The following is a 115,343-nucleotide window of genomic DNA, read 5'->3' on the forward strand; positions in this document are numbered from 1 at the left end:
TTTATTCATCTAACCCGAGATGAAAAATTGTGGCTACCGTCTATTAAACAGCTACTTAATCGAATGTACAAAAATGTCACTCGCACAGACGGTGGCTTTAATCCTGTACTCAAACGCTGCTATCAGTCAGTTTTCTCTCCTCTAACGCTGGAAAATATTAATCATGATGAGTTCTTGATTAATATCTATCGAGAGCATCATCAACGCGTGCTCACATGCTTTAAATCACAGCCGGAAAGATTGTTAACAATTAACATCGCTGAGCCAGAAAGTTACGCAAAAATGCTTGCTTTTTTAGGGCATGATAATGACCACGCAGGAATGTTCGAGAAAATCAACGTAGGCGGAAAAATCACTTACTGGAACTCTATCAAACACCCCAATAAAATTGATGCCAATTTAAAGTAATACTTATTGCTACAGCTCAGTTACAACTCTCTACGACTAAATAAGTATCACACCATTAAAATGATCTCATGATGTCGCAGCTATTGATATGGGTAAATAATGAAACAAGTTGTGCTTGTGGTTTTGTGCTTTTATTCCATCGCATTCTCAAGTGGCGCCTTAAACGCTAGAGCTTTAGCTGTCTGTTTAGCAATAACAGCAACAGCGGTAGGTATATCAAAATATTCTGATATGAAGCATGAAGAAAGTATAGCGAAGCGCTTGAAACGAAAACGCTATAACAAGATCCTGAGTAACTATACGAAAAAGGCTTGAATCAACAAGCCTTCCCCATAGTACTTAAAATTATGGTTGCATATTCAACGTTTTAATTTCTTCGAGCGTTTGCTCTTGCAGTTGCTCCAATGTTTTACCGTGAGGTACTGGTTTACGTGATTCTGGATCAACCTTAACAAATACAATGTCATCTGCGACACAAATTGTTTTTTTGGTGACTTTATTTCGTACCATGCAAGTCACGGTGATCGAAGAATTACCCACGCTCTTCGTTCTTAAACCAAACTCAACAACATCACCCTGCATCGCCGCAGACTCGAAACTAATTTCACCGATATGCTTAGTTACCAAACAATTAGTTTCCAGTTGGCAAATCGCATAAATTGCAGCTTCTTCGTCAATCCACTCTAATGCGCGTCCACCAAATAATGAATTTGCGTAATTTAAATCGTTAGGCATTACCAAACGACGAGACAAAAATCTCATAAAAGCCTCAAAAAAAGATATAAGAATTATCTTAATTATAATCTCTTTTAATATATGGTGTAAGTGGTTAGACCACACTTACCAGAATAAATTGTACAACTCTGTCATTTTCACTAGTATTAGAATGACAATAATAAATGGATAAACCTATGGATTGGTGGCAAAAATTTATCAGTTTAAAGTCCTCTGAAGAAGTTGAACTGAAACGCAAAAAGCTCGTCTTCTACATGTTAAGTTACCTATGTAGTCTCATCATTCTTTATTTTGCAAGTCAACAACCCGACGAGTATTTAACGTTAAAATTGATTTTGAATGCTATTGGTTTTTTCTTTATTGCCAATGCTATTTTGTCTCATTTCCATCGTTTTTTTGAAGTTTCAATGATCCTATGTGCAATAGGTATCGGCTTTTTAGTCATGTATTTAGCCTATTCTGGAGGCCACGAAAATACTGGGTTGTATTGGGTACTGCCTTTTCCCATCGTGTATTTTGTATTTTTTGGTTATTTCACTGGGCTGGTAGCGAATATCATTATTTACCTGATGTTAATTCTGTTATTGCTAAACCCTGAGAGTATGGCCGCGCAATACAGAGAGGTCGAAATATCTCGATTCTTAGCATCATACCTAGTTGCCATTATTCTTTGCCTGATCGCAGAGTATTTTCGCTTCCAAAGCTATGTCGAGCTCTCTTTGTTAAATTTTAAAAAACAAAAGCAGGCAAACACAGACTCACTAACAGGGCTACCTAACAGGCGCTTTATTGACAACGTATTGCTTGAGTCTGCGAATATAGATCCTGACCAGTATTTTCCAATGACAGTTGTGATTGCAGATATTGACCACTTTAAGAACATAAACGACAGCTATGGACATGATGTTGGAGACCAAGCACTCGTTCAAATTGCCAATATACTCAAAGAAAATTGCCGTGGCAGCGACATTGTTGCAAGGATAGGTGGTGAAGAGTTCTTATTAATATTTCCACAAACAGGTATAACGATTGGCTTGAGCGTTTGCGAAAAACTAAGGCAAATAATCGAAGAAACACGGGTAGAGAGTCATGGTGAATCGATAAAACTTACCTCGAGTTTTGGCATCAGCCAAGCGCTTACAGTTTATGATTTCGAAGACGCTAAAAAACATGCCGATGTTATGCTATACGAGGCTAAAGCTGGTGGTAGAAATCAAGTAAGAGTAGGTTAATATAAAAAGCCCAGTGACATCACTGGGCTTTTCTATACAGCTTATTTTATTTTAATCTTAAAAAACAAACTATACAGCACGGGCACCGCAATCAAGGTTAGGAGCGTTGCAAAGGTTAACCCCCCCATAATGGTTACCGCCATATCAGCAAAGAATGCATCAAACAACAGCGGAGCCATCCCGAGTATGGTTGTGATTGCTGCTAAAGACACAGGTCTCAGACGGCTCACACTTGCCTCAACAACGGCCATATTCGGTGGGCTTCCTTCGGCAATCTGTAAATCAATCTCTTCAATTAACACGATAGCGTTTTTGATTAACATCCCAAACAGGCTTAAAAAGCCAAGCAATGACATAAAACCGAATGGCATATCTGCAAGTAATAAACCACTAACAACACCAACAACTGCCATTGGCACAACAAGCCAGATGATCAACGGCTGTTTGAGTTTACCAAACAGCAAGACCGATACTAAAAACATCACTAAGAAGCCCGCGGGTAAACCACTACCAAGTGCTTCTTGTGCGTCTTTTGACGATTCATATTCACCACCCCACTCTAACGTGTAGCCAGCGGCTAATGGCAATGCCTCAATTTTGTGTTTTACTCTTAACAGTGCTTTATTTGCCGTTTCACCAAATGCTGGGTCAGCAAAAACAGTAATCGTTCTAACTCGGTCACGACGCTGAATCAATACTTCTTCGTTTTCTAACGTAACACCTGACGATAATTGTTTAAATGGGATGTACTGGCGCTGCTGTTGACTCCAAACTTGGTTGTTTTCAATAGCATCAATTACCGAGTCTTGTGATGAAGACATTTTCGCAACAATCGGGTACGCGTAGTCGCCATCTTGTAAGACACCCAAATTCACCCCTGTTGACGCATATTGTACCGCTCGCGTAAAGTCTGTACGCGAAACACCTGCAATACCGGCATTGTATTCATCAAAATGTGTATTCAACGCTAAACCACGTTGTCTCCAATTTTGACGAATATCCCTGATTTTCCCATCCTCTCGCATAATATTCATCGCTTGATCAGCCAAACGTCTTAAGATTTGACTGTCTGGTCCCGAAAAGCGTGCCGCTAACTTAGCACCGCCACCAGGTCCGAATTGCAAACGCTCAAGGTAAAAATCAGCGCCTAAACTCGTTGCTTTAGCTTGTGCTAAAACCTCTTGCGCATAATCATCGATATCTTGCGTGTTCTCCATTCGGATAAGTAAGAGGCCATAGCTCTCATTAGGTGCTTGTGGGCTATACGTTAAGGTATATCGGTCTGCACCTCGGCCTATAAAACTTGTTATCGTTGACACTTTGTCGTGTTCAAGCAGCACTTGTTCTACTTTTGATATCTCGTCTCGTGTCTCGCGAATATCGTTATCTTGGCTTCCCCAATAGTGCACAAAAAACAGCGGCGTATTTGACGGTGGGAAAAAGCCCTGTTTCACATTGCCAAAGCTTGCATATGCACCAATGGTCACCACAATGAGAAATACAACCGTAGCTCCCCTATGACGAAGTGCGATATTGAGTAATCCTAGGTAACCTTTCAAAAAGCCACCAATTTTCTGCTGTTGCTCTGTTTTCTTTTCAACTTTATAGAAATATGAGCCAAAAAGTGGCGTGACACTTACCGCAAGTACCCAACTTAACAGCAAAGAAATGAGTACCACGGCAAATAATGAAAACAAAAACTCACCCGTAGAGTCGTTAGACAGCCCGATACCAGAAAATGCCGCGATTCCGATAACAGTCGCACCAAGTAATGGCCATTGGGTTCGTTTTACAATAAAACTTGCTGCCTCTTTTGCCGACTTGCCTTGCTTCATCCTGAGCATCATACCTTCAGCAACAACAATGGCATTATCCACAAGCATACCCATAGCAATAACCATGGCACCAAGCGAGATACGTTGTAACTGCAAGTTAAGTAACCACATAATGAGTACAGTACCCATTACCGTAATGAGTAGAACAGAGCCTACCACCACACCTGATCGCCAGCCCATAAACAGACACAATGTTGCGGTTACAACCACTACCGACATGATGAGGTTTTCTATAAACCCTTCAACCGCCTTATCAACGATTTTGGCTTGGTTATATATTGGTGTTAGCTCAATGCCCGCTGGCAACTTTGCAAGTACTTGCGCTATTTTTTCTTCAACATTGTGGCCGACATTAACAATGTTCACGTCATTAATCGCTGAAATAGACAACGTGACAGCTTCCTGACCATGATGATGAACAAGAAAGTTTTGTACGTCACTTTCTTCTAATTTGAGCTCAGCGATATCACGAATCTTTATCGAAGAGCTTGAACCTGGTAATACGAGCGTAAGATTACTCAGGCTTTCAATTCTAGAGTCGGCATCTTCCACAAGCATACGGATGTTTTTGCCATCAACTTCAACACGGCCACTATCGAATGGCTGTAAATTATCGTTAAAAAGCGCAATAACATCAGGAAATGACAGGCCCAATCCAGAAATGCGATATGGATCCATGTATGCAACGATTTGTTGTGACTTTAATCCGTTTACATCGACTTTAGCGACACCTTGAGCAGTGAGTAGTTCACGACGAATAATTCGTGAAAACTCTCGAATTTCACTTAAGCTAAAGTCAGGGGCCGTTAAGGCGTAATACAAACCAAAAACATCACCAAAATCATCAAGAACTTGTGGTTCAGAGGATCCAATTGGCAGCTGTGCATGAGCGTCCCTTAACCTTTTTCTCAGCTCATCCCAAATTTGAGGAAGCGTTGAAGAATTATAGTTATCCTTGATTTCGACCGTCACTTCAGACATGCCTGGTTTAGAAATGGATGTCACTCTTTTCAGTTGAGGCATTTGCTGAATGGCGACTTCAACACGTTCTGTTATTTCACGTTCAACTTTTTTGGCACTCGCCCCAGGAAAATAGGTCATCACACGTGCCTGCTTGATAGTAAAAGCAGGATCTTCTAAACGACCGATATTCGATAATCCAACAACGCCACCGATAATACAGATGAGTACAAGTAACCAAATATTTACGGGATTTTTAATTGAATAGCGTGCAATATCCATTAATCATGCTCCGCTTTGTATGCTTCTACGAGTAACCCCTCATACATTTTGCTCGCGCCTGCCGTGACAATTTCATCTTCCGTTGTGAGTGCTGAATCAATAACGACAAAATCTTCAGCAAACTTAAGTACCGTGACTGGTGTTTTTTGCACAGTATGGCTATCAGGCGCATGTTTCCATAAATAAAAGCCCTGCTCTTTATCGCCTAAGATAGCTGATAAAGGAACAATATGTGCCTGCTCATCATTGGGTTCTTCGATAACAATATCTAAGATAGCACGTGCACCTGGTACTAAACTGATACCGTCGATTGGGTCCATCGCGAATACAGCTTTGTAGGTTTGTGTTACCGGATCAGGTGTTGTTGAGTGTTCTAAATAAGCCACAGGAAATGATTGTTCCAAGCTGCCGATAGTAGCGGTTGCCTGTTTAATTTTCTTGCCCGTGTTTGATGTAATGACACGCTCTGGCACATTGATTTTGAAATAGATTTTAGAAATATCCTGCATACGAGCGATGGGTTGTCCGGCCTGCACAAAGCTATTGTTATCGACAAGTCGTTCCGAAATTTGCGCGCTAAACGGCGCTAACAACTGTGTATAGCTCAATTCTTGTTGGCTGTTACTAAGTTCGATTTCAGCAAGTTCAAATGCGGTTTGAGCATTGTCAAACGCTCGCTGCGAAGTCAAACCTTTTTCTAGCATTTGGGCTAGACGATTTAATTCTCGCTCAGCTTGTTGCTTCTTAGACGTTTGCTCTTTTACACGACGAACAAAAGGTTTTTGGTCAATTGTTGCCAAGATATGACCTTTTTCTACTTGTGTTCCCGTTACAATGTCTTGCTGAACAAGTCGTCCAGAGACCTCAAAACTCACATCAACGGTTTTAACTGCATCAACTTCAGCCGGAAACGTATATTTAGCATTCTCATTAATAAGTTGTACTTTGCTCAACTTCACCAAGACTGGCGTAGGTTGTTTTTCAACCACTTGGGTATTATCAGAGCAGGAAACAATTAACGCTAAACTGGCAAATGCCACTAGTAATCTTTTCATCAAAATTTCTCTTTGGTGCTTAAAAACACATAAACATGAACACAAGGTTAACACATTATCAAAATTTGTAAACTTTGTAATTTATTTTAAAAGCCATTACAATCGAATTATTGTTTACATTTGTCATTGGTTTTCCTTTGCTCAACAGTACTATTAAAATATTAAACGCAGCTAGACGATGCTTCTATCAGCACGGATATAGCGCAACGACTATTTCCATGATCAGTAAATACGCTGACGTCTCTCGCGTGACCATTCATAAACAGTTTTGCTCAAAAGAGCAGATTTTTCGAAAAGTTTTGATCCATTACACTGAAGAAATGGTAGAACAATCCATTCAGCTCGTTGAGGAAAGTGCTGATTGTTGGGAAAAAGTTGAGTCGCTATTAACCCAATGGGGTGATGAAATATTTCAGGAAATTGGTGACGAATTCATTCGAGCAGACCTAATCTATTCCGCCAAAAAGTTTTGCAAAGATGAGCTGTTAAAAATGCGGGATGCAAAGTGTGAAATAGTAGAGCAACTCCTTAAACAAGGTATTGAGCAAAATATTGTTTCCTTGGAAAAGATTAATATGACAGCTTATGAAGTCGCAGATCTGATTGAATTGTCCTTTAGTGGCCTTGTAAATACAGAACAAGAAGAAAACCGTGATAGTCAAATAAACGCTCTTATTAGAGTCTATAGAACGGCAACATCTTAATTGACTTTTATTGTTTAGGCTTTCGTCTATCATTTTCTCGTTTTACCAACAAAAACGTTAAATACATTTTAGTTGGTAACGAGAGAATTAAACCAATAGCAACGCAGGCAGCACTTATGATCATACCGGTGACGCCCATGGTTTGAGGTAAGTTTGCGTAACTAATCAAATAATGACCTAACAAGAGCAAGCATAAACCAATAACGATGATGATTTTGAGTAATTTTATCAACGCTTCTTCAGACATAATTAAAACTCTGCGAATGACTAAGCCTTGAAAACAACTTAAATCAACCTACATAAAATGTATTGATGTACATCATGTAAGTGATAAAAAACCACGAACACATAACCCTGGAATGAAATATGTTTAACTTTAGTTATAGTAATAAAACGCGAATTCACTTTGGTGAAAACCAAATCTCTCAAATTAGCAAAGAAATTCCAAAATCAGCCAAAGTGCTTGTCACTTATGGCGGTGGTAGCATTAAGTCTAATGGGGTTTATAGCCAAGTGGAGAGTGCACTGGCTGATCACACGTGGTTTGAGTTCTCAGGTATTGAGCCAAATCCAAGTTTAGAAACACTGTCTAAAGCATTAGAAATAGTTGAACAAGAGAGTATCGATTATATACTTGCCGTTGGTGGTGGTTCAGTAATTGATGGTAGTAAGTTTATTGCTGCAGCGGCACAGTTTGAAGGCGACCCTTGGGACATTTTAGCTAAAAATGCTCCGGTACACAGCGCAATAGATTTAGGTGTCGTATTAACGTTACCGGCTACAGGTTCGGAGTCAAATAGCTTTGCAGTTGTCTCTAAAAAAGCAACCAATGAGAAACTAGCGTTTGGCAGCGAACATGTTCATCCAAGCTTTGCTGTGCTTGATCCAAATGTGATGGCATCTTTGCCTGAGAAACAATTAACTAACGGTATTGTCGATGCTTTTGTGCATGTTATGGAACAGTACTTAACCTACCCTGTTAACGCCAATATACAAGATAGGTTTTCAGAAGGAATTTTACTGACGTTAATGGATGATGGTCTTAAGCTTATCAATAACCGAGAAGATAAAGGTGCGCGCGCAAATGTGATGTGGAGCGCGACGCAAGCACTCAGCGGCCTTATTGGTGTTGGGGTACCACAAGATTGGTCGACGCACGGTATTGGTCATCAAATCACCGCTCTATATGGCTTAGACCATGCACAAACACTTACCATCGTTTTGCCAAGAATGATGTCGACTATGCGTCGTGAAAAACAAGACAAGCTTTTACAATATGGAGAACGTGTTCTAGGTATTGTTCCAGCCCAATGTAACAATGATATTGATAGCACTATCGATCTAATTATAGAAAAAACAGAGGCATTTTTTAGCGCGGTAAAAATGCGCACACGCTTCGGTGAATATCAATTAGCGGAAGAAGTTGTCGAGCCAATTATTGATAACTTGACGCAGCTAAAAATGACTAAGCAAGGTGAATCTCAAGCAGTAACGTTAGATAAAGTTAGAGAAATATTAACCAACAGCCTGTAACCATACGAAAAAGCCAGCTTTCTAAGCTGGCTTTTTATTAATGAAGGTAAATTTGCTAGCCTACACTAATGTAACTAATAGGCTGGCAGCTATTGCCCACATAATTAACGCAACAATCAAGTTGATTCCCCTTTGCACTTTCGGTGTGGACAACCAAGGTGACATTTTTGCAGCACCAAGTGATAAGACAAAAAACCACGTTAAGCTTGCTAGCAATGTGCCAAACAAAAAGAAAATCCTCTCAGCTTCACTAAATTGGCCGCTAATACTACCAATAAGAACCACGGTATCTAAATAAACATGAGGGTTTAACAAGGTTACTGCTAACGTAGTAAATATTACGGTTTTTCTCGTTGCTGGCGACATTTCTTTCGCCATTTGATCATTACTAGAAAAGTAGAAACTTTTAAAAAACATCGCGCCGTAAAACAGCAGAAACGCAACACCTAAAATCGTAATAGCTTTAGCAATTACCGGATGAGCGCCAAGCAAAGCACCGCCACCAAACACCCCCAAAGACATCAAAATAAAGTCGCAAATGATACAAATGGACGCAGCTAAAATATGATGGTTACGTTTAATCCCTTGATTTAATACATAAGCATTCTGGGCACCGATAGGCATAATCAAGCCAGCACCAATTACAAAACCTTTCGCCAAAGTCACAAACATCATTTTTCTCCTCAATTCCCACAGCAATGAATACGGCGACAGATTATGCCTTGACACACAACAAGTAAAATTAATAAATTTAATTAATTATTAATTTTACTAATAAGCGGTAAAAATGATGAATATTGAAAAACTAGATTATAAATTGGTTGCTGCCTTAGATGCTGTCATCACTGCTCAGAGCTTTGAAGGTGCAGCAACCAAATTACACATTACTCAATCTGCTATTTCTCAACGAATTAAACAACTTGAGCAGTGGCTTGCTCAGCCGGTGCTTATTCGAGGTACACCAATTGAAGCGACTGAAACAGGTCAAAAACTACTATCTCACTACCAAAAGATTAAACAATTGGAGAGTGCCTTGTTGGGCGAACTAAGGCCTGACTTGGCCAGTGCAACAACTCAGGTTTCAATTGCACTGAACGCAGATACACTGGCAAGTTGGTTTATACCGGCAATAACACCGTTATTAAAACAGCAAAATATCGTCTTTGATCTTAAAGTTGCGAATGAAGCTGTTAGTCACGAATTATTGAAGAAAGGCGAAGTGTTTGGTGCGGTTAGTAGTCATGCGACAAGCTTTGCTGGCGGTAAAGCAACCTTTTTGGGCGAACTTGAATATGTCCTTTGCGCGAATCAAACATTTAACAATCAATATTTTTCAGCAGGACTAAATCGTGAATCACTTCGCCATGCGCCAGCCATCAGTTTCGACAGCTTCGACAACATGCATACAAGTTTCATAAAACAACACTTTAACCTATCTGCGAACGATTACCCTCGCCACCAACTAAGAAGCTCGGAGGCTTTTGTGAGTATGGCATTAGCAGGGGTTGCTTATGCGTTGCTTCCGACGACGCAAGCACAGGAACATCTTAATCGTCATGAATTAATTGACCTCGCCCCCAGCCTGAGAATCAAGCAAGATCTCTATTGGCATAGCTGGCATCTAGAGCAAGGAATATACAAAGAAATATCGAATACAATTGTGAATTTTGCACAAAACTTGTTGGCAAAATAGGCAGTTTGTTGGACAAATAAGCAGTCGTCAGTTGTTGCGATGTTTTCCTCTAATTTTTTCTTGAACCTGCTTAATATTTGAGTATGATGCGCGGCTCTTTTGACTATTCAATTTGCCTTAACGAATTAATGAAAAAACTACTAACTGCCCCTGTAAGAATGAACCTGAGTGATACGCAAAACCAATACTATCAACAGATATTGCAGCAAGTCGCTCATTTAAGCCTCAATTTTATGGCAGTAAAAGTAGAACATCATCCTGAAAACTTTATTGAATGGTGTAAAGAGTTCTATCGCATATGCCGCCAGGACTTAAATCTTGAATTACTCGACGAACATCAGTTCAAGCCATTAAAAAAAATTGAAGATACACTTACACAAGCAATTAGCGTAGACCAAATCAAGTTATCTCGTGTTATGCCATGGCCAGTTTTTGTCGGTTTCATCGAACAAAACTCTTCACGCCATGGACTTGATGAGAGAAAGGCTTTATTGGCTTATTTACAGACAAAACTGTCGACTCCATTTGATGAACTCATCGAAGAAGATCGTCTCGCGCTCATTGGAAAACACACAAACAAGCATGACCCGAGTATTTATCAATTTGATGTTGAATGGTTTGGTGCAACTAAAGCAAATAAAAGCTTTATGTCGTTGGTTAATGAACAGCCTAAAGCTATTGCGACACTTATTTCCATAATCCCAATAGAGGGCGATATTACCGAGCAAATTTACTTTGATTTTGTCGAGAAATATATTGCACTTTACAGCCAATTTTTGCCCAATGAAAAAATTGCGTTTATCCCAGCTACTCGACTGCTCGCAATGATTCGCCCGGATCAGTTTGTTTCGTTAACTAACGCAAAGCTCGATGTTTTATGCAATGGGTTAGGTATTGCAAAAATAACAAATCAAGGACCAAAAGCGTTTTTTGATTATTGGCACGAAGTCATTATCACAATGCGAAACTCACCGTGGTGGGCTCACGGTCAACCAGAAGATGAAAATGAACAGGCAATTTGGGCTTATCGTGCTGCCCTTCTTGATTTGTTTATCTTCGTTGAAGAAGATCACGCAACTCACTCTAATTTTGTTAAGTTACGTGACAAGCCTAAAAAGGCAACGGGCAAACAAACGGCAACCAAACGAACCAAAGCCTCAGCAGAGCAGCTTGTTGATCAAGCTCTACAAGACGAATCAATTCCTGAATTTATTAAAGGCATGCGTGACTCTATTATCAAGAGCGTTCAAGCAGGAAAGTCAGTCGATGATTCAATAAGCTTGATGAAAGCGATTTTCAGTTAACCCAAGGGCTTAGTCGCGCACTATGGCTAAGGTAACTGATGTTGCCTTAGTTTCATTGCTACTTTGTTATGAGAAACCCCCAATCGTTTGGCAAGCGCTCTTGTCGTCTTATACTTGGGAAGTAATTGGCTAAGTAACGCACGCTCAAAAAGCGTTTGAGCTTCATGCCAGTTTGCACATTGACTGTAGTCCGATGAAGAGGGTCCAGTAGCTGACTCACCTGTTTCATCGATAGGTCGAGCCTCCGATAGCTCATTAAATACGAGTGCAATATCTTCACTATCAATAACGTCAGACTTAGCTAACGCCACAAGTCTAAATAAGCTATTTTGCAATTGCCTAATATTTCCCGGCCACTGATAGGATGCAAGTAATTTATATCCACCTTCTGTCAACACCGGTTTTGTTAAAGCGACCTGTTTAGCGGCCAATTTTAGAAAATGTGGAATAAGCAACGACAAATCGTCAATTCGTTCTCTAAGTGGTGGAATAACTATCGATAACACGTTGAGTCGATAATAAAGATCTTCACGAAAACCTTGGTTTTGAATGTTTAACTCTAAGTTTTGGTGAGTTGCGGAAATAATCCGAACATTTGCATTAAGCTCCTGGGTACCACCAACACGCCTAAATTGGTAATTTTCTAAAAACCGTAGCAATTTAGCTTGTAGATAAACAGACATTTCGGCGATTTCATCAAGAAATATTGTTCCTCCCTCAGCTAACTCCAACAAACCTGGCTTCCCACCTTTGTTTGCGCCGGTAAAAGCACCTGCTTGATAACCAAATAATTCACTCTCGAGCAAGTGTTCAGGTAATGTTGCGCAATTTATTGCTAAAAACGGTTGTTGATGACGAGATGAACCTTGATGAATAGCACGAGCAAGAAGTTCTTTACCTGTTCCTGTCTCACCGCGCAGAAGAACAGGAAGGTCTAACGCTGCAAATCGAGTTGCTTGCTCTTTAACATCATTCATCACTGAAGATTGACTTAATATCCCGTCGATTCCTTCATCTAAGGGTTTCGCACTCTGTAGCGCCGATATTTGACGTCCCAATGCTCTTGTCTCTCTGAGCATAATTACGGCGCCTTGATAATCAGCATCGGCATATACGGTACTAATATCTGCAATAAATTGTTGTTGGTTAACAGTAACAGAGACACTTCGGCTAGATTTTGATTGCATGTCTATTCTTGCGACATTCAATAATTGATAAACATCTTGGCCGACAACCTTTGTCAGTTCATGGCCTTCTGTAAATAGCTTAAGTGCTGCGGCATTTGCTGTTATCACAATTCCTTGTCGGTCAATATCTAAAATCGGCTCAGCTATCCTTGCAAGTAATGCCTGTAAATGACTCTCTTTTAAGGCACTAGGCATTAAATCTATTTCTTCACAAGCAATGTACTCATCTAAATGACGCAAGGCTTCTGCGATATCGGGTAACGACTGTTGTTCATCTTCAAGATCAACATAAATAATTCCAGTTTCCACTTCCATCGCGATTAGGTTCCATCCGTGACTTGCTATCACGGTGAGCACTTTTTGAGATACACCTAATTTGTCTTCTAGAGAGATTGCTACTTTCATATGTCATAAATTAATTACACTTGTAATACATTTATGACATCAATTTATAAGACAGTCAATTAAAGAAGCTATCAGTGTTTGAGAGCCAACAAAGACTAATAATTGTTTACTTAAGATAATAAATATCAACATCATCGACACCAACTGTAATAAAAATATTACAAACGAAGATGATAAGGGAAGTGAAAACAACTTAAGCCATTGAAATTATTAAAATAAAATAAGTTGGTTGGTTTTTTGCAACAATGCTTGATACACAACTCAACGTTGTGATGTGCGCTCAATTACAGCGATGTAACTGTAAAACGAGATTCTTTATATTGGCTAATCAAAAAGAAAAAGAAAGCCAATGATTACAACAGGATAAAATCAATGTCAGGCTCAAAAGCACCACAAAACCTTCAAATTGAAACCAAAGCGATTCACGGTGGCTCAATTAAAGATGAGCAATTTGGTTCACTTGCCACACCTTTATATCAAACATCTACATTCACATTTGAAAACGCTCAACAAGGCGCAAATCGATTTGCAGGTGAGGAACAGGGCTATATTTACTCTCGACTTGGCAACCCAACAACAACGCAATTAGAGCAAACCGTTGCTTCGCTTGAGGGTACGGAAGCTGCAGCTGCAACAGCAACAGGTATGGGCGCAGTTTCAGCTGCATTGTTGGCAAACTTAAGCGCAGGCGATCATTTGATCTCCTCGAAAGCAGTATACGGTTGTTCGTTTGCTTTGATGTCACATATGTTAACTAAATTTGGCATTGAAGTAACGTTTGTCGATATGACCGAGCCAGAAAATATCACAAAAGCAATTCAGCCAAATACCAAGGTCGTTTTCCTAGAGACGCCTATTAATCCTAACCTTGTTGTTTTGGATCTTGAAACGATTGGCAACATTACTAAAAAACATAACTTAATTTCGATTGTTGATAATACATTCTTAACACCTTACCTTCAAAAACCTGCACAATTTGGCTTTGATCTGATCATCCACAGTGCAACGAAATACTTAAATGGCCATGGCGATGTTGTTGCTGGGATCATTTGTGGTAGTGAAGAAATGATCAACGAAATCAAACTAACCTCGTTAAAAGATATTGGCGCGACAATGAGCCCACATGATGCATGGCTGATTATTCGAGGTTTAAAAACCTTACCTGTAAGAATGGATAGACATTGCGCTAATGCCCAAAAGGTTGCCGAGTATTTAGAGGCACACACGGCAATTAAACAAGTTTACTATCCAGGTTTAGAATCGCATCCTGGCCACAAGTTTATCGGTAAACAAATGAAAGCTGCTGGTGGTGTAATTGCATTTGAAATTGATGGGAGTTTAGAAGATGGCGCGTTCTTCATTGATCAAATGAAGTTACTTTCTATCGCTGTTAGCCTCGGAGATGCAGAATCACTGATTCAACACCCAGCGTCTATGACGCATTCGCCATACACACAAGAAGAGCGTATCAAAGCGGGAATCAGCGACACACTCATTCGAATCTCAGTGGGATTAGAGCATGTTGACGACATTATGGCGGATCTCGAGCAAGCATTTGATAAGCTATCTTTGCGTCAAAAGTCAGCGCAACAGGTTGCATAAACCGCGATAGTTAAACCTCATTAACTATCGCATTATAGAATGAGCTAAGTCCTCTTAGCTCATTTTTCTAATCCAGCTATCAGGCGCCATTCTTAAAATTCGATGTAAAACAGCCCATGGCCAGCTCGGCACAAATGCATTTGCTTTCTCTTTTTCAATAGCGTTAAGAATCGCTTTACATCCTGTCTCGGTATCTACCATGAAAGGGACCTTTTCAACTTTTTCGTTAATCTCACTTTTGATAAAACCTGGATGAATGCAACTCACTTTAATTGGCGTATTCATCACATCTATTCGAATACCTTCAGTAAGAGAAGTTAACCCAGATTTCGTTGCTGCATACACAGTTAGCGCTCGTCTAAAGCCACGTACAGCACTAATTGAAGATATTGTGACAAGATGCCCAGCGTTTTGCTGACGAAAGATCCCCATTGCAGCTTCACATTGAGCAATAGCGGCTACAAAGTTTGTTTGGGCTGTTTGCAAGTTAGCATGAAAATACCCGGTACCAATTGAGGCACCTTTGCCCATGCCTGCGTTAACAATCACCCTATCGAGCGAGCCAAAATCGGCCTTTGCTTGTTCGAATACCTCAAAAACTTTGTCATGGTCATTCACGTCTAACGCGTAAACTTCTACCTTGATATCACTGTTTATTGCTAAAAGTTGCGATTTGAGCTCTTCTAACCTTTCAGTGCGGCGTGCACACAAAGCAAGGTTCTTACCTTGCTGTGCATACAATAGCGCCATGGTGTAACCCAACCCAGAGCTTGCACCGGTAATTAATATATTGTTTCTATTCATTATTATTCTTCTTGTATTGTTAAAAACATTTATGTCTTATTGAAGCCGAGCACCTTTCGAAAATACGCGCATTCAGCTTTAGCGGCTTTCTTCATATCACCAAACAAATAGGTTGAAGCGAACCATAGGCCTATCAGTAACATCAATATCGACTGACTACTTTCATGTCCTTGAACCAAGATGGCAGTTCCTAACATAGCGGACGCCCATATAATCGCATTACCAACCATCATTTTTGATAAGTTTTTTTGCTGCTTAGTTTCTTGTTGAACCAGCAAGCTATCAAAGCTTGAATCTTCCTGCGATTGACATAGCTGCATTAACTTAGCACGATTTTTATCAAACTCCACTTTAAGAGATTGTTGATCACCTAAACGGCTAGTCGCGATATAGAATGCTTGTTGCTCGGTTTTTCCATTAGCAACTTGCGCCTCAATTTCACTGTATAAATGGTCTTTAAGTTCATCAATATTTTCACTATCAATAGCCTTTACACCTTGTAAGGCCTCAAACCACAGGTTAACTTCTCTATCTAAATCAAACATGCTCTTCTCCTACTAAGCCTTGCAACATATCGTTCAATTTGCGCCAATTTTGCGTCAGCGAAATTAACGTTTGTTGTCCTTCTTGCGTTATTTGGTAGTACTTTCGTTTACGACCGGTTGCAGATTGTCCCCAATAAGCGTTGATCAGTGCCTTTTTTTCTAGTCGGTGCATGATGGGATAAAGCATACCGTCAGCCCACTGCATTTCTCCGTTAGATAGGTCTTTCACTTGGGCAATAATGTCATACCCATAGCTATCACCTTTGTTTAATATCGCTAAGACAAGTGGTGTAGCTGACGCTGCAACCATATCCTTTGGCAAATCCATACTTTCAACCTTATACCTAGAACATCTAGGTATAAAAGATACATAGAGATTCTAGGTATGTCAACATTATCGTTTAACGTTTGTTAGATATCGCTGCGTTAACCTTGCTGAACGCAATTGATCTCGGACCAAAGTGAAGATACTACATTGTTTTTTCTGGCTTTGTTTTCCTTGCCCAAGACGGATTAATTGCCGACGCACAATGGCCATAGAACCTAATGCGTGTAAGGTTTTATCGGTAAAACTTGGGTGTAAAATATTTGCTCGAAATTGAGGAGCTTCTTGCCACTTATTGATTAACGCAGGTTCGAAAGCCAATGCTGAGGCAATACCCACCAGTTCAATGTCGTTTTCTAGCACTCGTTCAACAGTTGATAGCTGCGTCACGCCACCGGTTGTCATGATCGGCAAAGTCGTTTGCTCAGCAATTTGTTGCGCAAAACTTAGAAAGTATGCCTCTCGTTCAAGTGTACGGCCATCTTTTGTAATACCCTGCATCGCGGCTGATTCGTAGCTACCGCCTGATAACTCTACAAAATCAATCGCTAAATCCGATAACATTTCAACAACTTGTTGCGCCTCATCGACGTCAAAGCCGCCGCGCTGAAAATCAGCAGAATTGAGCTTTACCGAAATTGAAAAAGATGCACTAACAACGGCTTTGATAGATTTGATGACATCGACTAATAGGCGAGCGCGGTTCTCGAGACACCCGCCCCAGATATCATCTCGTTGATTGACTAAAGGTGAAAGAAATTGAGAAATAAGATAACCGTGGGCGGCATGGACTTGGATACCATTAAAACCAGCTTTTTCAGCGAGTTTAGCAGTATTGGCAAACCGCTGGACAACATCATGAATTTCCTCTTCTGTCATTGCTCTAGGTGTTCCAAAGAGTTTCGAATGTTTACCAAGATCTAAAGGAATGGCTGACGGCGATAATACTTTGCCATTCATTTTGCGATAGACCTGACGTCCAGGGTGATTTATCTGCATAATAATTTTAGTATCATCTTGCTGCCCTGCCTTGGCTTGTTTCGCGAACGCTTCGACTGCGCTTTCATCTACTAATGCCAAGCCACCTGGACCTGTCATTGCCAATTTATCGACCATGACATTCCCCGTAATGATGAGTCCTACACCACCTGCCGACCAGCGGCGATAAAGTCGTTCAATATGACCATCGGGTTGTTGCTTTTCATTTCCTAAGCTTTCTTCCATCGCCGCTTTTACACAGCGATTTTTGAGGGTAAGGCCACTATTTAAGGAAATTTTCTCAAAGGCTTTTACTGACATAAATCTCTTTCCAATCATTGAATCTAGACCTAGAATAACCTTATAGTAAACTTTAAGGTCAAGATAATTTCATGCGCATAGGTGAACTAGCCAAACAAACCGGATTTAAGCAATCAAGTATTCGATTCTACGAAAAAGAAGGATTAATGCCTGATGCTCAACGCACTTTAAACGGTTATAGAAGATACGATGAACACGCAATAAATCGTCTAACACAAATTAAATTTTGTAAGCACCTAGGCTTTAGTCTCGACGACATGAAACAAATACTAACGATAGACAAAGGTTTAAATCATGAAGCGGTTATGACTAAATTGGCGAGTCGAAAGAAAGAAACGAAACACCTGATTCAAGAGCTCGAGCAAAACCTAAAGAACATTCAAAACGTGGAAAGCCGACTCAAACAACTCTGGCAGGAAGACAGGTGTATGGAGCAAGCCGAGCTCACTCATTTATTAAACAAGGCTAACCTTTGAAAGACCTCTTTATTTTCCTTTGTGTCGCTGCTGAACTCACCAAACTAGCCACCAAAATGGCGAGGTAAAATTGGCCAATAATCGCTTCAAAATATGACAAAAATTTTGTAATCGGTTGCGTAGGCGTAATATCACCAAACCCGACGGTAGAAAGAATGATAAAGGAGTAATACAAGTAATCAGGTAGTAGTAAGTACCATTGTTGGGTTTCTGTTGCGTTGGTAAACGCGGGCCCAATTAGCATCTGGCATAAGGTGTAAAGAATCGCAAAAAATAATCCAATCAAATAATACAGACAAACCGAACCCAGTATTTTGTTGAGATCGACAGGCCCTGTAAAGATAACTTGGATTGCAACATGGTATGCCATATAACCGAAAAACAGCAATAGCATAGAGAGCTGAAAAATATAAAAATGATAACCATTGACCTGGTAGCCAACCATGATAAATACACAACTGAGCACAGGAAGAAACACAGCAGGCCGCTTCCAATTTAGGTTTTCTTTAACGCCAAGCACAGAAAAAAGTAACACCATAGCAATACTAGATAGCATAAGGCGCTGGCTCGACGCATCGAAGAACTGATGTGATATAGCGATACCAAAGAGTAAAATGGTTAACGACAGCGTTAAATAAAAGAAGTTATCTCGTTCTGAAATAGCACCAAGCTTTAACATTGGGATCCTTAATAATTTTATTTATTGAAGCCTATACTACCGGACTTATTTAGACGACTGCTCTAACTGTTTTATCTGTTCCACAATTTGCTGATTTACCGGCGTCTCAATACCATGTTTTTTTCCAAGGCGAACAACAGCACCATTTAGATAGTCAACCTCAGTTATTTTACCATCTTGGATATCTTGCCACATCGAAGATCTGGCTTTGGGATCTATCAACAACATTTGTTTTGCCACTAATTTAAACAGCCAGGTTGGCAAAGACAAAATAATAGGCACTAGCGACGGTTTAACTTTAGTAAATTGAACCAATTGAACCTCTTCAGCACGCACTATGGCTAGCCACTCCTTCATTGCTTTAGCAAGTAACTTTCGAAAACTCGCTTGCTCCAACTCCTGTTTTAACGGGATATCTGCAACGGCATTAATCGCATTATTTAAGTTAAGCATCAATTTTGAATACAGGACACCGTTGATGTTGTTCGTTGGCTCTATCACTTCTCTTTCTCGATTAACATGAGAGCAAAGTTCCTGTAGCTGAGGAAACGCTTGGCAAATAAAGCCACCCTCAGTTCCTTGGTGATATGTGCAGTTTTCCATCGCAAGTACGTTAAAGCTAGTAATTCCTTGGTATAACGCTCTCTGCTTGATTGAATTGGTGATTTCGTCAAAACTACCTAAGCCGTTTTGCATGAACACAATACTCGACGTTTCATCAGTAATAGCGACTAAATCTTGTGAGATACTCATGATATGCTGACATTTCAGCATGACAAAAACGATATCAAAAACTTTAGGTGTTTGTTCGTTACATTTAAGCTCGTCGATTGAACACACTATTTGGCTTGGCATCGCCCGGCTGGCATTGCCGAGATAATCAGATAATCCAATACCACCGTGTTCCACGATAGGTGCTTTAACATAGTCTCTACATATTAATGTGACATCTACTTGGGAATTCGCCAAGATTCCACCTAAGTAACAACCCGTTGCCCCAGCTCCAAATATAGCGACTTTCATCGATTATAACACTCGGCCAAAGACACGTTCGTCATACCAAACTCCATTCAATGTTGAATGCTTTCGTAGGAGCCCTTCTTGTTCAAAGCCTTGCTTTTGCATCGTTTTCATTGATGCTGTGTTCTCAGCAACACAGAAGCCGGTAAATTTAATTGGCGTAGCTATGCGTGTAACCTCCGCCAAGAATGCGCTTAAGGCCTCTGACATAATACCTTTTTGATGAAAGGCCTTTGCCAACCTAAAGCCAATTTCGATTCTTTTAAATTCAATAGATTCGTAGCGGCAAAAGACTTCACCAATGTACGAGCCAGAAAACCTTTCAACAATGGCAAAGGTCACCCATTGCCCTTCTTCGCCAGACCATGGAGCGGCAGACATGTCAACAAGCGCTTTCGCTTCTTCTAGTGAAGGCAAGTCTTTGATATATTTCAACATCTCTTCATCTTGTTCGTGGCGCAAACAATCAGCAGTGTATTCAGGTGTAAGCTTTTTAATAGAAAGCCTGTCTGTATCTATGGATATTTGGTTAAATTCATCAATAATTGTCGTAGTTAGTGTCATGAGGCGTAACTTAATGACCGAATAAAGTGATACCACAATAACGGCTTAATTAACTTTTGGCTATAAAAACGAACCTTTTAGCTTCTAGTTTTCAACAAGTTAAAGAGATGGGTTCAAACAGAATATGTCAACAGCATAACAAATGTTAACAAATTATTAACAAACCACTTTTTTTTACACCTAAGTATGGTTATGATGCGTAGTAAGTATGTCAAATGGCATGTTAGAACTATGCTAAAAAAGATAAACGATACGGACGTCAATGGAGAGAAATAAAGTATGTTTAGAGGAAAGTTAACCAAGCTTGCACTAGCAAGCGCCATAGCATCTTCGCCATTTTTGGTGAATGCCCATGGTTCATCAACAGCAGATGCTGCCTTAGTCAACGAAGAGAGAATTCTTTATTGGCTTGAAAAGCGAGGCGAGATCTCAGTACTTGCTGACGAAGCGACTAAAAAAGCGGCGGTGAAAGAATACCTATCTCGTAAGGACTTCAGTACTCGAAAAGTACCGGGTGAATTTGGCGCTAAGGTGATGGATGCTGAACAAGCGCCACGATTGGCCTTGATGGGTAAAGAATTACCAATCAAATTCCAGAAGCAACGACTGTTTGGTCAAGAAAAGTCTGCTAGCTCAGTAATGAATACAACCGTTAAAGTGCTAGCTATCATGGTTGACTTCCCTGATTTACCTTACAACGACAATCGTTTATCTGCAAATGATACAGACATGTATTATGACGATTACTCTCAAGCTCACTACAACGATTTATTGTTTTCGCAAACAGGTTATGTTGGCCCAAGCGGTCAAAACATCCAATCTGCATACCAGTTTTACCAAGAAGAATCTGGTCAAACGTTAAACTTTACCGGTAATGCAGTTGGCTGGGTAAGAGCAGATAATGACGCTGCTGATTACGGTGCAAATGATGACACAGGTGACGATATTGATGTACCAGCTCTAGTTTTAGAAGCTGTTACTAAAGCGGTTGCTGAGCAAGGCATTGACTTATCCGAGTATGACCAATCAGATTTTTTTGATATTGATGGTGACGGAAATATAAACGAGCCAGATGGCATTATTGATCACGTAATGCTTTTCCATTCTAGTGTTGGTGAAGAAGCAGGTGGTGGTGTACTAGGTGACGATGCTATTTGGTCACACCGTTTCTTCGTATTTGATGAAAATCAACAGCCTGTAGATGTTCCAGGTTCAGACATTAGATTGTTTGGCTACACGATTAATCCAATTGATGCAGCGACAGGGGTTGTTGTTCATGAATTCGGGCATGACTTGGGCTTACCTGATGAATATGATACGGCAAATGGTCAATTTAGCTCTCCTGTAGGTAACTGGTCAGTAATGGCGTCAGGTAGCTGGGTTGGTTCGCCAGCGGGTACTTCACCGGTATCATTCAGCCCATATGGTCGTGACTACTTCCAAACTCGTTACGGTGGTAACTGGGTAAATCAAGACGTTGTTGATTTTGAAAGTATCTCTTCTGAAGCAAAAGCATTAGTTTCTGCGACAAACCATGAATCTGGTGTTAACCAAATCAAAGTTGCACTGCCGCCTAAGCAAGTTTCTGTTGGCGCTCCATACACAGGAGACTTTCAGTTTTACTCAGGCAATGGTGATGAAAAATCAAATACAATGAGCTTCGAGGTTACTCTTCCTTCAGATGCGGCAACCATGTCGATGAAAGCACGTTGGAATATAGAAGTTGATTACGATTACTTACAAGTCCTTGTCGATGATCAACCTGTTTCAGGTAATCATACAAAAGTAACTAACCAGTATCACCAAGGTGTAACAAACTTCATTACCGGCAACTCAACGGATATTGCAGGTGCTGAGGGTGATTTAGGTTGGGTTGATTTATCTTTTGATCTTTCTAACTATTCAGGTCAAACGGTAACCGTTAGCTTCTTGTACAAAACCGACCAATTCGAAGGTGGTTACGGTTTTATGGCAGACGACATTGTTGTCAGCACGGCAAACTCAAATGTTGTCTCATTTGATGGCGAAACTAACTCAGGCGTAACATTTGACGGCTTCAGTCGTATCAGTGATTCAATCGACGGTGATGCGCATCATTACTACATACAGCTTCGTGATACTAACGATACCGATAGTATGCTTCCTACAGTCGGCCTTCATTCAGGTGTTTTGATGTGGTATAGCGATACAAGTCAATCAAACAACCAAGTAAACAATCACCCTGGCCAAGTATTAATAGGTGTGATTGACGCAGACCAACGCCCGATAAAAACAAGCACGGGTCGTTTGTATAATACTAGTACACAAATCACTGACGCTGCTTTCAGAACTGTACCACATACGGCTACATCAAGAGATAGCGAAACATCAGTATTCAATGTATTTGATGACAGCTTAGATTACTCGTTCCCTGCGCAACCTGAATCAGGTATTGATTTACCATTTGTTGGTATGACAATGACAGTTGATAGTATTGCGACCGATTATTCATCAGCCAACTTAACATTAGTCAATGGTGGGATGAAACGTGTCGTTGCTGCTCGTCAGGGCTTAACTGTTAATCTTGAATTGGAAGCGACAGATGTTAGCGATGAAAACAGTATCTCGTGGACACTAGGTGACGGTACATCATTATCTGGTAGAACAATAGAGCACACCTATGCAAGCACAGGCGACTATAATGTAGAAGTAAGCTATACATCTGCTACTGGTACCAAAACAGCGGAAAAGTCTCTTACTATTGGTGACGCTATTACTGGTGACATTGTTGCAAATTTAACGGGATTAAATTTAACTGTCGATGCTAACGTAACTGGTGGCCAAGGCGCACTAACGTACCGCTGGGACTTCGGTGATAATTCAGATATTGTAGTAGGCCAATCAGCGTCTCATAACTATGAAACTGAAAGTAACTTTACCGTAACATTAACAGCAACTGATGAAATAAATCAGCAACTTGTGACCACATTAGATGTTAATATTGTTAATGCCTTAGCGGTATCGCTTTCTGGTACAGCAAGCTTTTTAACAGCTAACTTTAGTTCAACGGTAACAGGTGGCGCCGAGGGTTATACCTACAACTGGAACTTTGGCGATGGCAACTCTTCAACTGAAGCGAGCCCAAGTCATACATATGCTTCGGCAGGAACATACACGGTCGTTCTAACTGTTACAGATGCAGATAACACAAGTGTTGAGGAATCGATGACTCTTACGGTTTCGGCACCTCCTGCTCCGCCGACAACACCGACTACACCAACACCTTCTAGTTCAGGCGGTGGTTCTATGGCGTGGTTCTTAATGGTGCTTGCGATTGCAGCCGGTAGAAAGCGTTTGTTCTAATAAAACAACGTTACTCCTTCAATAAATAAAGCCAACCTCGCGTTGGCTTTATTTTTATCCAAGTTTTTTTATTTAGCTATTTACATTAAGTAATCGAACACTATAATACTCCTTCGCTAAATTTTAGGGTCAACCTAACAGTTTAGCCGCGACAAGCTGTTTCACGGATTAGAGAAGATCCTTCCCACGGATTAGGGCCAGCAAATTGGATCACACTTCTTAGCTTGGAGTATTCTCATGGACTTATTGTTCGACATTATTGGTATGTCTGGCACATTGCTGGTGGTTGGTTGTTTTTTCTTATTGCAGTTGAAAAAAATCACCCCAACGAGTCTAACCTACAATTTGATGAACCTAGTCGGTGCAATTTTATTGCTCGTAAGCCTTTGCTATAACTTTAATTTAGCAAGCTTTGTTATTGAGCTTTTTTGGATTGTGGCGTCACTTATCGGCTTGATCAATTATTGGCGAAGTAAAAGCGCACCTGCGATCACTTCATAGCCTCCTAAGTTAAATTTGTTTTTTTAATTCGTCGAATGCAAATTCGATGAAGGCTTTTATCTTTTTTGATTGAAAAATCACTTGCGGATATATCAAATAAATTGCTCTATCCTGCGAGCTTTGATGTTGCAATAAAGGTAGCAACTCTCCCAGTGCTACCTCTTTTTTTGCATAATAATCTGGCACTCTAATAATCCCTTTTCCCATCAGCGCTTGTGATTTCAACAACGCACTGTCATTGAGCTTTAACCATCCTTCAACTTCAACAACTCCGGTTCTAAATTCCCACCTTGGTACGTCATGCGATGAGAGGCACTGATGTGCAGTAAGTGATTCTATGGTTTGTGGTTCACCGTATACCTTCAAATATCCAGGTGAGGCATAGCACATTGACTGATATGGGAGTATCTCTTTGGCTACCATATTTTGAGGTGGCGACTGCGTTGCGCGAAACGCTAAATCAAAGTCACTCTTATTCAGGTCGTACGGTGTATAACTGCAGTCAATCGTGAAACTAATTTGAGGATAAAGAGATTTAAATTTTTCACATAAAGGCAATAATACAGCATCGGTAAACAGTAACGGAGCAGTTAATTTAATAACACCTGCTATTTCCTCATGTTCAACCATCACCGATCGTTCAATATCTAATAAAGAACTGTGAATTTTTTGAGTTCGACTTGCAATTACTCGACCTTGCTCTGTTAACTTAACGCTGCGAGTCGAGCGCACAAACAATGGAACATTCATTTCCTTTTCGAGTCGTTTAATTTGTAGCGATAGATGGCTTTTAGAAATGCCTAATGCATCTGCTGCTTCGGTGAAACTTAAATGTTTGGCCACTTCATGAAACAACATTAAACGTTCAAGCTTTTTATGACTTGTATTCATAGCCCCTCCTTATCACCGTGATTGTACTATATAAAAAACAATTAATTCTGATTTGCGCTATATATTCAACAAATAAATTTAGTGATAATGACATTAATATTGAATATGAGTAACCAAGACATGCAGAAACAAATTGATATTCATCAGCACTTCCCTTCATCAAGTCGCCTTGTATATGGAGCTATGGGCTTAGGTGGAGGCTGGAATGACCAACCAGTAAATTCAGACGACATAAAACAAACTCACGAAATCATTGATACCTGTCTTAAATTAGGCATCAATATGTTTGATCACGCAGATATTTATACGTTTGGCAAAGCCGAACAAGTGTTTGGCGAAGCATTGAAGCAAAATCCAGCATTAAAAAATCAACTTATTATTCAATCAAAATGCGGCATCCGTTTCGAAGATGAATTAGGTCCAAAGCGCTATGATTTCTCTAAACAATGGCTCGTAAAAAGTGTCGAAAATATTCTCACAAGACTGGATATAGAGCAGCTTGATGTACTTCTGTTACATAGGCCCGACCCTCTTGCACAGATGGACGAAGTTGCCGAAGCAATTTCTCAACTGAAAGTGCAAGGAAAAATAAAACATCTTGGTGTTTCTAACATGAATCACGGTCATATTACCTTGCTTGAAAATGCAATTAAGGCACCAATAGTTTGCAATCAACTTGAGTTAAGCTTAAACCACTTAGCATTCATTGAAGATAGCGTAACGTCAGGTTGTTCTGGTCAGCCAGTGGTAAATTTCGCTCCAGCTACACTTGAATACTGCCAATTAAATAACGTTCAAATTCAAGCATGGGGAAGTTTGGCGCAAGGGCTGTTTACTGGTCGTGATGTTAGTAATGAACCAAAGCATATTCAACAAACTGCCGAGCTTGTTGAAAAACTCGCAGCACAATATGAAGTTAGCAAAGAAGCCATTGTACTGGCTTGGTTAATGCGTCACCCTGCCAATATTCAACCGATCATCGGTACGACAAATATCGCACGTATAAAAGCTTGTGCACAGGCAACAACAATAGAATTAACTCGTGAGCACTGGTATGCATTATATGTCAGTGCTCGTGGCCATGAATTACCATAAGGGCATCAAATGAATCCATTAATTGATAACTTTTCTGATCAATACCAACTTACAGATAAAGTTTGCGTAGTGACCGGCGGTGGAAAAGGCTTAGGCAAGACAATTACTCGCTACCTATTAGAGCAAGGAATGAAGGTCGCTATATGCTCTAGAAATGAAGAAACGATTAGTAAAACCGTAGATGAATATAAGCAAACCTTTGAAGATAACATTATTGGTATGGCTTGTGATGTAAGCAATAGTGAACAAGTGAGCCGCTTCAAACAGTTTGTTTTTGAAAAGTTTGGCGATATACATGTGGTTATTAACAACAGTGGTTTTGGTAAAGACACACTCGTATGGCAGACAGAGGAAGCTGACTGGGACGACGTCATGGACACTAATGTCAAAGGTGCTTACTTAATGTCTAAAGCATTTCTCCCACGAATGATAGAAAATGAAGAAGGCTTTGTGCTAAATATTGCATCGCAAGCAGCCCTCAATGGCTACGCAAATGCGGGGGTCTATTGTGCTTCTAAATTTGCCCTTGTTGGTTTAGGTAAAGCGTTGCAAGAAGAGGTGCGCGAGCACAATATTCATGTTCACTCATTGAATCCTGCACTGATTCAGTCGCAAAAAACCTCGGATGAAACTGTCGACAATGGATTGATCCAAAACGAGGATATCGGTCGAATGGTGGTTTATTTGTTAAGTCAGCCAAGACGATTAAAAATCGATAATATTGGTTTTTGGGGTTTTTAAGGACCAATCAATTGTGATTTTTCGTCAATACAACGTTAGTAATAATCACTAGCTTTTACATTCTTTAAGCCTGTAACATAGTGTTTTTACACTATATTACAGGCAACTCTCTCGCATGAAACTTCATTTGCTTGACGGCTATATTCAACAAATTTACCTCGTAGAGGAAAATCAGCAACTCATGTTGCTTGATGGATGTTGTCGAGCGGATGTCGATATTGTCCTCGACTTTATCACCAACACATTAAAACTACCCGCTTCAAACTTAACAGCTGTTATCGTCACTCATATGCACCCGGATCATGCAGGAGCCGCAAACGAGTTTAGAAAATTAACCGGCTGCAAGGTCATCGGTGCTAACGTAGACGGTCACTGGTATAGCGGTATTGATGGTTTCTTTATGCACTTAACGGACATGGCACTCGCGCGCTGGGTTGGTAAGCGTGTAGGTAAAGGTAAACGAAATGTGCTTTACCCACGCCATTTAAAATTTGACCTGAAATTAAACGACGGCGACTTTGTACCGGGCTTTGAAAACTGGCAAGTGCTGTTTTCTCAAGGCCATACCGACCGTGACTTATCGGTAATGCATCTGCCAACAAAACAGGTTTATATTGCTGACCTGCTTGTCACCGTTAAAGGGAAATTCATTCCGCCATTTCCTGTTTTCTATCCAAATCGATACCGACGTTCAATCTCAAGACTTGAACAACTTGATGTTGAATTTGTGCTACTCGCACACGGAGGTAAACAGCCTAAAGCTAACATTGATTTTGATTTGATTAATGAAGTAGCACCAACTGAGCCACAAACTCACTGGCGCTCCGTCAAGAAAAAACTATTTAAATCATTATCCTAGAAAGTCTCGGTAACACTTTTAGTACACTTCTGACACACTTTGTTCATTGTTTAGTCTGTTAACTTTTGCTAAAAATAATGCAGATACATTTACTGAGCACGTCACCAATGAAAAAGAAGACTTTTAAAATTTCTCTAGTTTTAGCGAGTACTGCAATGTTGTTTGCCTGCCAAACAACATCAATTGAGTCGGCCAGCGAACCATCAACAAAAACTTCGTCGTTAAGCGTTGAACAAAGCAAGTATGATTCCTCCCCTTTACCTGACATGCTTGCAAATAAGCTTAACGACAGCATGGTAAGCGTCGAAGGTGGTAGCTTTATGATGGGCTCAAATAGCCCTGAGGCCCGCAGAAGAGAAAAGCCCGTTCATGAAGTTGAAGTAAGCGATTTTTATATCAGTAAGTTTGAAATGACACAGGACATCTTTGTTGAGGTGATGGGTTGGAACCCAAGTTATTTCCAATGTGACAATTGTCCACTTAACAACTTAAGCCACCTACAAGTTGAAATATTTTTAGCTAAATTGAATGCAAGAACAGGAAAAAACTACCGCCTTCCCACTGAAGCGGAATGGGAGTTTGCTGCAAAAGGTGGAAATGACTCTAAAGGGTATAAATATAGCGGTTCGAATAACATAGATGAGGTTGCTTGGTATGCCGGTAATGCGAAGAGAAAAGCGCAAGAGGTTGGACTTAAAAAGCCAAATGAACTTGGGCTCTATGATATGACGGGTAACATGTGGGAGTTCTGTGCTGATGATTTTGAAGAAAACTCTTACGAACACCACACGAAGAAAGATCCCAAAGTTGTCGTTCATCGCCCTAAGGCAAAAATAAAAATGAAAGTGACTCGCGGGTCCGGTTACGAATTTGATGAAATTGAATCACTGGTGTTTATGAGAGATATGGCAAGTGACAATGTAAGGATGCCTGATTTAGGCCTCCGATTAGCACATAGCAAATAAAGACACTTTTTATGGATTAAGGTGTTACATATTACCGGTTAGCACCTTTATTCAAAGAAACTCAGCGACTACCAATAAAAGCGGAACGCAGTGGTTAGCCCCCAACCGTCAAAGTCTCCACCATCTTGCGCACTATCTTCCATCTGTGCGTACTGTACACCTAATTGAAGCTTGAGTTTGTGACGGTTAAAATACCAATTAACACCACCGTATAGCTCACGGTATCTGTCCCCCTTACCCGATTCAATTTTACTATCATAACGGCCGAGCCTAATACCATTTTCATCACTCGAATGGATGTAGGTATAGCGCATAACATATTGAAACTTATCGCTCATCGAGTAGAAAGGCATGACCTCATATCCCCATAGGTCGCTTTGTCCCATTTCACCATTTCCCCACGCGATATCTGTCCACAAGCCCCATTGGCCGCGATGAAATTTAGTTGAAAAGCTGCTGACTTGGGAGAAATCTTCGGTGTTGGCTGTCGGGCTAGTATCATTAATTACGGTATCAACACTCAATACTGCATTGTCCCAATATTGATTAGCCCCATATGAACGGCCAATTGAATACAAGCCAAAATAGGCAGGATCGTCGAATGAAACCCCTTCTACTTTGTCGCTTGAATATACGCCCGCAAAGTAGTGCCAGTTATTATCAAGGGTATTTTGAATACTGATGCCTGTAAAATATTCATTTACAAACCAAAGGTTATTGGTCAGGTTACTTCTTTCTGTCGTCAATAGTTTTTTACTTGAAGTTTTTCCGCCAAGCATAAACGGAACAGACTGCTTCAATACCTTTACTTTTGCGCCAGAGTCTAAATAAAAGCTGAAGTTTACATTCGTAAATCGTTTGAAACTGTCGTCCAAGCTTTTGTTTAAGTCAAAATCCGCATCAACTGTTATCGTAATACCGTCATAACTCCCTTCAATACCTAAACGCGCTCTACGCCAATAAATATCTGAGAGCTGTCCTGATTGTTCGCTGTCTAACCATATAGAGTCGACTTGAAGCCTACCTGTGCTTTTTAAGTAATCTCCTTGCTCATTTTCATAAAACTCCATCATGTCCCAAAATGAGTCACCATCCGTGTTTTTTGCTTGGGTTAATGGCGCGTAACATACACTGCCGATTAACAGATAAAGAGACATTAAAGATGAAGAGCACGTGGACAAGGTTATCCTAGATTTCATAAAAATATTGTCAGCTAAAAATAGATATTACGGTATTCAAGGAAGGTATCAGTATTTTTATTCAATATATGAAACACTTTGTAATTTCGCTTAACCTAATTGTATTACCCTCAAGCTTTTATTTATGAGTTTGTGGTATTCATAAAATCAACAAGAGGTGCAATACGACCAATTGACGCGCAAAAATGTCTTCTGTAAAAACTGATCCCAAATATCTTGAGTATAAAAAGGTTAACGGCGCTAGAATAGATGTTCAATAAAAAAGCCGATGAATGCATCGGCTTTATTGAAAATAATATTATCGAATCTATGCGATTTTCAAATAATCTTTAATAATTTCTGCGCCACTATCAGCTTGTATTGGCTTAAATATAAAGCCTGATACACCATGCTCTTCACATTCTGTCACAAGCTTTTGATCGGTAACCGAAGATAACATAACCACAGGTATTTGACTGCCCATCTCACGTAGCATTCGTAGTGCTTCATTGCCATTGACTTCGTTCATGACAACATCCATAAACATAAAATCAGGATTTTCCGCTCTAACTAAGTCCACTGCACTTTGACCATCATCCGCCTCAATAACATTCTCGTAGCCAAGTTGATTTAAATAACGTTTCATTGCCTTGCGGATCATCAAGCTATCATCAACCAATAATATTTTTGAAGAAGTTGGTAATTCGGTGCTATGCGGGTTGGCTATGCCGGTAACATTGGAAGTCGGCTTTTTATCACTAATCTCTTGATATGAAACATTTCTGATCAGTAGGTTGAAGTAATAGCGCCCAACACCTTCAACCATGATAGGAACAGTGATAACTTCTTTCACGCCCTCTAAATATTTATCCATGTCATTTACGTCATGCACAAAATATGGGCTTGAGAAATCATAATCTAGGTTATAACGACCATGCAATTCTGTAGAACGACCAACAATCGTGTTGCCCCACTCAGCTAACGCATGACTCAATTCTTCGTTGATTTCTTCATATTCAAAAGTTTCATCAAACATTTTTTCGCAAACAGAATTACCAATCGCAATTGCTGTTTCCGGATAGTGGTGCATCATAATGACACCATCAAGGCCACCGGTAATATCAGAGCATACTGCGTAACCTTTAAAACGGAAATCATCTACGCTATCAACAAAGGCCTCACCAGCATCGCCAGTCAGTTCTGTCATACTACTTAAGCTTGCAATAGATTCTTTGATAAACGGGTACAAAATAACTTTGTAGATAGTTTCTACAGACATGGGCTTTCCTTATTATTCTTATTAGATTCAATTTCCACGCTCCAAATTACTAGAGCATCAACTAATTTGCAACATTTAGCGGCTATATGACGTGAATATTCAATAAAACATCACAAAAAGCGACGAGGGAATAATCCAGACCGCCCTAACAAAAAAGATATTCGTGGTTTAATCTTATGGATTGATGACCAATATTTACCCGAAATACGCGTTAATTCGGCACATTTCAACATGCGGTTATATAGTAATAATTAGGTCGAAAGCCAAAACGGCTAAGCTAACTGAACACAAGAGTTTGCCTTACTGTTTAACGCCCCTACCTGAGGTCATCTGAAATTTCGGCAATATCCTTATTAATCTCATTCAGTGCACTTTTGCATTCTTCTGATAAGTTGTCGTTCGTAACGATATGTTCAATTTTGTCGGTAATTTGTGCCAGTGGCTCAGCAATTTGACTTGCTAGTTTTTCTATACTTTCTTTCTTAAGCTTCACTGTACGTGCGAGCTCTCGGTTTAAGTCATCAATTTTTTGCGTGCGTTCTTCAACCTTTTCTTTAAGTTGTTTATTTGCATTTCTCTCAACATTTCGGCTGTAGATGAAAAAGCTCAACAGGCCAAACAACACAACACCTAGTAATAATGATAACCAATATTGAAATGCTTGTTTGGCTTTCACATCATTGAGAGCCTGTTGCTGTTTCAATTGATTAATTTGTTGTGAGAGCTGCTTAGATTGATAACGAGCTAACTTCGTATTTAGCGCAGTATTGGATAATTCATACTGCTTATTAATCGCAAACTTTTGTGACGCTAAAGATTGCGTAATATTTCCTTGGTTGGCGTAAATCATAGCGTAGAGCCATGCAATATCTTTGACTAATGCTTCATCCTTAGCTGGCATAGCGATATCGTTTGCTTTGGATAAATACGATAGTGCATTCACTGTATCTTGACTCGCAAAATAACTTTTAGCCAAGACATACAATGCGCCTGATAACGCCTTTTGGTGACCTACTTTTTCAGCTAATAATGTAGACTCTTTAGCAAAAGCCTGTGCTTGTTCAAAGTTGCCAAGTTCAAATTGAATTTCTGATAAATTATGCAACGTTGATGCTAAACGGTAGTCATTTTTAGTCGTCTGATAATAATCTCGTGCTTTCAAACCAAATTTAAGAGATTTGTCATATTGTTGCGCTTGTTTGAGTGGCACACTGTATTCCGCATAGATCTGAGTCAGTTCTTCTTGATTTGAGTTTTCAGTATGCCATGCCAATAACTCCTCAAAGTACTCAATCGCGTTATCAAATTGACGTAAATTGATATAAAGCACAGCTAGGTTGTGCTTAATGTCAATTTGATCTCGAACACTGCCATAGCGCTGATAAAGTGCTTGAGCCTCACTATACGCTGCTAACGCACTTTCATATTCAGCAATGCGGGTGTTAACTAAAGCAATATTGTTCAATAGGTTAGCTTGCTGAACATAATCATTAGTCATGCGATAATGCACTAATGTAGCGTTATAGCCGTCAACAGCCTTTTCATAATCACCAAGATAATAATAAGTAATAGCTTCCAACTTGTTAGCTTTTGCAACATGCTCAGGAAAGCCTTGTAATTCGGCATAGTCAGCTGCCTCAATGGCACTTTTCTGAGCGCCAGGGATATCACCTTTTGCAATTAAACGCTGTGCTATTGCCAAATTAATTAAAGATTGCTCGACGGGTGAGCTAACTTCATTCTCAAGCGTGCTCAATGCTTGCAGAACCTCTTGATGATCCGTCATAGATTGCGCTTTTTCGATGCGCTGTTCAAATTCGCTTTGTAACGCATAAACGTTAGTAACAAATATTAATGAACTGATGAAAATTAAGTGTCTTAGCATTTTATTGTTTTTCAGGAGAACGAGGCTCAAAACGAGCAAAAAAGTAATTAACATCAGAAAAATAGCACGATAACGCGTTTTTTCCTAGTTAGGAGCTGTGTGAAACTATTTATTCCGCTTTATCTAAATCAAGACAAATAATTATATTTTGTGCCACATTAGCGATGAACATTTAACCTAGCGAAATGCCTGTCTGCCAGACTAAAGTCGTGTGATACATAATACGTTTAGCTGTTTTCTCGGGAGCTATTTGTGACTACGGGCTCGGTAAACGGACAATTTATCCAACATCCAAGTTTCGACTTCAACCAATTGTCCTGGCTGACATTCTAAATGGTAGGCTTTCCCAGTCCACGAACTCTTACTTGCAAGGCGTTCGATAAAATGCTCTGCACTGTCTGCGTACTTCTTGCCACGTCTTAGTTTTAATCTAAGGTGATCAGCGGCTCTCGTAGCGTCATGACTATCACCATTGCGATGAAACCTGCAACCACTTTTTTCTACCGTTGAAATTAAATACTCAATCTCCTGGCTGGCAATCTCTTTTTCTTCGGCAAACACAACCTGACTGCACAAAGCCCCAAAAACGAAAAGTAATACACGTATCATGTCAGCTACCACTATAAAACCTAACTACACTATATAAATTAATTTTATACATTGCTTTATTAATTCCTTCACAGTGACATTAAAGCGCATGCATTAATTATTTGTTTTACAACAATGTAACCAAGTATGTTTAGTTTGCTTTTTGCGTTACATATTCCTCTTAAAATTAACTCAGTTAAACCGACCAAAAGCTTGATCTAGTTCATAAAACTCACTTGATGAGTCCGAATACCGTTGTTAAGTTTAAAGGTAGAGGAGGATTGAATGATGAAAAAACCTTTATACATTGTAGGTGTTGATGGGAGTGAGTGGAGTAATCGAGCAGTTATGCGTGCGATTAATCTAGCAAAACAAACTAATGCTCAAGTAGAGCTGATATCCGTTATTGAATTTGGAAAAATTCAGCCTATTTTAATGGAGGGTACTGAACCTTACATTATCGACAAAGGAAATGAGCAAGATGAAACCCTGAAAAAGATCATTACCCCTTTGCTCGAAAAATACAAAGAAACTGGTGTCGAGATTAGCTACCAATTGTTATGGGGTGACCCCGTCGATGTATTACATGAATGTGCAAAACACGAACAAGCAAATATGTTATTTATGGGGCGAAGAGGCCGTTCTAGGTTTGTTGATTTATTACTTGGTAGTGTTGCAAATAAAATAGCACACAAAGCAGGCATTCCAGTGGTATTAGTACCGTAGATATATACTTTTTGCGCTAAAGTGCGACATATTGTCGCACTTTTTATTTCAATCGTTGTACACAATATTTAATCGGTCAGAATTAGCCACAACCCGATATAAAAACAACAAATCAACTAGAGTAGTACAAATAGTATGTGGCAACGAAATACACTGTTTAAGCTGTCCGCTTTATCCCTAACCTTTATCCAATCGTTTTATGTCTACGGCGAGAATCAACCAACACCCGATGCGATCGATATAGAACGAATTGTAGTGACTTCATCAATGGAGCAATTGAATAATAGTTACATCGCCTATGATCAAGCGAAAACATCAGACTTGTCAGATTGGTTAACTTCTATTCCAGGTGCAAACGTCAATAAAAATGGACCTATTGTTGGTATTGCGCAATATCGAGGGCTATATGGGGACCGAGTCTCTGTAAAAGTTGACGGTCAACCAATCATTGGCGCAGGTCCAAATGCTATGGATACGCCTCTTAGCTATGCTGCAAATATAACGAGCGATTCGTTAACGCTGTACCGTGGTATTGCCCCCGTTAGTGCAGGAATAGAAACCCTGGGTGGGGCCATTGATGTAAATACACAAAGTGTTGAACTCAATGATTCAAAAAAATGGACAGCCAATGGCAGTGTCAATGCCGCATACGCAAACAATAGTGATGCTAACAAGGTTTCTACCTTCACTAATATAGCTAACCAAGCATTTGGCGCACTTGTGTACGTGGATTTTCATCAAGGAGACGATATTGAAACGGCATCTGGTGAAACCATCACACCAACAAAATATAACAAGACCCAAGCTGGCTTAGAGACCAAGTGGCAACAAAGCGAAGAAAGTATTCTGGGCCTAACTTACGATTACACTGATACTCAGGATTCAGGTACGCCAGCACTGCCGATGGATATAACATATATATTTACCCATCGAGTTGGATTAACTGGCAGTCACTATTTCACTAGCAGTCAATTGAATTGGAGCCTTGGTTATACAGACGCTGACCATGAAATGGATAACTTTAACAATAGACCCAATAACAATATGAATGGGTTTAGAACAAATAATGCCGATTCAGAAAATTATAGCTATAACATCCATTGGCAAAATGATAACTGGCTTGTTGGTGCAGATGGTATTTATGCTGATCATAATGCAACAATCACCAACCCTAATAATACTATGTTTGAAGTTAAAAACTTCAACGACGTTGAAGAAGCCAAACATAGCCTATTCGTTCAATATCATAATCAAGCAACAGAGCACGGTGTGAATTTCGGCGCACGGATCAAACACATCAGTGCAGATGCTGGGGACGTCAGTCATCACATGGCGATGATGAACCCTGCCGTTGGAGATCTGGTTAACGATTTTAACAACAGTGATAGAAGTCAGTCATCAATCGATATCGACTTAACTTTCGAGTATAAAAATCAACTTACACCACATACGCTCCTGTCATTCGCAGCTGCACGAAAAGAACGAGCACCAAGTTATCAAGAGCGATACCTTTGGATACCAATGGAAGCTACTGGGGGGCTTGCAGACGGTAATACCTACCTAGGTGACGTCAATTTATCTTCCGAAACTGCTTATCAAACGAATCTGGGTCTAACCTATCAAACGAAAACTTGGCAGGTACTTGCAGACATGCATTACCAATACATTGATGACTACATTCAAGGTGTACCGTCTCAAAACATGCAAGCGATCATGATTGCCAACATGATGATGAATAATGATACCGTTTTACAATACGACAATGTTGAAGCGTCTTTATACGGCGCAGAAACACTTATCATTTACCACCTATCATCCGCTTGGCAGACAAGCCTGCAAGCAAGCTATGTTCGAGGCAAGCGCGAAGATATAAGCGATAACCTTTATCGCGTTGCACCACTAACTGCAGCTTGGGCAATTAGCTACCAGCAAGAGAGCTACTTGGCAGAAATCAAACTACACGCGGTCGCCGAGCAGGATAAGGTATCAAACACAAACAAAGAGCAAACGACGCCCGGTTATGGTTATCTAGATCTGCAGTTTGCTTATACACCGACATCACAAATCACACTAAAAGCAGGTATCAGTAATTTATTAGATAAAGATTATCAAAACCATCTATCGGGCTATAACCGTGTAAATCATAGTGAGATTGATGTAATGGAGAGATTCCCTTCGGCTGGTCGCGATATTTGGCTCGCAGTCGATTACGACTTTTAACCGCTTAATGTTTCCACATAAATGTTTCCACATAAATGCTTACGCATTTACCTTTGCCCTAGCCTCACTTGCTGAAGCTAGGGCGTTTTTTTAACTTACGCTGCAAAGTCCTGCGATGCATAGAAAGCTGCCTTGCTGCTGCAGATACATTACCATTATTAAGTTTTAGTACTTGGTTTAAATGCTCCCACTCCAACTGTTCCGAGGAAAGTGTTTCAACAGGTGCATCAGCTAACTTGACGTTTGTTCCTTCAATCGTCTGTAACAGCATTTTGCTATCGATAGGCTTTGCTAAATAATCGTCGGCCCCACGCTTGATTGCGTCAACAGCTGTCGCAATACTTGCATAGCCGGTTATTAAAATAATTCGAGCGTTTGGGAGCGAATTACGCATTGGACCAATTAGCTGTAGCGCACTATCTTCCCCTAAATGCATATCAAGTAAAACAACATTTGGCTGGACGTCGAGGCATTTGATTAATGCTTGGTCAAAGCAGTAAACTTGATGACAATCAAAACCATAACGAGATAAACGTCGAGCAAGAGTCGTTGATAGCACCTCGTCATCTTCAACAATTAACAAGCGTTGTTTGCACATTTGATAAACCTACTTTTGAGCGGCGAATGGTAAGGAGATAGACACCATCGCCCCACCAGATTGTCGTTGGTGATTAGTGAGAATAATTTCTCCATTAATACGTTCAATACTTGCATTACTTAGCATTAATGCCACACCTAAACCGGTCGTAATACTCGATGCACTATGATTAACGCGATCAATCACCTGCTCTGAAAAGCCACCACCAAAATCAACAATATCAATAAGCAACAACTCTTCTTGTTGATAAAAGCAAACCTCAATTTTTTCTTGTTGATTGGCCAAAGAGGCTTTAACAGCGTTATCAACAAAGTTAATTAACGCTGGTAACAAACTGCTATCACACAATATTTCATGATGACTCACCCGGTCTGCAATTTGAAAATCAAACGTTGTTTCGGGGTAGGTTAACAAACAGCTTTGCCTCAAGCGTTCAAATAAAGTTTCGATCGGTAAACTGTATTTATCACCACGCCTAATGACTTGGCTTTGCTCCCTAAAATCATGAAGTTTTTGTGCACATCGGGTAACTTGTGTTTGAAGATCACTAACGACTTCTGATTGTTCTTCATTGGCGAGATCGGCTAATTCATCGGATAAAAGTTGGATTGTAGAGATTGGCGTAGCCAAATCATGCGTTACTTGAGCCGATGCGACCCCTAATGCAATTATTTGTTCTTGTTTGAGTTGTTGTTCGCGGTACTTTGCAATCGTTAACTTATTTTTGTTTATGGCTTTTGCCATATTGCTCACTACGCTAATCACAACAATCGCAGTAAATAAAAAGTTTAGCCACATACCAATAAAGTGACCTTCCATATTGCCGTGCATGACGTGCATCGGCATCAACCACAGTAGCACGCTATATGCAACCACAGCTTCAATTGCGATCACTGTCATTAACCTTGCTGGTAACACAACCGCAGCGATTGCAATAGGAATAAGTAATAGTGAAACAAAAGCATTAGTCGCCCCTCCTGAAAAATACAGCAATGCAGTCAGGAAAATCACGTCAGCAGATAATTGAAAAAACACAAAACTGGGGCTATTCGCGTTTTCGGGCTTCTGGAAAAAGTATGTCAGCGCGTTAAAAACCGACTCAACGAAAATAATGGTAAATATCGCAAGCCAAGGTAATTGATATTCAAGAACAAGGTTAACAAAAATAACGAGCGCTGATTGAATAACTATCGATGCACTGCGCAAAAGAAGAATATAATCAGTAGAAGACTTAGCTGAAATAGGGAGCAACATAGTTGTGAAAATAGCCTTACCGATAGTTCGAAACATTAGGAAAATTTTACCATAGCCACCTCGTATTAAGTAACTAAATAATCGTAATAAAGTTTCATTTTTGTATTGTGCTCGGCCTACCCTAGCTTACTTATGGGAAAAGAATTTGGTGAAAAAAAACGAGGCTAAGCCTCGTTTAATTCGTTAACCGTAATTTTACCATGAATAGGTAACATCCTTGACTCTTTTCTCAACATGCATTGCTTCATAGACGTGATAAACATCAGCAAAGTCTAATGACAATTCGGTCGTGTAAGTATCACCTACAGGATAGCTTTTAATCACTTTCGCACCGCGGATAATACCTTGTACTTTCGCAGTTAATACTTGGTCTGCGATTAGCATGTCCGCCATCGTTGTACTGCCACTTACCTGCTGACCATAAACTTGTTCAGCAAGTTCGGCATAAGCGGCAATTTTTGACGCATTAATTGCCATTAGCATTCTTTGCGTTTCATTACTCGATTTTTGCAAGCTAATAGGCGCATGACCAATCGCTGTCAACACAGGGAACTCTTCAGGTTTCACGCGTTCATATTGAACATGCTTGTCAAAACTTGAACACGCATTAATAAACGTAGAAAACAACAAAACAATGATAATATTTCTCATAACTAGCCTCTACTTTGCGTCTTTGGCGGCTTGGCCTGCATTAGCATCGCGGTAAATTTTTCCGTTTTGCATTTTAACGTTTTGTTGGTGTGAGATTTCCTCTCCAATAACCCAATCGGGGATATAGGCTTGAGATGTCGCCACAACAACATTTGATTTCATACCGATAATGCGGGCATTCACCAAAACTCCACCGTCTTGTTTCGTCATCGTTCCGGTAACTACATAGTCAATTAATTGGCGAGACGGCAATTGTTGCCAATCACGACTTTGAACAAAATCGCCTTCAGGTGTTACCCGAATATTACCTGTCGTTTTATAATCAATAACTTTCAAACCATGATGTTGTAGTTCATACACCAAGCTCTCAGCTAATTGATTCCCTAGCCAATGGGTTGTTTCCAGATCATCTAGATTAACAAATGACGCAACTGCCACAGGCGTTTTAGGAGAAACGTAATCGCTTGATTTAATTAGATTATTAGTCATAACCTTGACGACATCGTTAATTGCATGAACTGGCATCGTTTCCATGGTTATTTTCTGAGTATTCGCTTGTTCATTCGCATAATACCCTTGCGTATCAGAATCTGAAGATGAGCATGCGACTAATAAACTTGGTAAAACAATTGCAAGCCAATGCTTCATAATTTATCCCCTTGTTGGGCCGTTATTGATATTTCTAGTGACTACTAAGCATTTTTTGCGCCAACAATCTATTGTTGGCAAATTTAATATCCACTATTTTAGGCACAATAAATGCATCTTACTTTGTAATTCAATGAAGCGACAAAAGCCTGACAACATAAAATATGCGTAAATTTGCAACACTATCAATAATGACTCTGCTACTACACTCAGCGCCATCCTACGCCGAATGGTTTCAGGCATCTGGTAGTTCGTTTATAGACAGTAGCGGTAAGAAAATAGCGAAAACGCGGGCAACAGAAAACGCCTTGAAAAAAGCGCTATTGGTTGCTGGAGCTTCCGTTTCTAGTGTTCAACAAGTCGTTAACGGCTTGATGACGAAAAACGAACTCAACGTTCGTGCAAGTGGCGTCGTTAATGGCTTTGAAATCGTTGAAGAGCAGTATCAAGATAACATTGTCACTATTACAATTCGTGCTGACATATTTCCACAAGACAAAAAGTGTTTTGCTGCTGATTATCAAAAAAGGTTGTTAGTGACCAAGGCCCACATAAAGCATCGTGAACAAGCTAACATAGGTGGGATCTATCAGCTTGATAGACAAATTGCTCATCAACTGAACGCACAACTGCAAAATAATACGCGTTATATGAAAACACAGTTAGCGCTTAATAGTCCTACTCAGTTTTCTCGTTATATTGATAGCTTCGAACAAGACAAACTGAAAGATTTAACGATTAGTATTGCTGATATGACACAAAGCCAGTTTGTGTTGTACACCGAGATCACAGACCTTTCGTTTGAAAACGAGGCAACAAATAGCTGGAAGTTCTGGCAAGAGAAAATTCTACCAAGAAATTTTTCAATAAAAATCCACTTATTTGATGGCAACACCGGTGAATCATTTTTAGAACAACAATACACAACCGCCTCCCCATGGACATACAAGTACCGTGAACAGGTCGATGTGGCGAGTAGTCAATTCCAAACCAGCCCTTATGGTCTTGGCATTAATCGAATATTAGAACAAGCAGTAATGGACTTAGATGAGTCATTAATGTGTCAGCCATCTAAAGCAAAAATTATTCACGCGGGTGATACTGAGTTAATTTTAAATATTGGTAAACGCCATGGTGTTAAGATTGGTGACGAATTTTCTCTATTACACCAAGAAAATTTTATTGCGAATAACGGTAAACAGTATACTGGATTTAACGTTAGCCCATATAAAGTTAAGGTCATTAAGATTACCCAAGATACGACTACTGCGACGACGATGAATGATGAAATATTGGATAATATTCAACACAATGACATCGCTGTAAGGTACTAATTATTTGGATAAAATGCATAAATTAGCTAAGATAATCGCAATGTCCCTGTAGCTCAGCTGGATAGAGCATTCGCCTCCTAAGCGAAGGGTCGGACGTTCGAATCGTCTCAGGGACGCCACCTCTCCACATAACCATTAGAAAAACTAATCCGAAAACAGTAATTTTTTTCGTTTGTTTAGTGCTGTATAAATCTTGATAATGCGCGCTCTTTTTTTACACAAATGTATTATTAAATAAACAAACACTAGGAGTAATACCCACTAATGAACGAAATGTTCTTCGACATCATCAGCTGGCTTGGTTTAGCCTTATGCATCGGTGCTTTTTTTGTTAAAGATATGATTAAACTCAGACTTGTGACTTTTACGGGTTGTCTATGTCTAGGCGTTTACTATACACATATAGATGTTGTTCAGGGTGTTATTTCAAATGTCATTATTCTTGCGATTAATGGCGCATACTTGTTTAAATTCAAATTTAATAAGCTTTTCAAACGTGACAAAGCTGCATTCGACGAAAAATTAGAAATTGCGAATTAAGCCTATTTATCGCCCATAAAAAAACCCGCTAATGCGGGTTTTTTAATTTTTAAAATCCTTTGTTAAACAGATTAGTTTTCCTGTTCAATTACAACGTCCCTATCTCCATCAGTGGCGCTATTGCTGAAAAAAGCGGATAAACCTAATACAGCGACTGCAAGCATCACGGTGGTCAATTTCAGTCCCCTAGGAGATGACCTATTCATTTTCTGCCTTCAGAGTTTTTATTTTATTTTTTCGACTCTTAACACACCAACACTACGCCATTAACTCAGCTATTTCAATACCTTTCCCACACTTTATTGAGTTTTTATTCTCCACTAGTGCAGTTACATCAATATCCTTTTAATTTATCGACAACATTGTCTACTTGTTCACCATTTAACATTGCCAAATAATTCTTAGCTATCTGCTCAATAATTTCCTTTTGATCAGTAATTGCCGCAATATGGGGTGTGATATCAATATTTGATGTTTGCCAAAAAGGATGGTCTGCTGGCAACGGCTCTTGTTTAAAAACATCTAATGTTGCGCCAGCTATATTGTTCAGCTGACATGCAACTAATAAATCATGTTCGTTAACGGTATTCCCACGACCAACATTTATGAGCCAAAGATCATGATTACAAGCATCGAAAAAGGTCTTATTTATCAAATCTTGCGTCTCTTCAGTATCAGGTAATAAATTGACGACGTAATCCATATCATTTAGCGCATGATAGAGTTCATCTTTCCCATACAAACACGGATAGCTTTTATCGAACTGTGCCGAACGGCTCCAACCGGTAACGTCAAATCCATTTTGAACCAAACTCCTTGCTACAACATCACCGATTTTCCCGACGCCAAGCACGATCACTCGATTTCCTTTTAAGCGCTTTTGAAACCTCCATTGTACTTCATCTTGTTGTTTGGCGAATTCCGCAAGTCGGCATTGCCTCATCAAAATAACGCCTAGAACATATTGAGCCATTTGCGTTGCTAAAGAATCAACCACAATTCGTGATAACGTAATATTGTTTGGAATATGACGATCAAAAGTGAAATGGTCTACCCCAGCGCCTAAAGACTGTGCAACCTTTAAGTTTGGCAATTGTTGCCATATATCAGCTGGGTGCTTCCACATAACCGCAAAGGACACATCCTCTGGCGATGATATGTTTGGCCACAGTTGAATATTTTCATTAGGTAAACGCTGTTGTAATAATTTTTGTAATTTTTCAGCGTTGCGATCAGTAATCACTAAAGCAATAGACATAGTCGTTCGTTACCGCAGTTTAATCTTATGGGAATAATGTAAGTGAGCAATATACCAAAACTTTTACTTTGGGTCTGTCTTACTTGCTTACCCCAAACTAACCACATGGTTAAATTTTTATGCAACCATGTCATTGCTACATATCAAAAAATATACATGAAATAAGATAATAATATTTGCAGTAAACCGGCGGGTGAGCGAGAATACCGCAACTTTTCTTTTCAATACAAATTTACTGAGTTCAGGAGCAACTATGCCGTCTCGTCAACAATTGGCCAACGCTATTCGTGCTTTAAGTATGGATGCTGTACAAAAAGCAAAATCAGGTCACCCAGGAGCACCTATGGGTATGGCTGACATCGCCGAAGTATTATGGCGTGATCACCTAAAGCACAACCCAACCGATCCTAACTGGGTTGACCGCGACCGTTTTATTTTATCTAACGGCCATGGCTCAATGTTGATTTATTCACTGCTTCACTTATCTGGCTACGACTTACCAATGTCAGAGCTTGAAAACTTCCGTCAATTACATTCAAAAACACCAGGTCACCCGGAATACGGTTACACACCAGGTGTAGAAACAACCACAGGCCCATTAGGCGCAGGTATCTCAAATGCTGTTGGTATGGCGATTGCTGAAAAAACCTTAGCGGCGCAATTTAACCGCGAAGGTCACGATATCGTTGATCATTTCACATACTGTTTCTTGGGCGATGGTTGTTTAATGGAAGGTATCTCGCATGAAGCTTGTTCTTTAGCGGGTACTCTTGGTTTAGGTAAGTTAATCGCGTTTTGGGATGACAACGGTATTTCAATTGATGGTCATGTTGAAGGCTGGTTCTCAGATGATACGCCTGCACGCTTTGCTTCATACGGATGGCACGTAATTGCTGATGTTGATGGTCACGATCCAGAAGCAATCAATGCAGCAATTGAAGAAGCGAAATCAGTAACAGACAAGCCAACTATGATTTGTTGTAAAACAATTATTGGTTTTGGTTCACCAAACAAATCTGGTTCTCACGACTGTCACGGTGCACCATTAGGTGAAGACGAAATTGCAGCTGCTCGTGAATTTTTAAACTGGCCTCATGCGCCATTTGAAATCCCAGCAGATATCGCTGCTGATTGGAACCAATCTGAAAAAGGCCAAGCTTCTCAGTCTTCATGGAATGACAAATTCGCTGCCTACCAAGCTGCGCATCCGGAATTAGCGGCAGAATACGAGCGTCGTGTAATTAAAGGTGAATTACCTGCTAATTTCGCTGAAAAAGCAGATGCATTTATCCAAGAATGTGCTGAAAAAGGTGAAAGCATTGCGTCGCGTAAAGCATCACAAAATGCAATTGAAGCATTCGGTAAAATCTTACCAGAACTATTAGGTGGCTCTGCTGACCTTGCTGGCTCTAACTTAACATTATGGTCTGGCTCTAAAGGTATTCAAGATGATGCTGCTGGTAACTACATCTTCTACGGTGTACGTGAATTCGGCATGTCAGGCATTATGAATGGTATTTCATTACACGGTGGTTTCATCAACTACGGTGCAACGTTCATGATGTTTATGGAGTACGCACGTAACGCTGTTCGAATGTCTGCGTTAATGGGTATTCAAAACATTTTCGTTTACACCCATGACTCAATCGGTCAAGGTGAAGATGGTCCAACTCACCAACCAATCGAGCAGTTAACGAACTTACGTACAACACCTAACATGGCAACATGGCGCCCAGCGGATTCTGTTGAATCAGCAGTTGCATGGAAAAATGCTGTTGAGCGTCAAAACGCACCAACGTCTTTAGTATTTTCTCGCCAAGGTTTACCACACTTAGCACGCAGTGCTGAGCAAGTAGCTAACATCGCAAAAGGTGGTTACGTATTACGTGACAGTGTTGGTACACCAGACGTTATTTTAATCGCTACAGGTTCTGAAGTTTCATTAGCGCTTCAAGCCGCAGAGCAATTAGGTGACAAGGTTCGTGTTGTATCTATGCCATCGACGAATGCATTCGACGCGCAAGATGCACAATACAAAGAGTCTGTATTACCTTCATCAGTAACGAAGCGTGTTGCTATCGAAGCTGCACACACTGACTACTGGTACAAGTACGTTGGTTTTGCTGGTAAGGTTGTAGGTATGACAACATTTGGTGAATCTGCACCAGGTGGTGTGTTGATGGAACACTTTGGTTTTACTGTGGACAACGTAGTAAACACTGTTAACACACTTTAATAAATCAAAAACACGTAAACAAAACGCCGAACCCATGTTCGGCGTTTATTTTCAATAAAGAGAGTTATGTCGATAAACATCGCCATTAACGGTTTAGGACGAATTGGCCGTAGCGTATTGCGTGCTGTGTTTGAAACAAACCGCCAACATCAAATCAATATCGTTGCTATTAATGAATTAGCTGACATTGAAGGTATCGCGCACCTTTTAAAATACGACAGCACGCACGGTCGTTTTCCTTTTGAAGTAAGGCATACCAAAAATCAACTGATAATCAACGACCATATTATCAATATCAGCCATCACAAAAGTTTAAGCGCTCTTGAGTGGGCTGAGCATAATGTTGATATCGTACTTGAATGCTCGGGCGTATATACCACGAAAGCAGACGGCGAAGCACATCTCAAGCAAGGTGCTAAGAAAGTGCTGTTTTCCCAGCCTATTGCCAAGAATATAGACAACACAATCATCTATGGTATCAACCAGGACAGTTTATTGCCGGAACACACTGTTGTCTCAAATGGCTCATGCACGACAAACTGTATTGTTCCTGTTATCAAAGCCATCGATGATGCTTTTGGTGTTGAAAGTGGCACGATCACGACAATTCATTCTTCAATGCACGATCAGCAAGTCATTGACGCATATCACCCTGATTTGCGCAGAACGCGTGCAGCAAGTCAGTCAATCATTCCTGTCGATACGAAGCTTGCCTTAGGTATTGAGAGAATTTTACCCAAATTTGCAGGTAGGTTTGAAGCAATCGCTGTGCGTGTGCCAACGATCAATGTGACGGCAATGGATTTAAGCGTTACCGTCAACACAGATGTTTCTATCGATGATATAAATGATGCAATAAAAAAAGCTACTGGCAATGGCCTATCAGGCATATTGGGTTATACCGAAGAGCCGCTAGTTTCAATCGATTTTAATCATGACCCTCATTCTTGCATTGTCGACGGTAATCAGACCCGTGTTAGCCACAAGCGTTTGGTTAAAATGCTGGTTTGGTGTGACAATGAATGGGGTTTTGCCAACAGAATGTTAGATACTGCTTTAGCCATGGCTAAAGTATAAATTATAGTTTATTACACTTTTGTCCAAACGGAGTTAATCATGTCAGTAATCAAAATGAGTGATTTAGCACTTGCCAATCAACGCGTACTTATTCGCGAAGACTTAAACGTACCAGTTAAAGATGGCAAAATCACTTCAGATGCTCGCTTAAAAGCAGCCTTACCAACGTTAAAATTAGCCTTAGAATCTGGTGCTAAAGTCATGGTAATGTCGCACCTTGGTCGCCCTACAGAAGGTGAATACAACGCTGAGTTTTCGCTACAACCTGTTGTTGATTACCTTGCTGCTGCACTTAACTACCCTGTTCGCCTTGTCACTGATTACCTTGAAGGAGTCGAAGTTGGTGCTGGTGAGTTAGTTGTATTTGAAAACATCCGATTCAATGTTGGCGAAAAGAAAAACGATGAAGCCTTAGCGAAAAAACTAGCCAACCTTTGTGACATTTTTGTAATGGACGCTTTTGGTACTGCGCATCGTGCTCAAGCCAGCACTCATGGTGTTGCTAAATTTGCACCTACCGCATGTGCAGGACCTTTACTTGCAGCAGAACTTGATGCACTTGGCAAGGCACTAGATAACCCAGCCCGCCCTCTCGTCGCAATCGTAGGTGGCTCGAAGGTATCAACAAAATTAACCGTACTAGATTCATTAGCGGGTATTGTTGACCAATTAGTTGTTGGTGGTGGTATTGCGAATACTTTCATTGCAGCACAAGGTCACAATGTTGGTAAGTCACTTTTTGAAGCAGACTTAGTAGACGAAGCAAAACGCTTAACGGCACAAGCTCAAGCAAATGGTGGTGATATTCCTGTTCCAACTGACGTTGTAGTGGGTACTGAGTTTTCAGAATCAGCCCAAGCGACATTAAAAGCGGTGACTGACGTTTCTGAAGAAGACATGATCTTTGATATCGGCCCAGACTCAGCAAAAGCACTGGCAAACATTCTAGAAAAAGCCGGTACTATCGTTTGGAATGGCCCAGTAGGTGTGTTTGAATTTGACCAATTTGGCGCTGGTACTGAAATGATTGCAAATGCGATTGCTAATTCAGCTGCGTTCTCTATTGCAGGCGGTGGTGATACATTAGCAGCGGTTGATAAATACAATATCGCGGATAAAGTTTCATACATCTCAACAGGTGGTGGTGCCTTTTTAGAGTTTCTTGAAGGTAAGAAATTACCTGCTGTTGCCATCCTAGAAGAACGCGCGAAATAATCCGCTTAACAACGCAAATTTAATGCGTTGTAATTTTTCTACAAAACACGCGCCAAATAAGTGATTTCTTCATTTTATTTGGCGTTTTTTCGTTATAAATCCACTTAACTTTTTTCCCGATAAAAAGTTGACCAAATTCCTTTATTTAACCCATCACTCTGATACAATCCGCGCCGACCAATGAAAACTTTCATTACACATTACATTAAATACCAAGTGAAAAAATGATTTGCTCTCTCAGCTCTGACATAGCTCTGAGATGACCAAAGCAATATTTCAATTGGTATCGTTACAAGTTTTCGTTATTACTAACAACTTACATAACCACAAGTGTACGATTAGGAGTTAAGAATGGCTTTAGTTTCAATGCGTCAGATGCTAGATCACGCAGCTGAAAACGGATACGGTATCCCAGCATTTAACGTAAATAACTTAGAGCAAGTCCGTGCGATTATGATCGCGGCTGACAAAACCAATAGCCCTGTTATTTTACAGGGCTCAGCTGGTGCGAGAAAATACGCAGGTGCGCCTTTCTTACGCCACTTAATCTTGGCAGCAATTGAAGAATTCCCTCACATTCCAGTGGTTATGCACCAAGATCACGGTACATCACCAAGTGTATGTCAACGCTCAATCCAGTTAGGTTTTTCATCAGTAATGATGGACGGTTCATTAATGGAAGATGGCAAGACGCCATCAAGCTATGAATACAACGTCGATGTAACTCGTCGTACTGTTGAAATGGCACACGCTTGTGGTGTTTCAGTTGAAGGTGAACTTGGTTGTCTTGGCTCACTTGAAACGGGTGAAGCAGGTGAAGAAGACGGCATTGGCGCAGAAGGTAAATTAACATTAGAACAAATGTTAACGGATCCAGAAGAAGCAGCTGACTTTGTTGAGAAAACACAAGTTGATGCATTAGCCATTGCCTGTGGTACATCACATGGCGCATACAAGTTTACTCGTCCACCAACAGGCGATATCTTAGCAATTGACCGCATCAAAGCGATTCACGCGCGTATTCCTAATACCCATTTAGTTATGCATGGCTCATCTTCTGTTCCACAAGATTGGTTGGCCGTTATCAACGAATATGGCGGTAATATCCCTGAAACTTACGGCGTACCTGTAGAGCAGATTCAAGAAGGTATCAAAAACGGTGTTCGCAAAGTAAATATCGACACCGATTTACGTTTAGCATCAACAGGTGCAACACGTCGCTTCCTAGCGCATAACCCAAGCGAATTTGATCCTCGTAAGTTCTTAGCTGAAACAACAAAAGCAATGACAGACATCTGTGTTGCGCGTTATGAAGCATTTGGTACAGCAGGTAACGCAAGTAAAATTAAGCCAATTTCATTGGAAAAGATGTTCACTCGTTACGAAAATGGCGAATTAAACGCATTAATTAAATAATTAATACGTATGTAAACAGCTCGTTATGGTCAAATAGCAAGAGCTTTGTTACTATATATCTGATTAAAAAAGAGGCTGAAGCCTCTTTTTTTATAACTATTGGCATTAATATTTTGTTACAAACGTGAGTACCTTATAACCTCTGGAAGCTAAAGGTATAGCGTTAAGAATCAAAATATATATAATACCCGGCGCGCTTGTTGTTCGCGCAATGGATGATAAACCTCGACAATAAAAACCCGGAGAGTACACATGGATACAGTTATAAACTGGTTTTCTGAAAACCAAGACCTTCTTATTAGCTTTGGTATCAAGCTATTTGTTGCCATTCTCATCGTTTTCATCGGTAAAATGCTTTCACGCCTAGTAAGTAAAGGTGTAGCAAAAGTACTTGGCCACAAAAACGTTGACCAGACCGTTATTTCATTCGTTGAAAGCCTAGTTTACGGTTTAGCTTTCACGTTAACCCTAATCGTTGCTATCTCGCACTTAGGATTTAATACTTCATCGTTAGTCGCTATTTTAGGTGCTGCTGGTTTAGCCATTGGCCTTGCATTACAAGGTTCACTTTCTAACTTCGCATCTGGCGTTTTACTGATCTCTTTTCGCCCATTCAAAGCGGGTGACTTTGTTGAAGTAAGTGGTGTTGCAGGTATTGTTGAAGAAGTATTGATTTTCTCAACTAAGTTACGCACGGGTGACAACAAAACAGTTATCATTCCAAACGGTGCTATTACGGGTGGCACGATCACTAACTATTCAACAAAACCAACACGTCGTATCGATTTAGTGATTGGTGTGAGCTATGACGCAAATTTAGCACAAACTCGTCAAATCCTAGCGGATGTTGTAGCTAAAGATGAGCGTATTTTAAAAGATCAAGACGTAACTATTGGTGTTAGTGAGCTTGCTGACAGCTCAGTTAACCTTGTAGTTCGTCCTTGGGTTAAATCTGGTGACTACTGGCCAGTATATTTCGATTTATTAGAAAACATTAAAACAGCACTTGATGAAGCTGGTATTGAAATTCCTTACCCGCATATGTCTGTGCAAGTTAATCACGAGAGTACAAATGAAGACTAAGATGAATGCATTGGCACTAGCACTAGTGCCATTTTTCTCACTAGCACAGGACGGCGGCGCTGCAGAAAAAAAAGAACCTGAACTTACGACAGCTATGGAATTGGGCTTTCTATTAAAAACAGGTAACACTAATAGCGCTGATATAAAAGCGGGTGTAGAGCTGCGTTATGACCAAGCTCACTGGCGTAACTCGTTAAAGTTCAACATGCTTGCAAAGAAAAGCGAAGTGCAAGACGAGAACGGTGAAGATGAGTGGGTAACGTCTGACCAAACGTGGAATATTGCGGCAAAAACCAACTATACCATTAACGAAGGTCAATCAAACTACGTGTACGGTAGTGCTGATTACAAACAAGACCGTTTCAGTGGTTTTGAATCTCAAGCGTCAGCTTCAGCTGGTTGGGGTCGTCGTTGGTATAAAACGGAAGTTTCAAGCTTTGATGCGGATATTGGTCCGGGTTTCAAACGTGATATCGTGATGGCTACTGATACCATACCAGAAGAAACTAAAGATGCTTTCATTGTTCAAGCTTCAGGTTTATATCTTCATAAAATTAACGAACACGTTGAATTCCGCCAATACTTAGCTGCTAAATACGCACCTAAAAGTGGAGAAAACAGTGTTTATCGTAGCGAAACATCAATTTCTACTAAGTTAATTGAAACGTTACAACTTAAGTTTTCTTTAAATATCGACCACAATACAAAAGTGGAACCAGGTACAAAGAAAACAGACACAGAAACAGCGATTACGGTTGTTTACAGCTTCTAATCTCTCAGGGTTGTCAATAAAAAAAGGCTGTCATAATCTGACAGCCTTTTTTATTTTTGTTTTTTCTTAACGTTATCCTGTGTTGCGCATACCTGTGGCAATTCCGGCCATGGTCACCATTAATAACTGTTCATAGATTGGATGCTCGGGGTTATCCCTAAGTCTTTGTAACGCCTCAATTTGCATAACATGAAGTGGTAACAAATAAGGTTGTCGTAATTCAAAGGAGCTCAAGTTCCATTGGTCACGTTGCATTAATTGAGATTGACCAAGCAGTTTAAGTACCGTTTCTTCATCATTTCTTAATTGCAGTCGCAACTCTTTACCTAGTGACCTTAACGAGTCTTCTACTAAGGCATCGTCATACAACGAAGCCACCAAAGGCTCTGATTTCAAGTACACCATTTCAGTTAACGAAATACGAGAATTGAAATATGGCCACTGCTCTAACATCTCTTCCATTAACGTATGATTAGATAAATTATCTGCAAGAGCTTGCCCTAGCCCTAACCAGCTTGGCACTACCATTCGATTTTGACTCCAAGCAAATATCCATGGAATTGCTCGCAACGATTCAATCCCGCCATCAGCTCGTCGTTTACTCGGGCGCGAACCTAACGGCAGCGATGACAGCTCTTGCTCAGGTGTTGCCTGACGGAAGTAACGGACAAAATCTGGTTTATCCTGAACATAACTACGATACTGTAAGCAACTTTGTTCTGCCATTTTATCCATCAATGCTCGCCATGAAGCTTTAGGCCTAGGTGGCGGCGTAACGAGTGACTCTAAGATGGCAGAGGCATATAAATGTAAACTACGCACAGCTAAGTTCGGTAAACCAAACTTATAGCGGATAGTTTCGCCTTGCTCTGTCACCCTCAAGCCTCCAGATAATGTGCCCGGAGGCTGTGAAGCAATCGCCGCATTTGCAGGTCCACCACCACGACCGATAGTACCACCGCGGCCATGGAACAGTTTCAATTCAATATCACGACTTTCAAAGACATCAACTAACGCTTCTTGAGCCGTATATTGTCCCCAAGTTGCGGCTAAAACACCTGCATCTTTAGCTGAGTCACTGTAGCCAATCATCACGTAATGTTTTTCATGGCATCTTGCCACATACTCATTAATATCCAGTAGATTCGCCATAACCTTAGGTGCATTATTTAAGTCATCCAAGGTTTCAAAAAGTGGTGCGACTGGCATATCCCATGACACACCGGTAGCTTTCTGTAGTAATGCAACCAATAAAACATCACTCACTTCACTCGCCATAGAGATTATATAAATACCCAGAATTTCTTTAGGTTGGCGCGCTATCATCGCGTAAGTATCAAGAACCTCTTGTACGTCCGGGGAAAATTCAACATTAGGAATTAATGGTCGATTATTGTTTAACTCAGCAAGCAAGAACTCAACACGCTCAGCTTCAGTCCATGTTTCATAATTTCCGATACCAAGTGCTTCTGTAATTTCAGTCATCGCTTGATTATGACGTTCACTATGCTGACGAATATCAAGTTTTACCATTGATATACCAAAACAATGCACTTTGCGAATTAGATCTAAAAGGCCTGAGTTTGCAATGCGTGTTAGGCCATGATCGAGCAGACTCTCGCGGCATCGGTAAAGAGGAGCTAATAATGCATCTTTTGATTCGATAGCACCTGCAGTATTGCCATCACTTAAGGTATCAATTGTGTTCTCTAATGACTTAATAACTTGTTTCAATTGGTGACGATAAGGACCGATGTTATCTATATCAGCAAGTAGCAGCGCATCATTAGCGTTATTCATTGAGAGTTCTAGATAGAGCTCTTTAAAATCTTGCAAATATAATTCAGCTGCTCGCAACCTTGCATTTAATAACGCTTGTTCACTAAGTTTTGCCGTAACGAATGGATTGCCATCCCTGTCACCAGCCATCCAGCTGGCCATTGTAATGGGCGCATAATCAAGCGTTAAAGCAGAGCCTGTTATTTTCTCAGCAACCTCGTCCAACTCTCGAATAAATTTGGGAACGGCTGTCCATAAACTATCTGCAATAACATCAAGCCCCCAGCGAGATTCATCCAAAGGTGTCGGCCGTTCATTTCTTATTTCATTGGTAAACCATGCCTGCTCTATTAGCTCAGCAATGCGTGAAGTGTCATTAGGGTTCTCTTCTAATTCTAATGCAATCTGATGATACTTATGAATGAATGTCCGTCGGTTAACTTCTGTTGGATGTGCGGTAAGGACAAGCTCAACATGTAGCTTATCAAGCGCTTTCTTAAACGCTTCGGCATCTATCTTACCTAATTTTGCCTGCAACGCCTCTAGTGGATGAGCAAGATCTAGCTCCGCAAGTCCTTGCTCACTTACCGTGTACTGTTGTTCAGCAATATTTGATAGATTAAGAAATTGGCTAAAGGCGCGCGCATACACCAACATATCCTGCTCGTTTGTCTTTGCAAACAATTCTTTCAATGTCGCTAATGCTTGTTGGTCGGCGTTAACTACATCACGACTTAAGTGTCTAACCGTTTCAATTTTATCAACCCATTCATCTCCTTTTTCAATTGCTATCGTTTGACCGAGCAATTGACCAAGAACACGAACGTTATTCCTGATGGCTTCTAACATAGTCATCTCTTCAAAAGTAAAATTAGTGTTAACTCCAATTTAATCTTGCTTAATTATTAATTCCAATATATATAAACTAAGTATTATATTTACTTTTATCTATATATGTTTTCAGCAAATCGAACACCGACGATAAGACAACTACAATTATTTTCTGCACTAGTAGAGACTCAAAGTGTTTCAAAGGTGGCGCAACGTATGTACATTGCTCAGCCGTCTGTTTCTATCCAACTGAAGAAACTATCAGAGCTTCTTGGCGTTGAGTTGTACCATCAGCGTGGCAAAAAGATCGTCATTACTGAAGTCGGTCAAACTGTCTATAACGCAGCTCAGCAAATCGCAAACAATTTTGAAAACCTATCGATCGAGCTCAATGCTTTTAATGGACTTCAAGCCGGAACATTGCGCTTGTGTATAGTGTCTACCGCGCAAAACTTTATGCCAAGAATTCTTGGTCCATTTTGCCGCCAATACCCAAATATTGATGTAGAGCTGTCGATACGAAATCGCAAAACAGTAATAGAAAGAGCAATGCAAAACCGAGATGATTTTTATGTATTAAGCCATTGCCCAGATGATTTAGCACTTAACAAAGTACCTTTTTTGGACAACGATTTAGTTGTCATTGCGCCTGAACGTCACGAACTCACTCGAAAAGCGCAAGTGAGCTTAAACAGAATTCAACACTATCCTTTTATCCTGCGAGAAAAAGGTTCTGGAACCAGGACCACAATCGACAAGTTTTGCCAAAAACACAATATCAGCTTACGTCAACGAATGATGGTTGAAAGCAATGATGCTATCAAAAATATGGTAGCTGAAGGCTTAGGATTGGCAATACTAAGTAGACACTCGGTAGAAAACGGTTCAAACCAAGGAATTGTAACTTTAGCTGTTGAGCATTTCCCTATTGTCAGTGACTGGTATCTTGTGCACAGCAAACAACGTAAGCTCTCATTACTTGCTCAAGCATTCAGTGATTATATAAAAAATGAAATATCGACAATGGGGTTGATCGTAAATGAGTAAAACCAGAAGTAAAATTGCCATAGCGACTGTATGTCTAATGTTTTTACTCTTTATCTCTTATAACTATGTTGTTGAAGATGCAGCGATTCATGAAACTAGCACGTTAATTCAGCCCCCCATATCTGATAGCCGCGCAAGTAAGGCTACAAAGCCAAAGCCATCAGTTGATAAAACTTTAGTGGAATCTGATGTCGTTGACAGCCCCTCACCCCACTCACTGTATTTGATAGCTAAAACGATCAGGCGCTGTCGAAATACGCCAAAATCTCAGGATGAGCTAAATCTTTGGTTGAATAATGCCAATCAGCTTAACGAGCCCCAAGCCTATATAAATGACATGCTAATTCGATACGAAGATTGCAGCAGGATAAAAACTCCTCATCAAAACACGATTGAATTACTCGCTACAGCAGCATCACTTGGCTCTGATGACGCGCTTGATGAACTTTGGCAGATCGGAGACCTTGAATTTGGACAAATTGTGGGGCTAGACCAATTAAATCGTCGGCAGCAAATAACCCAACAGCTAGCGTTTAAACATTTAAAGTTTGACTTAGCCGAACACCTGGCAAAAAAAGGAAATGAAAAATCACTCATGCGTCTAATCCTCGGTTATCATCATGACGACCCAAACAATGGACAGCCCAATTTCCACAAAGCATTTGCTTATACAGAAGTTGCCTTACAAACCACTGACAATAACGACTTTTATAATACTGTTTTCACTATTCAAGAAAAGCTTCGTCGAATGATGACGGACGCTGAAGTGATACAAGCAATAGAATTGGCAAATGAATTGAGGCAGTAATCGAACGATAAGATAAACCAAACAAACGCTCGCGCCTCCTCCTTTACCTACCACCCAACAAACCCAAATAAGAATCATTTGCATTAACATTTAGTTATGTTATAACATATCGAAAAATTTAGGAGGAAATTTATGAAACCAGGTATCCACCCAGAATATCGTGATGTAGTTTTTCACGATACCGCCGCCGATACGTACTTTGTCATTGGCTCTACGTTACAAACAAAAAACACCATCGAATATCAAGGTAAGACATACGCTTATATGCCAATTGATGTATCTAGCGCATCGCACCCTTTCTACACGGGTAAACAGCGCCAGGCACAAAATGATGGTCGTGTGTCGAAGTTTAATAAACGCTATAACTTTAAAGGACTTGAATAATGCAAGTACTAAGCTCTTTAAAGAGTGCAAAAGCAAGACACCCCGACTGTCAAATAGTGAAGCGCCGTGGTCGTGTTTACGTTATTTGCAAATCGAACCCGCGCTTTAAAGCCGTTCAAGGCAAAAAGAAAAAGTAACACGTTGTATTTAGCCATAACGACGCCAAAAAAAAGCCCGCTTTCGCGGGCTTTTAACTTTCAAAACTAAATAACGTTCTAGAGAAACTTTGTTTTGATATTAACCAAACTGGTTCATAGTGTTGTCTTTACCAGCAGCTTTTAATGCAGCTTCACCGGCAAAGTATTCTTTGTGATCGTCACCCATGTCAGACCCTGCCATATTTTGGTGTTTCACACATGCGATACCTTGACGAATTTCTTTACGTTGCACACCTTTAACGTAACCCAACATGCCCTGCTCACCGAAGTACTCTTTCGCTAAGTTATCTGTTGATAACGCCGCAGTATGGTACGTTGGTAAAGTAATTAAGTGGTGGAAGATGCCCGCTTCACGTGCAGCATCTGCTTGGAACGTACGGATACGGTTGTCAGCTTCAGTACTTAATTCAGACTCATCATACTCTGCGCTCATTAAGTTGTTGCGATCGTATGCTGAAACGTCTTTACCTTCCTCAGTCCAAGAGTCGAATACTTGCTGACGGAAGTTAAGTGTCCAGTTGAAAGACGGAGAGTTGTTGTAAACAAGTTTCGCATTAGGAATAACTTTACGAATCTCATTTACCATACCGCCGATTTGACCAATGTGTGGTTTTTCAGTCTCAATCCAAAGTAAGTCTGCGCCATTTTGTAATGATGTGATTGAGTCAAGTACACAACGTGCTTCACCAGTACCTTGTTTGAATTGGAATAAGTTTGATGCTAAACGCTTAGGACGAAGTAACTTACCACCGCGATTTATGACTACATCACCGTTTGCTAAGTCGCCTGCAGCTACTTCTTCACAGTCTAAGAATGAGTTGTATTGGTCACCTAAGTCACCTGGTTCTTTAGTTACAGCGATTTGCTTCGTTAAACCAGCACCTAATGAGTCAGTACGAGCAACGATAACGCCGTCGTCTACACCTAACTCTAAGAATGCGTAACGAACCGCGCGAATTTTCGCTAAGAAATCTTCGTGTGGCACAGTTACTTTACCGTCTTGGTGACCACATTGTTTTTCGTCTGATACTTGGTTTTCTAACTGGATACAACATGCACCTGCTTCAATCATCTTCTTAGCAAGCAAGTAAGTTGCTTCCGCATTACCGAAGCCTGCGTCAATATCCGCAATGATTGGTACAACGTGAGTAATGTGGTTGTCGATTTTGTTTTGTACGTCTTGTGCTTTTGCTTCGTCACCAGCATCACGTGCAGCATCTAGTTCACGATAGTAGCCACCTAGCTCGCGAGCATCAGCTTGACGTAAGAAGGTGTAAAGTTCTTCAATTAGCGATGCTACAGATGTTTTTTCATGCATTGATTGATCTGGTAATGGGCCAAACTCTGAGCGCAATGCTGCAACCATCCAGCCAGAAAGGTATAGGTATCGACGGTCAGTATTTTCGAAATGTTTCTTAATAGAAATCATTTTTTGCTGACCGATAAAGCCATGCCAACAACCTAAAGATTGCGTGTATTTCGCTGGATCAGCATCATAGTTTTCCATATCTTGACGCATAATTTTTGCTGTGTATTTAGCAATATCTAAACCCGTTTTAAAACGGTTTTGAAGGCGCATGCGAGCTACAGATTCTGCAGAGATAGCATTCCAGCCTTCGTTTTGTGTAGCGATTAGCGATGCTGCATTATCAATTTCTTTTGTATAAGTCGACATAGCGTTTCCTTAAATCAATGTAATGTGGTTATAAAAGTTTTCATTGGGAACGTCATTAATACTAATCCTGAACTTTCACATAACTGAAATATATTATTAGCATTATCACTATTCACAAAATCTATATTAGAGTTATAACTCTAACACAAGTAAAAATTAAAGATATAACTTTCAATAAGTTACAAACGAAAAACAGGTTCTAAAACTAAAGTATTAAGTCTAATTCGCTAAAAACATTTGAATAAACAATAACAAAAGCACTATAGTGGTCATGAAGAAGAATTATTAATTATTACAAAGCCATTTATATTATGAATATATCAAAGATTGACTTAAACCTACTGATCTACCTAGATGTTTTGTTGAGAGAAAAGAATGTTACAAAAGCTGCAAGCCAGCTCAACATTACCCAACCCGCAATGAGTAATGGATTGAAAAGATTAAGAAATTTATTCAATGATCCAATCTTGGTGCGTACCTCGGATGGCATGGTTCCAACAGAGCGAGCAAGAGCACTAGCGCCAGCAATTAGGAAGATATTGCTCGAATTAGAGGAAGCACTTCAAGGAGAAGAGGAGTTTAACGAACAGCATTCACAGCGTGTATTTCGCATTATGGCTAGTGATTACGCGGCATCGACACTACTACCTTCGTTGTTAAGAAAGATTAACCAAAAGGCACCAAATATCACGATTGATATTATGACACCGAGCGATGTTACCTTTCATGATGTGGAAGCGGGCAAGATTGACATGGCGATCAACCGCTTTGATGAGTTACCTCAATCTTTCCACCAGAAAACTATCTGGCGAGACACATTCTCTTGTTTATTAAGTGCAGACAACCCTGTCGTTTCTAAATTTAACTTGAATACTTATCTCAGTGCGAAGCATGTTTGGGTATCAAAAACTGGTTTTGGTGTGGGCGTTGGTATGGACCCGAAAGATGTCCAAAAGCTTGGTTGGGTTGATGAAGCTTTGGCAAGACTAGGCAAAAAGCGTGACATTAAAGTATTCAGCCGCAATTACCATGTTGCAATGCAGTTAGCTTATGAGGATGAACTTGTTGCAACACTACCAACAAAGGCGGCGATGCTTCATAAGGACGACCCTAACTACACCGTAGTCAAGCCACCATTTGATATCCCAGATATTGAATTGAAGATGATTTGGAGCCCTTTATTACATCATGATGCTAGCCATATATGGTTTAGACATTTAGTGATGGAAGCTGCGAATGAACAAAGCTAGTATTTTTTCCCATGGCTACAGTGCAGTAATGATTTGTAGTTGCTTAGCACTGGGCTATGGCGTTAATGCTTTCGTAGACTTCTTGCCAGCAGCCCTGTACGGCATGCTTATACTCACCTTTGGCCTGCAAGCAGAGATTATCAATTCAGGCCGGTTAAAAAACAGTATTGATTGGATTATTAAACACATGGGGGTATGTTTCGTGCCAGCCGGTGTTGGCATTATGGAGCATAAAGCGTTGATTGCTGAATTCGGAGTATTAATTACTATACTCGTGATTATCTCAACGACAATACTTCTTATTATCTCTGGCTTGATGTACCAAAAATGTTTGAATCGTCATATCCAAGCGGAATCTAAAACAGCAAAGGCAAATAAAGATGCTTGATCATCCATTCACATTTTTGTTTTATATTTTATTGACGATCATTGTTTACCAGGTATTCGCAGCCATTCAAAATAAGCTTAAGCTTATTTGGTTGAATCCGATGATGATGAGCTTAATCGTCCTTATTCCATTACTAGAAGCCAATAACATCAGTTATCAAACATACTATCAAGACACGAAAATTTTTACCCAACTTTTAGAGCCGGCCATCGTTGCACTTGGCTTTGTACTATACCAACAAATCCACAGCATTAAGGGACATTTGAAAGAAATTTTTCTCGTGTTAACCAGTAGCATCAGCCTGCTAATCATCGTTAATATGGCCATTACAATCATGATATTGAACCGGTATGACATCGCCGTCTCTATGTCTTTGAAATCAGTAACTACACCAATAGGATTAGCATTAACAGAACAGCTTGGAGGTATTGCTGCTATTACAGCTGTCTCAATCATCATTGCTGGTCTTATAGGTGCAGTATGGGGCATTCCTTTGTTAAGACTATTTAATGTTAATCACCCTCAAGCTCAAGGTTTAGCGATTGGCTGTGCAAGCCACGCGCTTGGTACAGCAACAATTAGTGGGACAAGCTATCAACATGGTGCTTATGGTTCACTTGCTATCGTTATATCCGCCGTTATTACCGCCCTCTTAAGTCCATTATTAATTCCTTTATTTCAGCCATAAAACACGAGCGTATTTTCTCCACCCCCACTATAAACTTCATTTATGGGTACCTCTATATCAATTTGTTGTCTGTCGACCTTACACCACCAACAATAAATAAAACAGATAACAAACAACCAAGGCATTCACGAATGTTATAACAAGTATCATTTAGAGTAATAACTTTACTTTAATAGGATAACAAGAAATAAAACAACCACATAAAAAATATTAAAAACAATGAGTTACACACCATCAATAATATTGTATGACGAATGGTGGTTATAGTTATTTTGAAGAATGTAATTTTCGCCCTCTTGCGCCAACACCATATTCCTCTTACATTCACTACATGTTTGAAAGTCAAAATGAAATTTTTCAGAGGTAGTTATGTCTTCTCGTACTTCAATCGCTAATCTTTCCGTTGATACCGCATTGTTTGAATTTATTGAACAAGAAGTATTACCTGGTTTACCTATTTCGGTAGATACATTTTGGCAAGGTTTTTCTCTAGTTAATGACAAGTTATCTCGCGACAATAGAGCGTTACTAAACATTCGCGAAGATTTACAAACCAAAATCGATTCATGGCATCAAGATAACCCTACTTTTGATTTGGCAAAATATAAGACGTTCCTGCAAGAAATTGGTTACTTAACACCAGATGTTGAAGATTTCACTATCTCAACAACAAAGGTAGACAAAGAAATAGCACAACTTGCAGGCCCTCAGTTAGTTGTACCAATCATGAACGCAAGATTTGCCTTAAACGCCGTAAATGCTCGATGGGGAAGTCTTTACGATGCACTTTATGGCAGCAATATCATCGGTGAAGAAGATGGCGCAGAAAAAGCAGGAAAATACAATCCAGCTCGAGGCCAAAAAGTTATCGCATACGCCAAACAATGGCTTAACGATGCGTTACCACTTGTTAATGGAAATCACGAAACGGTTACTCAATATAGGATAGAAGAAAATCAATTATTAATCAGTCAGGCAAATGGCGAGCAAACACTGCTTGCAGATCAAACCCAATGGCTTGGTTATACCGGCGACAAAGCTAATCCTGAGTCGTTAGTATTTAGCAGTAATGGATTGCACATTGAAGTGTGTTTCAATGATACATCGCCTATTGGTGATGCAGACAATGCAAGCGTGAGCGATATTCTATTAGAGTCTGCACTGACAACAATCATGGATTGTGAGGACTCAGTTGCAGCTGTTGACGCCGAAGATAAGGTCATAGCCTACAAAAACTGGTTAGGCCTGATGAAAGGCAACCTAACTGAATCAGTAAGCAAAAATGGCAAAACGTTCACCCGTGCAATGAATAACGACAAAAGTTACTTCAATATCAATGGCGAGTTATCATCATTGAGCGGTCGTAGCTTAATGTTCGTTCGTAACGTTGGCCATTTAATGACAAATCCAGCGATCGTTGACGGAAACGGCGATGAAGTGTTTGAAGGCATTATGGATGGCTTTATCACTTCACTAATCGCAATGCATGATTTACAAGGTGAGAGCAAAGTTAAAAACTCTTCAACGGGTTCAATCTACATTGTAAAACCTAAAATGCATGGGCCTGATGAAGTCAGTTTCGCAAACCGATTGTTTAACGCGGTTGAAGACGTATTAGGTTTAGAGCGTCACACGATAAAAATGGGCATAATGGATGAAGAGCGTCGCACTAGCGTCAACCTCAAGCAGTGTATTTATCAGGCCAAGGAACGCGTTGTATTTATTAACACGGGATTCCTAGATAGAACTGGTGATGAGATTCATACATCGATGTTAGCCGGCCCTATGACGAAGAAAAATGACATTAAGCTAACCAAATGGATTGGTGCCTATGAGCAGAACAATGTTGATATTGGTTTAGCTTGTGGCTTTAGCCAAAAAGCACAGATAGGTAAAGGTATGTGGCCAGTGCCCGACGATATGGCAACGATGATGGAAACAAAAATTGGTCATCCACAGTCAGGTGCAAATACCGCATGGGTGCCTTCCCCTACTGCTGCAACACTACACGCGTTGCACTACCATCAAATTAATGTGGCACAACAACAAAAAACACTATTAATACGTTCACCAATAAATCCTGACGACATGTTAAATATTCCATTAGCTGATAACATCAGTTGGGATACAAAAGAGATAGAGAGCGAACTTGATAATAACGCTCAGGGAATTCTTGGTTATGTTGTACGTTGGATAGACCAAGGTGTTGGTTGTTCTAAAGTTCCAGATATCAATAACATTGGTTTAATGGAAGACAGAGCGACATTAAGAATATCAAGCCAACATATTGCAAACTGGTTAGCACATAATATTTGCACCAAAGCCCAAGTACAGAAAAGTTTGGAAAAAATGGCTCGGGTTGTTGATGAGCAAAACAAGCACGACCCACTTTATCAGCCAATGGCGAATAACTTTGAAACAAATATTGCGTTTAAGGCAGCAAGTGCACTAATTTTCGAAGGTAAAACGCAGCCTAGCGGGTATACAGAACCATTACTGCATGCCTTCAGACAAGAAAAGAAGGCGAATTAGAAAACCTGCGTAAAGCCATTGTAGTTAAGAGAATACAATGGCTTTTTTCCAAGCGTAAAGATACGTAAAGTCGCTCCAACTGATAGCGTATCTGTGTAAAATTAATAATCACATAGGGTTTGAAACATTTTTTTGCATTTAGTCTCAAATTGACGGCACTTTATCCCAATGAGGTAGTCGAAGTGAACAAAGCCCTCTATATTAAACTCAGTGATTTAACAATTTCGTAACACTACGTTTGTACACTGTTTAATCAATAAATTGTCTTGGAGCAAATTATGAATAAGTTTAACAAGTTCATTCCTGCAGTTTTCATTTTTTCTTTGTCGTTTACGGCAAGCCTTTCTGTAAACGCAACAGCTGCTCAAGACGTAACATACCTCAACCAAATTCAAGACCAAAAAGTCAATATTGGTTCACTTAAACCTGCACCGATAACAAAACAAGTAACATTGCAACGACTTGCACAGAACCAAACCAAAACGTTCAGCCTGTTAGCGAGTGCAAATCAAGAAGCAATACCAGCAAAAACAATGATACGACGTAATGGCGGTGAAATCTTTAAGTTTTTCACTCGCTTTAATGACAACCTACAGATGATTTTTTCTTGGTTCTCTCAAGAAGAGCAACCTGAGAACAAACAAGAGTCAAAAAAGCCTAGATCGTCAGCATCAAAAACATCTTTTAGCACTTGCGCATAGTGTTACCGACAAGTCAGACGCCGTCTGAAAACAATTTGTCGTGTGTTATTGATAATATCTTGTGGCTAAAGAACAACTACCCTATAACTAAAATGTCTACTGTTCTTGTTCTGGTAGCAGGTGGTTAGCACTATCCAATCTTTATTTAATCAATGAAGTTTTGATAAAAAAAGCCGACTTCCTATTAAGGAAACCGGCTCAAGTGGAGTAATAAAGTTGCGGTGCTAAAAGCTGTATTGTGTCGCCTTAGTTAACAGCTCTTTCGATGAGATTTTATCGATAACACAATTAAGCACGTCTGATTTATCAAATATAATGACCTTATCAAGTGTTCTTTTGTCGACTTGCTCGCCACCACGTTTGATCACAAGGCTTACTTTTTCATCTTTAGGTAGCGCTTTTAAACTATTGCCATATGAACAAAGCGTATCACTGAACTGTGCATGCAACGCTTGGTTATACTTCGCGCGTAATTCTTGCTGTTTTGCTTTTTTAGCTAAGCGCTCCTTTTGCTGCTTTCTGCTTTTTTCTGACAGCTCTTTGCGCTGTTCAACCAAGGCTTTCTTCTCTTTTTCTAACGCCTTAATCTCATTTTTTAGCTCTTTGAGGGCATCTTTGTCTTTGCTGATATGTTTTTCTTGGTATTTTTTATCACGTAACTCACGTTCAACATCACGCAGATCGTAAGCTACATCGCGTTGTTCTTCTCGCAATTGGCGCGTGACTTCACGCACGTGCTCCATTGTTTCGATGGCACGCTCATATTCATGACCAGTGGCTTCCATGGTACGTATGACGATCTCTTCAACACTATCGTCAATCACAATGTTATGGTCGATATGTGGCGCTGGTGGTGCCGGAGGGACCGAAACAAACGTAAAATCATCGCCACTCCAATGGGTAAAACTACCACCTGATTGCAAGGTAAAAACAACGCCTTGGCCTTGCAAATACAAGCTATCTATTCTGCCTACTCGATTGCCAGATTCTTTACCAACTTCATTCAAAGAAGTTTTAAAAATGCTATTCATAATATTAAGTTGTTTGTGCATATCATTCATGTCTACGTTTGCGTAGCTTGATGTTGCAACGGCTAACCCTGCAAATAATGTGACGAACTTATTCATGACTTTCTCCTATACACTATAAACTTGAATCGTATAAATTAGTTTTTTGATATTTAACAGCTTGCTCTAGCTGTTTGTATTGAATATTGTGACGGCTTTGTTGTTCAGCCATTTGATCTGTGAAGTGTAAAAAGACATCGCTAATATCTTGTTTACGTTCTTTTCTAGCACTATCCAGCAAGTAGTTAGCAAGCTTTAAATTGCTCTGATTTTGCTGTTCTTGTAGCTGCATAACCAACTGCGCCATCTTTAATTCATTTTCTTGTTCGTATTGCTTTATACCTTCTGCAACTGCAGCATCGACTTCTACTTGGCTCATAGCTTTCGATGGAGTGTTATTAAACGCTATCGACACACCAGTCTCCGTTTGTTGTATTTGCACATTAAAGAGCACTAAACAAACCGCAAAGATAGAGCATGTCATTGAGAGCCATGGCAACAAAGTAAAAGCGGTTTTTGGGTTCGCAGTTGTTGCATTGAACATCGCCTGACGATCCCATTTAGGCACCTCAAGCACGTTCATATCATCTTTCATATCAGAGAGATACTGAGCTGTTTGATGACGCGACTCATGCCAATCTTCACTACTTTTATCGCACTCTAGATGACTATTTTTGATGTCTGGATTATCCTGCTTCATAATCGACCTCTAATGTAATCTTTAACTTATCGAGCGCACTATAGGCTCTCGATTTAATCGTATTTGTTGAAACCCCAAGTTGTTGGGCAATTTCATCAAATGTAAACTGTTGAAAAAACTTCATTTCAATAACGAGTTTTTGGTTTACAGGTAGGCTTTGCATAGCCTGATAAAGCATCTGTGCTTGCTGATTGTCGTACATCACTTGCACGGAGCAATGACCATCGTCTCGATCATCCAAGTTAGGCGCTTCGTCCAAAGAAAGTGTTGGTTTCTTTTTCCGATAAAATTCAATACACCGATAATGAGCTATCTTAAACAACCAGCCTTTGAACGGGCTTTCCCCTCGAAAACTCGCTAAATTACGATAAACCGAGATAAATATGTCCTGCATTAAATCCAGTGCATCGTCTTGATTACTCACCATTCGCAAGGCGTAATGATAGATAGGCTTTTGATAGCGTGTGACGAGTTTGTCCCATGCCCCTTGCCTGCCCTTTAATGCCTGCTTTATTAATGTGTCATCGCTTCGCTCAAACACGAACATTCCTTTTTTATTGCTTTAATTAACAAGTTGTACTGACTTCATAAAAAGTTTGAATTTTTTCAAATTATTTTTTATTTAAGCAATCACTAACCACTTCACCCAGTTTGAGATACGTTGATGTTCTTAAAGATGTATCTCGCCAAAGCATGCCGATATCGCGATACATGTCATCCGGCAGTGCTTTTATCGTCAAGCCTTGTTTTGCACCTACTCCTTGGTCGACAGCCATTTTAGGTAAGAACGTAAACCCTTGATGAAAAGCGGTCATTTCCACCAAAGTTGCTAAACTCGAAGACGAGAACTTATGGATACGGCTTTGATCACCTAATCGACAAGCCGACAAAGCATGCTCTGTTAAGCAATGCTCTTTGCTTAACAAAAATACGCTGGCTTCTGGTACTTGCTGATAATCTTGCGTATGAAGGAAGTGCTCTACAAGATGTTGCTCACCTGCTATATAGAACGGATCTTGCCCTAATAATTTTGTCCGGAAGTTATGGCCATCAACGGGTAATGCAAGTAACGCAATATCAATACTTCCATCGGCAAGCTTTAATAGTAGGTTTTCAGTTGTGTCTTCAATAAAGAACAACTCTAAATCAGGTAACTCGAGCTGACAGGCCTGACTGACGCTACTTAATAAATAAGGCGCTACCGTCGGAATGCAACCTATTGTCACCGAACCGCAACCTATTTGTCCTTGATACTGTGCAAACTGTTTAAGCTCTGTTGCTTGCACAATTAGTTGCTGCGCTTTATTAACAACCTCTTCACCTGTCACCGTAAAGCTAAAGGTTTTATGGTCACGCTCAAGTAATTGACAATTTAGCTGCTCTTCCAACTTTAAGATGGCACTACTGAGCGTCGATTGACTGATAAAGCAGGCTTTAGCCGCACGATGGAAATGCTGGTGTTGATGCAATGCAACCAAATAAGATAAATGTTTTAAGCTAGGTAATTCCATAATCTAATAAACCAATCAAAAACGAAGAATAAATCAATTATAGATTAATACTATAAATAACAATAGATTAGAAAGTGAATAAACTAGATAAGAATAATTATAATTATTGATAAATTTAGGTTGAAAACAGGTAAAAACCTTTTGTATATTCTACTATTGGCTATACCAATTAAGTAGTAGGTAGAGAAGATGATCAGAGCATCAGCAAGACACATATTAGTAGACACAGAAGCGCTGTGTCATGAATTAAAAACCAGTATCGAGAACGGCAAAGATTTCGCAGAAGTGGCAAAAGAGCACTCGCTTTGCCCGTCAAAAATGCAAGGTGGCGCGTTGGGTTCGTTCGGCAAAGGTCAAATGGTTAAAGAGTTTGAGGATGTCGTGTTTAGTAGCCCGCTAAACCAGGTTCAAGGTCCTGTTAAAACGCAATTTGGTTATCACCTAATTGAAGTGACAGCACGCAGCGAATAACTTATCTCGCAGATATAAAAAAGCCAATCATTTGATTGGCTTTTTTGTTGTCTACAATTTTCTAGATTTTACGCAAAGTAAGCGTTAAGCATCCAGAAGAAGATAATCGACATACCTGCACCGGCTGGTAATGTAATTACCCACGACACAACAATGTTACGTACCACACCGATATTGATTGCAGCAATACCGCGTGCCATACCAACACCTAATACCGCACCAACTAACGTTTGAGTTGTCGAAATAGGTAAACCAGTACCTGATGCAATAACAACTGTACATGCTGCAGCTAACTCAGCAGCGAAACCACGGCTTGGTGTTAAGTGCGTAATACCTTTACCAATAGTTTCCATTACACGATGGCCAAACAATGCTAGACCCGCAACAATACCTAAGCCACCTAATGGTAGAATCCACCATGCTAACGCTGTTTTCTTAGCAATTTCACCGTTGTTAGATACAATGCCTTCTACCGCAGCTAATGGACCAATTGCGTTAGCCACGTCATTTGAACCGTGAGCAAATGCCATACAACATGCCGTCACAACCATTAATACAGCAAATACTTTTTCAACGTTTGCGTAGTGGTGTTTCTTTTCAGCTGATTCATCAAATTTGATACGAGCGATGAACAATTTACCAATGAATGCTACAAGCAATGCAACAGCAACAGCCCAGATGTAACCTTCCATTGTGCCCATCTCTAAACCGATGTGCTTTAAACCTTTTTTGATCGTAACAAGTGATAAAACAAAACCCGCCATAAACATGTAAATAGGAACATAACGACGCGCTTGTTTATAAGGATTCTCAGTATCAAAAATTAACTTTTGAGCACTGTTGAAAATAAGAAATGCGATAATACCCGAGATTAACGGCGTAACAACCCAGCTACCTACGATGCCACCAACTTTACCCCATGCAACGGTATCAGTGCTTACACCGATTGCTGCGAAGCCAATAATAGCACCAACGATAGAGTGAGTAGTAGATACTGGCCAACCCAATGCAGAAGCGATTAATAACCATGTCGCAGCGGCAAATAGTGCCGAAATCATACCAAACACTAACTGCTCAGGAATGTCTGCAAAATAGCTTGCGTCGATAATACCTTTACGAATGGTAGACGTTACCTCACCGCCCGCTAAGTATGCACCAGCAAACTCAAAGATCATTGCAATAATAATTGCTTGTTTAATTGTTAAGGCTTTAGAGCCCACTGAAGTACCCATAGCGTTTGCTACGTCGTTGGCACCAATACCCCATGCCATAAAAAAGCCGACGAGGGCAGCAAGGATGACAAGCGTGTCACCGTAATTTACTAAAATTTCCATTGATTAACCTATTTTCTAGCTAGCATGATTTCTAGTCGAGCACCTACACGCTCAGCTAGATCTGCAAGATCACCTACCCACTCGATGATTTGATAAATGAACATCACATCAACCGGGTTTAAATCTTTTTCAATTGCTAATAAATCAGCACGTAACTCAATTTGCATTGTATCTGTATCATCTTCAATTAAGTCAAGTTGCTGAATCATGTTGTTAACGATTTCAACTTCACGGCCTTTGAAGCCCGTTTCAAGTAAGTCGTCTAACTCATTGATTGCATCAGCTGCTTTCTCAGTTGCGTCTAAGCAACGACCTAAGTAAGCATTGAATTTTACTTTTAATCCTTCTGGAACGTCTAACTTACGACCTACAACACGACCAGCGATATCTTTTGCTCGGTTAGCAATTTTATCTTGTTGTGTTAATAGCTCTAATAAGTCAGCACGATCTACCGGCATGAATAAACCACCAGGTAAATCTAATCGAATTTGGCGCTTAATAGCGTCTGCTTCTTTTTCTAATTTAGAAATTTCCGCTCTTTCCTTTTCTGCTAGGTCCCAATCTTGCGCTGAAGCAGCGGCAAAAAATGGCACTAATCGACGACCACACTTTGTAGCCACACGAATGTGCTTCTCTAACGGTTTTATTGGTGATTTTGCAAATACACCAAGGATTGAATTTCCAGACATAGAGTTTCCTATAGACAAATGTCTTCGTTTTTCTTCGGCGCGGATATTACCTGATCTGAGCACTGTTGCAAGCTAAAATCACGTTAAACCACATTAAGATCACATTTTGTTGATTACTTTTTCAACTAACAAATAAAACACCATAGTCGTAAAAATGCAACAGCATATTTACATACTATGGTGTCTAAAAATATATCAACTAAATTATCGGATTAAATTTTTGACATATCGTCGGCATTTGTGTGACGAACAACTTTACCTTTTACAAAATAAATGATGTATTCACAGATGTTTTGGCATCGGTCACCGATACGTTCGATTGAACGTGCTGCCCACATCGCTGTCATTACCGATGGAATTGAACGCGGGTCTTCCATCATGTATGTCATTAATTGGCGCATTAATGCATCATAGTTACGGTCAATATTTTTGTCCGCTTTATGGACTTGAACTGCTGCATCAACGTCCATACGAGTAAACGCATCAAGTGTATCTTGTAACAATGACAATACTGAACGACCTAGGTTGTCCAAGTTCATTAATAAATCTTGCTGTTTACTATCAAAGCTTTCAAGCGCTACTTGAGCTATCTTTTCCGCTTCATCACCAATACGCTCTAAGTCAGCAATCGTTTTGATAATTGCCATAATCAAGCGTAAGTCACCCGCTGCTGGCTGACGTTTAGCAATAATACGCGTGCACTCATCATCAATACTTACTTCTAAATTATTGATTTTGTAATCACTTGAAAGCACTTTTTGCGCTAGCTCACGATCATTCTCATACACAGCTTTTAACGAGTCGCCTAGTTGTTTTTCAACTAAACCACCCATGTGCATTACGTGGTTAATAACGTTTTCTAAATCTTCGTTAAATTGACCTGAAATATGGCGGCCAATATTCAAATTATCCATAGGTACCATCTTGTTAACTCCTATTAACCGTAACGACCAGTGATGTAGTCTTCTGTTTTCTTCTTAGAAGGCGTGGTAAATAGCGTATTCGTGTCGCTATACTCAATTAAGTCACCCATGTACATGAAAGCTGTTTGGTCCGATACACGAGCCGCCTGTTGCATGTTATGAGTAACGATAACTACCGTAAATTCTTTCTTAAGGTCGTTAATCAATTCTTCAATCGTTAAAGTCGAGATTGGGTCAAGTGCTGATGTTGGTTCATCAAGAAGTAATACTTCAGGCTGAATCGCAATTGCACGAGCGATAACGAGACGTTGCTGCTGACCACCAGACAAACCTAATGCGCTATCATGTAAACGGTCTTTAACTTCATTCCATAACGCAGCGCTTCGCAATGAGCGCTCACACGCCTCGTCCAATACGCGACGGTTGTTTTCACCCATGATACGAAGGCCGTATACCACATTCTCATAAATACTCTTAGGGAATGGGTTAGGACGTTGGAATACCATACCTACTTTACGGCGCAACATTGCAACATCTACATGTTTATTATAGATGTTTTCACCGTGTAAGTTAATTTCACCTTCGATACGACAAGTATCAACTAAATCGTTCATTCGGTTAATACAACGTAGTAATGTTGACTTACCACAACCACTTGGGCCGATAAACGCCGTTACTTGGCCCTTTGGAATCGCCATAGAGATGTTATTAAGTGCTTGCTTCTCACCGTAGTAAAGGTTCAAGTTCTTAATGTCTAAGGCCTTTTGCTCATCTGATAGGTTATTTAAATCTAACTTATCTTGTTCGTTTGCAATTAAATCTGGATTTACTGAAATCATAATAACTCTTTCTTTTTGCGCTCACGCTAGGCGTGAGCTTTGCAATTTAAACTGTTGTCACTAGCGCCTTAGTGCTCTAGTGCGCGGTATTTTTCTCTTAAACGGTTACGAATTGAAACCGCTGTCATATTTAAGGCAACAATGATTGTCACAAGTAGTAACGCCGTTGCGTAAACTAATGGACGAGCTGCTTCAACGTTCGGGCTTTGGAAGCCAACATCGTAGATGTGGAAACCTAAATGCATGAACTTTCTATCTAAGTGTAAGAACGGGAAGTTTCCATCTAATGGTAATGTTGGAGCCATCTTTACTACACCAACTAGCATTAATGGGGCTACTTCACCCGCCGCACGAGCAATCGCTAAGATAATACCTGTCATAATAGCAGGACTTGCGATTGGTAAAATTATACGCCATAACGTTTCAGCTTTAGTTGCCCCCAAAGCAAGTGAACCGTGGCGCATCGACGCTGGAATACGCGCTAAACCTTCTTCTGTTGATACGATAACAACTGGTAGTGTCAAGATTGCTAATGTAATCGCTGACCATAAAACGCCAGGAGTACCAAATGTCGGGCTTGGCAATGTTTCAGGATAGAACAATTGATCAAGGCTACCACCAACCATGTAAACGAAGAAACCTAAACCAAATACACCATATACAATTGAAGGTACACCCGCTAAGTTAATAACCGCGATACGTAACAATTTAGTTAAGGCATTTTTTCCTGCATACTCATGTAAATAGATTGCTGCAATAACACCAAATGGTGAGACGATAACCGTCATCAACAATACCATTAACACAGTACCGAATATCGCAGGGAATACACCACCTTCAGTGTTTGCTTCACGTGGTTCATCACCGATAAAGCCAGCAATATTACCTAAGAAGGTTGCTACCTTACTGCCAAAGCCTAATTTATTGTTGTATGTAACGTTTAAAATGTTCTCAAAACTAATCTCATCAAGTTCACCACCCATTGAGCGAACCATAAGCTTGTCACGAGACACTTTGTCACGTAATGCCATTAAGTTTGCTTCTAGGCCAACATATTCATCTTTTAACGCTTTTTCTTGCGCAGCGATATCAGCTTTAACTTCTTCAGTTAACGTCTCTTCTAGCTCATGTTTACGCGTTTTAAGGCGTAAGCGTTCAAGTTGGTAGTTGATCGCACCGATGTCAGTTTTCTGCAAGTCACTGATCTCGTCTTGGAAATCATTTACTCGCTCGAGTAACTCATCAAGTTTTGAGATATCTACAGGCTTACCATCTAAGACAACTTGTTCAATATAGCCGTAGAAGTTGCCGTTTGAACGACGTTCAATAACCACTAATTCTTCAGGCTGAGATTGCTTAGTTACATGTGGTACTAAAATCCAACGGAAATCTAAGCTCACTAACTCACGGTTACCCGTTTTAATTAACAAACGCTCTACCGTTTCTTGATTAGGGTCAATATCAAAATCGATATTGCTTAACTGCTTCACCGGAATACGTTCGCGATCGTAAATTTCACCGATTACACGGCTCTCTTTTCCGTAGGTATCAGCCATATCGAACTGATGTAATTGCGATGGCCAAAAGTAAGATAAGCCATTTGATGCAATCAATAGTAGTAGACCAACCACAGAGATTAAACTAATCGTAACACCTGCAGCTGACATCCAAACCCATGGAGAGCCTGATCTAAACCAATTATTCATGATAATAATACTTCCTTACCAACTCTCTATAACGAGCTATATTTTTCTCTGAGACGTTGACGAACAAACTCAGCTAAAGTGTTAAAGACAAAGGTGAATACGAATAAAACAAATGCCGCTAAGAATAAGATACGGTAATGTGAACTACCTACTTCTGATTCAGGCATCTCAACAGCGATATTCGCAGATAAAGTACGCATACCTTGGAAAATGCTCCAGTCAACAACCGGTGTATTACCCGTTGCCATTAATACAATCATGGTTTCACCTACCGCACGACCTAAGCCCATCATCACAGCAGAGAAAATACCTGGGCTTGCCGTTAACAACACAACCTTAACTAGCGTTTGCCATTGAGTTGCACCTAACGCTAAAGAACCACTAGTTAAATGTTTCGGTACAGAGAAGATTGCATCTTCAGCCATTGAGAAAATTGTAGGAATAACCGCGAAACCCATCGCGATACCAACAACTAATGCATTACGTTGGTCAAAATCAATACCTAAGTCATTAGTAATGAATTGACGCATATCGCCACCAAAATAAGCTTCTTCAACCGTTGGCGATAAACCAAATGCAGCCATACCCGCCAGGAGGATAATAGGGAGTAACATGACTGGCGCCCAAGCTTCTGGCAAGCGGCCTTTCCATTCACGTGGCAATTTATGCCATGCAAATGCCGCAGCCATAGTACTTACTGGCAAGAAAATTAATAATAAAGCAACTGCAGGTAAATAGTCTTCAATAATTGGAGCCAACCAAAGACCAGCTAAGAAGCCTAAGATTACCGTAGGTAATGCTTCCATCAATTCAATAGTAGGCTTAACTTTTTTACGCAACACAGGAGGCATAAAGTAAGCGGTGTAAATAGCGGCGGCTAAAGCAATTGGTACCGCAAAGAGCATTGCGTATAACGCTGCCTTCATTGTGCCAAATGAAATTGGCACTAAAGAGAACTTAGCTTCAAAGTCGTCAGAACCTGACGTAGATTGCCAAATGTAGTCTGGCTCAGGGTAACCTTCGTACCAAACTTCCTGCCACAATGCTGACCAAGTTACTTCAGGGTGTTCGTTTTGAACTGAGAATAGCTTCGCTTTACCTTCATCGACCATCATTAGGCCATCTGCACGTGGCGCAATAGCAAATACTTTAGGCAAACCAGCCAATGGCTGACCACGCCACAAATCGGCTTCAGATGTCGTGTAGAATGCGCCCATTTCACCACTAGGTGTAAACGTATAAAAGCTCTTACGGAATTGTTCAGTGTGAATACCAACAACTGCTTCAGTTTCGCTAACTTCAAACTGACGAATTTCTTGGAATTGTCGACCGTTGTCAGTCGCCACTTCAAACCACTGACCTACAAAACCGTTACTTGAACCAAATAGCACTGAACTGCCACCTGACAATAACGCCATTGACGTCAAATCCGCATTAGCAAATGGTTTAAACTTTGCTTTTTCTATAACTGAGTATTCATCATCTAATTCGTATACCGCAACTTCATTACCGCTGCGAACAAACGCCATCGCTAAATCAGGTGTAACGGCAACGTCATCGATTTGCGTAAAGCTTGTCTCAATCGTTTGGTATACAGCTTCAAACTCAGGGTCATAGCTGAAGTCGTCTTCAGCAACTAATGTTGTTTTAATAAGGCGACCATCTTCTGTGACAGCAACAAAAATCGCTTTTTCGTCATTCATCGCAAACGCTAACTTAGATAAAGTTTCTTCTTCTTCATCTACTATAATGCTCGCTTCACCAAGAGGAAATTCTATACGAGGAGCGATATCACGTCCTTCAGGTAGATATTTCGAAGTGAATTTTGCTTGTACCACCTTCACTTGGTTTTCTGAGTCAACGATCACGACTTGTTCAGTGTTACCGTGAGCTACCAAAGAAACATTTGCACCGTCAACTAAACCTTGACGCGCAATAACATCCCCTTGATTACGGAATGCACTTGGTGATAATTGATAGAAAACTACTTCGCCTTGCTCAGTAATTTCGTAAGTCACTTCTTTCAACTCATCAATGCCAACGACTACCGCTGGAGATTGATTCGATAAAGAGACCGAAGAAACAGACTCTATGTTAGCGGATTCAAAGATCGGCTTGATAACATAAAGCAAGTACATAAAGATTAAAATCAAGGTAAACAGTACGCTGACACCACCTAACGTGATGAAGTACTGAGCTAACTTATTTTTCACCTGACGATAATCAGATGATTTCGACAATGTCGTCACTCAAACAACCTATAAAATTGGGCTAATTTAACTTGGCGCGCAGTATAAGACAGAAATATGACAGTTTTGTGACAGAATGAAACATTTTGACGTACAAAAAACAAACAAATCACTTTTTAGAAGTTACAAATCAACAACTTACAACTGTAAAAATAAAGTAATACTATTGTCACAATTAAATTTTACGCCATAATTGCTTGATATCAGGCACTTTTTAGCAAGGCTTATTAAATAATCAACATTTTTTATTCTGGTCGGTAAAATATCGAAAAGCGAACAAAGGGTGCACCATCTACTTCAGCATCTATCGATAGGCTATTATCGCTAAACTTTGCCGCTCCAAACCCACTATGCCCTATCATGAACTCCCCCCAGAAATTATTATGGAGACGACGTTCATAAGCAGCACCAAGGTTAACTTGACCAAAATCTACATCTAACGCATTGGAAGAGATATTATTTTCGTTTGGAATTTGCCACTGAGCACCATTAACAAAACCGCCCAATTTAAATAAATTATTTTTATTTGGCGCATATGAAACTACTGGCCATGGAAGAATGCCGCTAATGCTCCACTCTTTATCTATTAGCCAATCGAAGCCAATGTATGGCATAACAACACGAGTTTCGGTTGTGTCATACGTTACAGCCCCCCAGTAGCTATGAAAGTGTGGTGAGTGACGATAGCGCCCCACGGCACCCGCAATACTCTCTTCCGGCTGATTAAAATCATGATTTCCACCAATCCCCTTGTATCCATAATAAAATGCGCCCACTTGCCATTCGATCGTTGGTTGAGCGATAAAGGCTGCCAATACACCAACCGTATCAATGCGATAATCGCCAAAGGCAGAGTCAATGTGATTTGATTCAAGTGTTTCACCCAAAATAATCATGTACTTTTTGTCAATATATACAGGTAAGCCAAAGCCTTGCTGAACCGACTGGTAATTAAATTGACAGTTGGTTTCCACGACACACTGCTCTGAAAATTTAATATCTTGCTGGTCTGTGAACTGTAAGTACCCAATCGGTAAAAACGGTACGTTAGAAATACCACGGTCAAAGATAAAGTCACTTTGCATGACTTTGTTGATCAGCATCTCTCCGACAGCTTCACTTCGCCAGCTAATCATTGACATAACAAACGCAAGAGAAAAGTTTACCCAATGGAGCTTTTTCATATTGGCCATTCATGAGACTTAATCAGAAGTTGTTAGCTATGATAACAATTCATCACATTTAAATCGTAACAATTATAGTTAAGCTGTTATAAATTAGTGAATGGTATTTGCAAATAAATAACATGATTCCGAGCAACATCGATAAGGACGAGCTATGAGTGCAATTAGGGTGATTCTCAATGGTAAAAAAGCAATCCTTGAAGAAGTGCGAGAGGCTATTTTCGCAGCGCGTGCTCATGGCAACATCGATATTAGAGTAACGTTCGAAGGCGGAGATGCTGCGAGGTTTGTAAAAGAAGCCATCAACGATGGATGTACAAGAATTGTTGCAGCAGGTGGCGACGGTACCGTTAATGAATTGACGAATGCATTAATGAAAAGCTCTGCCGATACTAAACCCGAGTTAGCCATACTGCCACTAGGTACCGCAAATGATTTCGCAACCGCCTGCCATGTGCCTAGCTCGCTATTCGACGCGCTAATGCTAGCCTTAAAGGGGAAAAGCTATCCCGTTGACTGTATTCAAGCTGGTGAGGACTACTTTATCAATGTTGCAAGTTGCGGGTTTGGTGCCCAAGTTACAACAAATACACCGGTTGCACTAAAAAACTTTCTTGGCGGGGGTGCCTATACAATTTCAGGGCTTGTCCAAGCGCTTAACTTTGAACCTTTTCAAGGCACCTTTTCATTACCGGACCAAGTCGCAAACCGTCATATCATTGTCGCAGCTATATGTAACGGTAGACAAGCTGGTGGAGGACAAGTCCTTGCACCTATCGCTTGTATTGATGATGGATTAATGGATATCGTTTCTTTCAGCCAGTTTACCAAAGATGACTTACATCAGGTACTATCAGAAATCCGTGATCCTATGGTATCAGGTAAGTTTATTGAACGAGTCCAAGTGAACAAAGCAAGTTGGACGTCCAAAGCGGCTATTCCAATTAATTTAGATGGTGAACCGATTACAACGAACAACATCGACTTTGAAGTACACCAGCAATCCCTTAATCTCGTGTTACCAGATGATTGTCCGTTATTGACATGCAATCAACCGCAAGCCCAGTAATCAAGTCCGGACGCAATAGCACCCTTTCGCTTGGTTGTTAATGAGCTGCGCGTTAAATCCTTTTTGATAATTTTCAAGCACTAGACCAACGACATCCGTCGCTTCATTACAAAATGCGCCTTGGGCGTATGGCCCCAGGTAAACCAACTCATTGTTCTTACCCAATACCAAAGTAGCTGGTGTCGCTGTAATAAAATCAGGCAGTTTATCGGTACTGGAGATCATTGTGACGTCAAAATCGACCTGACTCGCTAGTTCAGAGACTTTTTCAACATGGGGCTCGCTGTACACATTGCAACGGCAATCTTGGTCGATAAAGTGCACGACTCGACCTTTCGAGTTCCTAACTTCCTCCTCAAGTAACGCTGAAATTTGCTTGCCAAGCTCTTCCGGGATGACATGAGTTAGCTTTTCTTTAGGATCAAAGTCCACCAAGCGCTGAGCACTATAATAGTACCCAGAAAACATCACTCCCATTAACCAACATAATGCGAGAATATAATGGCGCTTTGTCGGTTGTTCGCTATTTAAAGTTTGCCACTGTGCTGACCAACGCATGAGTAGACGACTCCACAGACTGTGTACTCTCGGACATGCTTGCGACTTTTTCTAAGTCTTTGTGCATGGTTTTCCGTAAGTTCTCACTGCTTTGAGCTATCCCTTGCGTTGTAGTTGCTTGTTCTTCTACCGCAGTAGCAACGTTTGTAGCAATGGTATTAGACATAGAAACAAGCTCCGATGCTTGTTCGATTTTTTGATTCGCATCGACGGTAGCTTCATTAATCCGGTCAACCGAGGCCATACAGCCTTCCATTGATTTCGTCGATCCTGTTGAATAAGTCACAAGAAGTTGAAGCGTATCGTTGATTTTATCTGTGCTTTCTTTGGTTCTATTAGCCAGCGTCCGAACCTCGTCAGCAACTACCGCAAAACCTCTACCCTGCTCACCTGCCCTTGCGGCTTCAATCGCTGCATTCAATGCAAGCAAATTGGTCTGGTCCGCAATACTCGTAATTTCAGATAACACCTGTGTGATACTGTCAACTGAATTAGCCAGTTCGCTAATTTCACCACTCGTAGATTGGAGAGCCTCAATTAACTGATTATTCATATCAACCATGGAGCTCATGTTGCTGGCACTATCTTGCGTAAACTCATTTGCTTCGGCCATTTGTTGGCTTAGGTTAACCGCATCTTGGGCGATAGAAGCAACAGTAACGGCCATTTGCTCAGCTGAACTAGCTATTGCGTGAATTTCGTCCTCTTTAGCCTGAGCTGAATGCTCAAGATCATTTTTATTACCAACGAGACCTAATGTACACTGTTTTAAGTGCTCCGATTGTTGCTTCACTTCTCCAACAACCTTATCCATTAAGTTTAAGAAACGATTGAACCCAACCAAAATCTCGCTCTCACGCTCTTTCACGCGAAGTTTGAGATCAATGGATTCAGGATTACTCGTTAGTGATTCTGTAACGCGACTTAACTCTTGACCAACTAAGCCCTCGTCATAAATGGTTTTAGCAATATACCCAGCAATACACGCTTCAACCGTTGCATAAACAGCATGTACAATTACCGTCGAAAACGCCAAATGTTGTTCTTCAAATACATAAACGCCTGTACCACCTACCTGCATAAAATAAAAGCTAACATGATGGACGGCTATAAGCCCCAAAGATGATATATACACTCGCCAATCGCGGTACATAATAAGCATTGCTAAAACAATAAACAGCTCGAAATGCATTTCAATCAAGCCGTTCATTTGATGAATATGTAAAAAAGCAAATGTTAAGAGAGATAAACCAATCACGTGTTTTGTTAACATCGCATTGGGCATTTGTAGTAAAAAGTACACAGAAATAGCGAGCGTTGGTATCCCAATGACAAAAGCTTCGGTATATGTCCCGTAAACATACGCAAGTCCGATGCCTTCAACAAACATTGCAACAAGTAGATACAAAAACAATTTATTGGTTTTATTCATTTTTATTTCACCTCTCAACCTACTCTACTAAGCGTAGCTCATAATTTATGATTTGAACCAACTTTGACATCACCACTTCACCATCTAATCTAAAATTACGATTACAACAATCTAAACAATCAATTTTAACAATAACAAAAATATCTCTACTATTAATCCCGTAAACAACAACACAGTTTTAAAAACAAAAACATTTGGAGATATAGAATGACTACTTCATTAATTAACACAAAGATCAAACCATTTAACGCAACGGCATTTCACAACGGTGATTTCGTTGAAGTTTCGGAACAAGACTTATTAGGTAAATGGGCAGTTGTTATGTTCTACCCAGCGGACTTCACTTTTGTTTGTCCAACTGAGTTAGGTGACATGGCTGATCACTACGCTCAATTACAAGAGATGGGCGTTGAAGTTTACTCAGTATCAACTGACACACACTTCACACACAAAGCATGGCACGACACGTCAGACACAATTGGTAAAATTAACTTCCCAATGATTGGCGACCCAACAGGTAAAATCACTCGTGATTTTGGTGTAATGATTGAAGAAGACGGTTTAGCACTTCGCGGTACTTTCGTCATTAACCCAGAAGGCGAAATCAAAGTGAGTGAAATCCACGACTTAGGTATTGGCCGTAGCGCAAGTGAATTAGTACGTAAAATTCAAGCGGCACAATACGTAGCAGAGCACGACGGTGAAGTATGTCCAGCAAAATGGACGCCAGGTGAAGAAACCTTAGCACCTTCTTTAGATTTAGTTGGCAAAATCTAATCGCTCAAAACTAACAACCAAGTTGGGCAAGTAGCATAGATTCAGTGCATCGATAATTGCTACCCAACAACTTGGTTTTTATTTCCAGGCTTGATGTGCCTCCCTTCTTTCCATCAAGCCTTTTTTAACCTTATTTACAGATGTCTCAAATTTGAGGCGTGAGGAGCTTATTGTGTTAAATTCTCAACTTATCGAACAATTAAAAACTTATTTAGCAAACTTAACAAAACAAGTCACTCTTAGCGTCTCAGTCGACGACAGTGATAAATCAAAAGAATTAGACGACTTAGCAACTACGCTTGCTGGATTGTCACCACTTATTAACTTAACTTACGAAACTCAAGAACGTACACCAGCACTTACAATTAGCGGTGAAAGTGGTAGTAAGATGACGTTTGCAGGTATCCCATTAGGGCATGAATTTACGTCGCTAGTCTTAGCACTTCTGCACTCAGGTGGTCACCCAATCAAACTTGATGAAGAAGTTATCGAGCAAATAAAGCAATTAGACGGAGAGTTTGTCTTTGAAACTTATGTTTCATTGAGCTGCCAAAACTGTCCAGATGTAGTTCAAGCGTTAAATATGTTATCTGCGATTAACCCAAATATTACTCACACGATGATTGATGGTGCGTTGTTTGAGCAAGAAGTTAATGATCGAAACATTATGGCGGTACCTAGCGTGTACCTAAATGGTGAAAGTTTCTCTCAAGGCCGTATTAGCCTAGTTGATGTGTTAAAGAAAATTGATACTGGTAGCGCAGCAAAACAAGCGGAAGCTTTAAATCAAAAATCACCATTTGACGTGCTTGTTGTTGGCGGCGGGCCAGCAGGCGCTTCTGCAGCAATTTATTCTGCGCGTAAAGGTATAAAAACAGGTATTGTTGCCGATCGCTTTGGTGGTCAAGTACTAGATACTGTCGGCATTGAAAATTTTATTTCAGTGAAAAAGACCGAAGGGCCAAAGCTTGTCGCAAGCCTTGAAGAGCATGTTAAAGATTATGATGTCGATATTATGACAGGCAACTTAGCAACAAATATCGAGCAAAATGAACTATTTAATGTCACGTTAGAAAATGGCGCCGTACTACAAAGTAAAAGTGTTATTTTGGCAACGGGTGCGCGTTGGAGACAAATGAATGTCCCAGGTGAAGAAGAATACCGTGGTAAAGGTGTAGCCTACTGCCCACACTGTGATGGTCCTTTATTTAAAGGCAAACCAGTAGCGGTCATTGGTGGCGGTAACTCAGGTATTGAAGCAGCCATTGATTTAGCCGGTATCGTTGAACATGTAACTGTTCTTGAATTTGACAGCAAACTTCGAGCTGACCAAGTTTTACAAGATAAAGCAGCATCAATGGGCAACATCACCATTATCAAAAATGCACTAACAACAGAAGTTGTTGGCAATGGCAATAAAGTCACAGGCTTGCAATACACTGACCGATTAACGGATGAAAGTCACCAACTTGAGCTTGCCGGCATTTTTGTTCAAATCGGATTAGTGCCAAACAGTGAGTGGTTAGCCGATACGATTGAATTAACTCAACGTGGCGAAATCATCACAGACAAACAAGGTAACACATCTATCTCAGGTATTTTTGCGGCAGGAGACGTTACCGACTCACCATACAAGCAAATTATTATTGCGATGGGTGATGGTGCTAACGCAAGTTTAGGCGCATTCGATTACTTAATTAGACAAGTGCCGGATACGCAAGAACAAGCAAAAGTCGCTTAATCGATAGCAAATACTCCCTAGAACACTCATTTTAGCTCAGTTATCTGCTTCAACAATTGCAGTAACTGAGCATTTTTTTTATCACGCTGTTGTTCAGTTAGCGGTTGGTACTGTATCGCTTCAAAAGCAGATAAAAATCCATGTAAGACTAACTTATATCGAGGCTCAATTGCAGATATTCGCTGGCAATAGGCTCTCACCGTTATATCAGGTTGTTCGAGTTCGTTATGATAGTCAGCTAAAAAGACCTGCCTTTTCATATATTTTTGCAATCGTTCATAGTAAACAACATGTAATGGCTTTTTAGGACTACGCCAATTTACTTGGGTAAATAGATAAAAAAACAAAAACAAAATTGTCAGTACGCCAGCAATCGCCAAGCCGACTTTCCAGTATTGCTTGTCACCAAATAACTGTCGTAACAATCTTGATTGTTTCTTCGACGAGAAGCCGACGATATATTTAGTCCACTGATAATCAATTAATTCAAAAGTACCACGAATACGCAGCAATAACGTACCGTTGAGCCAGTTGACATTATTGAAAAAGCCTTGATTTAAAAAGCCTTGCTCTTGCAGTAACGCGGCATCAATGCCTTGCTCAATCCGTTCGGGACTAACGGCTGCTGTCGGGTCTATTCTCACCCACCCCCTATTTTCAAGCCATACCTCAGTCCACGCATGTGCATCTTTCTGTCTTATTGAGAAAAACTGACCTTGTTCATGATACTCACCGCCCAAATATCCTGTGACCATTCTTGCAGGTATCCCAGCAGCCCGCATCAAGAAGGTAAATGTACTCGCATAATGAACACAAAAACCAGCTTTAGACTCAAAGAAAAACTGGTCAAGGCGATCTCCAGTTAATATCGGTGGGTTCAAGGTGTAATAATATGGTTGCTCACGAAATGTGGTTAATATGTCATCAATCACCATTTGCTGCTGATTGCTTTGTCCTTGATATTTATTAACAATTGTTTGGGCATAAGCCTGCAAATTAGGATTTGTTTCACTTGGAATCGCTAAATTAATGGCACTAACTAAATCAGGTAATTCGCTATCGATTTTTAAATTGGGATAACTTGTCACCTCATAAGCGAACTTTTGACTAATAGGCTTTTCTGAAATAATCGTTCTATCAGCTAAAAGCGAGACTCCACTTGATTTCGGCTGAGCAACATCAAGCGCAAATAAAAACTGTTGATAGCTTGGCCTAACATATACCTGATAATTAATGCTTTCACCGATATAAACAATATTTTCAGTGCGCGACTCAACAAATGATAAATAACGGTCTTTATTTCTAAATATATTTGAAAATTTAGGGTTCTTTTCTGCACTTTGCCAAGTAACACCATCGAAATATTCCATGACTAGTGCTCGCCAATACATTGGCGCTTTGGGCGTTATCCCTTCCTCAAATTCAACTTGAAATGCCAGTTCATCCGAACGAACTAACTGACCGATGTCGCCAACAGAAACTTCATCTGATAACCCAGTCTTTGCCATTTTTACTTGAGGAATAGCGGCGAATGGCTGTAACCGAGGAAAAATGAAAAATAAGAATATTGCGAGTGGAATTGATATCAAAACCATTTTGCTTAACAGCACGGTATGCGCTTTAACCAAGTCAAATGAAACAACTTCATTGTTTTGCTGTACCGATGTTTGATATTTGTTGAATAAGAGCAATGGAATCAAGCTCAAAATCAGCAACAGCAGTAACAGAATAAAAAACCACAATGATTGATAAAAAAGCATCGCCGTAGCAACGACGATAAAACTCAACAAATTGAAGGTATAAAAGTCTCGCTGAATATTTTGTTCATATAATTTCATTACATGACTGAACACCAATAAGTTCACCATGGTTAGCATGAGTCCTAGCGGTTTACTTAAAATAATTAAGGTAATAATGCCGAGTAACGTAAAACCAAAAACAACAGCCTTCCTTCTTAATTTAGGTCGAGAAAAACCAAAGTAGTAATTTGCTAATATCACAACGTCAAGTACAACAAACCAAGAAGACAATTGGCTGGCAAGGAACGCAAAGTTAGCAAAAGCGACCAACAACATGACGAGTTGTAGCTCTTTTGGCAACACCATAGATTGTCTTTTTGCTCTTGAAAACCACCCCATATTTAAGCCTTAGCGAGTGCCATCAAACAGGCAATCTGATGAGATTCACCTTGAGCTATCTCGATTGTCTTTTGAGGTAATCGCAGGCCATACGCTTGGTTTAGCGTATGGTGTTCTAGGACAAGTGCACATAATTGACAGTACTTTTCTTCCAGTAGGCTACTCGGCATTTGCTCATAGTCCAGCCAAAGGTCATCTATTGTTGCGCTTGCATGCGACCTTGAGAGCCATTGTTGAGTTTTGGCTAGATGCTTCCAGGCAACTTTCGATAATGGTTGCCCTGGTTGATAACTTTCTAACTGATAAAAATCACCACTTTGCTCGATGGCAACGTTATGACCGTCGTGCTCTCCCTCTAAGACTCTCCTTGCTTGTGGCGTCTGCGCAGGCAACTTGGGTTCAGGAAAGGTAATCAACTGGCTCGCCATGTTTAATCGAGTCCAAGTTTTAAACAAACCTAGCGGAAAATTCGACTCCACCCTCAACCGCTCTAATGTCTGAACACCTCTTTGGCCATGTAGGACTGGCACTAGATGTGCTGTATCGCCTTGAGCTTTTGTAATATCTATTAACACCCCTTGATGAGATTCTGGCTCGACATATAAAAACAAATTATGGTGTTGTTTTAAGCTACTTACATCAAGCTTTAAATAACTCAGTTTGTTAGCAAATCCCTGTGGCTCGTTAAGAAGCTTTACTTCAATATGATTTAAGTTCTGAAAACTAAATAACATTGCCGTCACAAATAAGCTTGCCAATAAGAAACTAAAAATCAAGATAATGTTATTTTGATAATTGGTACCGAGTAAAAAGATAATCAACACCATGAACAAATAAGCAAAGCCAAAAAAGCTGGGAAAGATAAAAATGTTTTGGCTAGATAACACATGTTGCTTAGCAGGTGGAATCCTCTGTTTAAGCCACTTTTGAAGACGTGTTTGAACGTATGAGTTTAACATCAAGCTAACTTATTACCGGCACTTGGCTAAGAATTTGTTGTGCCAGACTCTGTTGCCCGGAAGTTAATTTAGTTGTATTAAACTGCCCTATTCTATGTTCAGTAACCGAGGAAAAAACGGCCTGAATATCATCAGGTATTACGTGGTCTCTTCCTTCAATAAATGCCCAAGCTTTTGCACTACTAATCAGTGATTTACTCGCCCTTGGAGATAAAGGTTGACCTGAAAAATCTTCTTTTCTAGTATGCTGGCAAAGGTTGATAACATAATCAATAACCGACTCACTACAATGAATTTCTTGCACGTTGTTCATTATTGCTAATAGCTGATTATCATCAACAATTGCTGGCAGCGCTTCTTGCTCAAACCTCGTTGTGGTGTCCAACAACATTTTTCTTTCAGCATCTGCATCTGGGAAACCAATAGAGATTTTCATCATGAAGCGATCGAGCTGTGATTCAGGTAAAGGATAAGTGCCAGCATGAAAAATAGGATTTTGCGTTGCAATGACGAAAAACGGTTCCGGCAATTGGTGACTTTGTCCGTCAATACTCACTTGGTGCTCTTCCATCGCTTCAAGCAAAGCACTCTGCGCTTTAGGGCTTGCACGATTTATTTCATCCGCGAGTAACAACTGGCTAAAAATAGGACCTTTATGTAACGTAAAGCTATGCGTCTGTTGATCGAAAATTGAAAGCCCTACAACATCGGCAGGAAGTAAATCACTTGTAAATTGGATACGTTGATAGCTCATCCCCAACGATTGGGCCAAACCATGTGCTAGCGTGGTCTTTCCCATCCCTGGTAAGTCTTCGATAAGCAAATGCCCTTTAGCCAATAAACATGTCAACGCTAATTTAACCTGATGCTCTTTTCCTAAAATAAGCCGGTTCATTTGCGTTAAAATCTGGTTAGCTAACTCTCTAGGCATGTGTCCTCACAATATAAATCAGGAAAGGCAGAAATAATCACACGTTATTGCGTTCAATGAAAGCCCAATTATTACGCTCAAAAATAAAAAGCCTAGCATGAAGCTAGGCTTGAGGTTTGTGTACTTAAAAGAATGCTGAGTACAATAAGCGTAAATTTAAGTTAGTGTCTTGATCGACAATGGGGCTGTCCGTGATGCTGCCATCATACCAAGTATAATCTAATGCAAGCATCGTAAAACCATCAAAAAATATCGGTGTTGACACCGAAACTCCAAGGCTATAATTCACCGCATTTTCACCTTGATAAAAACTTCGATTACTCGTGGCTTCGTTTGCTCTAACACCATAATAATAATCCACGTGTTTATCATCTAAGTAACTAATTTGTGCGTGCGGTTCAACAAAAACAGGACCGTAACGTACAACTTTACCAACTTTAGCAGCGAGCTCATGCCCTTTGGATTTACCAAGAATATCAAACATCGCATTGACATCGACTTTCCAGTTATTTCGCTCATAACCGATACCGAACCCAGCATCCATAGAAAAGTCACGCTCTTCCATGCCGATAAACACATCACTATCACCATCATCAAAGCCTTGAAATCTTGGCGCGAGATTCAGTTTAAAATCAAACCCTTCTGCCGAATATGCATCATAGCTTGCAAACGGGCCAAGCACTTCAAAATTGTCTCCACGATATCCAAGAATAGGAAGCGGAATCACTCTGCGGTCATATCCTTGATAAATCTCACCGCTAATACCTAATCCAAAACCATAAAGAAAACCTTTCGGCTCTATTCTTGCTCGCGCCTCACCTCGTTCGTCAGTTTTGACTGAATCATTTGAAGGAGGGGTTTCGTTCGCATTAACACTAGCAGCTAGGAACGCTAAAGGAAAAATACTACAAGTACACAACTTTTTAACCGATAACATTTGCACAGTCCTTTTGAATCACATCGATGTAGACTACGTCATATTGCCTGACTTAGTTCACTTTAACCAATTATTTTAATTATTTGTTTTTACACAGTTTCTACCACTGTCCTTCGCTTGGTATAATGCCGCGTCGCATCGGCCAAACAAACTTTCCGCATCTTCGTCTTTATGCCACTGAGCAACACCAAATGACGCAGTAACCGTTAATTCTTGAGGGAACTTGTGTCGTTGCATTGTATCTCTTAAAAACTCAGCCATCGTGCTCGCACCAATTAAATTGGTTTCAGGGCAAACGATTAAAAACTCTTCACCACCCCAGCGGCCAACCAAATCAGCGGCACGCGTTTGCGATTTAGCTAACCTGGATACTTCTTTCAAAACGTCATCACCAAACCGATGACCAAAGTTATCATTCACCTCTTTAAAGTGATCAATATCGAACAAAATAATCGAAAGAGGTCGCTCGTATCTTGCTGCTTTCTCTTTTTCTTGGGTAAAAAACTGATTGAGTTTTCGTCGATTGCCCAGTCCAGTTAGCTCATCAGTCACTACAAGCTTTTTCAAGGCCCTTTTAGACTCTTCTAGCTCTCGAGTACGTTGACTAACTAAAACCATTAACCGCTTGTTGATCCCCCAAAAAGAGAGAACCAAAAAGCTCAACAAGGCCAGGACAATCCATGAAATGTATGCCATGCGTTTGTAATCGACGTCTGGTGAGATGATTTCGGTAAACAAAAACTGATCTAAATTTCCATTTGACGTTGTTTTATTGCGATGTTGATAAATCTCTGCAATACGTTGAAAACGATTTTTGTTTAACGTACCAAGCTCAATTAAATTTGGCTTTATCATCCGCTTTGTTTGTTCCGCTTCATAAAGAAGCTGCGCTTTAGTTTTATTCATTGGAAGATTTTCAAGCATCCAATCAATAAGCTCTTCGTCGTTTTCTAGCGCATACTGCCAACCTTTGATCGATGCTCTTCTAAAGGCGAGTGCCTGTTCTGTGTTTTCCTCCAAAAACTGCTTACTCGTGAAGAGTAAATCACCATAGAAATCAATCCCATAATTAGATGGCTGAATAAGATTTACTCGATAACCTTGTTGCTTGTAATAATAAGGCTGATCAGTGATATAGACTGACATGGCATCAACAGTACCATTGATAAGTTCATCATCATTAAACGTATGTGGAACGTGGGTATAATCCCCAGGCTCGATTCCTAGCTCCGAGAACATCGCCGCTATCACAGCATCATCTACATCACGACGAAACATGACACGTTTGCCTATTAGGTCTAATGGACTGACTAACTCGTCTTTATCGAGTGTCATCAAGCTTAATGGCGATTGTTGGAATATCGCAGCCAGTACGACAACATCTTCACCTGCTAGTTTTGTTTGAACCAAACTTGAGTCAGCGACAGAAAACTCTACAACGCCGTTAATAACCGCGTCTACGTTATCTCGACCTTGAGCGAATTCGTAAATCGTGACGTTCAAACCTTCTTCTTGATAGTAACCCTCTTTTTGCGCCGCATAATAACCAGCAAACTGAAATTGATGAAACCACTTTAACTGAAGGCTAACGTCTGGCCCAGCGTATACTGAGAATGATAAAAACGCTAAAAGAATACATGAAATTAAAGAATGACTTACTCTTGATGTAAATCGCTGAGAGCAATGTTTAAAGTGAGGGATAGACAAATGATTAATAACCGCAAATGCTCGCATATAAACCAACAAATTAATAAATAAATGAAAACCGCCACTGCGGCTAACAAGCTGTATCGTCAATCTTTCGTATAACTTTAAATATGGTTGATGAAATCTGATTATTCAAAAGCTTTTTGTCCAATCACTTTCTTGTCGTCTATAGTTCTCCAACAAATCGTCGTAATTTTGATGTTTGCCCAGCATGAAAATTGTTGTTGCAGGCTCTAATTAGAATAGGAAGCTAATAATGAAGGACATAGCAATAATAACGCTGCATGGAATGGGTGAAGTAAAACCGAAATATTTCGAAGAATTGGAAACAAACTTGAGCAAAAAGCTCGGCGCTGATTGGTCACGCGTTTCGTTTCAAAATATTCAATACGCACCAATTTTACAAACACCCCAAGATGAATTGTGGTTGCACATGACAACGAACCCAAAGAATGATCTAGACTTTCGAAAGCTTAGAAAATTTTTGTTATTTGGTTTTGGTGATGCAGGAACAATCGGTTACAGCGCTCATCGAAATAAAGCAAAATATATTGAGGTACAACAGGAGATTGAAGCTAAACTCTCAAGTGCTTATCAAGAGCTTGGTGGCTGTAAACCAGTGATAATCATTGCACAATCATTAGGAGGACAAGTCATTTCGAATTATCTATGGGACGCAGAGAAAAACCTAAACTTATTTTCTACTCCATTGACGGGGTCTGAAGATGAACAAAACTTCAAACGGTTAACATCTTGTGAAAACCTAATTACCACGGGCTGCAATATTCCACTGTTCAGTGCAGGACTGACAGAAAGAAAGTCCTTCAGTAAGCCTACGCCACAATTTAAATGGGACAACTATTACGACGCCGATGATGTGCTAGGCTGGCCGCTTCGCCAACTTGGCATTGATTATCACGAGCTCGTTGAAGATCACGAAGTGACAGTCGGAAATATGTTAAATGCTTGGCACCCTTATAGCCATGGCGAATATTGGGATGACAAAGACGTTATTAACCCGATAGTCGATGCTATTAAATCAAAGCTTTAACGATAAAAAGGGAGACATAAGTGTCATGGCTCCCTGTCAAATCAATAGACATAACCAGCGCCTGTTTGTAGCCGCCACGCCTTGATTTGTTGATAAAACGCTTCTCGTTGATTTAGCCCAACTTTATTCGACTTTTTTGAAAACATAATAAAGTAAGGAGTTACTCTCACTGGTGTAGAATTAAAGTGCAGATGCTTCCCATATTTTGGATCGTCTAGTAGATTGTCTGCAGACATGCGGTTGATCAATACACTCCCAGTTTTTGACCTGACCAAGTCATCAAGTGCTGATTTATTAGAGTAATACTCCTCAACAGGCAAACCTGAGTTTTTCAATTGATTAGTTATGTTATATCCATATTGAGATCTTAAGGGCTTTGGTAGCTCAGAGTCATTGCCTCGGTATATAAAATGATTATCTCGATGTGTGATAACAACAAATGGATCACGAGCTAAAACATATTCCGAGTCCACCATTTTATGTGCGTCACTTGGGAAGTGTGCATAAGATGCTCGCTCTGGGGTATATGTTCCTGCAATAACGACGTCAACGCTGCCATTCTTTAACTTTTCCATGCACCTAAGCCAAGGAAATGCGCTGTATTTAGCCTCATAACCAAGCTGTTTAAATATATCTTTAGTTAAAGAAACCACAATTCCTTTGACTTCGTTTTTATGCTTTTTTTCAAGGTAAACATAAGGGAACCAGTTATCATCATCAGTACAAACAAATAAAGTTTCCTTTGCACTTAGCGGCAATGACAAGGCTAAAAGTACTGTCAAAATATAAACATAATAATGCATGCGATATCTCCATGTTATGTTTATTAAATTACTGAGGTGAGTTACGTAATAAGTGCTTTGCCCCCTTGGTCGACCAAAGCAAGATTTCATTCAAGAGTTGAAGTGGGTGTGAAGAGAAAAGAACGAAGTAGATTAGTAATCAACATACATCAACTGAAAGAATAATGTCTAGCATTTTTCAAGTAAAACGATAATTCAACCGCTTATTAGTGACTCGATATCTCATGTACTTTATTTTTTAAAGCACTACCAAGGTTTTTCACCTTTCCTTCCCCAACCTCAAAAAAACCAAGTAACCAATTGATATTGTTATATATATTTATTTTAGATAAATAATAGATTTAATTTAGGACGACAAAAATATGCCGTTGTACTGTGGTGACAACAATAACTCAATGGAGAATTTATGTACCGTCGTTTTCTAAGATCTAACGCTATTTGTTTAGCCATATCACTAGCATCATACTCGGGGGGAAGCTCTGCCAATGAACACACACCACCCTTAATGGTAAATATACCAGCTGGTGAATTTTTTATGGGCAGCGAATCAGGTGATGCTAATGCTAAGCCAATGAAAAAGGTTTCAATAGAGGCATTTCAACTAGGGCAATATCCAATTACCGTCACAGAATTTATGCAATTTACTGCGGCAACAGGATATTCACCTTCGCCTACCTGTAACGACCATATTGACGAAAACTGGTTGGGTGGTCATAACTCGGAAGGGACAGCAAGTTGGAAAGACCATCGATATTTAAAAAGCCCATACCAACCCGTTACCTGTATTGAGTTTAAAGACGCACTTGCATACGCTCACTGGATTTCAAAAAAAACTGGGATAAATTACCGACTGCCAACCGAGCAAGAATGGGAGTATGCAGCAAAAGGCAACACGACAAGCAGGTTTTTCTGGGGTGACGATCCATTAATGACACAAGCTTGTTTGTACGGAAACTTTGCTGATCACTCAGGAGAGTATTTTGCTTCTGAACAATACGGTGCAAGTTACAAGGGTTTCATTGAACATGCAAATTGTGATGATGGTGAACCCTATATTTCGATCGTTGGGCTGTACCGTCCAAACCCTTTTGGACTTTACGATATTGTTGGCAATGTCTCGCAATACCTTGCCACATGTTATTACGATGGCTACCGCGAACTGACGCCAGCACAAGCTGACCTTTCACAATGTGACAAAGTATCTCACCGTGGCAATACTTGGCATTTTCCGCCGCAACCTCATCAATCTCGTTCACGTTACGATCGAGAAGGCGCAGGCCCTGGTGCGCTACTTGGATTTCGTTTAGCTAGCGATGGTCATCAAGCCAACAACAACATGGCAAACAATGCGTTAAAAACCGCTTTAAAAACCGCTCAAACAGAACGATTAATAAATAGAAAAAAAATACCTAGCACACCGTCAAAGGTATTTATTATTAAACATGATAAAAATCGAGGCGAACTTCATTGGCAGCCCTCTCACGACAATCGTGTTGTGAGCTACGATATTTATCAGTCGTCAATTGCTCGTGCACATTTGATTGGTCAATATTTCAAACGTACTTTTGATTTATTAACCTCTGTGAATGCCAATCATCATAAAATAGACCTTGAGTTTCCGCCAACAGGCGCAAGTTACCTTGTTGTCGCTCGAACAAAAAACCTGTCTAGTTTACCAAGCAACGCTGTTTCAAGCACAGAACCCCCCATTGTATCAATTCCAGGGCGACTTGAAATGAGTGACCTATCATCAATTAACAATGCCTGGTTGGCACATAGAAAAGCAAATGATACGAAATCCGAATTACATTATATTTCTAAAGTAAACAAATCATTAGAACAGCCTTTGGTTACGGCAGAATTTAAAGTACAGGTAGAGAAGAGTGGTTGGTATCAATTGAATTATCGTGGTAGAAGCTTACAAACAGGGGGATTTTTTAAGGTATGGCAAAACAATGCGCTGTTAGCCAACATAGATTACACCAAAGATATCGACGATAAGGTATCGAAGCGTCATCAATTATATCTTGAAGAAGGCACTCATGATTTGCAGTTGACGATCACAAGGGAGGGCTTTGATTATTGGAGCCTAGTTTGGTTAGACTTTTCGTTCATCCAATCTTAAGTCCCCGCTTCTTAGCCTTGTTAACACGGCGCTTAATTGAGCCGTGTTAAGTACGGCAAGTTAAATTCAAGCAGTACATCTCTATTGATTTTTTTCCAGCGACGCGTCGCATGCTGAGCAATATATTCACTGCACTCATGCACTGCGGGGCTATTTTTTTGTCCTACACTTAAAACCAACAACGCTGCGTCTAATGCATCAATTCTTTCACGGGTTATCAATGCCTCTTGAAATGCCTCAAATGCATATGTTTCAGCCTCCTCAAGTTGTTGTGCATATGCAACTTTGGCTTTTGTTAGCAGTTGAAATGACAACCTTTGCCAAGGCTTTATACTTTGCAACGCTTCTTCCCAAGATTGCTGCTCAATCAGCATATCTCTCACAGACTCAGCCGCAGTGTAAAATCGAGATTCATAAAGTGGTGTATAGGGTTGACGTAAAATATTCTGGTAGCCCGACAGCGCTTTATCTTCGTTGACAGCAGACCAAGCCAGATTATAGGCTAACGCGATATTGTGCACCTTTGGCATCTGATGAAGTTTAATAAGCTCTCTAGCTAAACTCTGCTGAGTATGCATTAAGTCATTTTTCCCCGTTTTTGAAGCCAAAAATGCTTGAATTAAACGGGCATTAACTTCGAGTAATGGCTCTTTTGACGTACGAGCAATACTAGCCGCTTGATTCAATGCATCCATTCCTTGCAAAAACGTTTGATCAACTAAATGTCCCCACGATGACTTTATTAACGCCTCAGCTTCCAAATGCGGGATTGCTAGCATTCTAAAAATAGTGATCGCACGTTCATTATTGCTATTTGCTCTATCCCAATAATCATCTAATTGGTCGATATCCACCAGCGCTAACAACAACAGGCCATGCTGTAGGTTTGAGTTCGTCATATCCTGCTGTTGTTCAGCGATTACCCGAGCACGTTGTAGATCTTTTAATTGAGTTAACAGAATAATTTTCTGGCGAGCTATCAACGTATTCATAAAAGGTTTATCTGATGAGAGTAAAACGAGCTCTGCAATACTTTGATATCGGTCTTGATGTCTAAAGTAGCGGGTTTGAGAAAGTTTAGCTACGAGATAAGATAACTGTTCATAGGCTTCAGCGTATGTTTTGCTCTCAATGTAATCACGCCAACCTCTGTTTTCACCTTGAATATGAAATCTTAATACTCCACCGTCAGGCAAAGGATACCAGCGACTTCCAACAAGCAACTGAGACGAATTTGAAATGGCGGCTTGCCATGCGGTATAAGGCGAATCAAATAATGCTTGCACATCGATATCTGCAAGAACATTTGCTTTCGTTAGGGGTTCGGCCGTATATACATCCTGCTTCTCAACAAGATGAACACTGTGACTCAAATGACTTTCCGACACCTTGATATTTAGCAGTCCTACTGCTGTACCCAATATAGCGATAGCAAAGGCGGTAATAACTACCCATTTATTGATTGATCGCTTTTTTATAAGTGCATGCGTGTTCTTGGTACTAGAGAATTCAACAGGATTCTCGGCGCACTCTTCTGGAGCTTTGGATATGACTTGCTCTAACGGACACTGCCATTGATACCCTCGCTTCGGAAAGGTTTGCAAAACATCGTCGCCTAATGTTGAGCGTAATAGGCTGATATTTTGAAAAACAACCTGTTCTGTGACTACGCGATCTTGCCAAACAGCATCTAAAATGACTTCTTTTGTGAGGATTGTGTCATTATTTTTGATAAAAAATGCCAACAGTTGTAACGCCTTTTCATTCAACTTAACGACACTGCCGTTTTTAACCAGCAGTAACTCCTGGCAATCAAATTCAAATCCTTTAAATCGATACTGCATGCTCAATTCCAAATATTAAAAATATAAAGACAAACAAAAACCTTTTTTACGCCCTTTCACCCTTATGCGTGATGACGAAAGTTATTGCGCCTTGTTTGCGTACTTACAATAAAAAACATAATGGTTTACTCGCAAGTGTATGAGCATATTAAACATTAGATGTCTGTTTTCAACTATTAACTTTAAAACGAAAAAAAGAAACCGAAAGTAGCTTTTGCTTCGATACGTTAGTGCATTAAAACATAGTTATTTGAGTGCTTCACAACTCTCTTTGCATTTCCGTCGGCGTCGTAACTTATTAATGTTTTAGTCTTTTCCTTATTTCCTCAATACAGAGGGACACAGAAATTGGTAAGCTATCATGATAAGGCGTTAATGCAAAAACAGGATTTTCAGGTAATCGCATCCCAGGTAACAACTCAATTACCGTCTGACTTTTCTGTTCAAGGTAAAAATCAGGAATTAAACCAATTCCTGCACCAGCACTAATCATGGAAAAGCAACTGTAAAATGAATTCACTCGACAACCTACGTCTTTTCTCAAGGTAAAAGTATCACCATTATCAGAAGTAAATTTGTGCTCTATTGAGTGTCCCTGCCACTGGTTTGCAATATATGGAAGCGCCAAAATTTCCTCTTTGCTTAGCGGTTTATTACCACAAAGAATATCTCTAAAACCGCCCACTCGTCTTTGTTTTAAATTACTGTCCTTGGAATAACCGACGCGTATAGCTAAATCAATATCCTGCTCCATTAGGTCAACGTACTGATCGTCGCTAATGAGCTCAGGCTTGAGTTTGGGGTATTTCACCATGAGTTTGGCAATTATTGGGGAAATAATGGAGTCCATCAGAACATTAGGTGCTGTTATCCTAATTTTCCCTTGCGGTTCAAGCTGCGAGTCCCCCACTTTTTTCCAGGCGAAATCCGCAATAGCATTGAGCTTTTGACATTCATGATAAAACGCTTTACCTACTTCAGTTAACAGTTGTCTGCGTGTCGTTCGTTTCAATAACACAGTGCCTAGATCTGTCTCTAGCGATTTCAAATGCTGACTAACCACTGATTTTGACAGCGATAACTTGTCAGCTGCAGCGGAAATCGATCCTTCATCAACGATATGGGCAAAAATAGACATCTGCCTTAATTTATTCATCTATTGTTCTAATTAATTAAACTGTACTTTTGATTATTACTGTTTTTCAGGGCAATTGATAGCAGTAGACTTAATCCACGTTTATAAGTTGGATTCAATTGGAGTAAACAATGACTCAAACCGAACTATTAGCCGCTTGCAAAGCGGGCATCAAAGCATGGCAAGAAGCCTTTAATAATGGAGACGCAGAAGGATGCGCTGCACAATATCATGATAGTTGCATTATGCATGCTAAACCTTTTGGCACCTTTGAAGGCAAAAATGCCATTCAAAAATTTTGGCAGGAGATCATCAATCAAGGTTATAAAGAAGTAGCATACACTGATGTCACTTGGGAGCAGGTAGATGACAATAGTTACTTATTGACGTCCAAATGGACGATGAATAAAGCATTCGGCGTTGTGCATAAGGAGCACTGGAAATTAGATGTAAACGGAGTTGCTAAACTAGCCAGTGATGATTTTGAAATACTTGGTGAACGCTAAGTTGCTATGGTAAAAGGCACTATAATGCCTTTTACCTTATCATTAGAGTGAGTTAACAGTGTTACCTTACAGCACTTAACGTTATTAACTATTTTCAGGGTGAAAAATAACTTTCGGTGAAGCCAATTGATAGCGTTCCAAATAACGCGCTATCGTCGTAAAAGAGGCTGTATTAACACTACCCTTATGATCGTTAAGTGATATACCACTAGAGAACATACTTCCCATCGTTAATTTAAAACGGCTAACATGAACTCTTTGTGGTTCAAAATAAGTCTTTGCATTCAGCTTTAGGCGTTTCATATCAGACGTTTGATAAATAGCAGCGTTAATAATATCTAGTGTATGCTCGGTACAATTTTGATATCTCTGATCAAAAGGGTTAGCAACGAGAGAATAGTTAGCATTATGAAGCGTCGCATTTTGTCCCGAGGCGATCACTTCAATAATTTTCGCTTGTAACTCAGGTGTTGGAATAATAATGCCTGCTTTTAATTCATGTGCCCCCCAGAAAAAATCGACAGGATAATCGGTGACCAACGAGCTAGTGTCACTATTTTGTGCACTTTGATACAAGTTGTGAATAGCATACCCCTTCGCCTTTGTACCATCCTCTAAGGTAATTTCTGAATAAACAGCTATCGCAGTATGCGTAAACTCTATTCCTTTAGGTAGTTTATCTTTAGGTTGCCCTATTCGGGCAATAATAAAAGCTCTAGCACCTTTTTTAGCTGCGAACTTTTCCACATCTTTAGCAAACTTGGCGATTTCCTGTGGGTCAAATTTTGCTTCGATATTTTGTTGACTACCGGCATTTACAATACAACTTGTAAACATAAATAAGAAGCTAACTAACAACTTTTTCATTACATTCATCCTGTTTGCAATTTGACAATTAAAGTACCGTTATTACTGCTCTTTCTTCATAGCTTCAGCTGGCGAACGATCAATCGTGATTGTTACTTCGGTAACTTCCAACTCAACTGGCTTTTGTTTCTTTACTGTTTTACTTGTCACAACTTTTGATAAGCCATCGCCTACCTCAACACTTGCTTGGCCTGCGCTAACTGCAACGCTGCCACCAACAATTAGCGGAACAGCAACCACTGCACTTGCTACCTGAGTGCTAGCAATAGAACCATGACCTATTGCTAAAGCAGAATGCTTACTTGCCTGGCTTGCGTGCTCTGAAGAAGGCTCTGAAAACGCGTTAAATGACGTTACTATTACACCTACAAAAATCGTTTTTAATAAAGTATTCATGTTGATTCCTTAACAAATAAATTCGGTATTAACGGTAGTAAGGCGTAGACAATATGTAAACTAAAGCATTTGATGTATTGTTTAAAAGAACCTAAAGTATTAAATATTGATACTTCAAGGGTGAACCATGAGCCAAATCAAACAAATTTCGACCACACTAAAGCGTTTGTTAAAGCAGCACAACGTTACCTATAAAATGATTGCTGAAGCGCTAGAGATGAGTGAAGCTAATATCAAACGAATATTCGCCACTAATAATTTCTCCCTAGAGCGACTCGAGCAAATTTGCCAACTGATCAATTTAACCCTGTCCGACCTTTTTTCATTATCTGAGAAGCAACAGCAACAGCTCACTGAGTTAACCTTGGAGCAAGAACAAGAGCTGATTGAAAACCCGAAACTTTTATTGGTCGCAGTCTGTGTTCGAGACTATTGGACATTCGATGAAATCATTAAACACTACGACATAGATATTCACGAATGCATTCAGTTAATGGCTAAGCTAGATAAAATAAAACTTATTCAGCTATTGCCTAATAACAACTATAAATTACTTATTGCTCAGGACTTTCGTTGGATTAAAAACGGTCCACTTGAACGATTTATGGAAAAAGAAGTGTTAAATCGATTTATGGCGAGCAGTTTTGATGGCGAGCATTGTTTTCGCTTTTATTTACGCGGCAGGTATTCACAAGCATCCATTGGTGTTATCCAGCGCAAACTTAATCAAATAACCAAAGAAGCGGCAGAGCTAAATATTGAAGATAGTAGCTTACCATTGGAACAGCGAATTCATGCAGGGATGTTATTTGCCATGCGCCCTTGGGAGCCATCTTTATTCGAACAATTTAGAAGGCCGATAGCCGAATAAAGGATAAGTTAACAACCAAAAGTTTATTATTAATAAACTTTTGGTGTAATAAACCTACCCTTTCAACAATTGAGTTTACTTATTTACACCATCCCCCAATACTTAAAACCGTTAATTCAACGATTGAACAAACGAACTTTTAAGGAATGATGATGAATAACAAACCAACCAAACCATTTGTAATTACTTGTATTGCCATGTTGATTGCGGGCACTAGTGCTTTTGTTATTGGCTTGATGAATGCAACGATGGAGCTAAATGAGAAAGGGTATTACTTCGCTATTTTGATTTTCGGCTTGTTTTCATTCGTCTCACTTCAAAAAACAGTTCGCGATAAACTGGAAGGACAAACAATTTCGAAAGCTTATAGCATTATGTGTTGGGTATCATCAGCAGCCGCTGTTGCTTTACTCGCCATAGGCTTAGTTAATGCAGATCTGCAGCTAAGTGAAAAAGGGTTCTACGCTATGGCTTACTTACTAAGCGGCTTTGCTGCAATCACAGTGCAAAAGAATGTTCGAGATATTCAAAGCGCTTAGTCGCTAAACTAAATAAAAAAAAGGGAGTAACTTACGTTACTCCCTTTTTTAATCTAATAAACTTTAGTGATTCTCTGACACCAAATTCACGGTATATTTAGGAATCTCAACAACCAAGTCTTCGTCTTCTATAATTGCCTGACAACCAAGGCGAGACTCAGGCTCTAAACCCCACGCTTTATCAAGCATATCGTCTTCTAACTCATCACTCTCTTCTAGTGAGTCAAAACCTTCACGAACAATCATGTGACAGGTAGTACATGCACAAACTTTCTCACACGCATGCTCAACATGAATATCATTTTTAAGTGCTACATCAAGTAAACTCTCGCCTTTTTCAGCTTGTACAACCGCACCGTCTGGGCATAGCTCATCATTTGGTAAAAATATAATTTGTGGCATAGTTTAAATCTCGTCGACTGAATGACCTGAAAGCGCCGTTCTAATAGAAGAATCCATACGACGCTCGGCAAACGTTGCCGTTTGTTGGTTAACTTGTTCTATCGCTGCTTCAATTGCATCAGTATCACTACCTTGGCTAATTGTTGCTAGCTGGCTAATTGCTTGTTTAATGTCCGCAAGCTCTGTTGCAGATAGTAGCTTTGAATCGGCTTCTAGTGCTGATTCAATGGCTTCAATAACTCGTGCTGCTTCAACTTGTTGCTCTTTAAGCATACGTGCTTCGATATCCGCTTTTGCGTTTGACATTGAGTCTTTGAGCATTTGTGCAATTTGAGTCTCTTCAAGACCAAATGATGGTTTTACAACAATCGACGATTCAACGCCTGTTGATTTTTCCATTGCACTCACTTCTAACAAGCCATCAGCATCAACTTTAAAAGTCACGCGAATATGCGCTGCACCAGCAGCCATTGGCGGAATATCGCGTAATTCAAAACGCGCTAAAGAACGACAATCATCAACTAATTCTCGCTCACCTTGCAAAACGTGAATTGCCATCGCCGTTTGACCATCTTTGAATGTGGTAAACTCTTGCGCTTTTGCAACAGGGATTGTGGTATTACGATCGATAACTTTCTCTACCAAACCACCCATTGTTTCTAAACCAAGTGATAAAGGAATGACGTCGAGCAACAACATGTCTGAATCAGGCTTGTTACCAACTAAGACATCAGCTTGAATAGCTGCACCAATGGCAACAACTTTATCTGGGTCAATTGATGTTAACGGGGCTTTCTTAAAGTATTTTTCTACTTCAGCACGCACTAAAGGCACACGCGTTGAACCGCCAACCATGACTACCTCTTCAACCATGTCCGTTGATAAGCCAGCATCTTTTAATGCTCGGCGACATGCACGAAGTGTTTTGGTAACAAGCGATGAAATAAGTGCTTCAAATGTCGCTTTTGAGATTGTTTCTTGCCAATTAGAGCCATTGTCTAACGTTAATTCGACTAGCGCGTCATTTGCATTTGTTAACGCCTCTTTCAGCGCTCTAGCTTGAACAGCTAACTGGCGCTCCATTGATGGAGAAAGCGGACGAGCTAAACCAGCTTTATCGATTAAATGTTCAGCAAGTGCAACATCGAAATCATCACCACCTAGCGCTGAGTCTCCGCCGGTAGCCAAGACCTCAAAGACGCCTTTATTAAGACGTAAAATCGAAATATCAAACGTACCACCACCCAAGTCATAAACAGCAATCACGCCGTCAGTGTGGCCATCATGAGCAGTATCTAATCCATAAGCAACGGCTGCAGCTGTCGGCTCATTCAATAATCGTAAAACATTTAAACCCGCAAGCTTTGCTGCATCTTTTGTACTTTGACGTTGTGCGTCATCAAAATAAGCAGGTACGGTAATAACAACCCCCTCAAGCTCACCACCTAATGATGCTTCAGCACGTGCTGACAGAGTCTTAAGAATCTCGCTAGAAACCTGAACGGGATCAACTTCACCTTTACGCGTAATCAGTGTCGGATGATTTTCCTTGCCCCCAAACTCATAAGGCAGAGACGGGTATTTAGCTTGAATATCACTCAAACCGCGGCCAATTAAACGTTTCGCCGAAACAATCGTATTTTGCGGATCGGCAATACTTTTTGCTTGAGCAGCTGCGCCAACAAGTACTTCATTTTCTTGATAGCTAACAATCGATGGAACAATATCCGTGCCATCAGCATCGGTGAGAGTTTTTGGTAGACCACTTTGAACGCTGGCGACAAGAGAATTAGTTGTACCTAAATCAATCCCGGCAGCTAAACGGTGCTCATGAGGAACAGTACTTTGTCCAGGTTCTGCAATTTGTAATAAGGCCATAATGGGGCTCGGTGTAACAATCTAGTATCAACTACATATCGAAAAGTTGATCTTCAATGCGATCAAGTTCAATTTGTAGTTTTTGGTAAAATTTTAATTTTCGTAAACTTTCAGAAGCAGCAAGATTGTCTTCATCAGTTTGGCTCGCTATTTGTACTTGCATCTCAGTAAATAGCGATTGATATTCACTATCTAATTCTTGGCTAGCAGCAAAAAGTGCATCATCTGGGTCACTCGCGTGCTTGACATCTTCAAGTAACTCACGCAGTTCCATTTGACGCATTAAAAACATGGTGTCTTTAAATGTACTTTGCTCATCTGGCATCTCAACACCACGAAGCTCAAGCATATACTGCGCTCTCGCGAGTGGAACTTTAAGTGTCTGATAAGCATCATTGATCATGGAAGATTTTTGCACCGCTAATAGTTGCTCCTGCTGTGAAGCATGAGCGAACTTATCAGGGTGCATAGATTTTTGAAGGCGTTGAAAAACATCAGCGAGTTGTTTTTCATCAAGGGTAAAACTTGGTGTTAAACCAAATAACTCAAAATAATTCAAGTTAACTCCACGTTTTGGTAAAAGGCTGATTATACGTTGAAACTTTCACCACAACCACACTCGCCTTTTGCGTTAGGGTTGGTGAATTTGAAACCTTCGTTTAATCCTTCTTTGACAAAGTCTAATTCTGTACCTGCAAGATGTACCAAGCTTTTCGCGTCAATAATGATATTTACACCATCAATAGTATAAAGTTCATCATCTTCATTTAACGTATCTACGAACTCTAGTACGTATGCTAAGCCTGAACAGCCTGTGGTCTTGATACCAAGGCGCAAACCAAGGCCTTTACCTCGGTTTGCTAAAAACGTACTAACTCGCTCGTTAGCCGCTGGTGTCATGGTTACTGCCATTGTAGCTTAACCTTTTTGCTTCGCTTGGTAGTCGTCGATTGCTGCTTTGATTGCATCTTCAGCTAAAATTGAACAGTGAATTTTTACTGGAGGTAATGCTAACTCTTCAGCAATCGCTGTGTTCTTAATTTCAGCAGCTTCTTCAATTGACTTGCCTTTAACCCACTCAGTAACAAGTGAACTTGAAGCGATTGCACTACCACAACCATATGTTTTGAATTTTGCGTCTTCAATAATACCTTCGTCGGTAATTTTTAATTGAAGTTTCATTACGTCACCACACGCTGGTGCACCCACCATGCCTGTTGCAACTTGTGGATCGTTTTTATCCATAGAACCAACGTTACGTGGGTTCTCATAGTGATCAATTACTTTTTCGCTGTACGCCATAATATTCTCCTCAATGCACTAATGGATTAGTGCGCTACCCACTCAACTGAATCTAAATCAACACCATCTTGGAACATTTCCCAAAGCGGTGACATTTCACGTAAATGACCGATTGATCTTTGAATTAAGTCAATAGCGTAATCAATTTCTTCTTCAGTCGTGAATCGACCAAAACTAAAACGAATAGAGCTGTGTGCTAACTCATCATTTAAACCTAACGCTCGTAATACATACGAAGGTTCTAAACTTGCAGATGTACATGCAGAACCAGATGAAACGGCTAAATCTTTAAGCGCCATAATTAGCGACTCACCTTCAACAAAGTTGAAGCTAACATTTAAGTTACCTGCATAACGTTTATCAAAGTCACCGTTCACAAATACTTGTTCCATGTCTTTAATGCCGTTCCATAAACGGTCACGCATTGCTGTCACATGAGCTAAATCTTGTGCCATTTCTTCTTTCGCGATACGACATGCTTCACCGAAACCAACGATTTGGTGTGTTGCTAAAGTACCACTGCGCATACCGCGCTCATGGCCACCACCGTGCATTTGCGACTCTAAACGAATACGTGGCTTACGACGCACGTACAATGCACCAATACCTTTTGGACCATACATTTTGTGTGCTGAAATCGAAAGTAAGTCGACTTTCGTTGCTTGTACGTCTACTGGAATCTTGCCAACAGATTGTGCAGCGTCAACGTGAAATACGATTTTGCGACTACGACATAATTCGCCAATCTCATTGATGTCTTGAATAACACCGATTTCATTGTTCAAATGCATGATAGAAACAAGTACTGTGTCATCGCGCATCGCCGCTTCAAGCTTAGTTAAATCAATTAAGCCGTTCGCTTCTGGGTCTAAATACGTTACTTCAAAACCTTGGCGCTCTAATTCACGACAAGTGTCTAACACTGCTTTATGTTCAGTTTTGCAGGTAATAATGTGCTTACCTTTTTTACTGTAAAAGTTAGCTGCGCCTTTGATTGCTAAGTTGTCTGATTCAGTAGCACCTGACGTAATAACTATTTCACGTGGATCTGCATTGATAAGATCTGCAATTTGGTTACGTGCAATATCAACCGCTTCTTCTGCTTGCCAACCAAACTTATGAGAACGAGAAGCTGGGTTTCCATAAAAACCGTCGGTGGTCATATACTGCATCATTTTTTCGGCAACGCGTTTGTCAACAGGCGTGGTTGCTGAATAATCAAGATAAATAGGAAGCTTCATTGACTAACTTTCTCCAAACTAATTTCACGCAGGTTTAATTACCAGTTGTGAATAATATTTTTTGTTTCAATTACCGACTTATGTGAGTTTTCTTGCATTTGCTCATGCTGCTCATCTTGACGTTTTGAAACAGATTTAACATCTCTTTGTTCTACGAGCTCTGACAAAGTGATGCCTTGTAAAAATTCTTCGATTCGATTGCTTAAATCAGACCATAATGTGTGTGTTAAGCATTGGTGACCTCCTTGGCAGTTACCTTGGCCTAAACACTTAGTAGCATCTACGCTTTCATCAACCGCACTGATCACATCAGCGACAGCAATTTGTGCTGAGCATTTTCCTAATTTATATCCACCGCCAGGGCCTCTGACGCTGTTAACTAATCCGTGTTTTCTTAAACGCGAAAACAACTGTTCTAAGTAGGAAAGTGAGATTCCTTGGCGTTCAGATATATCCGCCAAAGGCACAGGCCCAGAGGACGCGTGGATAGCGACATCAAGCATGGCTGTAACGGCGTAACGCCCTTTAGAAGTCAGTTTCATAATTTGCCTTTAGTAAATTGCCGCGCAATTATATATATCCTAGTAAATTAGTCAAACAAATACCCGAGTTATTTACTCAGGTATTTTAGAGATGAAATTATGAAAGGTCAATACTTGACTAAATTAATCAAGTATTATTTTTTGGCATATTATATTTGAGGATCAAATTCATCAACAATGCTTTGACGTCGCTTCGCGGCTTGCTTCTCATCTTCAACAAACTCGCCGACTCTAAGCTCCGGTAAAGCTTCTGGACACACATCACCACCCAAACGGTTAACTTCCTCACATAAAGATGCGACTTTATTGTCCATTAAATGCATGTGATCAAGCATGCGTCCTATCGCTTTCGCAACCGGATCTGGGTTATCGGCTGACACTGCGTATGCATCAAAACCAAATTTCTCAGCGGCTTGCTCACGCTGTTTGGTTTGCTTGTCTTTGTTTGGATTGACAATCTTCCCTGGTATACCTACGGCCGTCATATTATCAGGAACATCTTTTACAACAACCGAGTTAGAACCCACTTTACCGCCCTTACCAATAGTAATAGGGCCAAGTACTTGAGCACCTGCGCCAATGACTACGTTATCCATTAAGGTCGGATGGCGTTTACCCGCTTTCCATGAAGTACCACCTAATGTTACCCCTTGGTATAGCGTCACATCATCACCAATTTCTGCAGTACCACCGATCACGACGCCCATACCATGGTCTATGAAAAATCGACGGCCAATCGTTGCCCCAGGATGAATTTCAACACCTGTTAGCCAGCGAGCGATAGTCGAAAACGTTCTCGCTAACCACTTTAAGTCCCATTTCCAGAGTTTATGACTTAGTCTATGAACCCATACGGCATGTAAACCAGGATAATTGGTTAATACTTCAAATACCGTTCTTGCAGCGGGATCTCTATCAAAGACACTATTAATATCTTCTTTGATACGACTAAACATATTTTTTCCTTAAGGGACTATAACCCTACTATTGTTCGTTTTTCTTCGCAGCTTTTTCAACTGACGCTAAAATGCCACGCATCATTTTTACTTCTTTGACATCTGGGCGAGCACGATTCAAGAAGCGACGTAATTTGGTCATAACAAGGCCAGGGTGGCTAGGGACAATAAATCCGGTTGCTTTTAACGCTTGTTCAAAGTGTTCAAACATGCGTTCAGTCTCTTCGACAACCGGGTACTCGACCTCATCATTGTTCTCATTTTTATATTGCGCATTCTCTTGAGCTAAAAATGCCATACGTACTTCATAACTTAATGTTTGTACTGCCATTGCTAAATTCAAGGAGCTATATTCTGGGTTCGCTGGAATTTGCACGTGAAAATGACATAGCTGTAATTCTTCGTTTGTTAAACCAGAACTTTCACGACCAAATACCAACGCTACAGGGTACTTCGGCGCTTCTTCTATCATTTTTTCACCGCAGTTACGTGGCTCTAACATAGGCCATGGCAACGTACGTGAACGTGCACTCGTACCAACAACTAAACCACAATCTTTTACGGCTTCTTCTAATGTATCAACAACCGTTAAATCTGCTAATACGTCTGTAGCTCCAGCGGCTAAAGCTTGTGCCTGACCATTTGGCATTTCTATTGGATCAACTAAAACTAGGTTTTTCAACCCCATAGTTTTCATTGCGCGAGCTGCGCTACCAATATTACGACAATCAGAAGTGTTTACTAAAACGATGCGAACTGAATCTAATAATGAATTTGACATTTATAACTATCTAGATGGCTAAACTTAATTAGCATTTTACCACAGAACCTTAACGCTGTTGTGAAAAAATATCAGCCTTTTTACCTCTCTTTTACTATGGCGATTCATTCTGAATTAGTTGATTTACTTATAAGACAACATTGCTAACGTCAAAAAACCTACCAACTGGTTACAAAATGATGGTCGATTATCTAAATTCTTTCTGCTACAATGCGCGCCGCTTTCGCTGCTAAAGATATTTTAGGGCGTTATTGCGTTGTTCTTTTACATGCTGTTTTACAAATTTTATAGGTGATTATATGCATCCGATGCTAAATATTGCTGTACGTGCTGCGCGCGCTGCAGGAAATGTGATTGTTCGTGCTTTCGAACAACAGGACAAAGTTGAAGTAACGTCAAAAGGCTTAAATGACTTTGTTACAAACGTTGATAAAGCAGCTGAAGAAGCGATTATCGAAATTATCAAAAAAGCATACCCTACTCATTCAATTGTGAGTGAAGAATGTGGTGTTGTTGAAGGTGATGATAATGATTACCAATGGATCATCGACCCACTCGATGGTACGACAAACTTTGTAAAAGGCATCCCTCATTTTGCGGTTTCAATCGCGCTTAAAGTAAAAGGCAAATTAGACCAAGCCGTTGTATTCGATCCAATTCGTGGTGAGCTTTTCACTGCAAGTCGTGGTAAAGGCGCTCAGCTTAACGGTTTTAGAATCCGAGTGAAGAACTCAAAAGAATTAACCGGTTCAATTGTTGCAACTGGCTTCCCATTCAAGCAAAAATTCCATTTAGACAATTACATGGAAATGTTTAAAACAATGTTCAGCAAATGTGCCGACATGCGACGCGCAGGTTCAGCGGCATTAGATTTAGCTTACGTCGCATCAGGTCGTGTTGATGGCTACTTTGAGTTAGGTTTAAAGCCATGGGATACAGCTGCTGGCGAATTATTAGTTATTGAAGCTGGTGGCTTGGTAACAGACGTAAATGGTGGTTTAACACACGCTCAATCTGGCAACATCGTAGCAAGTAGCGCAAAAGTATTGAAAGAAATGGTATCGGATATTCGTCCACACCTAACAGATGCAATGAAAAAATAATCTGTGAACAGTTACTAATAAAAAAGGGAGCAGAATGCTCCCTTTTTTATTTTCCTTTACTATTGCTACTACCGAACCAATAATAGCTCTGTTTGCCGACCATCAAAATAACGTATACCAGACTTATCAAAATAAGCATCCTCTTCTAGCATGATACGAATCTCTTTCTGCCAGGCATTAATATAAATAGCGTTGTTTAATTCAATTGAATAAGCTGTGTTGTAATGAAGCGGGTAATCTCCAGTGCCGACTACACCGCTTTGTTTATCCCACATCCCAATCGTTGTGCCTGCGCCATGGCCATGAAACCCTAAAGGGTGGGTGTAAATAGTTGGCTTTAAGCCTTTTGCCTTTGCATTAGCTAACGAGGCTTTTAGCACTGCGTTACCCGTGCGCTCTTTTTCAAATTCACCCGTTAGAATATCTTGTAATACATTGGCTTTTTGCAGCGCATTTATCAAATAATTTGGTGCTTTAGTCTCGCCCTCTTTCAGTACATAGGCGTGTTGCTGAGTATCTGTATTCATTCTTAAATAAGTTAACCCAAAATCAACATGCAACAAATCACCAGGTTGAATGACTTGATCACCATAGCCATTTGTAAAACTATCTTCATGATCGAACTTAACCTTGTCGCTTCGCTGGATTGATACTGAAGGATGAAACCATGTTTGCAGATTTAACGATAATACTTTTTCTCTAAACCACCATTGCAAATCTTGCGTCGTAGTTTCGCCCACGGTAATTGTCTGGCTTGAAAAGCCTTCAGCAATGATATCATGTGCTTTAGCAACCAACTCATCGAGTATTTTTACTTCTGGAGCGATACGCGTTTCAAGCCACGCGATCGCTAACGGCTCAGCACTGACTAATTTATGGTGGTAAAGCTGCGGTAATGCCTCAATAAACTCACGTTTGTCGGTAACATTCAGGCCATCGGCATGCCCCCAGTGCTCCGATTCATTCAGTGCGATATTACGAGGTTTATAGTGCTCAATAATGTCAACGAGCGCTTGCCATTGATTCGGTTGAGCTTTTTTATCCCAGGCTCGTTCAAACGTGTTTCCCACTTTATAAGGTGCAATCGCTAGTGCTTTGACACCATCATTTGGCGTATTAATAAAGGCAAGTATTGTTCTACGCCTTGCTGAATGCCACGTTGCGGGAAGTATGGTTTTTATAACGGGATCTTCATTATACTCTCGTGAGATAATCAGCCACATATCTACACCGTGCTCTGTCATTAGAGACGGTAACAATGCCTTAATTCGCTGCTCGGTTATACTATCGATCACCTGCGCTCGTTCCCGTAGTGGCAGAGGTTGCCAATTAGCCAGCGCTTCAAAACTCGTTACAGCAACAAGAAATAAGACAAAAAGGTTTTTTTTATTCCATGCAAGCATGATTACTCCCAAACTATTTTTATGAATTAAGATTATCAAGCAAAGAAAAAACACGCTACAACCAATACGTTAACTCACTGTAAAACTTTTATCATGTATTACATTAAAGAATAAATAGTGCTTTTTAGAAAAGATATGGTTATATTAACCATAGAGTAAAGATTCTAAATAGATGCAAAAGGTACAGAGAGATGAAAAGCTTACCCAGCGCTCAGCACAAACAGGCGTTTACTGCCGGTGAAGTTGCCCTAGTAGGCGCTGGCCCTGGTGACGTTGACTTACTAACCTTACAGGCCTTTCGGTTTATTTCACAAGCCGAGGTGGTAATTTATGATCGACTTGTGAGCGATGAGATCATGGCACTGGTACCTGAACATTGTGAACGTGTTTATGTGGGTAAGAAGCAAGCCGAACACCGTGTACCGCAGCAAGGTATCAACCAATTGCTCGTTGACCATGCACAACAAAATAAACGTGTTGTCCGCTTAAAAGGCGGCGATCCATTTGTCTTTGGACGTGGTGGTGAAGAGGCACAGTTTTGCTTAGCTAACAACGTAGCGGTTCATATTGTCCCAGGAATGACCGCAGCTTCTGCCTGCTCTAGTTATGTCGGTATTCCACTGACACACCGTAAAGTCGCTCGATCATGTACCTTTATCACTGGCCATGTTCAAGAAAATGGTGAACTGGATTTACCTTGGCATACGTTAAATGACAAACAACAGACGGTTGTTTTTTATATGGGCGTAAAAAGCTTACCCATTATTGTCGATCAACTGACCAAAGCTGGTCGCGATATCACGACGCCAGCCGCTTTAATCAGAAAAGGTACGCAACCAGACCAACAAGTCTTTAAAGGTACGCTAGAAAACCTTGAGTCTCTCGTCATCGAGCATAATGTAAAACCACCAACATTAATTATGATCGGCGATGTTGTTAATACCTTTGAACCAGAACAGCTAACAGGACTTGGCTACCTAACCCCTTAATTTATCAATAATCCTATACTTTGTTTTGCTTGTTAGTACGATGCTTGTTTTTGGGTTTTGACGAATATTTCTTTGAGCGATCCCCAGTCTTCTTGCCGTCGCTGCGACTATTCGCTTTCCCATCTTTGGAGTGGGATTGCTTACCCGCACCATCTCTAGGCTTACGGTGACGGGAAGTTGAATCCGCTTTTTTCTTCTTCGGTTCTGAGTCTGTTTTATTTTCTCGCGTTGCATCTTTCGAAATCTTTGGCTTTTTAGGTTTCTTCGGCTTCTTCTTTTTGTATGGTTTTATTGCTCTTGATTCAGGTAATGGATTGTGGGGAATAAAACCAGGAATTTCACGGCGCTCAATATGCTGTTGAATGACATATTCGATATCTTGCAATTGATCTAGCTCGTCTGCACTAACAAGCGATATGGCTTGGCCATCAACGCCTGCACGGCCTGTGCGACCGATTCGATGAACATAGTCCTCTTGAACATTTGGCAAGTCAAAATTCACAACAATAGGAAGTTGCGTAATATCGATACCACGAGAGGCAATATCGGTTGCCACTAATACTTGGATCGTTTTATCTTTGAATGCTTGAAGTGCTCTATTTCGAGCGCCCTGACTTTTATTACCATGAATTGCTAGCGCTTCAATCTCGTTTGCCTCTAAAAACCTCACTAATCGATTGGCACCATGTTTTGTTCGACTAAACACCAATATTTGTGACCAATTTTCATGTTTGATCAAATGTGCAAGTAACGCTGGCTTTTTCTTTTTATCTGTTGGCACAAGCCAATGTTCAATCGTCGAAGCAGTCGTATTTTCAGGTGTTACAGAAATTTCAGTTGGTTTGACAACAACGCCTTTAGCGAGCTCTTTAATTTCAGGAGAGAACGTTGCCGAAAATAATAACGTTTGTCGCTGTTGTGGCAATAATTTAATGATTTTTCGAATATCTCGAATAAACCCCATATCAAGCATACGGTCTGCTTCGTCCAAGACCAAGGTATTAAGCTCATCAAACTTAACGGCGTTTTGCTCAAATAAATCGAGTAAACGGCCAGGCGTGGCAACCAAAATGTCAACACCTGCTCTAAGTCTCATCATTTGTGGATTAATCTTAACTCCACCGTACACCACAGTACTTGTTACGTTTAAGTGTTTAGCATAGGTTTCAACATTTTCACCAACTTGAGCAGCCAATTCACGCGTAGGTGTAAGTACTAAAACTTTTACTCGGTTATGAGTGACACGCGCGTCATTACTTGAATGAAGCTGTTCCAAGATAGGCAGCACAAAACTGGCCGTTTTTCCTGTACCTGTTTGTGCCGCAGCCATTAAGTCTTTACCAAGCAAAACCTTAGGGATAGCTTTTTCTTGGATTGGCGAAGGACTGGTATAACCTTTTTCTTCAACCGCTTTTAAAATTTCTGGTGATAAATTAAGGGAAGAAAAAGTCATTTAAAGCCTCAAGCAGATACAAATAAAGCTATTAAGGCTCAAATAATAGCCCATTTAGCAAAAGGGCGTGAAGAATACGTGAAGGGGCTTATATGTGCAAGCAATTAATCAAGATGACTATTGAGCCAATTTTTGGCGTCTTCTATATCGTCAAAGACTTCGTTTTTTAGACCAGCACTCGTATACACTTTTTGCATTTGTTTCGCGGTTGTTGTGGCATACTGGCTATGTGTAAGATTTACCGCAATCGCTCGCGCAGTTCCCTTACGCACATGCTCTTCGTGGTACTGTAATGCATCAGGCAGAGCTAATGTATCACCACGCATAATAAGTAAAATCGCGAAGTTTTTATAGTTAGCATTTGCCATGACAAAATTGACCAAGTCGGCATGCATCTCTTTAAAAAACTCTAGATTAAACGGTCCCTTGGCATCGATAATGACAATATTATCGTCGATCGCGTAATGGCATAAACCATGGACAGGAAAATAGCTATTCAACTCTGTAAACTCAAGTACAACCTCAGTGGTTATTATAGTGTCATTTCAAGACATAAAAAAGGGCCAATAATTGGCCCTTTAAAACTTAAATGGAATAAAACCTAGCGATTAGTCATTTAACATTGCTAGCTTTTCTTGATATCCCTGCTCTTTCTTAACATATCGGTGCCATTGCTTCGCCATTTTTTCAGCTGACTTAATACCTTGAGCTTGCTCAAAAGCAGTCAATGACTTGTCAAACTGTTGCAAATTGAAATGAGCCATTCCTAACACCAGTAACATGTTACCTTCGTTATCTAGCTTGCCACGGGCAATCGCCTTGTTTGCATAATCAACTGCTGCTTGCCATTTCTCTGTATTCAAATACGTTTGTGCAAGTTGAGCGTCGAACTTGCCATGTTCGGCGATTTCCGATGCTTTTTTCAGTACTGGAATTGCTTTTTCATCTTCTCTGGCTTGAATGTAAGCTTGAGAAATAAGCAGGTAATGCTTTTCTTCAGGTACAACCGTTCCCATCGCAATAGCATCATCTAAGACTTTTGCCGCTTTATATGGAAGTTGCTGGTACAAATACAATTGCGCCAGCATCACAATATCACCAGGTTTAGTGATATAACCTGCTTGCCACGCGGTTTCCATTGCACCAAGTTGTTTTTTCTCTTGACCAATTTCACCGTACATACCTGCCAACTGAATCCAGTATTGAGGCTTTTCATAAAGCTTAACAAGCTTTTCGATTACCTGTGTGACGTTTTCTGGTTGCTTGAGCTCGTAATAAGCAGCACGCTGCAAAATCAACCAATGCTCCTTTGGCAGTTCATTTTTTGCTTCAGCCATGTCAACTGCATTGTTGATATGCTCGATGCTTTCACCAAACTGTTTATTTTGGTAATAAACTTGTGCAAACAAAATGTGTTGATTCGCCACCAGTGGTTTGTTGTTGGCTTTCTGCCATTGATTTAAAAAATCGAGGGATTTTGCGTAGTCTTGGCTCTGCATAGCAAGTTGAGCTAAAGAATATAAAGTCGCTACTCGTAATGTCTCAGGGATAGCGTCCTGTGCTACAACATTTTCGAAACTCTTTATCGCATTTGGCACATCTTCCTGTGCGTAATACATAAAGCCATAAAAGTTCCAAAGCATTGCTTTTTCATAACTATTTAAGCTATTTATTTTCTTTTTTACTTCATCAAGTACTTCAAAACCGGCCGCTTTGTCACCATTGTCACTTAACTTTTGCGCACGAGCTAACTGAGTGTATACGCGGTCGCGCATTGCAGGAACTTTAGTCGTCGCTTTTGTTGATTCCGCGAATGCTACAGCACCGAAATGGCCTTCGAAAACAGTAAAGTTCGCAACGGCAGGAGCTACGAATAACGCTCCTGCAATAACACTTTTAATCATTAGACTTTTCATCATATGCTCCTGTTTTCTCACTTTAACCATCAATTTCGAACGTTATTTTATTTTGAACACCTGCAACTTCCATCGGCTGACCGTCGACAACACGAGGTCGATACTTAAATTTCAGCGCTGCATCCATCGCTGCTCGGTCAAATATCCCTTCTGGCTTAGCTTCAACAACAATAGGGTCTCTTACTGAACCATTTTTTGTTACCGTAAACTCAAGAATGACATACCCTTCTATCCCACGAGATTGAGCTCGACGTGGGTAAATCGGCGCTACTTTGAATAACGGTAAATATTCGCCATCAGAACTCGCTAAACTCAAACCACCCGACAAACCAGTGTCAGCTTGAACGTCAGCAGAAAAACTAGTACTCACGGCGTTAGCATTTGGATTTGCTTTCGCCATCTGCATTGGCTCTACCTGAGGTGGAGGTGTTTGCGGTTTTGGTGGCTTTTGCGGTTTTCGTTCTTTCTTTTGTGGTGCTTCTTCTTGTTTCAAGCGAATAAAATCAAGCACGTTACCTTTAGGCGGATCCGTTAATACGTCATTACCACCTTTTATCAGTATCTGCATGCCCCAAAGCAAAAAGAAAGTAACACTCACTGCCAATCCAATCGCCAATGCATAGCGTGCAAATGCAGTTGAGAAAACGCTCGTTTTTGGTGCTACTTCAACAGCCGTTGTCATAGTGATTACGCCTCATCCGCCGCTATTGAAACATCGTAAACGCCAGCAGCGCGCGCAGAATCCATTACCTTTACAAGCACGTCAGTCGTTGCTTTTTTATCAGCTTGAATGACCACCGTTCCTTGTGGATTTTCCGCTTTTAATCGTTCGATATTTGCTTGAACGGTGCGTACGTCAACACGACGTTTATTGATCCAAATCTCACCTTTATCGCTAATCGCAACTAAGATATTTGCTCGCTCTTTTTTCACTGCAGTAGCCGCTTCTGGACGGTTTACATCAATACCTGCCTCTTTTACGAAAGATGCAGTAACAATGAAGAAAATAAGAAGAATGAATACAACATCAAGCATTGGCGTCATGTTAATTTCTTCTGCTTCTTCTGCTTCGTGAATGACTTTTGCTAATTGTGAACGCATGTTTAAGTCCTTAATATTTTTGTATTTTAGATACAGTGTTGAGCATGCTGACCTTTTCAGGTTGAGTTTTGTTTGAGATAAAAGCGTTTTAATCGAGGCGTGAGGTGTGTCGCCTAGTAATCTAAGCAAATCCCCTCACAACAAAGAGTAAAGCGCTTTTAGCCAAACCTTCAGGCTACTGCTTTTTGGTAATTGAGGTTTAATGGCTCAATCAGCAAATACAAAAGTAGCAAAACCAGCCTGATTGGTTAGCATGTTCAACTAGTGTTGCATCAATAATTTATCTTCTAATAGTTCCGTTTGGCGTTTTGCATAACGCTGAAAGTACGTCACCATAAATACTCCCGACAAACTGCCAACCATGCCAGCCATGGTAGGAATCGTCGCTCGAGAAACGCCTGATGCCATTGAGCGAGCATTACCGCTACCAGATATCGCCATAACATCAAAAACCTCAATCATACCGGTTACTGTGCCCAATAAACCTAGTAGTGGGCACAGTACAACAAGTGATTGAATCAACGCGATATTATGATTGAGTTCTGATGAAGCTTTCGACACGGTCGCCAATCTAATCTGTTCTGCGTTCCAAGAACCTCGCTCTTCTCTTGCAAACCAGTTATTAATGATGGTGCTTTTCATCGAACGATAACCGAATAACACAAAGGCCAATCGCTCGAAGATTAACAACCACATTAGCGCTATGACGCCGGCAATGACGGTCAATACTTGACCGCCAGTGTCGAGAAACTCACGGATACTATTCATCATGTCGATGAACAAAATCATGGGTTATGCTCCCTTCTCGCTACGATTTGCAATAATGCCAGCACTTTGCTGTTGAAGGATGTTGATAATGCCTTTACTACGTGTGTTGAGTAACGTTGAAATAAACACCATAGGAATCGCAACAACTAGACCAAGTACCGTAGTAACAAGTGCCTGAGAGATACCGCCAGCCATTAATTTAGGGTCGCCTGTACCGAATAAAGTAATTGCTTGGAAGGTATTGATCATACCCGTTACTGTACCTAATAAACCGATAAGCGGTGCAACCACAGAGATGATTTTAATGATCGTTAATCGTGACTGTAATTTAGGAACTTCACGTAAAATTGATTCAGAAAGTTTTAACTCCAATGTTTCAGTGTCTGCATCAGGGTATTGCTCTTTTACTTTCAACACTCGACCTAACGGGTTATCGTCGCGAGCTTCTTTGGTTTTCAATTGACGGTTAACTTTGGCGCCAATCAAGAACAGAGAAATAAAACGCTCAATTGCAATCAATAAACCAACCAAACCAATGGCTAAAATCACGTAACCTACAGGGCCACCTTGGTCGACACGCTCACGATCACTTGGCGCTTGAATAAGTAGGCTCAAAATAGAACCTCCCGTTGGGTCTAACGAAAATGCTACTTGACCATTGGTCGTAGATGTTAAATCTGCTGCGCTATCTAAGTATCGGTTTACAGGTTGACGAATCAGTTCAGCAACAGAGCCTGTCTCATTGATATACTCTAAGTATTTGCCATCAGAGACTAAGTTGAAGCTACCTACGCGTTTTACATCAGCAGTTGTCTTCGAGCCATCAGCTAACACAATCTCACGTTGGAAACTTGCGATCTTGCCACTTTGTGTCATTTCACGTTGTAACTCAAACCACAGTTTTTCAATCTCTTCAATTGATGCGAGTTTAGATGTTGAGCCCATAGATTGCGCAAATTCATCTAAAAAGACATCGCGACCAGGAATCTCAGCTGAAATTACTGAGTTTTGGAATTTGCTTTTGGTGTCGCCTGCAACTTGCTGTAATACACCAAAAAGTTCTTTTAATTCACCCAAACGTTTGTTTAATGCATCAGTTTGATTAGCAAGTGCTAACTCATTATCTTGGAATTGATTTTCGAGTTGTGTGCTTAAGCTAATTTGATTGTTACGCTCATTAACCGCTTGCTTTAATAAAGCTTCTTGTTC

At 40.3% G+C, this 115,343-nt stretch carries 109 protein-coding genes and 1 tRNA gene (2 of these 110 cut by a window edge); 45 read left to right on the plus strand and 65 right to left on the minus strand.

Annotated features, from left to right (window positions below; all coding sequences use genetic code 11):
* Positions 1–408 carry the 3' portion of a sulfotransferase gene (locus QQK05_RS05370; protein WP_284296516.1) on the plus strand. It extends 201 nt beyond the left edge of the window, so only the last 408 of its 609 coding nucleotides appear in the window; its start codon lies off the left edge, out of view; its stop codon occupies positions 406–408.
* Positions 409–753: 345 nt separating this feature from the next.
* Here QQK05_RS05370 and QQK05_RS05375 read toward each other — a convergent pair whose 3' ends face one another.
* Positions 754–1,170: an acyl-CoA thioesterase gene (locus QQK05_RS05375; protein WP_284296517.1), complete on the minus strand. Its 417-nt coding sequence runs from the start codon at positions 1,168–1,170 to the stop codon at positions 754–756.
* A 149-nt stretch (positions 1,171–1,319) separates the two neighbouring features.
* On the opposite strand from QQK05_RS05375, the gene QQK05_RS05380 reads away from it, so the two are divergent.
* Positions 1,320–2,375, plus strand: a complete 1,056-nt coding sequence (locus QQK05_RS05380; protein WP_284296518.1) for a GGDEF domain-containing protein — start codon at positions 1,320–1,322, stop codon at positions 2,373–2,375.
* Positions 2,376–2,416: 41 nt separating this feature from the next.
* Here QQK05_RS05380 and QQK05_RS05385 read toward each other — a convergent pair whose 3' ends face one another.
* Both QQK05_RS05385 and QQK05_RS05390 read right to left on the minus strand, forming a co-directional pair.
* Positions 2,417–5,452 carry an efflux RND transporter permease subunit gene (locus QQK05_RS05385; RefSeq protein WP_284296519.1) on the minus strand — a complete coding sequence of 1,012 codons (3,036 nt, stop codon included), beginning with the start codon at positions 5,450–5,452 and terminating at the stop codon, positions 2,417–2,419.
* Positions 5,452–6,507: an efflux RND transporter periplasmic adaptor subunit gene (locus QQK05_RS05390; protein ID WP_284296520.1), complete on the minus strand. Its 1,056-nt coding sequence runs from the start codon at positions 6,505–6,507 to the stop codon at positions 5,452–5,454. Before QQK05_RS05390 ends, QQK05_RS05385 begins: the two co-directional genes overlap by 1 nt.
* 137 nt (positions 6,508–6,644) lie before the next feature.
* Here QQK05_RS05390 and QQK05_RS05395 point away from each other — a divergent pair, with 137 nt between their 5' ends.
* Positions 6,645–7,211 carry a TetR/AcrR family transcriptional regulator gene (locus QQK05_RS05395; RefSeq protein WP_284296521.1) on the plus strand — a complete coding sequence of 189 codons (567 nt, stop codon included), beginning with the start codon at positions 6,645–6,647 and terminating at the stop codon, positions 7,209–7,211.
* 7 nt (positions 7,212–7,218) lie between these two features.
* On the opposite strand, the gene QQK05_RS05400 is transcribed toward QQK05_RS05395, so the two are convergent.
* On the minus strand, positions 7,219–7,458 hold the full coding sequence (locus QQK05_RS05400) for a hypothetical protein (RefSeq protein WP_284296522.1): 240 nt from the start codon (positions 7,456–7,458) through the stop codon (positions 7,219–7,221).
* 119 nt (positions 7,459–7,577) lie between these two features.
* On the opposite strand from QQK05_RS05400, the gene QQK05_RS05405 reads away from it, so the two are divergent.
* Complete coding sequence (locus QQK05_RS05405; protein ID WP_284296523.1) at positions 7,578–8,744, plus strand: iron-containing alcohol dehydrogenase; 1,167 nt, start codon at positions 7,578–7,580, stop codon at positions 8,742–8,744.
* Positions 8,745–8,804: 60 nt separating this feature from the next.
* Here the strand turns inward: QQK05_RS05405 and QQK05_RS05410 are convergent, their stop codons facing one another.
* Positions 8,805–9,419 (minus strand): LysE/ArgO family amino acid transporter, encoded by a 615-nt coding sequence (locus QQK05_RS05410; RefSeq protein ID WP_284296524.1) that lies wholly within the window; start codon positions 9,417–9,419, stop codon positions 8,805–8,807.
* A 112-nt stretch (positions 9,420–9,531) separates the two neighbouring features.
* Between QQK05_RS05410 and QQK05_RS05415 the strand changes: the two genes are divergently transcribed.
* Both QQK05_RS05415 and QQK05_RS05420 read left to right on the plus strand, forming a co-directional pair.
* Positions 9,532–10,437 carry a LysR family transcriptional regulator ArgP gene (locus QQK05_RS05415; protein WP_284296526.1) on the plus strand — a complete coding sequence of 302 codons (906 nt, stop codon included), beginning with the start codon at positions 9,532–9,534 and terminating at the stop codon, positions 10,435–10,437.
* 128 nt (positions 10,438–10,565) lie between these two features.
* Complete coding sequence (locus tag QQK05_RS05420; RefSeq protein ID WP_284296527.1) at positions 10,566–11,741, plus strand: hypothetical protein; 1,176 nt, start codon at positions 10,566–10,568, stop codon at positions 11,739–11,741.
* A gap of 26 nt (positions 11,742–11,767) precedes the next feature.
* Here QQK05_RS05420 and QQK05_RS05425 read toward each other — a convergent pair whose 3' ends face one another.
* Positions 11,768–13,333, minus strand: coding sequence for a sigma 54-interacting transcriptional regulator (locus tag QQK05_RS05425; RefSeq protein WP_284296528.1), 1,566 nt, complete (start codon positions 13,331–13,333; stop codon positions 11,768–11,770).
* Positions 13,334–13,705: 372 nt separating this feature from the next.
* Between QQK05_RS05425 and megL the strand changes: the two genes are divergently transcribed.
* On the plus strand, positions 13,706–14,935 hold the full coding sequence (gene megL, locus QQK05_RS05430; RefSeq protein WP_284296529.1) for a methionine gamma-lyase: 1,230 nt from the start codon (positions 13,706–13,708) through the stop codon (positions 14,933–14,935).
* Positions 14,936–14,989: 54 nt separating this feature from the next.
* Here the strand turns inward: megL and QQK05_RS05435 are convergent, their stop codons facing one another.
* The 4 genes from QQK05_RS05435 to QQK05_RS05450 form a co-directional block, all read right to left on the minus strand.
* Positions 14,990–15,739, minus strand: a complete 750-nt coding sequence (locus tag QQK05_RS05435) for an SDR family oxidoreductase (protein WP_284296530.1) — start codon at positions 15,737–15,739, stop codon at positions 14,990–14,992.
* A 29-nt stretch (positions 15,740–15,768) separates the two neighbouring features.
* The gene (locus QQK05_RS05440) at positions 15,769–16,284 is read right to left on the minus strand and encodes a permease prefix domain 1-containing protein (RefSeq protein WP_284296531.1); all 516 of its coding nucleotides are present in this window, start codon (positions 16,282–16,284) and stop codon (positions 15,769–15,771) included.
* Positions 16,277–16,612, minus strand: coding sequence for a PadR family transcriptional regulator (locus QQK05_RS05445; RefSeq protein WP_284296532.1), 336 nt, complete (start codon positions 16,610–16,612; stop codon positions 16,277–16,279). The genes QQK05_RS05440 and QQK05_RS05445 overlap by 8 nt, the downstream gene beginning before the upstream one ends.
* Before the next feature lie 66 nt (positions 16,613–16,678).
* Positions 16,679–17,908, minus strand: a complete 1,230-nt coding sequence (locus QQK05_RS05450; RefSeq protein WP_284296533.1) for an NADH:flavin oxidoreductase/NADH oxidase family protein — start codon at positions 17,906–17,908, stop codon at positions 16,679–16,681.
* A 71-nt stretch (positions 17,909–17,979) separates the two neighbouring features.
* Between QQK05_RS05450 and QQK05_RS05455 the strand changes: the two genes are divergently transcribed.
* Positions 17,980–18,384, plus strand: coding sequence for a MerR family transcriptional regulator (locus tag QQK05_RS05455; protein ID WP_284296534.1), 405 nt, complete (start codon positions 17,980–17,982; stop codon positions 18,382–18,384).
* Here the strand turns inward: QQK05_RS05455 and QQK05_RS05460 are convergent.
* The 3 genes from QQK05_RS05460 to QQK05_RS05470 are packed head-to-tail and all read right to left on the minus strand — an operon-like array spanning position 18,374 to position 20,647.
* Complete coding sequence (locus QQK05_RS05460; RefSeq protein ID WP_284296536.1) at positions 18,374–19,063, minus strand: ion channel; 690 nt, start codon at positions 19,061–19,063, stop codon at positions 18,374–18,376. The two genes, QQK05_RS05455 and QQK05_RS05460, sit on opposite strands and share 11 nt — an antisense overlap.
* A gap of 45 nt (positions 19,064–19,108) precedes the next feature.
* Positions 19,109–20,086 carry a 2-dehydropantoate 2-reductase gene (locus QQK05_RS05465; RefSeq protein WP_284296537.1) on the minus strand — a complete coding sequence of 326 codons (978 nt, stop codon included), beginning with the start codon at positions 20,084–20,086 and terminating at the stop codon, positions 19,109–19,111.
* Positions 20,087–20,089: 3 nt separating this feature from the next.
* Entirely contained in the window at positions 20,090–20,647 is a 558-nt protein-coding gene (locus QQK05_RS05470; RefSeq protein WP_284296538.1) for a GNAT family N-acetyltransferase, read from the minus strand.
* A 279-nt stretch (positions 20,648–20,926) separates the two neighbouring features.
* Between QQK05_RS05470 and QQK05_RS05475 the strand changes: the two genes are divergently transcribed.
* Together QQK05_RS05475 and QQK05_RS05480 are read left to right on the plus strand one after the other, a co-directional pair.
* Positions 20,927–23,989: an immune inhibitor A domain-containing protein gene (locus QQK05_RS05475; RefSeq protein WP_284296539.1), complete on the plus strand. Its 3,063-nt coding sequence runs from the start codon at positions 20,927–20,929 to the stop codon at positions 23,987–23,989.
* A 237-nt stretch (positions 23,990–24,226) separates the two neighbouring features.
* The gene (locus QQK05_RS05480; protein ID WP_284296540.1) at positions 24,227–24,490 is read left to right on the plus strand and encodes a CBU_0592 family membrane protein; all 264 of its coding nucleotides are present in this window, start codon (positions 24,227–24,229) and stop codon (positions 24,488–24,490) included.
* A gap of 9 nt (positions 24,491–24,499) precedes the next feature.
* Here QQK05_RS05480 and QQK05_RS05485 read toward each other — a convergent pair whose 3' ends face one another.
* The gene (locus tag QQK05_RS05485) at positions 24,500–25,381 is read right to left on the minus strand and encodes a LysR family transcriptional regulator (RefSeq protein ID WP_284296541.1); all 882 of its coding nucleotides are present in this window, start codon (positions 25,379–25,381) and stop codon (positions 24,500–24,502) included.
* A gap of 120 nt (positions 25,382–25,501) precedes the next feature.
* Between QQK05_RS05485 and QQK05_RS05490 the strand changes: the two genes are divergently transcribed.
* From QQK05_RS05490 to QQK05_RS05505, 4 genes are all read left to right on the plus strand, one after another.
* Complete coding sequence (locus QQK05_RS05490) at positions 25,502–26,476, plus strand: aldo/keto reductase (protein WP_284296542.1); 975 nt, start codon at positions 25,502–25,504, stop codon at positions 26,474–26,476.
* A gap of 9 nt (positions 26,477–26,485) precedes the next feature.
* Positions 26,486–27,217 (plus strand): SDR family oxidoreductase, encoded by a 732-nt coding sequence (locus QQK05_RS05495; RefSeq protein WP_284296543.1) that lies wholly within the window; start codon positions 26,486–26,488, stop codon positions 27,215–27,217.
* Between the two features lie 115 nt (positions 27,218–27,332).
* Positions 27,333–28,076, plus strand: coding sequence for an MBL fold metallo-hydrolase (locus QQK05_RS05500; protein ID WP_284296545.1), 744 nt, complete (start codon positions 27,333–27,335; stop codon positions 28,074–28,076).
* 107 nt (positions 28,077–28,183) lie between these two features.
* A complete protein-coding gene (locus QQK05_RS05505) occupies positions 28,184–29,041 on the plus strand; it encodes a formylglycine-generating enzyme family protein (RefSeq protein ID WP_284296546.1) in 858 nt (285 codons plus the stop codon).
* A 68-nt stretch (positions 29,042–29,109) separates the two neighbouring features.
* Here the strand turns inward: QQK05_RS05505 and QQK05_RS05510 are convergent, their stop codons facing one another.
* The 4 genes from QQK05_RS05510 to QQK05_RS05525 all read right to left on the minus strand — a co-directional run bounded on the left by QQK05_RS05510 (position 29,110) and on the right by QQK05_RS05525 (position 33,992).
* Positions 29,110–30,240 carry a porin gene (locus QQK05_RS05510; RefSeq protein WP_284296547.1) on the minus strand — a complete coding sequence of 377 codons (1,131 nt, stop codon included), beginning with the start codon at positions 30,238–30,240 and terminating at the stop codon, positions 29,110–29,112.
* Positions 30,241–30,547: 307 nt separating this feature from the next.
* Positions 30,548–31,498: a response regulator gene (locus tag QQK05_RS05515; protein WP_284296548.1), complete on the minus strand. Its 951-nt coding sequence runs from the start codon at positions 31,496–31,498 to the stop codon at positions 30,548–30,550.
* A gap of 316 nt (positions 31,499–31,814) precedes the next feature.
* Positions 31,815–33,383: a tetratricopeptide repeat protein gene (locus QQK05_RS05520; RefSeq protein ID WP_284296549.1), complete on the minus strand. Its 1,569-nt coding sequence runs from the start codon at positions 33,381–33,383 to the stop codon at positions 31,815–31,817.
* Between the two features lie 246 nt (positions 33,384–33,629).
* Positions 33,630–33,992, minus strand: coding sequence for a DUF5329 domain-containing protein (locus tag QQK05_RS05525; protein ID WP_284296550.1), 363 nt, complete (start codon positions 33,990–33,992; stop codon positions 33,630–33,632).
* 264 nt (positions 33,993–34,256) lie between these two features.
* Between QQK05_RS05525 and QQK05_RS05530 the strand changes: the two genes are divergently transcribed.
* Both QQK05_RS05530 and QQK05_RS05535 read left to right on the plus strand, forming a co-directional pair.
* Positions 34,257–34,697, plus strand: coding sequence for a universal stress protein (locus tag QQK05_RS05530; RefSeq protein WP_284296551.1), 441 nt, complete (start codon positions 34,257–34,259; stop codon positions 34,695–34,697).
* A gap of 135 nt (positions 34,698–34,832) precedes the next feature.
* Positions 34,833–36,917 carry a TonB-dependent receptor gene (locus QQK05_RS05535; RefSeq protein ID WP_284296553.1) on the plus strand — a complete coding sequence of 695 codons (2,085 nt, stop codon included), beginning with the start codon at positions 34,833–34,835 and terminating at the stop codon, positions 36,915–36,917.
* Positions 36,918–36,981: 64 nt separating this feature from the next.
* Here the strand turns inward: QQK05_RS05535 and QQK05_RS05540 are convergent, their stop codons facing one another.
* The 4 genes from QQK05_RS05540 to QQK05_RS05555 all read right to left on the minus strand — a co-directional run bounded on the left by QQK05_RS05540 (position 36,982) and on the right by QQK05_RS05555 (position 40,068).
* Positions 36,982–37,515 (minus strand): response regulator transcription factor, encoded by a 534-nt coding sequence (locus QQK05_RS05540; RefSeq protein ID WP_284296554.1) that lies wholly within the window; start codon positions 37,513–37,515, stop codon positions 36,982–36,984.
* 9 nt (positions 37,516–37,524) lie between these two features.
* Positions 37,525–38,805 carry a sensor histidine kinase gene (locus QQK05_RS05545; RefSeq protein ID WP_284296555.1) on the minus strand — a complete coding sequence of 427 codons (1,281 nt, stop codon included), beginning with the start codon at positions 38,803–38,805 and terminating at the stop codon, positions 37,525–37,527.
* Between the two features lie 159 nt (positions 38,806–38,964).
* On the minus strand, positions 38,965–39,420 hold the full coding sequence (locus QQK05_RS05550; RefSeq protein WP_284296556.1) for an LPP20 family lipoprotein: 456 nt from the start codon (positions 39,418–39,420) through the stop codon (positions 38,965–38,967).
* A gap of 9 nt (positions 39,421–39,429) precedes the next feature.
* Entirely contained in the window at positions 39,430–40,068 is a 639-nt protein-coding gene (locus QQK05_RS05555; protein ID WP_284296557.1) for a FlgO family outer membrane protein, read from the minus strand.
* Positions 40,069–40,232: 164 nt separating this feature from the next.
* Here QQK05_RS05555 and QQK05_RS05560 point away from each other — a divergent pair, with 164 nt between their 5' ends.
* From QQK05_RS05560 to QQK05_RS05570, 3 genes are all read left to right on the plus strand, one after another.
* A complete protein-coding gene (locus tag QQK05_RS05560) occupies positions 40,233–41,402 on the plus strand; it encodes a flagellar assembly protein T N-terminal domain-containing protein (RefSeq protein ID WP_284296558.1) in 1,170 nt (389 codons plus the stop codon).
* Between the two features lie 42 nt (positions 41,403–41,444).
* Positions 41,445–41,521, plus strand: a tRNA-Arg gene (locus tag QQK05_RS05565).
* 145 nt (positions 41,522–41,666) lie between these two features.
* A complete protein-coding gene (locus QQK05_RS05570) occupies positions 41,667–41,942 on the plus strand; it encodes a YgjV family protein (protein ID WP_284296559.1) in 276 nt (91 codons plus the stop codon).
* A 334-nt stretch (positions 41,943–42,276) separates the two neighbouring features.
* On the opposite strand, the gene QQK05_RS05575 is transcribed toward QQK05_RS05570, so the two are convergent.
* Entirely contained in the window at positions 42,277–43,200 is a 924-nt protein-coding gene (locus QQK05_RS05575) for a 2-hydroxyacid dehydrogenase (protein ID WP_284296560.1), read from the minus strand.
* A 253-nt stretch (positions 43,201–43,453) separates the two neighbouring features.
* On the opposite strand from QQK05_RS05575, the gene tkt reads away from it, so the two are divergent.
* The 6 genes from tkt (at position 43,454) to QQK05_RS05605 (ending at position 50,999) form a co-directional block, all read left to right on the plus strand.
* Positions 43,454–45,436, plus strand: coding sequence for a transketolase (tkt, locus tag QQK05_RS05580; protein ID WP_284296561.1), 1,983 nt, complete (start codon positions 43,454–43,456; stop codon positions 45,434–45,436).
* 66 nt (positions 45,437–45,502) lie between these two features.
* Positions 45,503–46,513 (plus strand): erythrose-4-phosphate dehydrogenase, encoded by a 1,011-nt coding sequence (gene epd / locus QQK05_RS05585; protein WP_284296562.1) that lies wholly within the window; start codon positions 45,503–45,505, stop codon positions 46,511–46,513.
* 39 nt (positions 46,514–46,552) lie between these two features.
* Positions 46,553–47,728 (plus strand): phosphoglycerate kinase, encoded by a 1,176-nt coding sequence (locus QQK05_RS05590; RefSeq protein WP_284296563.1) that lies wholly within the window; start codon positions 46,553–46,555, stop codon positions 47,726–47,728.
* A gap of 351 nt (positions 47,729–48,079) precedes the next feature.
* Entirely contained in the window at positions 48,080–49,144 is a 1,065-nt protein-coding gene (gene fba, locus QQK05_RS05595) for a class II fructose-bisphosphate aldolase (protein WP_284296564.1), read from the plus strand.
* Between the two features lie 252 nt (positions 49,145–49,396).
* The gene (locus tag QQK05_RS05600) at positions 49,397–50,227 is read left to right on the plus strand and encodes a mechanosensitive ion channel family protein (RefSeq protein ID WP_284296565.1); all 831 of its coding nucleotides are present in this window, start codon (positions 49,397–49,399) and stop codon (positions 50,225–50,227) included.
* Positions 50,217–50,999, plus strand: a complete 783-nt coding sequence (locus QQK05_RS05605) for a DUF481 domain-containing protein (RefSeq protein ID WP_284296566.1) — start codon at positions 50,217–50,219, stop codon at positions 50,997–50,999. The genes QQK05_RS05600 and QQK05_RS05605 overlap by 11 nt, the downstream gene beginning before the upstream one ends.
* Before the next feature lie 72 nt (positions 51,000–51,071).
* Here QQK05_RS05605 and ppc read toward each other — a convergent pair whose 3' ends face one another.
* On the minus strand, positions 51,072–53,633 hold the full coding sequence (gene ppc / locus QQK05_RS05610) for a phosphoenolpyruvate carboxylase (protein ID WP_407704863.1): 2,562 nt from the start codon (positions 53,631–53,633) through the stop codon (positions 51,072–51,074).
* Positions 53,634–53,732: 99 nt separating this feature from the next.
* Here ppc and QQK05_RS05615 point away from each other — a divergent pair, with 99 nt between their 5' ends.
* From QQK05_RS05615 to ykgO, 4 genes are all read left to right on the plus strand, one after another.
* The gene (locus QQK05_RS05615; protein ID WP_284296568.1) at positions 53,733–54,656 is read left to right on the plus strand and encodes a LysR family transcriptional regulator; all 924 of its coding nucleotides are present in this window, start codon (positions 53,733–53,735) and stop codon (positions 54,654–54,656) included.
* Positions 54,649–55,464: a hypothetical protein gene (locus QQK05_RS05620; RefSeq protein ID WP_284296569.1), complete on the plus strand. Its 816-nt coding sequence runs from the start codon at positions 54,649–54,651 to the stop codon at positions 55,462–55,464. Before QQK05_RS05615 ends, QQK05_RS05620 begins: the two co-directional genes overlap by 8 nt.
* A gap of 132 nt (positions 55,465–55,596) precedes the next feature.
* A complete protein-coding gene (locus QQK05_RS05625; protein WP_284296570.1) occupies positions 55,597–55,848 on the plus strand; it encodes a type B 50S ribosomal protein L31 in 252 nt (83 codons plus the stop codon).
* Positions 55,848–55,985 (plus strand): type B 50S ribosomal protein L36, encoded by a 138-nt coding sequence (gene ykgO / locus QQK05_RS05630; RefSeq protein ID WP_284296571.1) that lies wholly within the window; start codon positions 55,848–55,850, stop codon positions 55,983–55,985. Before QQK05_RS05625 ends, ykgO begins: the two co-directional genes overlap by 1 nt.
* A 100-nt stretch (positions 55,986–56,085) precedes the next feature.
* Here ykgO and QQK05_RS05635 read toward each other — a convergent pair whose 3' ends face one another.
* Positions 56,086–57,681 carry an isocitrate lyase gene (locus tag QQK05_RS05635; protein WP_284296572.1) on the minus strand — a complete coding sequence of 532 codons (1,596 nt, stop codon included), beginning with the start codon at positions 57,679–57,681 and terminating at the stop codon, positions 56,086–56,088.
* 311 nt (positions 57,682–57,992) lie between these two features.
* On the opposite strand from QQK05_RS05635, the gene QQK05_RS05640 reads away from it, so the two are divergent.
* The 5 genes from QQK05_RS05640 to QQK05_RS05660 all read left to right on the plus strand — a co-directional run bounded on the left by QQK05_RS05640 (position 57,993) and on the right by QQK05_RS05660 (position 63,240).
* Positions 57,993–58,931 carry a LysR family transcriptional regulator gene (locus QQK05_RS05640; RefSeq protein ID WP_284296573.1) on the plus strand — a complete coding sequence of 313 codons (939 nt, stop codon included), beginning with the start codon at positions 57,993–57,995 and terminating at the stop codon, positions 58,929–58,931.
* On the plus strand, positions 58,918–59,319 hold the full coding sequence (locus QQK05_RS05645) for a CidA/LrgA family protein (RefSeq protein WP_284296574.1): 402 nt from the start codon (positions 58,918–58,920) through the stop codon (positions 59,317–59,319). The genes QQK05_RS05640 and QQK05_RS05645 overlap by 14 nt, the downstream gene beginning before the upstream one ends.
* Complete coding sequence (locus QQK05_RS05650) at positions 59,312–60,007, plus strand: LrgB family protein (RefSeq protein WP_284296575.1); 696 nt, start codon at positions 59,312–59,314, stop codon at positions 60,005–60,007. Before QQK05_RS05645 ends, QQK05_RS05650 begins: the two co-directional genes overlap by 8 nt.
* Before the next feature lie 369 nt (positions 60,008–60,376).
* Positions 60,377–62,539 carry a malate synthase G gene (locus QQK05_RS05655; RefSeq protein ID WP_284296576.1) on the plus strand — a complete coding sequence of 721 codons (2,163 nt, stop codon included), beginning with the start codon at positions 60,377–60,379 and terminating at the stop codon, positions 62,537–62,539.
* Between the two features lie 278 nt (positions 62,540–62,817).
* The gene (locus QQK05_RS05660; protein ID WP_284296577.1) at positions 62,818–63,240 is read left to right on the plus strand and encodes a hypothetical protein; all 423 of its coding nucleotides are present in this window, start codon (positions 62,818–62,820) and stop codon (positions 63,238–63,240) included.
* A 224-nt stretch (positions 63,241–63,464) separates the two neighbouring features.
* Here the strand turns inward: QQK05_RS05660 and QQK05_RS05665 are convergent, their stop codons facing one another.
* The 4 genes from QQK05_RS05665 to QQK05_RS05680 all read right to left on the minus strand — a co-directional run bounded on the left by QQK05_RS05665 (position 63,465) and on the right by QQK05_RS05680 (position 66,518).
* A complete protein-coding gene (locus QQK05_RS05665) occupies positions 63,465–64,367 on the minus strand; it encodes a hypothetical protein (protein ID WP_284296578.1) in 903 nt (300 codons plus the stop codon).
* Between the two features lie 16 nt (positions 64,368–64,383).
* A complete protein-coding gene (locus QQK05_RS05670) occupies positions 64,384–65,007 on the minus strand; it encodes a hypothetical protein (protein WP_284296579.1) in 624 nt (207 codons plus the stop codon).
* Positions 64,994–65,548: an RNA polymerase sigma factor gene (locus QQK05_RS05675; protein ID WP_284296580.1), complete on the minus strand. Its 555-nt coding sequence runs from the start codon at positions 65,546–65,548 to the stop codon at positions 64,994–64,996. Before QQK05_RS05675 ends, QQK05_RS05670 begins: the two co-directional genes overlap by 14 nt.
* A gap of 70 nt (positions 65,549–65,618) precedes the next feature.
* Entirely contained in the window at positions 65,619–66,518 is a 900-nt protein-coding gene (locus tag QQK05_RS05680) for a hydrogen peroxide-inducible genes activator (RefSeq protein ID WP_284296581.1), read from the minus strand.
* A 189-nt stretch (positions 66,519–66,707) separates the two neighbouring features.
* On the opposite strand from QQK05_RS05680, the gene QQK05_RS05685 reads away from it, so the two are divergent.
* Entirely contained in the window at positions 66,708–66,989 is a 282-nt protein-coding gene (locus QQK05_RS05685; RefSeq protein WP_284296582.1) for a peptidylprolyl isomerase, read from the plus strand.
* Positions 66,990–67,057: 68 nt separating this feature from the next.
* Here QQK05_RS05685 and QQK05_RS05690 read toward each other — a convergent pair whose 3' ends face one another.
* The 7 genes from QQK05_RS05690 to QQK05_RS05720 form a co-directional block, all read right to left on the minus strand.
* Positions 67,058–68,323 (minus strand): inorganic phosphate transporter, encoded by a 1,266-nt coding sequence (locus tag QQK05_RS05690; RefSeq protein WP_284296583.1) that lies wholly within the window; start codon positions 68,321–68,323, stop codon positions 67,058–67,060.
* Between the two features lie 8 nt (positions 68,324–68,331).
* A complete protein-coding gene (locus QQK05_RS05695) occupies positions 68,332–69,012 on the minus strand; it encodes a TIGR00153 family protein (protein ID WP_284296584.1) in 681 nt (226 codons plus the stop codon).
* Positions 69,013–69,224: 212 nt separating this feature from the next.
* Positions 69,225–69,926 carry a phosphate signaling complex protein PhoU gene (gene phoU / locus QQK05_RS05700; protein ID WP_284296585.1) on the minus strand — a complete coding sequence of 234 codons (702 nt, stop codon included), beginning with the start codon at positions 69,924–69,926 and terminating at the stop codon, positions 69,225–69,227.
* 23 nt (positions 69,927–69,949) lie between these two features.
* Positions 69,950–70,774 (minus strand): phosphate ABC transporter ATP-binding protein PstB, encoded by an 825-nt coding sequence (pstB, locus tag QQK05_RS05705; RefSeq protein ID WP_284296586.1) that lies wholly within the window; start codon positions 70,772–70,774, stop codon positions 69,950–69,952.
* A gap of 68 nt (positions 70,775–70,842) precedes the next feature.
* Positions 70,843–72,483, minus strand: a complete 1,641-nt coding sequence (gene pstA, locus QQK05_RS05710) for a phosphate ABC transporter permease PstA (RefSeq protein WP_284297185.1) — start codon at positions 72,481–72,483, stop codon at positions 70,843–70,845.
* Positions 72,484–72,506: 23 nt separating this feature from the next.
* Positions 72,507–74,618 carry an ABC transporter permease subunit gene (locus QQK05_RS05715; RefSeq protein WP_284297187.1) on the minus strand — a complete coding sequence of 704 codons (2,112 nt, stop codon included), beginning with the start codon at positions 74,616–74,618 and terminating at the stop codon, positions 72,507–72,509.
* Between the two features lie 356 nt (positions 74,619–74,974).
* Positions 74,975–75,913, minus strand: a complete 939-nt coding sequence (locus tag QQK05_RS05720) for a hypothetical protein (RefSeq protein WP_284296587.1) — start codon at positions 75,911–75,913, stop codon at positions 74,975–74,977.
* 154 nt (positions 75,914–76,067) lie between these two features.
* Here QQK05_RS05720 and yegS point away from each other — a divergent pair, with 154 nt between their 5' ends.
* Positions 76,068–76,982, plus strand: coding sequence for a lipid kinase YegS (gene yegS, locus QQK05_RS05725; protein ID WP_284296588.1), 915 nt, complete (start codon positions 76,068–76,070; stop codon positions 76,980–76,982).
* Here yegS and QQK05_RS05730 read toward each other — a convergent pair whose 3' ends face one another.
* A complete protein-coding gene (locus tag QQK05_RS05730; protein ID WP_284296589.1) occupies positions 76,983–77,540 on the minus strand; it encodes a DUF6436 domain-containing protein in 558 nt (185 codons plus the stop codon).
* The gene (locus tag QQK05_RS05735; RefSeq protein WP_284296591.1) at positions 77,506–78,972 is read right to left on the minus strand and encodes a methyl-accepting chemotaxis protein; all 1,467 of its coding nucleotides are present in this window, start codon (positions 78,970–78,972) and stop codon (positions 77,506–77,508) included. The genes QQK05_RS05730 and QQK05_RS05735 overlap by 35 nt, the downstream gene beginning before the upstream one ends.
* A gap of 207 nt (positions 78,973–79,179) precedes the next feature.
* On the opposite strand from QQK05_RS05735, the gene ahpC reads away from it, so the two are divergent.
* Entirely contained in the window at positions 79,180–79,749 is a 570-nt protein-coding gene (ahpC, locus tag QQK05_RS05740) for an alkyl hydroperoxide reductase subunit C (protein ID WP_284296592.1), read from the plus strand.
* A 172-nt stretch (positions 79,750–79,921) separates the two neighbouring features.
* Positions 79,922–81,490, plus strand: a complete 1,569-nt coding sequence (gene ahpF, locus QQK05_RS05745) for an alkyl hydroperoxide reductase subunit F (RefSeq protein ID WP_284296593.1) — start codon at positions 79,922–79,924, stop codon at positions 81,488–81,490.
* 26 nt (positions 81,491–81,516) lie between these two features.
* Here the strand turns inward: ahpF and QQK05_RS05750 are convergent, their stop codons facing one another.
* From QQK05_RS05750 to QQK05_RS05770, 5 genes are all read right to left on the minus strand, one after another.
* The gene (locus QQK05_RS05750; RefSeq protein ID WP_284296594.1) at positions 81,517–83,628 is read right to left on the minus strand and encodes a transglutaminase family protein; all 2,112 of its coding nucleotides are present in this window, start codon (positions 83,626–83,628) and stop codon (positions 81,517–81,519) included.
* 2 nt (positions 83,629–83,630) lie between these two features.
* Positions 83,631–84,587: a DUF58 domain-containing protein gene (locus QQK05_RS05755; RefSeq protein WP_284296595.1), complete on the minus strand. Its 957-nt coding sequence runs from the start codon at positions 84,585–84,587 to the stop codon at positions 83,631–83,633.
* Between the two features lie 4 nt (positions 84,588–84,591).
* Positions 84,592–85,518 (minus strand): AAA family ATPase, encoded by a 927-nt coding sequence (locus tag QQK05_RS05760; RefSeq protein ID WP_284296597.1) that lies wholly within the window; start codon positions 85,516–85,518, stop codon positions 84,592–84,594.
* A 124-nt stretch (positions 85,519–85,642) separates the two neighbouring features.
* Positions 85,643–86,455, minus strand: coding sequence for a MipA/OmpV family protein (locus QQK05_RS05765; RefSeq protein WP_284296598.1), 813 nt, complete (start codon positions 86,453–86,455; stop codon positions 85,643–85,645).
* Positions 86,456–86,530: 75 nt separating this feature from the next.
* A complete protein-coding gene (locus QQK05_RS05770; protein ID WP_284296599.1) occupies positions 86,531–88,189 on the minus strand; it encodes a GGDEF domain-containing protein in 1,659 nt (552 codons plus the stop codon).
* A gap of 229 nt (positions 88,190–88,418) precedes the next feature.
* On the opposite strand from QQK05_RS05770, the gene QQK05_RS05775 reads away from it, so the two are divergent.
* Positions 88,419–89,213, plus strand: a complete 795-nt coding sequence (locus tag QQK05_RS05775; RefSeq protein WP_284296601.1) for a hypothetical protein — start codon at positions 88,419–88,421, stop codon at positions 89,211–89,213.
* A 41-nt stretch (positions 89,214–89,254) separates the two neighbouring features.
* Here QQK05_RS05775 and QQK05_RS05780 read toward each other — a convergent pair whose 3' ends face one another.
* Positions 89,255–90,016 carry a substrate-binding periplasmic protein gene (locus QQK05_RS05780; protein WP_284296602.1) on the minus strand — a complete coding sequence of 254 codons (762 nt, stop codon included), beginning with the start codon at positions 90,014–90,016 and terminating at the stop codon, positions 89,255–89,257.
* A 406-nt stretch (positions 90,017–90,422) separates the two neighbouring features.
* Between QQK05_RS05780 and QQK05_RS05785 the strand changes: the two genes are divergently transcribed.
* Complete coding sequence (locus tag QQK05_RS05785) at positions 90,423–92,141, plus strand: SUMF1/EgtB/PvdO family nonheme iron enzyme (protein WP_284296603.1); 1,719 nt, start codon at positions 90,423–90,425, stop codon at positions 92,139–92,141.
* A gap of 32 nt (positions 92,142–92,173) precedes the next feature.
* On the opposite strand, the gene QQK05_RS05790 is transcribed toward QQK05_RS05785, so the two are convergent.
* Both QQK05_RS05790 and QQK05_RS05795 read right to left on the minus strand, forming a co-directional pair.
* Complete coding sequence (locus QQK05_RS05790) at positions 92,174–93,985, minus strand: transcriptional regulator (RefSeq protein WP_284296604.1); 1,812 nt, start codon at positions 93,983–93,985, stop codon at positions 92,174–92,176.
* A gap of 298 nt (positions 93,986–94,283) precedes the next feature.
* Complete coding sequence (locus QQK05_RS05795) at positions 94,284–95,141, minus strand: LysR family transcriptional regulator (protein ID WP_284296605.1); 858 nt, start codon at positions 95,139–95,141, stop codon at positions 94,284–94,286.
* Between the two features lie 110 nt (positions 95,142–95,251).
* Here QQK05_RS05795 and QQK05_RS05800 point away from each other — a divergent pair, with 110 nt between their 5' ends.
* Positions 95,252–95,626 (plus strand): YybH family protein, encoded by a 375-nt coding sequence (locus tag QQK05_RS05800; RefSeq protein WP_284296606.1) that lies wholly within the window; start codon positions 95,252–95,254, stop codon positions 95,624–95,626.
* An 84-nt stretch (positions 95,627–95,710) separates the two neighbouring features.
* Here the strand turns inward: QQK05_RS05800 and QQK05_RS05805 are convergent, their stop codons facing one another.
* Both QQK05_RS05805 and QQK05_RS05810 read right to left on the minus strand, forming a co-directional pair.
* Positions 95,711–96,493, minus strand: coding sequence for a DUF2145 domain-containing protein (locus QQK05_RS05805; protein ID WP_284296607.1), 783 nt, complete (start codon positions 96,491–96,493; stop codon positions 95,711–95,713).
* 42 nt (positions 96,494–96,535) lie between these two features.
* On the minus strand, positions 96,536–96,889 hold the full coding sequence (locus tag QQK05_RS05810) for a hypothetical protein (RefSeq protein WP_284296608.1): 354 nt from the start codon (positions 96,887–96,889) through the stop codon (positions 96,536–96,538).
* A 127-nt stretch (positions 96,890–97,016) separates the two neighbouring features.
* Here QQK05_RS05810 and QQK05_RS05815 point away from each other — a divergent pair, with 127 nt between their 5' ends.
* The gene (locus QQK05_RS05815; protein ID WP_284296609.1) at positions 97,017–97,760 is read left to right on the plus strand and encodes a helix-turn-helix domain-containing protein; all 744 of its coding nucleotides are present in this window, start codon (positions 97,017–97,019) and stop codon (positions 97,758–97,760) included.
* A gap of 146 nt (positions 97,761–97,906) precedes the next feature.
* On the plus strand, positions 97,907–98,299 hold the full coding sequence (gene yiaA, locus QQK05_RS05820; protein ID WP_284296610.1) for an inner membrane protein YiaA: 393 nt from the start codon (positions 97,907–97,909) through the stop codon (positions 98,297–98,299).
* A gap of 63 nt (positions 98,300–98,362) precedes the next feature.
* On the opposite strand, the gene fdx is transcribed toward yiaA, so the two are convergent.
* The 9 genes from fdx to trmJ all read right to left on the minus strand — a co-directional run bounded on the left by fdx (position 98,363) and on the right by trmJ (position 105,401).
* Complete coding sequence (gene fdx, locus QQK05_RS05825) at positions 98,363–98,701, minus strand: ISC system 2Fe-2S type ferredoxin (protein ID WP_284296612.1); 339 nt, start codon at positions 98,699–98,701, stop codon at positions 98,363–98,365.
* A gap of 3 nt (positions 98,702–98,704) precedes the next feature.
* Positions 98,705–100,579, minus strand: a complete 1,875-nt coding sequence (gene hscA, locus QQK05_RS05830) for a Fe-S protein assembly chaperone HscA (protein WP_284296613.1) — start codon at positions 100,577–100,579, stop codon at positions 98,705–98,707.
* Positions 100,580–100,610: 31 nt separating this feature from the next.
* Positions 100,611–101,138: a co-chaperone HscB gene (gene hscB, locus QQK05_RS05835; protein ID WP_284296614.1), complete on the minus strand. Its 528-nt coding sequence runs from the start codon at positions 101,136–101,138 to the stop codon at positions 100,611–100,613.
* Positions 101,139–101,167: 29 nt separating this feature from the next.
* Positions 101,168–101,491, minus strand: a complete 324-nt coding sequence (gene iscA, locus QQK05_RS05840; RefSeq protein ID WP_284296615.1) for an iron-sulfur cluster assembly protein IscA — start codon at positions 101,489–101,491, stop codon at positions 101,168–101,170.
* 6 nt (positions 101,492–101,497) lie between these two features.
* A complete protein-coding gene (gene iscU / locus QQK05_RS05845; RefSeq protein WP_284296616.1) occupies positions 101,498–101,881 on the minus strand; it encodes a Fe-S cluster assembly scaffold IscU in 384 nt (127 codons plus the stop codon).
* 26 nt (positions 101,882–101,907) lie between these two features.
* Entirely contained in the window at positions 101,908–103,122 is a 1,215-nt protein-coding gene (locus QQK05_RS05850) for an IscS subfamily cysteine desulfurase (RefSeq protein ID WP_284296617.1), read from the minus strand.
* 38 nt (positions 103,123–103,160) lie between these two features.
* Positions 103,161–103,664, minus strand: a complete 504-nt coding sequence (gene iscR, locus QQK05_RS05855) for a Fe-S cluster assembly transcriptional regulator IscR (protein WP_284296618.1) — start codon at positions 103,662–103,664, stop codon at positions 103,161–103,163.
* Between the two features lie 149 nt (positions 103,665–103,813).
* On the minus strand, positions 103,814–104,620 hold the full coding sequence (cysE, locus tag QQK05_RS05860; protein WP_284296619.1) for a serine O-acetyltransferase: 807 nt from the start codon (positions 104,618–104,620) through the stop codon (positions 103,814–103,816).
* A 28-nt stretch (positions 104,621–104,648) separates the two neighbouring features.
* Positions 104,649–105,401 (minus strand): tRNA (cytosine(32)/uridine(32)-2'-O)-methyltransferase TrmJ, encoded by a 753-nt coding sequence (gene trmJ / locus QQK05_RS05865; RefSeq protein WP_284296620.1) that lies wholly within the window; start codon positions 105,399–105,401, stop codon positions 104,649–104,651.
* Between the two features lie 299 nt (positions 105,402–105,700).
* Here trmJ and suhB point away from each other — a divergent pair, with 299 nt between their 5' ends.
* Positions 105,701–106,504: an inositol-1-monophosphatase gene (suhB, locus tag QQK05_RS05870; protein ID WP_284296621.1), complete on the plus strand. Its 804-nt coding sequence runs from the start codon at positions 105,701–105,703 to the stop codon at positions 106,502–106,504.
* A 68-nt stretch (positions 106,505–106,572) separates the two neighbouring features.
* On the opposite strand, the gene QQK05_RS05875 is transcribed toward suhB, so the two are convergent.
* Entirely contained in the window at positions 106,573–107,907 is a 1,335-nt protein-coding gene (locus tag QQK05_RS05875) for a M24 family metallopeptidase (RefSeq protein ID WP_284296622.1), read from the minus strand.
* 191 nt (positions 107,908–108,098) lie between these two features.
* On the opposite strand from QQK05_RS05875, the gene cobA reads away from it, so the two are divergent.
* Positions 108,099–108,896, plus strand: a complete 798-nt coding sequence (cobA, locus tag QQK05_RS05880) for a uroporphyrinogen-III C-methyltransferase (protein ID WP_284296623.1) — start codon at positions 108,099–108,101, stop codon at positions 108,894–108,896.
* 13 nt (positions 108,897–108,909) lie between these two features.
* On the opposite strand, the gene QQK05_RS05885 is transcribed toward cobA, so the two are convergent.
* The 7 genes from QQK05_RS05885 to QQK05_RS05915 all read right to left on the minus strand — a co-directional run.
* The gene (locus QQK05_RS05885) at positions 108,910–110,349 is read right to left on the minus strand and encodes a DEAD/DEAH box helicase (RefSeq protein ID WP_284296624.1); all 1,440 of its coding nucleotides are present in this window, start codon (positions 110,347–110,349) and stop codon (positions 108,910–108,912) included.
* Between the two features lie 104 nt (positions 110,350–110,453).
* Complete coding sequence (locus QQK05_RS05890; RefSeq protein ID WP_284296625.1) at positions 110,454–110,849, minus strand: hypothetical protein; 396 nt, start codon at positions 110,847–110,849, stop codon at positions 110,454–110,456.
* Positions 110,850–110,957: 108 nt separating this feature from the next.
* Positions 110,958–112,268 carry a tetratricopeptide repeat protein gene (locus QQK05_RS05895; protein WP_284296626.1) on the minus strand — a complete coding sequence of 437 codons (1,311 nt, stop codon included), beginning with the start codon at positions 112,266–112,268 and terminating at the stop codon, positions 110,958–110,960.
* A 19-nt stretch (positions 112,269–112,287) separates the two neighbouring features.
* The gene (locus QQK05_RS05900; protein ID WP_284296627.1) at positions 112,288–112,947 is read right to left on the minus strand and encodes an energy transducer TonB; all 660 of its coding nucleotides are present in this window, start codon (positions 112,945–112,947) and stop codon (positions 112,288–112,290) included.
* A gap of 5 nt (positions 112,948–112,952) precedes the next feature.
* On the minus strand, positions 112,953–113,366 hold the full coding sequence (locus QQK05_RS05905; RefSeq protein ID WP_193021787.1) for an ExbD/TolR family protein: 414 nt from the start codon (positions 113,364–113,366) through the stop codon (positions 112,953–112,955).
* Positions 113,367–113,627: 261 nt separating this feature from the next.
* Positions 113,628–114,155: a MotA/TolQ/ExbB proton channel family protein gene (locus tag QQK05_RS05910; protein WP_284296628.1), complete on the minus strand. Its 528-nt coding sequence runs from the start codon at positions 114,153–114,155 to the stop codon at positions 113,628–113,630.
* 3 nt (positions 114,156–114,158) lie between these two features.
* A protein-coding gene (locus QQK05_RS05915) for a MotA/TolQ/ExbB proton channel family protein (protein ID WP_284296629.1) crosses the window boundary here: on the minus strand, positions 114,159–115,343 show its 3' portion. It continues 183 nt past the right edge of the window; the window shows 1,185 of its 1,368 coding nt (coding positions 184–1,368); the start codon falls outside the window, past its right edge; its stop codon occupies positions 114,159–114,161.

Source organism: Thalassotalea loyana, from assembly GCF_030161435.1.
GTDB classification, from domain to species: domain Bacteria; phylum Pseudomonadota; class Gammaproteobacteria; order Enterobacterales; family Alteromonadaceae; genus Thalassotalea_G; species Thalassotalea_G loyana.

Bases quoted from the DNA above. Each gene is read 5' to 3' on its own strand.
- QQK05_RS05460 (WP_284296536.1), bottom strand. From the start codon at position 19,063: ATGTTAAAGCTTGGTGCTATTTCAGAACGAGATAACTTCTTTTATTTA.
- iscU (WP_284296616.1), bottom strand. From the start codon at position 101,881: ATGGCGTACAGCGAAAAAGTAATTGATCACTATGAGAACCCACGTAAC.
- QQK05_RS05730 (WP_284296589.1), bottom strand. From the start codon at position 77,540: ATGCGTTGGTCAGCACAGTGGCAAACTTTAAATAGCGAACAACCGACA.
- iscR (WP_284296618.1), bottom strand. From the start codon at position 103,664: ATGAAACTGACTTCTAAAGGGCGTTACGCCGTTACAGCCATGCTTGAT.
- QQK05_RS05695 (WP_284296584.1), bottom strand. From the start codon at position 69,012: ATGTCTGGAAATTCAATCCTTGGTGTATTTGCAAAATCACCAATAAAA.
- QQK05_RS05570 (WP_284296559.1), top strand. From the start codon at position 41,667: ATGAACGAAATGTTCTTCGACATCATCAGCTGGCTTGGTTTAGCCTTA.
- QQK05_RS05535 (WP_284296553.1), top strand. From the start codon at position 34,833: ATGTGGCAACGAAATACACTGTTTAAGCTGTCCGCTTTATCCCTAACC.
- trmJ (WP_284296620.1), bottom strand. From the start codon at position 105,401: ATGTCAAATTCATTATTAGATTCAGTTCGCATCGTTTTAGTAAACACT.
- QQK05_RS05530 (WP_284296551.1), top strand. From the start codon at position 34,257: ATGATGAAAAAACCTTTATACATTGTAGGTGTTGATGGGAGTGAGTGG.
- QQK05_RS05455 (WP_284296534.1), top strand. From the start codon at position 17,980: ATGCGCATAGGTGAACTAGCCAAACAAACCGGATTTAAGCAATCAAGT.
- QQK05_RS05690 (WP_284296583.1), bottom strand. From the start codon at position 68,323: ATGGAAATTTTAGTAAATTACGGTGACACGCTTGTCATCCTTGCTGCC.
- QQK05_RS05625 (WP_284296570.1), top strand. From the start codon at position 55,597: ATGAAACCAGGTATCCACCCAGAATATCGTGATGTAGTTTTTCACGAT.
- QQK05_RS05660 (WP_284296577.1), top strand. From the start codon at position 62,818: ATGAATAAGTTTAACAAGTTCATTCCTGCAGTTTTCATTTTTTCTTTG.
- QQK05_RS05810 (WP_284296608.1), bottom strand. From the start codon at position 96,889: ATGAATACTTTATTAAAAACGATTTTTGTAGGTGTAATAGTAACGTCA.
- QQK05_RS05645 (WP_284296574.1), top strand. From the start codon at position 58,918: ATGAACAAAGCTAGTATTTTTTCCCATGGCTACAGTGCAGTAATGATT.
- QQK05_RS05905 (WP_193021787.1), bottom strand. From the start codon at position 113,366: ATGCGTTCACAATTAGCAAAAGTCATTCACGAAGCAGAAGAAGCAGAA.
- pstB (WP_284296586.1), bottom strand. From the start codon at position 70,774: ATGATTTCAGTAAATCCAGATTTAATTGCAAACGAACAAGATAAGTTA.
- QQK05_RS05720 (WP_284296587.1), bottom strand. From the start codon at position 75,913: ATGAAAAAGCTCCATTGGGTAAACTTTTCTCTTGCGTTTGTTATGTCA.
- QQK05_RS05515 (WP_284296548.1), bottom strand. From the start codon at position 31,498: ATGTCTGTAGAAACTATCTACAAAGTTATTTTGTACCCGTTTATCAAA.
- QQK05_RS05415 (WP_284296526.1), top strand. From the start codon at position 9,532: ATGATGAATATTGAAAAACTAGATTATAAATTGGTTGCTGCCTTAGAT.
- QQK05_RS05545 (WP_284296555.1), bottom strand. From the start codon at position 38,805: ATGTTTCGAACTATCGGTAAGGCTATTTTCACAACTATGTTGCTCCCT.
- QQK05_RS05655 (WP_284296576.1), top strand. From the start codon at position 60,377: ATGTCTTCTCGTACTTCAATCGCTAATCTTTCCGTTGATACCGCATTG.
- cysE (WP_284296619.1), bottom strand. From the start codon at position 104,620: ATGTTTAGTCGTATCAAAGAAGATATTAATAGTGTCTTTGATAGAGAT.
- fdx (WP_284296612.1), bottom strand. From the start codon at position 98,701: ATGCCACAAATTATATTTTTACCAAATGATGAGCTATGCCCAGACGGT.
- QQK05_RS05670 (WP_284296579.1), bottom strand. From the start codon at position 65,007: ATGAAGCAGGATAATCCAGACATCAAAAATAGTCATCTAGAGTGCGAT.
- QQK05_RS05755 (WP_284296595.1), bottom strand. From the start codon at position 84,587: ATGTTAAACTCATACGTTCAAACACGTCTTCAAAAGTGGCTTAAACAG.
- QQK05_RS05790 (WP_284296604.1), bottom strand. From the start codon at position 93,985: ATGCAGTATCGATTTAAAGGATTTGAATTTGATTGCCAGGAGTTACTG.
- QQK05_RS05435 (WP_284296530.1), bottom strand. From the start codon at position 15,739: ATGAATAGAAACAATATATTAATTACCGGTGCAAGCTCTGGGTTGGGT.
- QQK05_RS05485 (WP_284296541.1), bottom strand. From the start codon at position 25,381: ATGAATACAAGTCATAAAAAGCTTGAACGTTTAATGTTGTTTCATGAA.
- QQK05_RS05525 (WP_284296550.1), bottom strand. From the start codon at position 33,992: ATGATACGTGTATTACTTTTCGTTTTTGGGGCTTTGTGCAGTCAGGTT.
- yiaA (WP_284296610.1), top strand. From the start codon at position 97,907: ATGATGATGAATAACAAACCAACCAAACCATTTGTAATTACTTGTATT.
- QQK05_RS05770 (WP_284296599.1), bottom strand. From the start codon at position 88,189: ATGCGAGCATTTGCGGTTATTAATCATTTGTCTATCCCTCACTTTAAA.
- QQK05_RS05380 (WP_284296518.1), top strand. From the start codon at position 1,320: ATGGATTGGTGGCAAAAATTTATCAGTTTAAAGTCCTCTGAAGAAGTT.
- QQK05_RS05490 (WP_284296542.1), top strand. From the start codon at position 25,502: ATGCAGAAACAAATTGATATTCATCAGCACTTCCCTTCATCAAGTCGC.
- QQK05_RS05795 (WP_284296605.1), bottom strand. From the start codon at position 95,141: ATGAATAAATTAAGGCAGATGTCTATTTTTGCCCATATCGTTGATGAA.
- megL (WP_284296529.1), top strand. From the start codon at position 13,706: ATGTCAGGCTCAAAAGCACCACAAAACCTTCAAATTGAAACCAAAGCG.
- QQK05_RS05405 (WP_284296523.1), top strand. From the start codon at position 7,578: ATGTTTAACTTTAGTTATAGTAATAAAACGCGAATTCACTTTGGTGAA.
- QQK05_RS05780 (WP_284296602.1), bottom strand. From the start codon at position 90,016: ATGCATTATTATGTTTATATTTTGACAGTACTTTTAGCCTTGTCATTG.
- QQK05_RS05885 (WP_284296624.1), bottom strand. From the start codon at position 110,349: ATGACTTTTTCTTCCCTTAATTTATCACCAGAAATTTTAAAAGCGGTT.
- QQK05_RS05575 (WP_284296560.1), bottom strand. From the start codon at position 43,200: ATGTCTATTGCTTTAGTGATTACTGATCGCAACGCTGAAAAATTACAA.
- ahpC (WP_284296592.1), top strand. From the start codon at position 79,180: ATGACTACTTCATTAATTAACACAAAGATCAAACCATTTAACGCAACG.
- QQK05_RS05805 (WP_284296607.1), bottom strand. From the start codon at position 96,493: ATGAAAAAGTTGTTAGTTAGCTTCTTATTTATGTTTACAAGTTGTATT.
- QQK05_RS05560 (WP_284296558.1), top strand. From the start codon at position 40,233: ATGCGTAAATTTGCAACACTATCAATAATGACTCTGCTACTACACTCA.
- QQK05_RS05470 (WP_284296538.1), bottom strand. From the start codon at position 20,647: ATGACACTAACTACGACAATTATTGATGAATTTAACCAAATATCCATA.
- QQK05_RS05555 (WP_284296557.1), bottom strand. From the start codon at position 40,068: ATGAAGCATTGGCTTGCAATTGTTTTACCAAGTTTATTAGTCGCATGC.
- QQK05_RS05615 (WP_284296568.1), top strand. From the start codon at position 53,733: ATGTTTTCAGCAAATCGAACACCGACGATAAGACAACTACAATTATTT.
- QQK05_RS05410 (WP_284296524.1), bottom strand. From the start codon at position 9,419: ATGATGTTTGTGACTTTGGCGAAAGGTTTTGTAATTGGTGCTGGCTTG.
- QQK05_RS05475 (WP_284296539.1), top strand. From the start codon at position 20,927: ATGTTTAGAGGAAAGTTAACCAAGCTTGCACTAGCAAGCGCCATAGCA.
- QQK05_RS05620 (WP_284296569.1), top strand. From the start codon at position 54,649: ATGAGTAAAACCAGAAGTAAAATTGCCATAGCGACTGTATGTCTAATG.
- QQK05_RS05540 (WP_284296554.1), bottom strand. From the start codon at position 37,515: ATGTGCAAACAACGCTTGTTAATTGTTGAAGATGACGAGGTGCTATCA.
- QQK05_RS05735 (WP_284296591.1), bottom strand. From the start codon at position 78,972: ATGAATAAAACCAATAAATTGTTTTTGTATCTACTTGTTGCAATGTTT.
- QQK05_RS05505 (WP_284296546.1), top strand. From the start codon at position 28,184: ATGAAAAAGAAGACTTTTAAAATTTCTCTAGTTTTAGCGAGTACTGCA.
- iscA (WP_284296615.1), bottom strand. From the start codon at position 101,491: ATGGCAGTAACCATGACACCAGCGGCTAACGAGCGAGTTAGTACGTTT.
- QQK05_RS05875 (WP_284296622.1), bottom strand. From the start codon at position 107,907: ATGCTTGCATGGAATAAAAAAAACCTTTTTGTCTTATTTCTTGTTGCT.
- QQK05_RS05465 (WP_284296537.1), bottom strand. From the start codon at position 20,086: ATGAAAGTCGCTATATTTGGAGCTGGGGCAACGGGTTGTTACTTAGGT.
- QQK05_RS05520 (WP_284296549.1), bottom strand. From the start codon at position 33,383: ATGCTAAGACACTTAATTTTCATCAGTTCATTAATATTTGTTACTAAC.
- QQK05_RS05590 (WP_284296563.1), top strand. From the start codon at position 46,553: ATGTCAGTAATCAAAATGAGTGATTTAGCACTTGCCAATCAACGCGTA.
- QQK05_RS05775 (WP_284296601.1), top strand. From the start codon at position 88,419: ATGAAGGACATAGCAATAATAACGCTGCATGGAATGGGTGAAGTAAAA.
- QQK05_RS05800 (WP_284296606.1), top strand. From the start codon at position 95,252: ATGACTCAAACCGAACTATTAGCCGCTTGCAAAGCGGGCATCAAAGCA.
- QQK05_RS05400 (WP_284296522.1), bottom strand. From the start codon at position 7,458: ATGTCTGAAGAAGCGTTGATAAAATTACTCAAAATCATCATCGTTATT.
- QQK05_RS05425 (WP_284296528.1), bottom strand. From the start codon at position 13,333: ATGAAAGTAGCAATCTCTCTAGAAGACAAATTAGGTGTATCTCAAAAA.
- QQK05_RS05900 (WP_284296627.1), bottom strand. From the start codon at position 112,947: ATGACAACGGCTGTTGAAGTAGCACCAAAAACGAGCGTTTTCTCAACT.
- QQK05_RS05605 (WP_284296566.1), top strand. From the start codon at position 50,217: ATGAAGACTAAGATGAATGCATTGGCACTAGCACTAGTGCCATTTTTC.
- QQK05_RS05600 (WP_284296565.1), top strand. From the start codon at position 49,397: ATGGATACAGTTATAAACTGGTTTTCTGAAAACCAAGACCTTCTTATT.
- suhB (WP_284296621.1), top strand. From the start codon at position 105,701: ATGCATCCGATGCTAAATATTGCTGTACGTGCTGCGCGCGCTGCAGGA.
- QQK05_RS05910 (WP_284296628.1), bottom strand. From the start codon at position 114,155: ATGATTTTGTTCATCGACATGATGAATAGTATCCGTGAGTTTCTCGAC.
- QQK05_RS05765 (WP_284296598.1), bottom strand. From the start codon at position 86,455: ATGTTATCGGTTAAAAAGTTGTGTACTTGTAGTATTTTTCCTTTAGCG.
- QQK05_RS05815 (WP_284296609.1), top strand. From the start codon at position 97,017: ATGAGCCAAATCAAACAAATTTCGACCACACTAAAGCGTTTGTTAAAG.
- epd (WP_284296562.1), top strand. From the start codon at position 45,503: ATGTCGATAAACATCGCCATTAACGGTTTAGGACGAATTGGCCGTAGC.
- QQK05_RS05640 (WP_284296573.1), top strand. From the start codon at position 57,993: ATGAATATATCAAAGATTGACTTAAACCTACTGATCTACCTAGATGTT.
- hscA (WP_284296613.1), bottom strand. From the start codon at position 100,579: ATGGCCTTATTACAAATTGCAGAACCTGGACAAAGTACTGTTCCTCAT.
- QQK05_RS05785 (WP_284296603.1), top strand. From the start codon at position 90,423: ATGTACCGTCGTTTTCTAAGATCTAACGCTATTTGTTTAGCCATATCA.
- QQK05_RS05850 (WP_284296617.1), bottom strand. From the start codon at position 103,122: ATGAAGCTTCCTATTTATCTTGATTATTCAGCAACCACGCCTGTTGAC.
- QQK05_RS05445 (WP_284296532.1), bottom strand. From the start codon at position 16,612: ATGGATTTGCCAAAGGATATGGTTGCAGCGTCAGCTACACCACTTGTC.
- QQK05_RS05480 (WP_284296540.1), top strand. From the start codon at position 24,227: ATGGACTTATTGTTCGACATTATTGGTATGTCTGGCACATTGCTGGTG.
- fba (WP_284296564.1), top strand. From the start codon at position 48,080: ATGGCTTTAGTTTCAATGCGTCAGATGCTAGATCACGCAGCTGAAAAC.
- QQK05_RS05685 (WP_284296582.1), top strand. From the start codon at position 66,708: ATGATCAGAGCATCAGCAAGACACATATTAGTAGACACAGAAGCGCTG.
- cobA (WP_284296623.1), top strand. From the start codon at position 108,099: ATGAAAAGCTTACCCAGCGCTCAGCACAAACAGGCGTTTACTGCCGGT.
- yegS (WP_284296588.1), top strand. From the start codon at position 76,068: ATGAGTGCAATTAGGGTGATTCTCAATGGTAAAAAAGCAATCCTTGAA.
- QQK05_RS05650 (WP_284296575.1), top strand. From the start codon at position 59,312: ATGCTTGATCATCCATTCACATTTTTGTTTTATATTTTATTGACGATC.
- QQK05_RS05375 (WP_284296517.1), bottom strand. From the start codon at position 1,170: ATGAGATTTTTGTCTCGTCGTTTGGTAATGCCTAACGATTTAAATTAC.
- QQK05_RS05500 (WP_284296545.1), top strand. From the start codon at position 27,333: ATGAAACTTCATTTGCTTGACGGCTATATTCAACAAATTTACCTCGTA.
- QQK05_RS05510 (WP_284296547.1), bottom strand. From the start codon at position 30,240: ATGAAATCTAGGATAACCTTGTCCACGTGCTCTTCATCTTTAATGTCT.
- QQK05_RS05895 (WP_284296626.1), bottom strand. From the start codon at position 112,268: ATGATGAAAAGTCTAATGATTAAAAGTGTTATTGCAGGAGCGTTATTC.
- QQK05_RS05420 (WP_284296527.1), top strand. From the start codon at position 10,566: ATGAAAAAACTACTAACTGCCCCTGTAAGAATGAACCTGAGTGATACG.
- QQK05_RS05635 (WP_284296572.1), bottom strand. From the start codon at position 57,681: ATGTCGACTTATACAAAAGAAATTGATAATGCAGCATCGCTAATCGCT.
- QQK05_RS05715 (WP_284297187.1), bottom strand. From the start codon at position 74,618: ATGTACTTGCTTTATGTTATCAAGCCGATCTTTGAATCCGCTAACATA.
- QQK05_RS05385 (WP_284296519.1), bottom strand. From the start codon at position 5,452: ATGGATATTGCACGCTATTCAATTAAAAATCCCGTAAATATTTGGTTA.
- QQK05_RS05550 (WP_284296556.1), bottom strand. From the start codon at position 39,420: ATGAGAAATATTATCATTGTTTTGTTGTTTTCTACGTTTATTAATGCG.
- QQK05_RS05665 (WP_284296578.1), bottom strand. From the start codon at position 64,367: ATGAATAAGTTCGTCACATTATTTGCAGGGTTAGCCGTTGCAACATCA.
- ppc (WP_407704863.1), bottom strand. From the start codon at position 53,633: ATGACTATGTTAGAAGCCATCAGGAATAACGTTCGTGTTCTTGGTCAA.
- QQK05_RS05440 (WP_284296531.1), bottom strand. From the start codon at position 16,284: ATGTTTGATTTAGATAGAGAAGTTAACCTGTGGTTTGAGGCCTTACAA.
- QQK05_RS05450 (WP_284296533.1), bottom strand. From the start codon at position 17,908: ATGTCAGTAAAAGCCTTTGAGAAAATTTCCTTAAATAGTGGCCTTACC.
- QQK05_RS05680 (WP_284296581.1), bottom strand. From the start codon at position 66,518: ATGGAATTACCTAGCTTAAAACATTTATCTTATTTGGTTGCATTGCAT.
- QQK05_RS05750 (WP_284296594.1), bottom strand. From the start codon at position 83,628: ATGGGGTGGTTTTCAAGAGCAAAAAGACAATCTATGGTGTTGCCAAAA.
- QQK05_RS05495 (WP_284296543.1), top strand. From the start codon at position 26,486: ATGAATCCATTAATTGATAACTTTTCTGATCAATACCAACTTACAGAT.
- tkt (WP_284296561.1), top strand. From the start codon at position 43,454: ATGCCGTCTCGTCAACAATTGGCCAACGCTATTCGTGCTTTAAGTATG.
- QQK05_RS05390 (WP_284296520.1), bottom strand. From the start codon at position 6,507: ATGAAAAGATTACTAGTGGCATTTGCCAGTTTAGCGTTAATTGTTTCC.
- QQK05_RS05760 (WP_284296597.1), bottom strand. From the start codon at position 85,518: ATGCCTAGAGAGTTAGCTAACCAGATTTTAACGCAAATGAACCGGCTT.
- phoU (WP_284296585.1), bottom strand. From the start codon at position 69,926: ATGGATAATTTGAATATTGGCCGCCATATTTCAGGTCAATTTAACGAA.
- ykgO (WP_284296571.1), top strand. From the start codon at position 55,848: ATGCAAGTACTAAGCTCTTTAAAGAGTGCAAAAGCAAGACACCCCGAC.